Here is a 99,596-nt window from a genome sequence, read left to right as displayed (position 1 = left end):
CCCGCGCGGCGTCGAGCGCGGCGACGGCGGCGGCCTCGCGGGCACCGGCGGCGAACCCGGCCGCGAAGCCGGCCGACTCGGCGGCCCGGCGGACCTCGTCGGTCAGCTCGCTCGTCTCCAGACCGGACGGCCGGAACATGTCGAGGTCCGGCGCGGCCGACGAGGCAAGCGGCTGCACGACGCCGAACCCGCCCGGCACGAAGCCGGCAGGTGCACGCGTCGTCGTCGGCATGCCGACCAGCCCGTCACGCAACGAACTCGTCCTCACCGTCGCGCCGCAGCACGATCTGGCCGGACTCCTCGAGCCGGCGGATCGACTGGACGATGTTGGAGCGGGCGTCCTCGACCTGCGACAGACGCACCGGGCCGAGCATGTCGATCTCCTCGACGAGGTTCTCGCGGGCCCGCTCGGAGAGGTTGCGCAGCACCATGTCGCGGACCTCCTCCGCCACGCCCTTGAGCGCGACCGAGAGCTCGCTCGTCTCCACGGAGCGCAGCACCAGCTGCATCGCGCGGTCCTCGAGCAGGACGATGTCGCCGAACACGAACATCCGGCTGCGGACCTCCTCGGCCAGCGCCTCGTCGCGGGCCTCCAGGCCCTCGAGGATCAGCTTCTCCGTGGTGGGGTCCGCGCGGTTGATGATCTCGACCAGCGGCTGCACGCCGCCGACCGGGGCCAGCTCGCGCGGGGCCAGGACCGTGGACGCCTTGCGCTGCAGCGACTCGGCGATCATCGCGACGACGTCCGGCGAGGCGCGCTCCATGAGGGCGATGCGGTGCGCGACGTCGCCCTGCAGGCCCGGCTCGAGGCCGGCCAGGATCGACGACGCGTGCGCGGGCTGCAGGTGCGCGAGCACGAGCGCGATCGCCTGCGGGTGCTCGCCGTTCAGCAGCGAGAGCACCTGGCGGGCGTCGGCCTGCTGGAGGAACTCGAACGGCTGGCCGGCCATGCTCGTCTGCAGCCGCTCCATCATGCTGGCGGCCTGCTCCGCGCCGAGCGAGGACAGGAGCAGGTGCTGGGCCATGCCCATGCCGCCGCCCACGCCCGGCCCGATGACCGAGGCCGCGTAGAACTCCTCGAGCACCTCGTCGGCCTGGGCCTGGTCGACGCGCTCCAGGCGCATGATCTCGCCCGTGAGCTCCTCGATCTCGGCCACGTCCATCTCGGCCATGACCTTGGCGGCGCGCTCCTTGCCCAGCTGGAGCAGGAGCATCGCGGCCTTCTGCGTGCCGGTCAGCGTGCTCATCGGCGGACCCCGCCCGACTCGGCGAGCCAGCCGCGCAGGAGGTCGGCGACCTCGTCGGGCTGCTCGTCGGCGAGCGCACCGATCTCGGCGCGCTTGAGGGCGACCGGGTCGGGGGCCAGCGAGACCGGCGCGGCCGGGAGGGCCGGGATCTCGTCGGCGTCGGCACCCTCGAGCGCCAGCGGGTCGCTCCCGGCGCCGTTGAGCACGGACAGCTCGCCCAGGTCGAGCGAGGTCCGCCGAGCCTTGCGGCTGGAGCGGCGGGCGACCGAGACGATGATGATCAGGACGATCAGGCCGAGCACGGCGGCCCCGCCGATCGCGCCCTTCTCCACCAGCGCGTTCTGTGCGGCGACCTTCGCGGCGGCGTCCGCCTCGGCGAGCGCCTGCTCGGCGGCCTCCGCCTGGGTCGTGTCGAACGCCATGGCCTGGACCTCGATGGTGTCCCCGCGGGTGGTGTCGATGCCGGCCGCGGCCGCCACCATCGCCTGCAGGTTGGCCATGTCGATGCCCGTGGCGGCGTCCGAGTTCACCGCGACGGCGACGGACTGACGCTCCACGCCACCCGGCGCGGCCTTGACGGTCTCGGTCGACTTGTTGACGGAGTTGGTGACGTCCTCGGTGGTCGACTTGTAGTCGCCCGAGCCGGAGGCGTCGCCGGGGACGGCGATGTTGTCCGGGCCGAGCACACCGGTCGCGCCGGGGGCACCACCGCTGTACTCCTCCGACTTCGTCGACGACGCGAGCGGGGGCGTGTCCGGCGTCGCCGAGAACTCCTCGGTGGTCGTCGACTTCTCGTCGTAGTTGAGCTGGGCGTTCACGGTGACCGCCGCGTTGCCGGCGCCGACGACGCGGTCGAGCAGCTGCTGCACGGCGGCACTGACGCGGCCCTCGTAGTCGGTGGTCTGCTGGTCGGCCATGCCCGAGCCGGTGGCGCCGACCCCGACGGAGGACAGCACCTTCCCGGTCGAGTCGACGACGGCGACGTCCGTCGTCTTCATGTCCGGGATGCCGGCCGAGACCAGGTGGACGATCGACTGGACCTGCTCGGGGTCGAGGGACGTGCCGCGCGTCGTGCGCACGAACACCGATGCGGTCGGGTCCGCCTTCTTCTCGACGAAGACCGTGTCCTGCGGGACGGCGAGCTTGACGGTCGCCGTCTCGACACCGTCGATCGCGCCGATCGTCTTGGCCAGCTCGCCCTCGAGCGCGCGCTGGTAGGTGGTCTCCTGCTGGAACTCCGAGGCCGTCATGGGCATGTCGTCGAGCAGCGAGTAGCCGCCGCCGTCCGCGTTGGACGGCAGGCCGGCCGCGGCCAGCTTGATGCGCTCGCTGTACAGGGCGCTGGCGGGGACGAGCACCGTCGAGCCGCCGTCGGCGAGCTGGTAGGTGACGCCGTCGGCGTCGAGCTGGTCGACGACGGCGCTGGCGTCCGCACCGGAGAGGCTGGTGAACAGCGGGCTCAGGTTCGGCTTGCTCAGGTAGGTGCTCAGGAACATGACGCCGAGCGCCAGGACGGCGATCCCGATGACACCGAGCGTGCGCTGCGCCATCGAGAACTGCTTGATGGCGCCGTTGAGGCGGTCGATCGCCGCCTGGAGCTGCGCGGGCATCAGGCCTGCATCCGCATGATCTCGTTGAACGCCTCGACGGCCTTGTTGCGCACGGCGGCGGTCAGCTCGAGGGCGGTCGACGACTCGGCCGCCGCGATCGTGTAGTCGTGCACGTCGTCGAGGTCACCCGTGACGGCCTTGACCGCGAGGTCGTTGGTCGTCGACTGCATCTGCTGCAGGTTCTCGATGCCGCTCAGCACTCCTGCGAAGCCGGGGCCGGAGGTCGAGGCGGTGCCGGCGGTCTCCATGACCGAGTGGGTCGGCGCGACCGACGTGACGGAGGACAGGCCGCTGATCGCGGCGACGGGGACAGTCATCAGTTGCGTCCGATCTGGAGGGCTGCCTGGTAGGTCTCCTTGGCGCGGTCCACCACGGCGGCATTCGCCTGGTAGCCGCGCTGGGCCATGATCAGCTGGGTCATCTGGCTCGACATGTCGATGTCGGGGTAGCGCACGTAGCCCTGCTCGTCGGCCAGCGGGTGGTCGGGCTCGTAGACCATGCGGCCCTCGCCGCTGCCCTCGAGGATCCCCGCGACCTGCACGCCGCTGGTCATTTCGCCGGGCCCCGCGACCATCTCCTGCGCGATCACGTACTTCTGCTTGAACGCCTCCTCGTCCGTGGCGCGGACCGTGTTGACGTTGGCGAGGTTGTCGCTGACCGCGTCGAGCCACTTGCGGTGGACCGTCAGACCGGTGCTCGCGATGCCGATGGCGCCGAAGATCGTCATCAGCTCGTCCGCATCGCGGTGCGCATGCTGGCGAACTGTCCGGAGACGGCCTGCGTGGCCAGCTGGTAGCGGAGGTTGGTGTCGACGTTCAGCAGCGTCTCCTCGTCGAGGTTCACGTTGTTCCCGTCCATACGGGTGGGCTCGAGCGAGCGGGCGACGTGCGCCTGGACGGCACCGCTGCCCCGGCCGACGGCCTTGGACAGCTCGTCCTCGAACGACACGCGCTGGGCGTGGTAGCCGGGGGTCTGGATGTTCGCGACGTTGTCAGCGATGACGCGCTGGCGCAGGGCCAGGCCGTCGAGCGCGCTCTTGAGCGCGACGGAGCTCACGGAATCGAACATGCGAAGGGTCCACCTCACCGACGAAGTGCGTGTCGGCCAATCCTTGGCCTGCTGCATGAGCGATCCGTGCTCACCCGACCCATCGGTCGGGCACCCGGCCTGTGTAGGGGAATCCCTGGCCGATGTGGTCAATCACCCGTTCGGCCGTAGGTCGTTGCTGCCAGCAACCGTGCTGGTCAGGCGTCCAGCTCGGACGTGCGGGCACGGCTGCGCGGCCCGGAGCACACGACGGCCTCCCCGAGGACTGCGGCGGCGTCAGGCCTCGTCGTCGAAGTAGACGGCGTGGTCCTGGCGGAAGCTCAGCACCCGGGTGGCCGCGAGCTGGCGGCGGCTGACGACGGCGGCCTCGCCGACGCGGCGGGCGGTGTCGAGCTGTCGGCCCAGCAGCGCGCGGGCGCGGACCTCGAGCGAGGCGGGCAGCGGACCCAGGTCGTGCGGAGGGTGCCAGGCGGCGGCCACGGCGACGTCGTGCACGGAGGTCAGGTGCGCGGTGCGCAGCAGCTCGTCGGCCGCCTCGACGTCGAGCTCGAGCGCGTCGAGGGCGTCGGACCAGGCGCAGACCCAGGAGTCGTCCGGGCGGGACACGCCCTGGTGGGCCCCGCTGTCGGGGACGGGGTTGTGCGGTGCCCAGCTGAGGTCGGACATGTCAGCCGACGCCGAGGAGCCTGGCGCTCATCACGGTGTCGCGCGTCGGCGTCGCGCCGACCCCGGCCGACGCCGTGCGGGCGAGCTGGTCGGCCGCCTCCTGCCAGGCCTCGGCCAGCGGCAGGATGAGGTCGCGGCACGCGACGGCGCGCTCGGCGTCACCCTTGACGCCGGCCTCGATGAGCTCGGCGAGCAGGTACCGGTAGATCGACATGAGCTGCGCGCCACCGTCCCAGGCGTCCACCTGCAGGCTCACCATGAGCTCGGCGACGATCTCCTGGGCGTGCACGAGGTGCTGGGTGCCGTCGACGCGCTGGCCCGACCGGAAGCAGGTGACCGCGCGGTCGACGTCGAGCAGCATGCGGTCGTACAGCATGGTGAGCAGGCGCGCGGGACCGACCGTGGCGACCGCGGAGGCCACGTACTGCGAACGGACGCTGTGCATGAGGGGTGCCCTTCGGTTCGGTCGGTGGACGGGGAGCGTGGACGAGGAGCGCGGGTGACGCTCAGCTGCTGCTGAGGGACGCCAGCTGGCTGGACAGCCAGGACGACTGCGACTTGAGCCCCGAGAGCGTGACCTCGAGGTCGGAGTAGGTCTTCTGCAACGACTCGCGACGCAGCGCGAGCCGGGTGTCCCAGGCCTCGATCTGGTCGTTGAGGTCCTTGACCACGCTCTGCTGGCCGGTGATCTTCTGCGTGAGCGAGCCGCTGATCGAGTCGCTCGCGCCCTTGGCCACGTCGGCGACGCGCTGCGAGATGCCGGCGACGACCTTCTGCACCTGCGCCGGGTCCTTGTCGAGCGCCGCCGCGAACACGGCCGAGTCGAACGTGAAGGTGCCGTCGCGGCCGATCGTGATGCCGACCGACGAGGGCGAGACGCCGTCGACCGGGTACGAGGCGGCAGTGGCCACCGACTGCTGCAGCGCGCGGACCGCGCTGTCGCCGGAGAACAGTCCGCCGGTGACGACCGGGTTGCCGTCGGCGTCCTTCGTGGAGGTGGTCGCCGTGCGCGAGGTGATCTCGGACAGGACCACCCCGAGCGAGCCGACCAGGCCCGAGGCGAGCGCGCTGAGCGCGGCGGCGTCCCGGTCCACGGTGAGGGTGACGGGGTCCGTCTCCACCTTGGAGACCGTGAACGACGTGCCCGCGAGCACGTCGGAGAACGTGTTGGTCTTGGAGGTGGCCTGCTGGGCGGCGGCAGTGCCGGGCCACAGCGTGACCTGGGCGTCCTGCGCGGTGCGCGAGGCGACGAGGCCGATCGCGGTGGCGGTGCCACCCTCGACCTCGGCCTTGGTGCCGGCGTAGACCTCGAACGCCGCGGCGGCGCCCGTGTCCTTGGCGGTGAGCTGCAGCCGCGTGGTGCCGTTGACCGTCACGGCGACCGCGGCGACGCCTGCGGTCGAGCCGGAGATCGCCTTGGCGAGCGCGGAGGCGTCGGAGCCGACGGCGACCTCGGTGAGGGTTCCGTCGGCCTTCTTGATCGTGACGGTCGAGGCGCCACCGGTCAGGGTGGTCAGGTCGGTGAACGACCCGGTCAGCGAGATCTGGCTCTGCGCGACCTTGTCGACCGTGAAGCTCAGGGACGTGGCCTGCGCGACGTTCGTGGTGCTCGCCGTGACGGACGTGGCCGAGCTCGAAGCCTTCGTCGCGCCCCAGGAGGTGGCGGTGGCGGCCTTCTTGGCGGCGTCGGCGAGCGAGGCGACCTTCGTGTTGAGCGCCTGCAGCGCCGAGACCATCGAGGTGGTGCTCGTCTGCTTGGACTTGAGCAGCGTCTGGGGCTGGCTCTCGGCCGACATCAACGAGTTGATGAGCGCCGTCGTATCGAGGCCGGAGATCAGGCCGTCGATCCCGAGAGAAGCCATGAGCCGATCCGTCCGTTCGAGTTGCGCGGGTGCTGCGGTGCGGCCGGGACCGGCCGGGTGGTGCACCGGTGGCGGGCGTCTCGACGACAGCCCGCCACCGGTGGTCGTGCATGGGTGAGGAGGGGTTACCTCCCGTCCCGGTCAGATCACCGCAGGAGCGAGAGCACGCCCTGGGGGATCTGGTTGGCCTGCGCGAGCATCGCCGTGCCGGCCTGCGAGAGGATCTGCGCCCGCGTGAAAGAGACCATCTCGGACGCCATGTCGGTGTCGCGGATCCGGCTCTCGGAAGCGGAGAGGTTCTCCACCGCCACGTTGACGTTCTTGATGGTGTGCTCGAAGCGGTTCTGGAGAGCACCCAGGCCGGCACGAGCGGTCGAGACGGACTTGATCTGGGCGTCGATGCGGGTGATGGAGTTCTGCGCGGCGCTGGCCGAGGAGAAGTCCAGACCCGTGGTGCCCGTGACCGCGGCGGAGGTGGCAAGACCGGTACCCGCGCTGGCGTCCGTGCCGGCCGTGGCGCCACCGACGACGGTGCCACCGTTCTTGGCCTGGACGATCAGGTGGTTGGTCGTGCTGTCGACCGAGGCCGTCAGGTCGGCGCTGAACGCCGAGTCCGAGTTGAGCTTGTCGGCCAGGCCCTGCACCGTGTTGATCGAGCCGGCCGCGCCGACCGAGGCCGTGGTGACGGTCTTGGTCGCACCCGGCGTGGTGATGCTGAACGACATCGCACCCGTGACGGTGGTCGGGGTGGCGACGGCGATGTCCGTGCCGCTCGAGGCAGCGCCGAGCGACGCGGCGATGGCCGAGACGTTCGCACCCGAGAGGTTCACCGAGATCTGCGAGTTGGCGTCGCCGTCGGCGCCGACCTGGAACTTGAGGGTCCCGGCCGAGCCGTCGAGCAGCTTGGTGCCGTTGAAGTTGGTGGACTTCGAGATGCGGTCGAGCTCCGAGACGAGCGAGTCCGACTCGGTCTTGATGTTGGCGCGGGCGTCCGCGTTGTTGGAGTCGTTACCGGCCTGGACGGCCAGGTCACGAACACGCTGCAGGATCGAGTGGACCTCGGTCAGGGCACCCTCAGCGGTCTGGACGACGGAGACGCCGTCCTGAGCGTTGCGCGCCGCAACCTTCAGACCACCGACCTGCGAGCGCAGGCCCTCGGAGATCGCCAGGCCGGCTGCGTCGTCCGCCGCGCGGTTGATGCGGAAGCCGGACGAGAGCTTCTCCAGCGACTTGCTGAGGTCGTTCTGCGTGTTGGACAGGTTGCGGTACGAGTTGACGGCCGCGATGTTCTGGTTGATCGAGAGACCCATGATGATCTTCCTCCTTGATTCGGGTCAGGCTGCCCATCCATGGGCACAACCCTCTGATCGGCGGGGCGGGGCGGTTGTAAAGGATTGCGGCCGACGAATTTTTCTTGGCTCGGCGAACCCGGTACAGACCGACGTCTGTGCAGGTCAGGCCGGGGTCGCGTGCTCCCCGCCCGCCCGATGGGCCGCCCCGACGCGTTCGCGGGCTGCCTCCTGCGCCGACGCGGGGTGCGGCGAGGGGACGATTCCGCGGGGTGCCATGGGCGACGCCATGGACGCCATCGCCGCACGCGCGGCCACGGCCGCGAAGTACTTCTGACGACGACGCTCGGCCACACCGTCGGGCCGCTCGGCCGTCGGGAGCATGTCGGGGTCGAGGCCCGCGTTGAGCCCGTCGCGCAGGAGGGAGAGCGCCTCGGTGCGCAGCTGGCTGATGCGCGACTGCGTGACACCCAGCTCGTCGGCGAGCTCGGCGACCGACCGGTCCTGCAGGAAGATGCCGTCGACGACGACGCGCAGCCGCTCGGGCAGCGTGTGCACGGCGGCGCGCAGCCAGCGCAGGCGCTCGTCGGAGAGCAGGGCCTCCTCCGGGTTCGGTGAGCCGTCGCGGACCAGCTCGGCCACGGGGACGTCGCTGGAGTCCATCGACAGCACCCGGCGCGCGGCGTCCTGGCTGGCGCGGTCGACGGCCGCGATGTCCGTGCCGAGCGCGCCGGCGAGCTCCTCGCGGCTCGGCGCGCGGCCCAGGGCGGCGGTGAGCCGCTCCGAGGTCGACGCCAGCTCGCGGACCCGTTGGCGTGCGCCGCGGGTGGCCCAGTCCATGCTGCGCAGCTCGTCGACGAGCGCGCCGCGGATGCGCAGGGAGGCGTAGCGGGCGAACGGGACCCCGGTGGTGGGGTCGTAGGCACGGGCAGCCATCACGAGAGCGAGACTCCCGGCAGAGACGAGCTCGTCCCGGGAGACCGATGGCGGCACCCGGTGCAGGAGCTCACTGACGGCATACCCGACGAGGGGCATGTTCGCGAGGACGAGGTCGTCGACGGTGGGGGTAGGCGTGGTCACGAGGACTCGCTCGGTCCGTCCGCTGCACGGCTTGAGGATTCGTTCAAACCCGTGACCAATTGGAGCAACACCCGTTGGGAACACGCTCTCCACTGTTTGCCGCGTGATCACGCGGAACTTCGGCGCGGGTGCTGGCACCTGTCACAACACTCTGTGATGTAGATCACACTGTTCGGGTTGCCGAACTTGGACATCTGCACAATTGTCAGGGTTCAGTCACAGGGGAAGCGCTTGCTGAGACAAGTCACGGCCTGTGTCACCGCATATCGGACACTCGTGACAGAAGTCGTCACCCCAGATTCGTCACAATCGCAGGGCACCTGTCCGATAGGTGGATGCAGACGCACCCCGAGCCCGACCGGACCAGGGGAGGAAAGGAACCGGACCATGTCACTGACGCAGCTGTCCGACGTGCTGTGGCGCGAGCGGAACCTGCTGGAGCTCCTGCTGTTCAAGCTGGAGGAGGAGCAGATGATCCTCACCAGCGGGCGCACGCGGTGGCTCGGCCACGCCACGCGTGAGGTCGAGGCCGTCCTGGACGAGATCCGCGACGCCGAGCTCGGCCGTGCCGTGGAGGCCGACGAGGTCGCCAGGGTCGTCGGCCTGGAGCCGGGTGCCAGCCTCGCCGAGCTCGCCGACGCCGCTCCCGAGCCCTGGGACGAGCTGCTGCGCGCCCACCGCGACGCGTTCGCCACCCTGACCATGGAGATCTCGCAGCTGGCCGACGGGAACCGCGAGCTGCTCGCGATGTCGCACCGCGCCACCCAGGAGACGCTCCTGTCCCTCCAGGACGTCCACACCTATGACGGGTCCGGCCACGCCGCCCCGTCCCGAGCGGCGGCGCAGCTCGTCGACCGTTCGTTCTGAGACAGGGAACACAGTGAGCACCTTCTCCGGACTCGGCACCGCGCTCAGCTCGCTGATCGCGCAGCGCCAGGGCCTCGACGTCGCCGGCCAGAACGTGGCCAACGCCAACACGGTCGGCTACACCCGCCAGCGAGCGACGCTCGCCGCCCTGCCCTCGGCCAACGTGCCGTCGATGTTCTCGACGAACGACGGAGCCGGCCAGGGCGTGCGGGTCACCGGCATCGACCGGCTCGCCGACGCCTTCCTCGACGCCCGCCTGCGCACGCAGACGTCGGGCGCCTCCTACCTCAAGGCCCGCGCCGACGCCTACACGACGCTCGAGGGCAGCATCGGCGAGCCGGGCACCACCGGGCTCGCCAACCAGCTCTCCACCCTCTGGGGCGCGTGGGGCGATGTCGCCAACACCCCCGACAAGGGCTCGGCGCGCGCGGTGCTTCTCAACCAGGCGAACGCCGTCGTCGACCGCATCGCGACCCTGTACTCCGCGGCGGACACGCAGTGGACCCAGGCCCGCGCCACCACGGTCTCGCTCGTCGACCAGGTCAACACGACCGCGGCGGGCGTCGCCGACCTGAACGGCCGGATCCTCGACATCACGAACAGCGGCGGCTCGGCCAGCGAGCTCATGGACCAGCGCGACCAGCTGATCACGCAGCTGTCCGCGACGGTCGGCGCGTCGATCGTCGTGCAGCCGAACGGCCAGATGAACGTGCTCGTGGGCGGCAACGCCCTCGTCTCGGGCGTCCACGCGCACCCCCTCGCCGTCACCGGCGCGCAGGTGTTCAGCGAGGCGACGGGCGACGCCACGGCGGTCCCGCCGGTCGCCGGCACCGGCGTCCAGGTGGTCTGGGCCGAGCACCCCACCCGATCCGCGGCCCTCGACGGCGGCCGCGTGGCCGGCCTGCTCTCCGTGCTCGCCCCGCCGGACGCCACCGGCACGGGCGGCGTGCTCACCGAGGCGGCCGCCCGCTACGACGCGCTGGCGACGACGCTGGCCACCCAGGTCAACGCCCTGCACGGCACCGCGCTGACCGTCCCGACGCCGCCCGCCACCGTGGGCACCGCCGGGGGCGACTTCTTCACGTTCACCGCGGGACGTCCAGCGGCCCTCGGCCTCACCGTCGCGATCACCGACCCCGCAGGCGTGGCCGTGGGCGGCGCGGGCGGCGGCGCGCTCGACGGTTCGGTGGGCGCCGCGATCGCGGACCTCGCCAACGCGACCGGCGGCCCCAACGCCCAGTGGAGCAAGGCCGTCGTCGAGATCGGCTCCCGCACCGCGTCCGCGTCGTCGCGTGCCAAGGTGGCGGAGTCTGCCCGTGCGACCGCCGAGGCCGGCCAGCTCTCGCAGGCCAGCGTCGACACCGACGAAGAGACCGTGTCCATGTTGGCCTACCAGCGCGCGTACGAAGGTGCCGCCCGCGTGCTCACGGCCATCGACGAGATGCTCGACACCCTCATCAACCGCACCGGCGTGGTCGGGAGGTAGACACCGTGATCCCTCGAGTGACTCAGCAGACGGTCCAGCGGCAGACGCTGGCCAACCTTCAGGGCAACCTGTCGGCGATGGCGGCCCTGCAGGCGCAGATGTCGAGCGGCAAGAAGATCAGTGCGCCGTCCGACGACCCCGCGGGCGCCTCCGACCTCCTGCGCCTGCGCAGCGAGCAGCGCACGATCGCGCAGCACACGCGCAACGCGGCCGACGGCGGCTCGTGGCTCACCACGGTGGACACGGCGATGTCGACGTCCCTGGAGCAGCTGCGCCGGGCCCGCGACCTCGCGGTGCAGGGCGGCGACGGGGCCCTCGGGCAGACGTCGCGCGATGCTCTGGCCACGGAGATCGACGGGGTGAAGGCCTCGCTGCTCTCGCAGGCGAACACCACGTACCTGGGCCGCACGGTCTTCGCCGGCACGTCCAACGCCGGCATCGCGTTCGACCCGGCCACGTACACCTACACGGGCAGCCCCACAGCCGCGCCGGTCGAGCGGCGGGTCGGCCCGACGGCCACCGTGCGGGTCGACTCGGACGGTGCCGCGGTCTTCGGTGACGGCGCCACCTCGGTGTTCGCGCTGCTCGACCAGGTCTCCGCCACGCTCCGCGCCGGCGGCGACCCGACCGTCCACCTGGACGCGATCGACTCCCGCATGGAGGCGATGCTCACCGAGGTCGCGTCGGTCGGCGCCCGCCACGACCAGGTGCTCACCGCGACCTCGTCGCTCGGGGACTCGGACCTCAACGTGAAGTCGCAGCTGTCAGGGGTCGAGGACATCGACCTGGCCAAGATCATCATGGAGCTGCAGATGCAGGAGGTCGCCTACAACGGCGCACTCGGTGCGGCGGCCAAGGTGATCCAGCCTTCCCTGTCAGACTTCCTCCGATGAGCACGATCACGACCGGCCCCGCCGGAACCGTCCACGTCGCCGCCGGCCCCGGCGAGGACGTGGACGTGCCCGCGCTCCTCGAGCTCGTCGCGCCCCTGCCGGGCCTGCCCGGCCACCTGCGCTACGTCCTCGACCCGCTCGACGACGGCGGCGTCCTCTTCGCGCTGCGCAGCATCCCGGCCGACGACCAGGACGCGCCGATCCGGCTGTTCGTCGTGAGCCCGTCGATCCACTTCCCGGACTACACGCCGACCATCGACGCCGGCGCGCTCGAGTGGGAGGCCGTCGCCGAGTCGACGGTCGTGCTCGTCGTGGTCCACCCCGGGCTCGGCGACCAGGACGGCCCGACGGCCAACCTGCTCGCACCGCTCGTCGTCGACGCCCGGACCGGTTCGGCCGCCCAGATCGTGCTCGACGGCGACTGGCCCGTGCGCGCACCCGTCGGCTGACAGCTCTCACCCGCGTCCCTCGTCGCGAATCCTCACGTTCCGGTCCTCCCGACCGATGAGGAGGGTCAGCGACCAGGGCGACGGGGAGAACACAGTGCTTGGGAACGAGATCCAGACAGACCGCACCGTTCGGCGGGCGACGCTGCACCGGCAGCCGATCGTGAACCCGGACCGGTCCGTGTTCGGCTACGCCGTGCGCGGCGACGTCCCCGGCTCCGAGGGTGCGCTGGACTCCGACACGCTCGTGGAGAGCGCCCTCGACCTGGGCTACTCCACGCTGGACCCGCAGACGATCGCGGGCGACTTCCCGCTGATGCTCCGCGCGACGAGCGGCCTGCTCATCGGCGCGACCCCCCTGCCGCGCGCGCCCGGTGGCGTCATCCTCGAGCTCCCCCTGTGGCTCGCGTCGTACGCCGACATCGCGGCACGGCTGGTCGGGCTGCGTGCGCAGCGCGTCGGCCTGGCGATCGGCGACTACACCGGCGACCCGTCGCAGGACGGCATCCTGCCGCTGGTGGACTTCGTCAAGATCAACCTCGCCCGCAGCGCCGACGTCGCCGAGCTGGTGCGCCGCGCCCACGAGGCGGGCGCCCGCGTCATCGGCGAGCGCGCCGACACCGGCGAGACCGTCGCGCGCGCCCTTGAGCTGGGCATGGACCTGCTGCAGGGCCCGATGTTCGAGCGCCGGCAGGGCACGTCGACCCGTGACTTCACCGCTGGCGAGGCCCAGTGCCTCAACCTCGTGCGCGTGCTGTCCGCCGACCGGCCCGACCCCGAGGCCGTGGTGCGCACCATCTCGTCGGACCCCGAGCTGACCATGCGCGTCCTGCACCTGGTGAACTCCTCCGCGTCCGGCCTGCGCCGGCCCATCGACTCGGTCCGCCAGGCGGTCGTCCTGCTCGGTCCGCGCCAGCTGACCACGCTCGCCATGGCGTCCCTGATCAACGCCCAGCCCGCGACCGTCGGCACCCTGTGGTCGATCCTCGCGCGCGCCATCGCCTGCTACGCCCTGTCCGACTCGGGCGCCGGGTACACCGTCGGCCTGCTCTCCGCGGTCGCCCAGCAGCAGAACCTCTCGGTCGAGTCGCTGGTCAGCCGGTCCGGGGTGTCCGACGACATCGCGGACGCCCTGCGCGACCAGTCCGGGCCCTACGGTCCCGTGCTGGCCGCCGTCATGGCGCACGAGGAGAACGACATCGAGGGCGTCGCGGCCACCGGGCTCGAGCCGTGGGACGTCGCACACGCCTACCTCGCGGCCGTGCCGGAGGCCCTGGCCACCGCGACGTCGATGGCGGTCGCCACGCGCTGAGCCTCGCCGGCGCGGGCTACCCTCGTGCGGTGCCGTCGTCCCGCTCGTCCATGCTGAACCCCCGCCGCACCCCGCCGCCGCCGGTCCCGGTCAACTTCGGTCGGGTGATGCGCGTCGGCACGCTCGTGTGGGCGGTCGCGCTCGTCGTCACCGTCGTGCTCGCGGCGACCGGGTCGATCGCCTGGGACGCTGCCTGGGTCTGCGGCGTCGGCATCGTGCTCGGTCTGCTCGGCGCTCGCTGGGCCCGTCGGCACCCGCCGGAGACGTCCGAGGCTCCCCCGGCCCCGGCGGGCCCCGCCTCCTCGGTCGAGTAGCGCTCAGTCCTCGAGCGCGGCGTCCAGGGCCAGGTCCGCCGCACGCTCCGGCGCGACGAGCACCGCCTCGACCGCGCTGCGCGCCCACCACCGGCCGGCCGCCTGCGCCAGCCCTGCGGCGAGCCCCGCGACGTGCACGGTCCGCACCACGGCGTCCGGACCGGTACCGGTCACCCACCAGTCGACGGGCGAGCCGTCGACCGTGAGCTCCTCGTGCTCGACCCAGGTCACCGGTGCCCCCGGCAGCACGGCGGCCACCTCGGCGGGCACCGGCGTGACGACCCCGTCCTGGGCACGGTCCACCTGGCCCTCGGCGAGCTCCGACACCGCCGGCACGTCGAGCAGCCGCGCCAGCGCGTCCGCTCGGGCGGGCGTCGAGGGGATCATCGCGGCGACATCGGTGCGCTGCCACCACATCGGCTCGTCGGCCACGGCGGCGTCGTCGGCGTGCACCATCGCCACGCGACCGGGCGCGACGATCGCCGGGATCCGCTCGGGAGCGTCCGTCCAGGGGGACGCACCGCCGGCGTCGTCCAGCCGGCCCGCGGCGGCGGAGATCCCCCGCCACAGCGCGACGGCCGTCGACGCGTCCACAGAGGTCCCGGCCGGGCCGAGCGCGTCCAGCAGGTGGGTCCACGCCTGCGGTCCGAGGTCGTCGAGACCCCCGACGCCGCCGAGGGCCACCTGGACCGCGGTGTCGAGCCCACGCAGGAGCTCTGGGGCCGGCGGGAGCACCTCGCGCAGCCCGGCGGAGCCGTCGGCAGCGGCGTCGACCGCGAAGATGCCACCCAGCTCCGCGGGCCCGCGCTCGCGCAGCCACCAGGCCGTGTAGGACGACGCCGTCGCACCTCGCTCGCCGCGCACCGGCTCGAGGAGCGCCCGACGCAGGCCGGGTTCCGCGGCCAACCGGGCCAGGAGCTCGGGCCAGCGGTCGGGGTCGACGGCGTCGAGGTCGGCCACGGCGACCGCCTCGCCGACGTACTCGCCGACCCCCAGCGTCGCGGAGAGCGCCTCGAGGTACTCCGGCCACCCGTCGAGCGACTGCGCGGCCAGGCTCGCGTCGTCGGTGCCGTCCGGGTCGGACGCGGCCGGCTCCGCGACCACGTCGGCGAGCCGCACCAGGGCGAGGTCGTCGCGCACACCGGCGGCGACGAGCGTCGTCGGACCCCAGCGCTCCACCGCCTCCAGCGCGACGGGCGCGACGACGCGCGGGTCGAGGAGCGCGGCCGCCGTCCCGCCCGGCAGGACCAGCCCGTGCGCCGGCGTCGGCTCGCCGTCGGCCGCCGGAAGGGTGAGCAGGCCGAGCCACGCCGCGTCCGCCGCGAGAGCCCCGGGCGCGTCGCCGGGGTGGACGTCGCCGACGACCGCCCGCACGACCGCGAGGACGGCGTCGGTGACCTCGTCGGCGAGCTGGAGGTCGTCGTCGTCGGCCTGCTCGAGGACCGCGGCCCGCAGTGCGGGGTGCCGCAGCAGGCCGCGGGCGTCGGGGGCGTCCGCGCCCAGGCGGACCAGCAGCGGGTGCGCAGCGTGCGGGTCGACGACGCGCAGTCCCCAGCGGCCCAGGTCCCGCAGCGCGTCCGCGCCGACGGCCTCGGCGACGTCCGCGTCGAGCACCACGAGCCCGCGTGCCCCGCGGACCACCCGGCCGTCGGCGAGCGGGACGGGCAGCGCGCCCAGCGCCTCCCGGTCGCGCACGTCGTCGGCGTGCGGTGCGAGGGCGTCGTACAAGGATGCCCAGCCGCCGTCGCCGACCGCGGGGAGCTCCTCGACGACGTCGGCCAGCCCGCGCACCTCGACGCCGAGGACACGGGCCTGCGCCTCCCGGCCCGCGGGCACCACGACGAGTCCGCCGATCCGACGGCCCAGCGCGGCGACCGCCCGCACGTCCTGCCCCGCGGGTCCCGCGAGCATGACCGCCCGGCTCGGCGCGAGGAGAGTCCGGTTGGACTGGGTCTCGTCGACCGTGTCCTTGTCCGTGCCTGCGGCTTCCTTCGCGTCCTTGTCCGGGCCCGCGTGCATGTCCGGGATCGCGTTCCTGTCCGGGCTCGCGTCCCTGTCCGGGCCTGCGTCCCTGTCCGGGCCTGCCGCCGACGCGCGGACGAGCAGCGGGGTGCGCGAGAGCCGCTCGACGATCCGCTCGTGCAGCGCGCCGTCCAGGGCGCCCGACGGCAGGCCCATGGGCACCAGCGCGAGCGCCTCCCCGGAGTCGCCCGCGAGGGCGCGTTCGTGCGCGAGGCGGGCGTAGGCGTCCGCGGCGTGGTCGAGCACCGCGTCGGTCAGCCGACCAGCGGCCACGTGCCGGCGGGTCGGGTCGAGCGGCAGGGTCGCGACGAGGAGCGCGGGAACCGTGCACGGCTCGTCGGTCGGCGTCGGCGCGTGGACCACGCGCGCCCAGCCGGCCTGGCCCCGAGGCACGGCCCACGTGACGCGCCAGGTCCGGGCGCTGCGCTCCTCGACGGGCCGGTCCGCCAGCAGGTCGAGGCCGAGCTCCCCCTGTGCCGACAGGACGGTCCAGCGGTCCTGCACGTCCGCGACCCGACGGTTCGGCGCGTCGGAGGTGTTGTCCTCGACCAGGATCTCGACCAGGCCGGGCAGCGCGAGCAGCAGCGGGTCGCCGACGTCGTGCAGGAGGCCGCGCACCTCGTCGGCGGCGACCTCGTCGCGCAGCTCCAGCACGACGGCCGTGTCGTATCCGGCGGGCGGGCGACCGGCCGCGGGGAATGGCAGGCGCAGCGCGGGCAACGAGCCGTCGCGGCGTCGCACCTCGTCGTCGAGCCCGGGGTTGTCCGCCGACGCCTCCGCCAGCAGGCCGGACGTGTCGCGGGCCGAGAAGCGCACGCCTCCGGTCGTCGACAGCAACGAGATCTCGTCGGACACCGCCCGGACCGCGGCGAAGCCGACCCCGAACCTCCCGACCACCTGCGCACCCGCCGGGCCGTCGCCCCGCTTCGAGGACGCCCGCATCGACGACAGGGAGGCCACGCCGTCCGCGTCGAGCGGGTCGCCGGTGTTCGCCGCGACGAGGACGAGGGTGCCGTCGTCGGAGCGGTCGAGCCGCAGCAGCAGCCGGCCGGGCACCTCGGCGCGCACGGCCGCGTCGGCGGCGTTCTGCGCGAGCTCGACGACCACGCGGTCGCGGTAGTACCCGCGGGCGTGGTCCTCCTCGGTGTTGGCGTCCTCCCGCAGCCGCGCGGGCGAGGCACGCCACGCCCCCAGGACAGCAGCTCGGAGGGCTGCCGTCCCGAAGGCGTCCGCGGTCACGACTCGGGGGTGGTCGAGGCGTCGAGCTCGTCGGAGGCGTCTGCGGGGCCGGTGTCGGGGCCGTCTGTGTCGGACGGCTCGGTCTCCGCGACGTCCGGGTCACCGGTGGCCCCGACGGCCTCCGGCTCGGACGCGACGGTCTCACCGACGACGTCGGCCGGCGCCGCTGCCTCGAGCGCGCCGGTCTCGTCGAGTGCGTCGACGGCCGGCTCGGGCTGGGGCTCGGGCTCGGTCGATGCCGCGTCGTCGACCGCGTCGACCGGGCCGGACACCGCGGCCAGGATGGCCTCCGCGACGAGCTCCGCGGCTTCCTCGGGCGTCACCTTCGCGACGTCCTCGGGCGCTTCGTCGGCAACCTCGGGCGCCTCATCGGCAACCTCGGGTGCCGCTGCTGCGACCGCGACCGCCACCGGCGGGACCAGCTCGAGCTTGAGCTCGTCGATGAGGGGGTCCGGCGACGGCCATTCGGTCGGCGGAGCCTCGGCGTCGGTCTCGGAGTGCGCACCGCAGCCGTGGTCCAGGCTGACGACCATGCCGTCGTCGGGCGACCACTCGTTGGCGCAGACACCGAACACGGTGCCGAGCGCACCCTGCAGCGGGATCAGGAAGCCGCAGCTGTAGCAGGCGGCTGCCGAGGCGACCGCCCCGGCGCTCGTCGGACCGTGCGCGCCGCGGTACCAGCGCTCGGCGGCCTCGTCGCGACCCTCCGGGGAGAGCACCCGGACGCGGGCCAGGGCGAGCTCGTCGATCGCGACGGAGTCGAGCTCGGGGTCGCCGGACGGGGTCCAGCCGGGCTCGAGCCGCGGGTCGTCGGCGCGGAAGGGAAGGACGTCGCCGGGGCCGATGTCGCCCGGGCGGATGCGCTCGGACCACGGCAGCCAGGCCTCGCCGAGGACCGCGTCGGGCCCGGGCAGCAGCTCGGCCTCGCAGACGGTGGCGGTGCGGCCGCGCGGGACGCGGGCGACGGTGACGGTCCACTCCCAGCCGCGGTAGCCCTTGGCGGTCGAGGCGAACCGGTGCGAGACCAGGCGCTCCCCCTCGACGACCAGGCCGAGGTACTCGCCGACGTCGGCGGGGTCCTCCGCGAGCTCGACGGCGACCTCGCGGGCGAGGTCGACCGCGGAGCCGAGAACGGCGTCCTTCGTCGCTGCGGGCATGCTCAGGCCTCGATGTCGTCGGCGACGGCGCGCAGCAGGGTGGCGTACTGGGTGCCGCGGGCCTTCTCGGGGTAGCGGCCACGACGCAGGTCGTTGCCGATCTTGTCGAGGACCTTGATGAGGTCCTCGATGATGACGGCCATGTCCTCGGCGGGCTTGCGGGCGGCCTTCGCGACGGACGGGACGGGGTCGAGGAGCTTCACCGAGAGGGCCTGCGGGCCCCGCCGGCCGTCGGCCACGCCGAAGTCGACCTTGGCGCCGGGCTTCGGTGCCGTGACACCCTCGGGCAGCGCGGAGGCGTGCAGGAACACCTCGCCGCCGTCGTCGCTGGCGATGAACCCGAAGCCGCGCTCGGTGTCGAACCACTTGACCTTGCCGGTAGGCACGGTGAACCCCTGTCCTGTGTAAGAGACGTACCGACCAAGGCTACCGGCCCATACACCTCCAGGGCGCATCGCCGCCGGTGGGAGGGTCCGGGGCGCGCGCGTGTCGGACCTCGGGCCGATGCTGGGAGGCCGGGTCCGACGACGAGAGGTGGTGGCCGGTGACTCCCGACGACGAGCTGCGCGACCACGGTCCCGGCCGCCGTCGTGCCGACGACCCGGCTCAGGACGATGCGACTCCCGCAGCTGCTGCTGCCGGCGTGCTCCCCCGTCCGTCGGCGCGAGCGCGCCTGACTGCGCTGCGCGTCTCCACCGTCGAGACGTTGGCCGCGCTCGAGAGCACGCACCGGTCGGTCGTCGACGCCTCGCGCGACAGCAACGCCGACGACGAGCACGACCCCGAGGGTTCGACGATCGCGTTCGAACGCGCCCAGGTCGAGGCGCTCGCCCGCCAGAGCGCGGCGAAGGTTGCGGCGATCGACGCCGCGCTGGACCGGGTCGATGCCGGCACCTACGGCATCTGCGCGAGCTGCGGGCGCCCGATCCCGGAGGCTCGCCTCGAGGCGCGTCCGACCGCCACGACGTGCGTCGAGTGCGTCGCGCGTTCTTGACCCTGTGGACGGCGGTCATTGAAATGGGGCTGTGGACGGCTCGATTGCTCTCATTCCCCGTGATTGTTCGACGCTCTGGCCTGCAAGGACACCCCACGACTGAGTGTCAGTGCCTCCTGGAACACTTCTCGACAACGACATCAGCAGCGGAATTCCTGCAGGAATGGCGCACATTCAGGGGGTGGTGCAGTGACGATCGAGACGACCGCGAACGGCCGCGCCCCCGTGCCGCGCGAGTCGGTCCGGGACGCGCTCGAAGGCTTGGCCTCCCTCGTCGGGTCGCTCGCCCACCTGACCGACCCGGCCGCGCCGGGACGTGTCGAGGGAGCCACGGCGGCGGCGGTCGTGACCGAGGCGTTGGCGCTGGCCGGGCGGCTGACGGCGATCGCTGCACGGACGATCGCCGTGGTCGAGGCGGACGGCTGGTGGGTCCTGGACGCGCGCAACCGCTCGATCACCTCGTGGGTGGCCGCACACGGACGCGTCCCGCACGGGCAGGCGTCACGACTCGTCGGGCTGGGACGGGCGATGCGCGACCACCTGCCCGCCACCGCGGCAGAGGTCGTCGCCGGAGCCGTGTCGGTCGAGGCAGCGCACCTGCTCGCGTCGCTCACCACGACCACCGATGCGCGGCGCGGGGCTCTCGCCGCACCGGCGGGCGAGTGCGGTGAGGAGTTCCTGGTGGAGCACGCACGGGTGCTGCCGGTCGCGTCGCTGCGGCTGCTGGCACGCCGTTGGGCCGCGCAGGCCGATCCCGAGGCCGACGAGCGCGGGTATCGCGACGCCCAGGAGGCGGAGTACCTGGACCTGGCCGACACCACCGAGGGCTGTCGTCTGTCCGGGTTCCTCACCACCGAGCACGGCCACGCCCTGCGAGCCGCGCTGGCGGCCCTGACCGACCGCAGCTCGGGGTGCGCCGGCCTGACGGCGGCCCGCAAGCGCGCCACAGCCCTGACGACGATGGTCCGGTCCGTCCTCGACAACGACCTGACCGGCGCCACCGGGACGCACCGCCCGCAGATCAGCGTCGTCGCGGACCTGGACACCCTGACCCGCGCGCTCACGCGGGGCTCGCTCGGTGGAACCAGCTTCGAGGCACAACCCGCGGCGACGGTCCGACCCCGCGCGCGCGACGGCGGATCCGGCGCGCGTTCGCGCTGTGAGCCCGACGACGTGCCTTTGGCTGCCAGGCCCGCGCCGATCGGCGACGTCGAACGCTTCGCCGTCGCGGAGCTGGTCGGCACGGGCCCTGTCCCGGACTCAGTCCTTGCCCGGCTCGCCTGCGACTCGACGATCACCCGCGTCGTGTTCGGTCCGCAGTCCCAGGTGCTCGACGTCGGCCGCTCCGAGCGCACCTACACCGGCCACAAGCGCCGGGCGATCATTGCCCGCGACCTGCCCTGCCAGGCCCCCGACTGCGATGCGCCGCCAGCCCTGTCCGAGATCCACCACACCGAGCACTGGGCTCGCGACAACGGGACGACCGATGTCGCGACGGGCTGTCTCCTGTGCTGGTCCCACCACGCCTGGGTGCACGACGACCTCATCACCGTCCGTCAGACCCGGGGCCGGTGGACCTTCACCGACCGTCACGGCCAACCGATCCCGAACACGAGCTGACGAGGAGCAGATGGCGATGATCACGAGAGTCGCATGCGGAGGGGCGCCCGCGCAGCGGGCACACCATCCGCCCGACATTCGCCGCGACCGCGGCCGGACACGAGTCGTAGCGTGACTGCCATGTCGGACGCTCTGCCACGCCCCGAGCCGTTCACGCTGCCGATCGACGAGGCAGCGGTCGAGGACCTCCGCCGCCGTCTGCGGGCGACGCGCTGGCCGGACGCGCCGGAGGACGCCGGGTGGTCGGCGGGGACCGACGTCGACTACCTGCGCGAGCTCGTCGACTACTGGGCCGACGGGTTCGACTGGTCGGCGCAGGTGGCCGAGCTCGGGCGGCTGCCGCACTTCCGCGTCCCGCTGGACGGTCTCGGTATCCACGTCGTGCATGCTCGAGCAGCCACTCCGAGCTCGAGCGCGTCGGCTCCTGCGAGCGCAGGCGCGCCGACGACTCCGGGCACCGGCTCGGCGGCAGCTCCGGGCGCCTCGAGCGCGGGCGGCTCCGTCCCCGCCCTGCCGCTGGTCCTCTGCCACGGGTGGCCGGACTCGTTCTGGCGCTACACCAAGGTGATCCCGTTGCTGACGGACCCGGGCGCGCACGGCGCCGACCCCGCGGACGCGTTCGACGTGGTCGTCCCCGACATGCCGGGCTTCGGCTACTCCGACCGCCCGACGGGTCCGGCGCTCGACTCGGTCGGGGTCGCGGGCCTGTGGGCCGAGCTGATGAGCGCGCTCGGCTACTCCAGGTTCGGTGCGGCGGGCGGTGACATGGGCAGCCACGTCAGCCGGTACCTCGCGCTGGACCATCCCGACCGGGTCGTCGCGGTGCACCGCACGGACGCCGGCATCCCGAGGTTCCAGGGCGACCTCGCCGAGCTGGACCCGCTGGAACGGGCGTGGATGCAGGAGGCCGCACGCTGGCTCGCCGACGAGGGCGCCTACGGCGCGATCCACCGGACCAAGCCGCAGACGGCTGCCGTCGGGCTCAACGACTCCCCCGCGGGGCTCGCGTCGTGGATCGTCGAGAAGCTCCGGGCCTGGAGCGACTGCGGCGGCGACGTCGAGCGCAGCTTCACCAAGGACGAGATCCTCACCAACGTCACGATCTACTGGCTCACCCAGACGATCGGCTCGTCGATGCGCATGTACCGCGCGAACGCCGCCACCCCGCCTGCCCAGCTCACTCGCCGGGTCGAGGTCCCGTCGGGCTTCTCGCTGTTCGCGGGCGACGTGGTCCGGCCCCCGCGGCCGTGGCTCGAGCGCACCACGAACCTCGTCCGCGTGACGGAGCCGCCACGGGGTGGGCACTTCGCGGCCTTCGAGGAGCCCGAGCTGTACGCGCAGGAGCTGCGGGAGTTCTTCCGACCGTTCCGACAGGCCGTGGACTGACAGCAGGGCCATGACCGAGGCGCCGACGAGGTCGACGAGGGGAGCACGACGACCGCCCGCTGGGCCCGCCGGAGCGCCCCGGCTCGTTACCGTCGGGTAACCAGATCGCCCTGACCGACGTGCGACGCACCGCACCCACGTATCGTTGACCGGATGTCCTCCTTCATCGGCTATCTGCGCGATCGCAGCGACGACGAGCTCGTCGCGCTCCTGCGCAGCCGGCCGGACCTGGCGTCACCGTCACCGGCCACGTTGTCGTCGCTGGCGGTGCGCGCGACCAGCCGTTCGAGCCTCGAGCGGGCGCTCGCAGGCTCGGACGCGAGCGTCCTGCAGGTACTGGAGGCCGTCACGGCGCTGAGCGACGGGGGCACGGTCCACGCGACCGACCTGCCGGCCGCCGTCGGCGCGACGACCGACGCGGAGGTGGCCGTCGTCGAACGCGCGCTGCGCCTCGCCGTGGTCGCCGCGCTCGTCTACCCCGACGACGACGCGACGGAGCCCTCTGCGGACGAGCCCGATGCGGCGACGTCCCACGAGCCCGGGAGCGCGAGCCAGTCCGGCGCGGTGCTCGTCCCGTCGCCCGGCCTGGCGGAGATCCTCGGTCCCTACCCGGCCGGCCTCGCGGGCCCCGACGCCGGCAACCGTCGCGCGGCCGTCGCCCCGATGGAGCAGCCGACCCCCGACGAGATCCCCGCGCTCCTGGACGCCGCCCCGACGGGAGCGCGACCGGTCCTGGACGCGCTCCTGTGGGGCCCGCCGATCGGCCTGGCCCCGTCGAACAACACGGCCGCCGCGGCGGCCGTCGACTGGTTGCTGCGCCGCCGTCTCCTCGCACCGGGCGACGCCCGGCACGTCGTCCTGCCCCGGACGGTCGCCCTCACGCTGCGGGGCGGCCGCACGCACGCCTCCCCCGCCACCCCGCCGGCGACCCCGCACGGCGCCGCGCACCGCCCGCCCGCTCTCGTCGCGGCGGAGTCGGCCTCGGCCGGCGAACGGTCGGTCCTGCTCGTCGCGCGCCTGATCCGCCTCTGGGAGCAGAACCCGCCGAGCGTCCTGCGCGGCGGCGGCCTCGGCGTGCGCGAGCTGCGCCGGGCCGCCCAGCTGCTCGAGGTCGACGAGGCGGAGGCCGCCTTCGTCATCGAGCTCACGGGCGCCGCGGGCTTCCTTGCCGACGACGGCGAGGACGCACCGTCCTTCGCGCCGACCGTCGCCGTCGACGAGTGGTCGGCGCGCGACGTGCCCGACCGCTGGGCGACCCTGGCGCGCACGTGGACCACCATGCTGCGCACGCCGTGGCTCGTCGGCGGTCGCGACGAACGCGGCGGGGTGCGCGCGGCACTCGACCCGGAGCTGCAGCGCACCTGGGCACCACGGCTGCGCCGGTCGGTGCTCGACGTCCTCGCCGAGACGGAGCCCGGCACCGCGCTCGACCCCGCGAGCGTCCTGGCGGTCCTGCGCTGGCGCACACCGCGCTCGGTCCCGCCCCTCGCGGCCATCTCGGCCGTGCTGGTGGAGGCCGGACGGCTGGGCATCGTCGGTGCCGGTGCGCTCTCCGACGCCGGCCGCGCGCTGCTCGCCGAGTCGGCTCCGCTGGTCGGCGCCACGGCGGACGTGCCGGACCCGGCCGACGCCCTCGCCGCGGCCCTGCCGCGTGCCGTCGACGAGATCCTCCTGCAGGGAGACCTCACGGGCGTCGTCCCGGGCCGCCCGAGCCCCGAGCTCGAGGACCTCCTCGACCGGAGCACCCACGTCGAGTCGCGCGGGGGCGCCCTCACGGTGCGGTTCACCCCGGACTCGGTCCGACGAGCCCTCGACGCCGGCGCCACGGCGGACGGACTCCTGAGCGAGCTCGCCGCGCACTCGCGCGGACCGGTGCCCCAGCCGCTCGAGTACCTGGTGCGGGACGCCGCTCGACGCCACGGTCGGCTCCGGGCCGGCTCGGCGTCGAGCTATCTGCGCGCCGACGACCCGTCGCTGCTGGCCGGGCTCGCGGAGGACAGCCGGCTGTCGTCCCTGGGACTGGTGCGCCTCGCGCCGACCGTCCTGGCCTCGCAGGCGCCGGCCCGCGAGCTCGTCGACGCGCTCCGGGCCCACGGGCTCGCCCCCGTCGTCGAGGGTCCCGACGGTCAGGTGCTGCACGTCGTGGCCTCGGTGCGGCGGGTCGGGCGCCGAGGTGCCGCCGCCGCTCGTCGCCGCGAGGCGCCGCCCGCCCGCGAGCAGGTGTCCGACGAGCGGCTCCTCGCGCTGGTGCCGCAGCTGCGCCGCGCGGAGGAGGAGCGACGGATCGACGAGTCCGAGCGCCTCCCGGGCGGCCTCCTGCCCGCTCCGCGGCCCTCGACGCCCGGGTCGCTGACGCCCGCGACCGGCCTCGCGGCTGCGACCGGCTCGGTCCGCTCGACGGACAGCGGCACGAGCACGAGCACCGGCTCGAGCACGAGCACCGGCTCGAGCACGAGCACGGCGTCGACCAGTGGCTCGTCGACCAGCACCCGTCTCCTCGACGACCAGGACGACGACGACAACCGTTCACCGTCGTCACCGACCCGCGCCGAGGCGGCCGCCCCGGCCCCCGAGGGAACAGCCGACCCGGTCGACGCGTTGGTGCTCCTGCGCGAGGCGGCAGCCGAGAAGGTGGCGGTCTGGGTCGAGCTCGTCGGATCGAGCGGCGTCCCCGACCGCCGACTGCTCCGGCCGCTCCGCGTCGAAGGTGGTCGCCTGCGGGCGATCGACCCCGCCCGCGAGTCCGAGCTCACGGTCGCGGTGCACCGCATCGCGTCGGTCACCCGCGACACCCCCGCACCACCCGCACCCCGACCGACCGACGACCCACCGGACGACGTCTTCCCCGACGACGTCCGCGCGCACCGGGACGCACGCCGACTCTGACCGCGTCGACGACCCGCAGCACGACCCCAGCAAGCCCCACGACCACCGAGGAGTCCACGTGACCGACGGCCCCCTGATCGTGCAGAGCGACAAGACGCTCCTGCTCGAGGTCGACCACGACCAGGCGGAGGCCTGCCGCCGCGCGATCGCCCCGTTCGCGGAGCTCGAGCGCGCCCCGGAGCACGTGCACACCTACCGCCTGACCCCGCTGGGCCTGTGGAACGCGCGCGCCGCGGGCCACGACGCCGAGCAGGTCGTCGACGTCCTGCTCGAGTACAGCCGCTACCCCGTCCCGCACGCGCTGCTGGTCGACGTCGCCGACACGATGTCCCGCTACGGCCGTCTGCAGCTGATCCAGGACCCGGTGCACGGCCTGATCCTGCACGCGCTCGACCCGGCGGTCCTGGTCGAGGTGGTCCGCTCGAAGCGCACCGCGGGCCTGCTCGGCGCCCGCATCGACGCGACCGACGTGATCGTCCACCCCTCCGAGCGCGGCCACCTCAAGCAGGTGCTGCTGAAGCTCGGCTGGCCCGCCGAGGACCTCGCGGGCTACGTCGACGGCGAGGCGCACCAGATCGACCTCCTCGAGGACGGCTGGCACCTGCGGCCCTACCAGAAGCAGGCCGTCGACGGCTTCTTCCACGGCGGCTCAGGCGTCGTCGTGCTCCCCTGCGGCGCGGGCAAGACCCTCGTCGGCGCGGGTGCGATGGCCCGTTCGTCGACGACGACCCTGATCCTCGTCACCAACACCGTCTCGGCACGGCAGTGGCGCGACGAGCTGATCAAGCGCACCTCGCTGACCGAGGACGAGATCGGCGAGTACTCCGGTGCCCGCAAGGAGATCCGCCCGGTCACCATCGCGACCTACCAGGTCCTGACGACGAAGCGGAAGGGCGTCTACACGCACCTCGAGCTGCTCGACGCCCGCGACTGGGGTCTCGTGGTCTACGACGAGGTCCACCTCCTGCCGGCCCCGATCTTCCGCATGACCGCCGACCTGCAGGCCCGCCGACGCCTCGGCCTGACCGCCACCCTCGTGCGCGAGGACGGCCGCGAGGACGAGGTGTTCAGCCTCATCGGACCCAAGCGGTTCGACGCCCCGTGGAAGGACATCGAGGCGCAGGGCTACATCGCGCCGGCCGACTGCGTGGAGGTGCGTCTGACGCTTCCCGACGCCGACCGCATGGCCTACGCGACCGCGGAGCCGGAGGAGAAGTACCGGCTCGCTGCGACCGCCAAGGGCAAGAACCGGGTGGTCGAGCAGCTCGTCGCCAAGCACGAGGGCGACCCGACGCTCGTCATCGGCCAGTACCTCGACCAGCTCCACACGCTCGCGGAGCACATCGGCGCCGACCTGATCACCGGCGAGACTCCTGTCCGCGAGCGCCAGCGCCTCTTCGACGCCTTCCGGGAGGGCGAGATCACCAAGCTCGTCGTGAGCAAGGTGGCCAACTTCTCGATCGACCTCCCCGAGGCGAGCGTCGCCATCCAGGTGTCCGGCTCGTTCGGCTCCCGGCAGGAGGAGGCGCAGCGCCTCGGCCGGATCATGCGCCCCAAGGCCGACGGCCGCACCGCCCACTTCTACACCGTGGTCGCGCGGGACACCGTCGACCAGGACTTCGCGGCGCACCGACAGCGGTTCCTGGCCGAGCAGGGCTACGCCTACTCGATCGTCGACGCCGAGGACCTCGGGCTGGACCCGGTCGAGCGCGACTGACCGCAGCCGTCGCCGACGGCCCCCGACCCGCCAGGTCCAACTGCCCGGGGAGCCGTCGGTGCCGTCCGACGCCCTCGGGCCGGAGGGGTCAGACGCCCGCGGGCTCCTGCGCCACGGCGCGCACGTGCGCCGCGAACGACTCGGCCAGCGTCCGGCCGACGGCCGTCACCTCGTCGGCACGCGCGGCGTATGCCGCGAGCACTGCCTCGGTGTCGACGTCGTCGTACCCGTCCGCCCAGGCGCGCAGGGTCTGCGCGGAGGCCTCGGGGTGGAACTGCACGCCCCACGCGGACCCGACCCGGAAGGCCTGATACGGGTACATCGGCGACGACGCGAGCCACACGGCACCGCGCGGCAGGTCGACCACCGCGTCCGCGTGCATGCTCGGCTGGGGCGTCCGCTTCCGGTCGTCCGCCAGCGCGAGGACCGCGCCGACGACCGCATCGCCGACGGCCTCGGGGCGCCAGCGCACGTCGGCCAGACCGGCCTCGCGACCGGGAGGCGCCGCCACCTGGACGCGTCCGCCACGCGCGACCGCGAGCAGCTGGGCGCCGAGGCAGATCCCGAACGTCGGGACGCCGCGGGTGCTGGCGTCCGCCAGCAGCGCTCGCAGCTCGGGCAGCCACGGGGCGACCGCGTCGGAGTGGGCGGACATGTGGCCGCCGAGCACGACGAGACCGTCGCCGACCTCGTCGGCCAGCGGGACGGGCTCACCGGCGAAGGCCGCCACGATGCGCAGGTCGACGTCGCCGAGCCACTCGGCGAACCGGTCGAGCTGGACGTCGGGCGAGCTCTGGACGACGGTGACGACGGGGCGAGGGGCACCGAAGGAGGGGGATGTCACGCGCAGACGGTACCCCCAGCTACGCATGCGGAGGCAAGACGAGGTCGCCGCGACGTCCGCTACGTGGACAATCGTCCACGTACGTCCCGGTGACCCGCGGATGAAGAACACTCGGCCTACATCCAGCCAACTCCCAGGGTTTCGGGCCAGACTCGACGTATGCGTGCTGACTCCTCCTCGAACCCCGCGGCCCGGCCCGGCGGCCAGGCACCACCGGAGGCACGCCTGCTCGTCGTCGACGACGAGCCGAACATCCGCGAGCTGCTCGCGACCTCCCTGCGGTTCGCCGGCTTCGAGGTCTACGCGGCCGCCGACGGGGGCTCGGCGCTGCGGCTCGCCCGCGAGGTCGAGCCCGACCTCGTCGTGCTCGACGTGATGCTCCCCGACATGGACGGCTTCACCGTCACCCGGCGCCTCCGCGAGAAGGGCCAGCACGTCCCCGTCCTGTTCCTCACCGCGCGCGACGACACCGCCGACAAGGTGCAGGGCCTCACCGTCGGCGGCGACGACTACGTCACCAAGCCGTTCAGCCTGGAGGAGGTCGTCGCCCGCATCCGCGCCGTCCTTCGTCGCACCCGGCCCGAGCTCGACGACGACACCAGCGTGCTGCGGTACTCGGACCTGGAGCTCGACGAGGACTCCCACGAGGTGCTGCGCGCCGGGACCCTGATCGACCTGTCCCCCACCGAGTTCAAGCTCCTGCGCTACCTCATGCTCAACCCCGGCCGCGTGCTCTCGAAGTCGCAGATCCTCGACCACGTCTGGCAGTACGACTGGGGCGGCGACGCCAACATCGTCGAGTCCTACATCTCCTACCTGCGCCGCAAGATCGACCAGGTCGACGGGCCCGACGGCACCCGGCTGCCCCCGCTCATCCACACCAAGCGCGGCGTCGGGTACCTGCTGCGCGAGTCGTCGTGAGCGCGCCGACGACGATGAGCGAGGTGCACCTGGAGCCGTCCGACCCGACCCTGCCGACGCCGTCGTCGTCGACCCCGTCGGCGACCGGCGCAGGGTCGGATCGGGCGTCGACGGGCTGGTGGTCCCGCGTCCGCGCCCGCTGGGACGCGGTTCCGCTGGTCCAGCGTCTCGTCGGCATCGTGACCGTGCTGCTGGCGCTCGGGCTCGTGCTCGCGGGCTCGGTCAGCGCGGCGCTGCTCGAGGGCACGCTGACCGGCCGGGTGGACGCCAAGCTGCAGACCGAGGGCGCGGCGCTCGCCGACAGCACCCTCGCGGCGCTCAACCGCGGCTTCGGCAACGGCATGTCGCCCAGCGACTACTACGTCCGGGTGCAGGGCTCCGACTCCACCGTCCAGAGCTCCATCTCGGACTCCGCCCAGGAGTCCTACGGCTTGCCCGACGTGCCCGACCTGACGGCCGAGGCGGCCGCCGAGATCCAGGGCGAGCCGTTCACCGTCCACTCGTCCCGGGCCGGTCAGCCGTGGCGCGTCGTCGCCTACCCGCTGACCAACGGCGGCTCCATCGTCGTGGCACTGCCGCTCGGCGACATCCAGAAGACCGTCCAGCACATGTCGACGGTGCTGCTGCTCAGTGGCATCGGCATCCTGCTGCTCGGCGCCGCGGCCGGCACCTGGGCGGTCCGTCGCTCGCTCAAGCCGCTGCGCGAGATCGAGGTCACCGCGGCCGCGATCGCCGGTGGGGACCTGTCCCGGCGCGTCCCGGCGTCCGACGAGCACACCGAGGTCGGCCGGCTCAGCGCCGCGCTGAACGGGATGCTCGCCCAGATCGAGCGCGCGTTCGACGTCCGGACCGCGTCCGAGGCGCGCATGCGCCGCTTCGTCGCCGACGCCTCCCACGAGCTGCGGACCCCGCTGGCCACCATCCGCGGGTACGGCGAGCTGTACCGGATGGGTGCCTTGACCACCACCGAGCAGGTCGACGACACCATGCAGCGGATCGAGTCGTCGGCCACGCGGATGGGCGCGCTCGTCGAGGACCTGCTGGCCCTGGCCCGGATGGACGACGGACGACCGATGCGCCTCGGACCCGTCGACCTGACCGTCCTGGCCGCCGACGCCGTCAGCGACCTGCACGCCCTCGACCCCTCGCGCCCGGTCCGGCTCGAACCGTTGCGGGCCGGCGAGCCCGCAGGCGTCTGCGAGGTGCTCGGCGAGGAGTCGCGACTGCGTCAGGTGCTCGCGAACCTCGTCGGCAACGCCGTGACCCACACCCCGCCCGGCACGGCCGTCGAGATCGCCGTCGGCCTGTCCGACGGCGACGGTGTGATCGAGGTGCGTGACCACGGCCCCGGCATCGACCCCGAGCACGCCGCCCGCGTGTTCGAGCGGTTCTACCGGGTCGACGCCTCGCGCGGTCGGGACTCCGGCGGCGCGGGCCTGGGCATGGCGATCGTCGCCGCGATCGTCGACGCCCACCACGGGTCCGTGTCCCTGGAGCAGACCACCGGCGGCGGGACCACCGTGCGCGTCACCCTGCCCGGCACACCGGCGGCCGCACCGGACGCGTCCTCGACGAGTGCCGCGGCGAGCGCCGGGTCCGCGGGTCCCGTGCCCGCGCCCACACCCCCCTCGCCGGCCGCCGCCCCGCCGAGTCAGTCATCCGTCCAGGACGCCGGTTCGGGCCGCGACGCCCAGGTCTGAGGGCTACCATGACGGGTTCCTACCGTCGGCGTGAGGCTGGACTTCATGGGCGTCCATGACGCACCGCAGTGGCTGTTGTCCGCGTATGTACGCAGTGTCGTCGCGGTCGGGGCGACCGCCTCGACAGAGCAGATCCGGGACGCAGGGCAAGCACTCGTGGATCGCTGGGGATCCCCCGGCCGGTCGTTCCACAACCTGAAGCACCTGGTCGACGTGCTGGTCCGCGTCGACGAGCTGGTCGAGGAGACCCACGAGCCCGACGTCGTCCGGCTCGCCGCCTGGTACCACGGCGCGATCTTCGACGCCGCCGACCGCAAGGCCTACGCCAACCGCGGCGGCGAGGACGAGATCGCGTCCGCCGGCCTGGCCCGCACGGAGCTGCTCGCCCTCGGCGTCCCCGAGGCGCGCGCCGAGCGGGTGCACGACCTGGTGGTCGCCCTGGTCCGGCACGCCCCGAACCCGACCGACTTCGACTGCGCGGTCCTCTGCGACGCCGACCTGGCGATGCTCGCCGCCGAGCCGCAGAAGTACAAGGCGTACCTGCAGGACGTCCGCGCCGAGTACGCGCACCTGCCCATCGAGGACTACCTGCGGGCCCGCGTGCGCATCCTGCACAAGCTCCTCGCCCGGCCGTCGCTGTTCGTGAGCCCGCTCGGTGCGGCCTGGGAGGAGCCCGCGCGGCAGAACCTGTCGGGCGAGCTGCAGCGCCTGGAGAAGGAGCTCAGGGGCCTGGAGGCGGCCGCAGCCGCCAGCGAGTCCGCCTGACCTGCCCTCCCTGCAGCAGGGACCGACGTGACCACAGCCCCGTGCGACAGCCGCGGGACCCACGGTTCCCCTCGGCCTCGGTACGGACGCCTCGCGCGTCCGTAGCGTCGTCGTCCAGCGGGCCGCATGGTCTCCGCGTCGATCCCGGCGCCGGAGCGTGGCCCCGGACGAGGGAGGTTCCGTGACCAGGTTCGAGGTCGACAGCGCGCAGGTGTCCCAGGCGGCGGCGAGCGTGCAGGCCCGTGCGGCGACGATCCGGTCGGAGGTCGCCGCGATGCACCGCCAGCTGGCCGAGCTGCAGGGATCCTGGCGGGGCGCCGCCGCCACCGCGTTCAGCGGGGTGCTCGGCGACTGGTCGGCCACCGAGTCGCGCCTCGAGGCGTCGCTCGACCAGATCGTCGCCGCGATGCACACGGCGGCCCGCGCCTACGCCGACGCCGAGACCCAGGCCAGCCGCCTGTTCGCGACCTGACGCCTCCTCCCGGTCCTCGTGCGCCGGGGCGCCTAGTCTCGGGCCATGAGCGTGCTCGTCGACCCGCCGATGTGGCCCAACCACGGAATGCTCTGGGGCCACCTGGTGAGCGACTCGTCGCTGGCGGAGCTGCACGCGTTCGCGGCCCGGGCGGGGATCCCCGGGCGCGGGTTCGACCTGGACCACTACGACGTGCCCGACCAGCGGATCGAGGAGCTGGTCGCGCTCGGGGCCGAGCTCGTCAGCGCCAAGGAGCTGATCCGCCGCCTGCGCGCGTCCGGCCTGCGAGTCCCGGCCCGCGACCGCGGCCACCACTGAGCGCTCTCGGCTGCGGTCCGGCTCTGCCCGCGTCGAGCGGACGCTGACGCTGACGCGTCTGCTCGGCGCGAGGCGGCTTCTGCTCGGCGCGAGGCGGCGCCCGCTCGGCGCGAGGCGGCGCCCGCTCGACCCGTACGAGGCCGCTCCGACGAGCGCGGGTCACAGACCGGCAGCCAGGGCCGCGGCCCAGCCGCCGCTCGCCGTGATGTCGGACCCTGCGGCGCCGGCCTCGACCGTGCAGCCGAAGCCGACCACCCACGTGCCGTCCGACAGCTCGACCTGGCCGAGGCTCATCGGCGCGGGCAGATCGGCAAGGAACCGACCGAGCGCCCCGGGCGACAGCCGCCAGACCTCCCCCACGATCGGCGCACCGTCGCCGCGACCCACCCGCAGCAGACCAGGCTTGCGCGGCTCGGTGGCCAGGGCGACGAGCCGGTAGGCGTCGGAGGTGCGCACCGACCGCTCGAACCGGGCGCCGAGCGCCTCGAGCTGGCCGTTGAGCGGCTGCCCGCGCAGGTGCGCCCCGACGACCAGCACCTCGACCCCGGCCGACGACACCATCGACGCACCGGCCGTCCCGAGCAGGCGGGCCGCGAGGTCGACGGCGAGCTGGTCCTCGAACGCACGGGCCAGCAGCGTCACGCCGAACGGTCCGCCGTCGGCGGTGCCGGCGGGGATCGCGACCGCCGCGAGGTCCAGGAGGTTCACGAAGTTCGTGTAGGTGCCCAGGCGCCGGTTGATGGCCACCGGGTCGGCCTGGACCGCGGCGATCGTCGGGTGCTCGGTGGTCGTCGGCAGCAGGAGCAGGTCGCAGCCGTCGAGCAGCTGGAGCGCCTCGACCCGCGCAACCGCGAGCCGGGCCCGGTCGGCGACGTAGGCGTCCGCGGTGATGTCGCGGCCGGCCGCGATGATCGCCGCGACGGTCGGATCGGCGTCGGGCGCCTTCTCGAGGAACGCGCCGACGGCCTCGTAGCGCTCGGCGACGATCGCACCGTCGTAGAGCAGGCGCGCGGCGTCGAGCATGCCGGACACGTCGACCGTCCGGGTCGAGGCACCGGTCGCGCGGACCGCCGCGACGGCGTCCTCGAACGCGGCACGCCAGCCGGGCGACAGCGGTGCGAGGTCCTCGTCGCGCGGCACCGCGACCACGGGCGCGGCGCGCAGGCCGAGCCGGACGTCGACGGGCCAGGGACGTCGCGCGGGGTCGCTCGGGTCAGCGCCGGTCATCAGCCGGGTCGCCAGCACGCCGAGCTCGAGGTCCCGCGTGAAGGTGGTGACCACGTCGTAGGACCGGCACGCCGGCACGACGCCGGTGGTCGGGACCAGGCCCACGGTCGTCTTGATGCCGACGATCCCGTGGAACGCGGCGGGCACCCGCCCGGAGCCCGCGGTGTCGGTGCCGATACCGATGTCGGCGATGCCGAGCGCGACGGCCACAGCGGAACCGGAGCTCGACCCGCCGGACACCCGGTCGGGCAGGGTCGCGTTGCGGACGGCGCCAAAGGGGCTGCGCACGCCGACGAGCCCCGTCGCGAACTGGTCGAGGTTGGTCTTTCCGAGCACCACCGCACCCGCGTCGACGAGCGCCTGCACGGCCGGGGCGGTCGCGGTAGCGACACCGGGACGCCCGGCGGGGTCGGTCGCGAACGACGGGCACGCGGCCGTCGTCGGCAGTCCGCGCACGTCGACGTTGTCCTTCACGACGAGGGTCAGGCCCGCCAGCGGCAGTGTCTCCCCGGCGGCGACCGAGGCGTCCACCAGCCGCGCCGCGGCGAGCGCGTCGTCGAGCGGGAGCAGGGCGATCCACACCTCGGGCCGGTCCACCTCGGCGATGCGCGAGTAGGCGAGCCGCACCCGGATCTCGGCCGGCCCCGCCGACGAGACCGTCGGCTCGCCGGACAGCACCGAGGTCGTCCCCGTCACGCACCCACCACCGGGGCCGCCGCCGACGCGCCCGACGAGACGCGCGGGAGAGGCTCGACGGGCTGGATGTCGAACACGTGGTCCCCCGGCTGTCGTCGCGAGCCGAGAAGCTACCTCGGCACCGGTGTATACACCCCGGTATCCATACCTTAGGCAGGGCGTGTTTCCCTCCCGCGGTGCCCGGGTAAACGCCGCGTTACGCGGACACCCAGGGCGCGCGGGTGGGCGACGCCAGGCGACCGTGCGGGGACTCAGCCCGCCAGCGCCATCCGGGTCATGGCCTGCGTGGCGCGCTGCATGACGACCTCGAGGGACTCGCCGACGTGCTTGTGCAGGGCGGTCAGCGCATCGGGGAGCTCACGGGCGAGCACCAGGCGCAGGATCGCCATGTGCTCGTCGATGGTCGCCGTGATGCGGTCCTCCTCGACGAAGTCGTGCATGCGCACCGCGCGGATCTTCTGGTTCACGGTGACCAGCGCCCCGGTCAGCTGGGTGTTTCCCGACGACCGGGACAGCACCTGGTGGAACCGCTCGTCGAGGATCACGAAGCTCGGGTCGGGCTCCGGCGGCGCGTCGCGCAGCGGCTCCCAGGTGGCGAGCTCGGCGCGCAGCAGGGCCTCGTCGTGGCGGACCTGCGGGTTCTCGATGGCGCGCGCGATGCCGCGCAGCTCGAGGGTGATCCGCAGCTCGTAGAGGTTGCGCAGGTCCTCGAGGCTCGGCACGACGACCGCGTACCCGAAGTCGGTGCGCTCGACGAGACCGTCGGAGAGCAGCCGGGACAGCGCCTCGCGCACCGGGGTGCGGGACACCTCGAACGCCTTGCCGAGCTTGGGCTCCGTCAGGCGCTCACGCGGCGAGACGCGGCCGTTGAGGATGTCGTCGCGGAGCCGGTGGTAGACCACCTCGCGCAGCGACCTGGAGTCCTCCGACGGAACCTCGTCCGACGGGCCCGAAGGCAGCCCGGACGGTGTTGCCGGAGCCTCGTCCATGCCCGCCGGCCCGCCCGTGCTCATGGTCATCGAGAGTAGTCCTCCCACCGGATACCGCCCTCCGGACGCGGCGGTATCCAGCACGTCGACCCGGTCACAGTCACCGTGCCGCAGACGCGCGCACGCTGATCCCCTGCACCGAGGGGTTCGCGACACCGCGCTGTGTCCCGACCTGTATACGTCGCTGTGCCCATGGTGGACGAACCTAGGCAGGGGGTGTTTCCGGCACCGACGACCCCCAGTAAACGGTCTGTTTCGTCCCGGTCCGAGCGTGGGCCGGAACGCGACCGCCGCGGTCGTCGGCCCTCGACCCGGCACCGCCTCGATACGCTCGGCAGATGGCACCGCTGCGCAAGCTCGACCAGTCGTCGAAGCTCAGGAACGTCCTCTACGAGATCCGCGGGTCCGCGCTCGACGAGGCCGCCCGGCTCGAGGCCGAGGGCTACACGGTCCTCAAGCTGCACACCGGCAACCCGGCCGCATTCGGGTTCGAGGCGCCGCACCAGATCGTCCGGGACGTCATCGCGGCCATCCCGCACGCCCACGGCTACACGGACTCGCGCGGGATCCTCAGCGCTCGTCGCGCGGTGGTGACCCGGTACGAGACCGAGCCGGGCTTCCCCCTGATCGACGTCGACGACGTCTACCTGGGCAACGGCGTGTCCGAGCTCATCACCATGGTGATGCAGGCCCTTCTCGACGAGGGCGACGAGGTGCTCATCCCGTCGCCGGACTACCCGCTGTGGACCGCCATGACCTCGTTGTCCGACGGCAAGCCGGTGCACTACCGCTGCGACGAGGACAACGGCTGGGAGCCCGACCTCGAGCACCTCGAGTCGCTCGTCTCCCTGCGCACCAAGGCACTCGTCGTCATCAACCCGAACAACCCGACCGGCGCCGTCTACTCGCGCGAGGTCCTCGAGGGCATCGCGGCGATCGCCCGCAAGCACAGCCTGCTCGTGCTCTCCGACGAGATCTACGACCGCATCCTGTTCGACGACGCCGTGCACATCCCCATGGCCTCCGTCGCGCCCGACCTGCTGTGCCTGACGTTCAACGGGCTGTCCAAGACGTACCGCGTGGCCGGCTACCGGTCGGGCTGGATGGTGGTGACCGGCCCGCGCGACCACGCCAAGGGCTTCCTCGAGGGCATCACGCTGCTCGCCTCGACGCGCCTGTGCCCCAACGTCCCCGCGCAGCACGCCGTCCAGGCGGCCCTCGGAGGCGTGCAGAGCATCGACGCCCTGATCGCCCCCGGTGGCCGGCTGCACGAGCAGCGCGACGTCGCCTACAAGGGCCTGACCTCGATCCCCGGCGTCACCTGCGTCCGGCCGCAGGGGGCGCTGTACCTGTTCCCCCGGCTCGACCCCGAGGTGCACGAGATCCACGACGACTCCCAGCTCGTCTACGACCTGCTGGTGAGCGAGCACATCCTGCTCGTGCAGGGCACCGGGTTCAACTGGCCGACCCCCGACCACCTGCGCATCGTCACGCTCCCCGAGGCCCGCGTCCTGGCCGAGGCCGTCGAGCGCATGGGCAACTTCCTGGCGAGCTACCGGCAGGGGCCGGCCACCCGAAGGTGACCGGCCCGCTCCGGGTCGTTCAGAGGTGACTCAGCGGATCAGAAACCGCCGCCGAAGTCGTCCCCGCCGCCGCCACCGGCCGGCGCGGGGTTGCGCTCCGGCTTGTCGGCCACGACGGCCTCGGTGGTGAGGAAGAGCGCGGCGATCGAGGCCGCGTTCTGCAGGGCGGAGCGCGTGACCTTCACCGGGTCGTTGACGCCCGCGGCGAGCAGGTCCTCGTACGTGTTGGTCGCGGCGTTGAGGCCGTGACCCACCGGGAGGTTGCGCACCTTCTCGGCGACGACGCCACCCTCGAGACCGGCGTTGATCGCGATCTGCTTGAGCGGAGCCTCGATGGCGAGCTTGACGATCGCAGCACCGGTCGCCTCGTCGCCCTCGAGCTTGAGGCCCTCGAACGCGGTCTTGCCGGCCTGGATGAGCGCCACGCCACCACCGGCGACGATGCCCTCCTCGACGGCCGCCTTGGCGTTGCGCACGGCGTCCTCGATGCGGTGCTTGCGCTCCTTGAGCTCGACCTCGGTGGCCGCGCCCGCCTTGATGACGGCGACGCCACCGGCCAGCTTGGCCAGGCGCTCCTGCAGCTTCTCGCGGTCGTAGTCCGAGTCGGAGTTCTCGATCTCGGCACGGATCTGCGTGACGCGGCCCGTGATCTGGGCGGCGTCGCCGCCACCCTCGACGACCGTGGTCTCGTCCTTGGTGACGACGATCTTGCGCGCCGTTCCGAGGACCTCGAGGCCGACCGTGTCGAGCTTCAGACCGACGGTCTCCGAGACGACCTGACCACCCGTGAGGATGGCGATGTCCTGGAGGATCGCCTTGCGGCGGTCGCCGAAGCCGGGGGCCTTGACGGCGACCGACTTGAACGTGCCACGGATCTTGTTGACGACGAGCGTGGCCAGGGCCTCGCCCTCGACGTCCTCGGCGACGATGAAGAGCGGCTTGCCGGACTGGATGACCTTCTCCAGCAGGGGCAGCAGGTCCTTGACGTTCGAGATCTTGCCCTCGACGAGCAGGACGTAGCCATCCTCGAGGACGGCCTCCTGGCGCTCCGGGTCGGTGACGAAGTACGCCGACAGGAAGCCCTTGTCGAAGCGCATGCCCTCGGTGAGCTCGAGCTCGAGGCCCAGCGCGCTGGACTCCTCGACGGTGATGACGCCTTCCTTGCCGACCTTGTCGAGCGCCTCGGCGATGAGGTCGCCGATCGCCTGGTCGCCGGCGGAGATCGCGGCCGTGGCGGCGATCTGCTCCTTGGTCTCGACCTCCTTCGCCTGCGCGAGCAGGGCAGCGGTGACGGCCTCGACGGCCTTCTCGATGCCCTTCTTCAGAGCGATGGGGTTGGCGCCGGCCGCGACGTTGCGCAGGCCCTCGCGAACGAGCGCCTGGGCGAGGACGGTGGCGGTGGTGGTGCCGTCGCCAGCGACGTCGTCCGTCTTCTTGGCGACCTCCTTGACGAGCTCCGCACCGATCTTCTCGAAGGGGTCCTCGAGGTCGATCTCCTTGGCGATGGAGACGCCGTCGTTGGTGATCGTGGGGGCGCCCCACTTCTTGTCCAGGACGACGTTGCGGCCCTTCGGGCCGAGGGTGACCTTGACGGTGTCGGCGAGGATGTTGAGTCCCCGCTCGATGCCGCGACGGGCCTCCTCGTTGAAGGCAATGATCTTGGCCATGGGGCTGTGATCCTTCACTGGGTTCGGGTCGGCCGTAGGTGCCCGCGACGGACGAGCACGCCGCTCGCGGTCTTGTCCCGCGTGCGACGGCCCTCACCGGACGGCCGTGGTGATTCTGTCACTCTCCACCGGAGAGTGCTAAGTCCAATGGTTAGCACTCGACCCCCGAGAGTGCAAGCAGCGTTCGCCCAGAGCGGTGCCCGTGAGACGCAGATCCCACACCAGATGTCCGGGTCGGCGGTCGCCGTCGCAGGCTCTCGGACGCTCCTCAGTCCCAGGGCGCCAGCGACGGGGGCGTGCGGATGCCGAACCCGTCGCGCAGCGCCCGGCGGGCGGCGTACCAGCCCGGCAGGCCGTGCACTCCCGGGCCGGGCGGGGTCGACGACGAGCAGAGCCAGACACCTGCGACCCCGGCCGCAGGGGGTGCCAGCACGGAGGGGTCCCAGGCGAGCCGCGGCCGCGCGAACATCCGGTAGAGCGACACCGCGCCCCCCGAGATGTCGCCGCCGACCAGGTTGGCGTCGTGATCGGCGAGCCGCGCTGCCGGCACGCAGCGCGAGGCGACCACCAGGTCCCGGAACCCGGGCGCGAAACGCTCGACCTGGTCGATCACGGCGCGGGTCACGTCGAGCGTCGATCCGGCCGGGACGTGCGCGTAGGCCCAGAACGGCCGCAGGCCCGCCGGCGTGACGCGCGAGGGGTCGACGACCCCCGGGTCGCTGACCAGCACCATCGGCCGCTCGGCGTGGCGGCCGGACGCGACCGCCGCCTCCGCGGCCGCCGCCTGCACCCGGCTACCGCCGAGGTGCACCGTGCCGGCCAGCGCGACCTCGGGGTGCGCCCACGGCACCGGCCCGGACAGGACGAGGTCGACCTTGGCCGCCGCCCCGCGGCTGCGCGGGAACGCGACCAGGCCGCGGGCCGTGCGCACGGGCACGCGCCGCCCCAGCACCCGGACCGCGGTGCGCGGCGACGTGTCGAACAGGTACGCGCGGGCCGGCGGCAGGTCGGCGGCACGCTCCACCGGCGTCCCCGTCACGACCGAGCCGCCGTGCGTGCGCAGGTCGGCCAGCAGCGCCTCGACGATCGCCCCGCTGCCGCCGCGCGGCACGGGCCAGCCGCCCGCGTGGGCCAGCGGTGCCAGCAGGAGCGCGGTACCGGCCGCGCTCGGTGACGGGAGCCGGGTGATGGCGTGCGCGCCCACGCCGGTGAGCAGTGCCGCGGCCTCCTCGTCGCGAAACCGTGCTCCCCACGCGGCCGTCCCCTGCTCCAGGAGGCGCAACCCGAACGCCGCGGCCGTGGTGAGCTGCCGCGGGACCCGCCGGTGGTCGCCCAGCGCCAGGGCGAGCACGCCGTCTGGGTCGTCGACGAGCGGTCCGAGCAGCGCGCGCCAGGCGGGGCCGTCCACCCCGAGGCCGCCGGCCGTGCGGTCGAGCGAGCGGTAGGCCAGCGCGGCCCGGCCGCCGTCGAGCGGGTTGGCGTAGGCGACCTCCGGCTGCAGCAGGTCGACGCCGCGGGCCGGCAGGTCGAACTCCCGCAGGAACGGGGACGCCACCGCCATCGGGTGGACCGCCGAGCAGATGTCGTGCACGACGCCGTCCGCGAGCCCGAGGTCGAGCGTTCGCGCGCCGCCCCCCGCGGTGTCCTGCGCCTCGAGCACCTGCACCGACAGACCCGCCCGCGCGAGCGTGACCGCCGCCGCGAGCCCGTTGGGCCCGGAGCCGACGACGACAACGTCGACCCTCGTCACGCCGGGCACCCGCGGACGCGGCGACGGGCCGCGCACCCGGAGGTGGACGGCCCGTCGCCCGACGTGTTCGAGCTCAGAGTGCTCGGACCTGCTCGGCCTGCGGGCCCTTGGTGCCCTGACCGACCTCGAACTCGACGTCTTGGCCCTCGTCGAGGGACCGGTAGCCGTCGATGAGGATCGCGCTGAAATGGACGAACAGGTCGGGCCCCCCGCCGACGGGGGTGATGAAGCCGTAGCCCTTCTCCGCGTTGAACCACTTCACAGTGCCCTGAGCCATCCGGTGCTCCTCGACGCAACTCGGGTGTGCCGGGCGCTCCGCCGGCGCCCGGTGCCGGAGAGCCTAGTGGCGGCGTCCCGCGCCGACCAGGGTCGTGGGACGACTTCCGCTGACCCCTGCGACGGGCCTCGTCAGCTGGAGGGGTCGCTGGCCAGGACCACGGAGATGCCCGTCCCCGCGTCCGCGGCCGAGAGGGTCGCGGTCGGGACGCCCAGGGTCGTCGCGACGAGCTGCGCGGTGGGCGCGAGATCCTCGCTGGCGTAGTAGATGACCGAGTCGGCGGGGGCCGTCCCCGTGAAGTTGCCCGTCGTCACCGCGGTGAACCCGGCGTCGGTGAGCTTCTTGGCCTGGTCGCCGGCCAGGCCGGAGATCTTCGCGGCGTTGAGCACCTCGATCGACGCGGCCATGTTGACGGCGGGCGCCTCGGGCTCGGCGGGCGCGGTCTCGCCGGTGCCGTCCGTCGCGCCGTCCGCCGGGGCGGTCGCGCCGTCGGACGCGGACGGGTCGGTGCCCTGCGAGCTCCCGCTGGTGGGCAGGTCTCCCTGGTTGGCGGCCAGCGTCACGAGCCCGTAGGCGACGAGCGGCGCGACGACGAGCACCGCCACGAACGGCCACCAACGGCTCCACGCCGAGCGCGGGGCCCGGTGCACGCCACGGGCTGCTTCGGGGTTGGGGACGTCGAACTCGTCCTCGGCGTAGTGGGTGTCGGCCTTGCTCACGCCGGACAGGCTAACGGCTCGGACCATGCGCGGGGCGACAACCGGCGCGCACGGTCGCGCATGTCACGTGCAGCGGGACAGACGACGGGCCCGCCGAGCAGGTCCACCGGTGCTCGGGCTCAGGCGTCGCCGAGGCGGCGGGCGGTCGTGCGGGCGCGCTGGCGCGAGGAGCGCATGCGGCGGAGGCGCTTGATGAGCATGGGGTCGTGCGCGAGCGCGGCCGGGTCGTCGATCAGGGCGTTCAGCACCTGGTAGTACCGCGTGGCCGACATGTCGAACAGCTCGCGGATGGCCTGCTCCTTGGCGCCCGCGTACTTCCACCACTGCCGCTCGAACGCGAGGACCTGCTCGTCGCGCTCCGACAGCTGGCCGTGGGACCGGTCGTCCGGGAGGGCGGACGGGTGCGAGTCGATCGAGATCGTCGCGGCGTCCATGCATCCTCCTGGTGCTCGTACAGCTGATCGGCCTCCGTCATCGTAGGCCGGAATGACACCCGTGTCATTCCTGCCCGCGCGTCCCGCGACGACACGCGGGAACCTCACCCCCTATCCTCGCCGTCGTGGCCGCCGCACCCCTGGACCAGCTCGTCGCACCCGACTGGGCAGCCGCCCTCGCGCCGGTCGAGCCGCAGATCCGGGCTGCGGGCCAGTTCCTGCGCGACGAGGTCGCCGCCGGCCGCGGCTACCTCCCGGCAGGCGACGACGTGCTCCGCGCGTTCCGTCGGCCGATGGCGCAGGTCCGGGTCCTCGTCGTCGGCCAGGATCCCTACCCGACCCCGGGCCACCCGATGGGCCTGTCGTTCTCGGTGCAGCCCGACGTGCGTCCGCTGCCCCGCTCGCTGAGCAACATCTTCACGGAGCTCGTCGCCGACGTCGGGGTCGCTCCGCCGGTCAACGGCGACCTGAGCCCGTGGGCCGACCAGGGTGTGATGCTGCTCAACAGGGTGCTGACGGTGCGTCCGGGCACGCCCGCGTCGCATCGGGGCAAGGGTTGGGAGACGGTGACCGACCGCGCGATCGCCGCCCTCGTCGAACGCGGCGGCCCGCTCGTCGCCCTGCTCTGGGGGCGCGACGCGCAGTCGCTCAAGCCGGCCCTGGGTTCGGTGCCGACCGTCGAGAGCGTGCACCCGAGCCCGCTGTCGGCCAGCCGAGGGTTCTTCGGGTCGCGGCCGTTCTCGAAGGTGAACGCGCTGCTCGTCGCGCAGGGAGCATCGCCGGTCGACTGGTCGCTCGCCTGAACGGTTGCCCGGGGGCCCTGGCAGACTGGCGACGTGACTGAGCACTCCCCCGTCCCGCGCTGGTCCCGCTACGTCGCCATCGGCGACTCGTTCACCGAAGGACTCTGGGACGCCCCCGACGGCATGGAGGCCCCGCAGCGGGGCTGGGCCGACCTGCTGGCGTCGCACCTCTCCGAGCGTCGCAAGGCGGCCGGCGAGCCCACGCTCCAGTACGCGAACCTCGCCATCCGCGGCAAGCTGCTCCGCTCGATCCTGGTGGACCAGGTGCCCGTCGCGCTCGGCATGCAGCCGGACCTGGTGAGCCTGGTCGGCGGCGGCAACGACATCCTGCGACCGACCGCGGACATCGACCGGATGGCGCGCAACCTCGAGGCCCGCGTGGTGCGGCTGCGCGAGGCGGGGGTCGACGTCCTGCTGGGCACCGGGTACGACGCCTTCGGCAGCCCGCTGGTCAACGCCACCCGCAGCCGGGTCGGCATCTACAACTCGCTGATCTGGTCGATGGCCCGGCGGCACGGCGCCTACGTGCTGGACACGTGGGGCATGCGCTCGCTGCGCGACTGGCGCATGTGGTCCGAGGACCGCATCCACCTCACGAGCGACGGCCACGCCCGCGTCGCGCAGGCCGCCCTCGTCGGCCTCGGCCTGCAGCCGGACAAGCCCGACTGGGACGACCCGTTGACCCCGCTCCCTCCCACCCCGCGCCTCGCGCGCGCCCGGCAGGACGCCGAGTGGGTCCGGGTGCACGTCTACCCGTGGGCCACCCGGCGGCTGCGCGGGAGGTCCAGCGGCGACCTGCGCGTGCCCAAGCGGCCGCAGCTCAGCCCGCTGGACTGAGCTCGTCGGTCCGTCGGGCATTCAGCCTTCTACGGAATTGCGGCCCCGCTGATCAGGGTGAGCGCCCATTCCTGGTTCCCGTGGTAATCGATGCAGTGGTAGAGGATCTGGGGCGTCCCGTCTGTGGCCGCCTCGCCCTCGTTGTCGAGGCACCCGTTGTTCGTCGGGTCCGGCGTCCACCACAGTCCCGACACCCACTGGAACGTGCCCGGGTCGGAGCTCGCGCTGTCCATCGTCCATTGCATCCCCGCGAGCGCCGCGCAGTTCTTGATCTGCAGGTAGTTGACGTCGGAAGCGGTGTTGTTCGGTACCGCGAGGCAGAAGCCGCCCGCGCGCAGCGTGCCGTCGCTCATCTGGGCCCAGCGCTGCCTCGTCGGGACGGCCCCGTTCGCGCAGGTGGCGATCACGACCGGCTGACCGTCGGCCAGCGCAGCGTTGCTGCTGCCGTTGTTGCCGGCGTTCACGGTGAGGCACTTGCCGTGCTGGTTCTCCCGCATCGACACGGTGCGCGTCGTCGTCGGGGTCCCGGGGGTCCAGGTCCCGGGCAGCTGCCACCCGCCGATCGTCACGTAGACGCGCTGCGCGACCATCGCCGTGAACGAGCCGACGTTCATCGTGATCGACGTCGTCGTGGTGGTGGTGATCGTCGCGCTCGCCGACGCCAGCTGCGCGGCCGACCAGGTCGACGAGAGCTTGGGGTTGTAGACCGACACCGAGATGGTCTTCCCGACGCAGTTCGCCGCGTCGATGTTGTTGACGACGAGCCTCGTCGCGGGGACGTTGTTGGTGATGACCGCGACCGTCTGCGAGGTGCACCGGTTCTGGCCGGAGCTGAAGGGCTTCAGCTTCGACGTCATCGTGATGCGCGCCGCGCTCGCCATCGACTGACCGAGGAGCGCGAGCACGAGCAGACCCACCACGGCCACGAGCCACGCGTAGCGCCTCGACCTCCCGCGCGTCCTCACGGGCACACGTACAGGTCGTCGCCGGCGGCCGCGGTCGCGTGACCGTTGAGGTACACGCTGACGGTCTTGCCACCGCCGACGAGCGCCGTGTTGGGGCCGGCCTGCCCGGTGAGCACCAGCATCGGCATCTGCGCGCACGTCCACCCGGCACCGAGCGCGGACTGGTTGTTGTGGTGCATGGACCGCGCGACGAACGGGAAGCTCGAGCTGGCCAGGTTGATCGTGATCTGCCACTGCACGTTCGTCGAGGCCGACGGGCTGGAGACCGCGAAGTACGCGTTGTAGTCCGAGTAGGGCGAACCCCACTTGTCCAGGCTCGTCAGCGTCGCCGTGCACGTCAGCGACGGGTTGTTCAGCGCGACGCAGGTGACCAGCGGCGCGGTGCTCGGGTTCGAGTACGTCCAGGTGCCGGCCACGGGCCAGCCGCCGAGGGTGACGTAGACCTTCTGCGACGACGAGGGCGTGAACGACGAGGTCGACGTCAGCGTCATCGTCGCGGCGTTGACGACCCCGGTCACCTCGAGCTTCTTCGCGGCGGCCCAGGTGGCGACCGTGGGGTCGTACACGGCGACGACGAGCGTCTTGCCCGCGCACCCGGTGGTGTCGAGGTTGCCGACGGTCAGGCTGCTCGCGGTGCCCGACGTCGCGGGCGTCGTGACGCTCACCGTCTGGGAGGTGCAGCGGTCCGCGATCTGGGCCTTCGGGGCCTTGCCGCCGATGAGCGTCAGCGCGGAGGCGCTGGACACCGACGCGCTCGCGACGGCGAGCACGAGGATCGCGAGCATGGCGAGGAGGGCGTTGCGGTGGCGCTGGGTGAGCGCGGCGCGCACCGAGGTGCGCGCGGTCACGAGTCCGCGTCCGCGGTGTCCGCGCCGGCGAAGATCTCGGCCAGGTCGGTGTCGACGGGCTCGTCGGGGTCGGCGGCCTCGGTCTCGTCGGACCCGGTCTCGTCGGACTCGTCGTCGTCCTCGCCACGGGGCCACAGGAACAGGGCGATGGCGATGACGAGCAGCGACGCCCACACGAACGGGGAGGCGAGCGCCGTGGTGACCAGCCCGATGCGGGGCAGGTGGAACTGCGCGATGCCGACGACCTCGTCGTCGGTCGGCGTGAAGGGGTCCATCCAGTCGTTGTTGTCGCCCTGCATCAGCCACCCGGCGGTCCCGTCGCCACCGACGACGCGGTGGATGACGTGACCGTTCAGACCCTCGGGCTGGTAGACGACGACGTCACCGACGGCCGGCTCGCCGCAGCGCGCAACGACCAGGTCCCCGGTGTTGTAGGTCGGCTCCATCGAGTGGCCCGACACGACGATGAGCTGCGTGCAGCCACCGAGGCTGGCGGGCCACAGCAGCACCGCCGCGGCGACGGCGAAGGACCAGAAGAGGACGGAGACGACAGCACGCCGCACCCGGCGCCCGGCAGGGGCGTCAGGTGCGGCGTGCAGAGCCGTCTCGCTCACGACATCAGGTCCGTCGAGGGTTCGATCAGTTGTAGATCGTGACGGCGACGCGCGTGATGGCGTCCGCCGACTGGGCCGCGCTGAGCGGGAGCGTCAGGACGCCGCCCGCGACGTTGCCGGTGAACTCGGTGCCGAGCAGGACGTTGCCCGAACCGAGCAGCGCGACCTTGTACTTGGCGGCGACCGCGGGCAGCGCGCAGCCGGCGTCGAAGCTCGTCAGCGTCAGGCTGGCCGACGTGTAGGTGCCCGCGGTGAGCGCCGGAGCGGTGAAGGCGACGGCGATGGAGCTGGTCTGGCAACCCGTGACGTCCTTGACGCCGGCCTGCAGCTGCGGCGCACCCGTCAGGTTCAGCGCGGACGCCGACGCGAGCGAGAGACCCGCGACACCGAGGATGGCGAGGCCGATGGCGAGGCCCTTGCGGGACTTCTTGGACTTGGTGCTCATGGTGATCTCCTGATGGGTAAGCGGCCGGGAATCGGCGACTCACCGACACCCGCTCACGACGACCGTTGGACGGCTGTCCGTGAACGTATGTGTCTTCGGCAACTTCACTCGTTTGGTCCTAGGTGGCAGCACCTGGGGGGCCAGACATGCCCGTTTCTTTCACCCATGGCAATTCGGAGGAATGCGACAAAGGGCATTCAAGAATTGCTACAGCGCACCCGTCCCGAGCGGCAACCAGGCGTCCAGGTGGGCGCCTTTATCACCTCCGGGTTTCAGCTCGAGTCGCCCTCCGACCAGCGACAACCTCGTGTCGAGCCGGGCGGTACCGGACGGAATGCCCGCGGACGTCGGGTCGTAGAGCTCGCCGTCGTTCTGGACGCCGACGTGCAGAAGGCCGTCCGACACGTCCAGGACGACCCGGACGGATGCGGCAGGACCGTGCTTGAGCGAGTTGGTGATGCCCTCCTCGACCACGCGCACGGCGAGCAGGCGCTCGCTGACCGTGAGCGAGCCGCTCTCGGGGTCGTCGAGCTTGCGCACGGCGTCGCTGACGACGAGCTGGGTGGCGACGCTGGCCGGGATCCTGCCGAGCAGCGCACGCAGCGCCGGGACCAGGCCCAGCTCGAGGCGCTCGGGGTAGAGGAGCCGGCTCATCTCGCGCACGTCGATCTCGCGGGCCTCGTCGAGCTCGGCACGGATCCACTCCACGCTCGCGCGGCTCTCGTCGTCGAGTGCGTCCTGGTCGTGCCGGGCGAGCAGCGAGGCGAGGCGTGCGTCGACGAGCACGAGCTTCGACTGGAGCGTGCCGTGCAGCCCCTCGGCGACCGCCCGGCGCACCCGGATCTCCTCCTGCTCGAGCGCCTTGACGGCCACCTCGATGTGCACGGCGTCGCGGGTCCCCGCGCGGATCCGGTCCCGCATCGCGCGGCGCGAGACCATGGCCCACATCCCGATCAGGCCGGAGATCGTGCCCATGAGGAAGCCGCTGAACAGCTCGGCGTCGCGCACAGCACCCTCGGGGTCGGCGTAGATGCCGAGGGCGAGCTGCGTGCCGTACCGGGCGGCCGCGCCGACGCAGGCCGACACGACGACCGCACCGAGCACCAGGATGACGCCGCGCGCGCGGTGGGCCCGGACGAGCGCGAGCGCCCCGACCAGGGCGAGGACGCCGACGACGTTCGCGGCGATCCGGCTCCACACGGGCGCGACGGTCCAGTTGGTCACGTAGACCGAGTAGACGTAGGTGGACTGCAGCGCGGCACCGAACCCGTAGCCGAGCGCGATGCCGGCGGTCCCGCGCAGGAGCGTGCGACGGTCCCGTCGCTCGTCGTCGAGGCGCACGGCTACGGCCGCTGCCGAGTCCGCCGACGGCATCGTCATCTGCGCTCCTTCGTCCGTCGCGGGCGGTGCCACCGCGGGAATCCACCGATTTCGTCCGGTCCGACCGGGCGCGTGGGCGCACAACCGAGCGGTTCCCGACGATACTGGTGCCGATGAGCACACCCAGCCACCAACCGATCCGCGTCGCCGTCGTCGAGGACCAGCCGCTGTTCCGATCGATGCTCGAGCACACCCTGGCATCCACGCTCGGGCTCGACGTCGTCGTCGCGATCGGCACGGCCACCGAGGCCGCCCGGATGATCAGGCCGGGGCTGGTCGACGTCGTGATCCTCGACATCGACCTCCCCGACGGCAACGGCATCGCGCTGGGTGTCACGCTCCGCCGTCGCATGCCCGGGCTGGGCATCCTGCTGCTCTCCGCGCACGACGCCATGGACCTGCTCCTGGACCTGCCCCCCGACGTCGCCGCCGGTTGGTGCTACCTGTCCAAGAACTCCTCCACCAGCGAGGAGGTCCTGATCGGCGCCGTGCGTGCGGCAGCGACCGGCGAGACGGTCCTCGACCCGGCCCTGCTCGCGCGCATGACCCCGCGCGCCGGATCGGCGGTGGCGCGCCTGACCGACCGCCAGTACGAGGTGCTCCGGCTGCTCGCGTCGGGCCTGTCGAACGCGGGCATCGGCGACCGCCTCGGCATCACGGAGAAGTCCGTACAGAACCACGTCAACGGGATGTACGCCACGCTCGGCATCGACAGCGACCCCAAGCGCAACCCGCGGGTGAGCGCGGCGCTGCGCCTGCTCGAGCAGACCGGTCCCACCAGCTGACCTGCATGTCGGCGGCATGGGCCATGATCGACGGATGGCCGAACGCCGGGGCGGCGAGCCCGCACCCCTGACCACCAGCACCGTCCGCGGCGAGGACTGGTACGCCCGCGACCTCTCCGGCGCGACGTTCTCCCGGGTCGAGTTCGTCGACCTCGACCTGACGGAGTCGTTCGGCGTCGGCGCGGCCTTCGAGGAGTGCACGTTCCGGCACGCGAAGTTCAACGCCTCGGCGCACACCGACGCGGCCTTCATCAACTGCACGTTCTCGCGGTCGACGTTCTTCGACGCCCGCTTCGAGCGCTGCAAGCTGATCGGCTCCCTGTTCGACGGCTGCACGTTCGACATCACCAAGGTCGAGGGCGGCAACTGGTCGTTCGTCGGGATGCCCGGCGCGGACCTGCACTCGGCGACGTTCACCGGCGTCAACCTGCGCGAGGCCGACCTGACCGGACTGCGCGCCCCAGGCGGCACGCTGCGCGACTGCGACCTCACGTCCGCCTGGCTGCACCTGTCGGACCTGTCGGGCTGCGACCTGCGCGGCAGTCTCCTGTCGGGCATCGACCCCGCCACCGTGAACCTCGACCGCGCGATCATCACGCTGCCGCAGGCCGTGGTGATCGTCGAGGCGATGGGGCTGGACCTGCGCGTGGAATGACGTCCTCGCCGGTGGGTGAAAACGGCATTCGGGACATTCCCGCCCCGGCGGGGCGCCGATAGCGTCGACCAGGGCCGTCCGGCCCGGCCGACCGGGGGGACCGTCATGGGACTGCTCGCCACCTTGCGGCGCAAGCCGCCGCCCGAGCCGGCTGCCGAGCAGGGGCCCGCCGTCCTGGAGCTGCGGATCCACGGCATCTCGAACACGCCGCCTGCGGGGATGCTCGAGCTGACGCCCGGGCAGGTCGAGCAGGTCGACGGCGACGAGCTCGGCTCCTTCTGGGTACCGACCGAGGCGGCCCAGGCGGCCGTCGCCAAGCTCCCCGCCGACGACCCCCGTCAGGTCCCGCTCGGGGTGCGACGCGAGGCGTACTCGTGGGGTGCGATGGCGCGTCTGGCGAGCGTCCCCGGGCTCGGCGCGCTCAGCGGCACGGTCGCGGGCGTGATCCGGGCGCTGTGGGTCGTCATCATCCCCTTCGGGCTCGCGAACGTCGCGTACTGGACGCTCGACCTCACGGAACCCCGCGGGAAGCGTCGCGGTTCGGCGGCCGGCGCGCTGGTCCGCCTCTTCGGCCTCGTGCTCACCCTGCTCTGGGTGGCCACCGCAGCGACGGTCTTCCTGTGGACGATCGCTGCCCAGTGCTACGGCCCGATGACGGCCGAACCGGTCGCGCACGTGCAGGTGTGCGCCGCCATGCCCTCGTTCCTCGACTCGTGGGCGCGGTGGGACGCCGGACCGCGCACCGCGGTGCTCGCGCTGCTCGCGGCGCTCGCCGTCCTCGCGCTCGGCGCCGTCGGCTCGACCGGGAACGTGCGCTACGAGAGCCGGCGCTCGATCACGAACGCCACCGGTGGGACGAGCGACCTCACCGAGAAGGCCAACGCGGGCCGCTGGCCGGTCCTGGCCCGGCACGGGTTCTGGGCGCACGCCAAGCAGTCGAGCGCGCTGTGGCTCAACCACCTCACGGCCGCGTTCGCCCTGCTGACGTTCGTGCTCGCCTGGCACTACCTCTACTACGCCACGCCCCAGTGCTGGTTCGGCCAGGACTTCGGGACCAACGGCTGCCTCGACCCGGCCGCCTGGCAGTCGCAGGACGGGTCGACGCGCTGGGCCGTCCTGGTCGTGGTGGCGGCGCTCCTGCTGCTCGTGGCCGCGCTCCGCGTCGCGATGCTCCGGATCGACCCCGCCGGCATCGACCGCCGGACCATGCACGAGGAGCCGCCGCCCGTCCGCCGCGGGCCGGACGTGGTCGCGCTGCTGATCTCGGTCGTGGTGTTCGCCGCGTGCGAGCTGTTCGTCGCCGGCACGGGCGATCAGGCCGTCACGCCCGACCTGTCCGCCGACCAGCTGCCGGCGACGGGGACCGTGCCGTTCGTCGGGCTGGACGCGGTCCCGACCGTGCTCGTCGGCATCCTCGTGGTGCTGTGCCTGGTCGCGGTGGGGCTGCGCGGACGCCTGCCTGCCTTCGTGTGGGGGTCACTGACGGCGGTCGCCGCCCTCGCGTCGGTCGCCGCCGTGTGGTGGGACGACACGACGGCGTCCCCCGTGCTGTGGGGCGTCGCGGTCGCGGCCGCCGTGATCCTGGTCGTGGTGGCGCTCGTCGCGAACTCGCGCCAGCCGAACCGCGCGCTCATCGGCTTCGGCGGGCACGCGCCGTTCGTGTTCCTGAGCATCGCCGCGGGAGCGGCGATGGTGCTCAGCGCCGCGCTCGTCGCCGGCGTCACCGCCTGGCTCGAACGGCCCGGGGCACCCGAGAACGTCGCGCTGGACAAGGACGTGCAGGCCGCCCTCGATGCGGCGGACACGCTGCGGCGGCCCGTCCAGATCACGCTGACCGACGCCGTGCACCTCACACCCTCGGCCGCCTACCGCGACTTCGCGATCGTCAGCGTGCTCGGCCTCGCGGTCCTCGCGCTCTTCATCGTGGTCATGCTCCTGCGCGCGGCCGTCCTGCGGCGCATCCCTGTGCCGGACGTGCCCGGCGGCCAGAGCACGGTGGACGGCGCGCTCCAGGCGAGCCGGCACAACGCCGCCCTGGCGCACCGCGCCGAACGCGTGGTCGGCACCCTCGGCACGATCTTCTGGTTCGCGATCGCGGCGTCGCTCGTGCTGCGCGGGTTCCGGGACCAGCTCCAGGAGGACGGCGGGCAGCTCTGGTCGTTCATGACCGCCTGGGCCGGACCCGCGATCGGCCTCGCCGCGGGCCTGCTCTTCACCAGCGTCGTGCTCGCGGGCTCGAAGAAGTCGCTGACCCGGCCGTGGGGGCTGCTCTGGGACCTGATGTGCTTCCTTCCCCGGGCAGCCCACCCGTTCGCACCGCCCTGCTACGCGGAGCGCGCCGTCCCGGAGCTGCGCTCGCGCATCGACAGCTGGCTCGGCGGGCTCGACGTCGCGGAGAAGGACCGCGCGTCCCTGCCGCCGCGGTCGGTCGTCCTGTCCGCGCACAGCCTCGGTGCCGTCCTGGCGGTCGGCGCGCTCTTCGCGCGGTGGGACGCGGTCGACGGGTCGGGCCCGACCGACCGCCGCGTCGCCCTGCTCACCTACGGCACCCAGCTGCGGCCCCTGTTCGGCCGGTTCTTCCCGGAGCTCCTGGGGCCAGGTGCTCTCGGCACGCACGCCATCCGGGCGCCCCGCGTCTGGGCCGCCGACCCGTGGACCCTCGCGCCGCCGACCCCCGCGCCGCCCGGTCTGACCGTCGTCGACTCCCTGACCACGCCCGGCAACGGCGACCTGCGCTGGCGCAGCCTGTGGCGACGGACCGACTACATCGGCTTCCCCGTCGACGACTACGTCGGCTCCCCCATCGACCGGCCGGCGCAGGAGGAGGACACCACGACCTACCTGTTCTCGATCGGGACGCACCTGAACTACCCACGGGCGCCGCAGTACCGCGAGCAGCTCGACGAGCTGGTGGCGATGCTGAAGCGTCCGTGATCTGGGAGCCCCCTATCGGATTCGAACCGATGACCCCCTGTTTACAAGACAGGTGCTCTGGCCAACTGAGCTAAGGAGGCGGGCAGCGACAAGAGTACCGAGGACTGCGGCCCGGCCCGCACCGCCGCCTACGGCGTGAGAGGACGGAGCGCGTCGGCGACCGGGGGGCGTGGCGACGAAGCCACGGTCGTGACGTCGTTCAGGTGCCCGATCGCGACGCAGGCGATGATGACGTCGCCCGGCTCGAGGTCGAAACGCTCGCGGAAGCGCCGATCGATGTCTGGCCCCTTGCTCCAGTTGAGGCACACGGTGCCGAGGCGACGCACGTGCAGACCCAGCAGGAACGACATGAGGAACATCCCGCCGTCGGTCCACGCCTGCATCCGCTCACCGGGGCCCCAGAAGTTGCGCAGGGACGCCGTCACCACCGCGACGCACGGGACGTTCTCGGCGAAGCCTCGGGCGCCGCCCTGGATGGCCAGCGCATCCCGGATCGCATCCGGGTCCTGCGTGACGTACACCCGGCAGAACTGGCGGTTGCAGACAGCCGGGCTCGACTGGGCGGCGCGCACCGCGAACTCGAGGTCCTCCTGCGCTACTGCTCCAGCCGCGAAGTGGCGCACGGACCGCCGGGTGGTGAAGAAGTCGAGGTCGACCGACCCGACCGCGGAGTCCAGGTGCGACAGGTGGAGCTCGCGCACACCTCCGGTCATCGGCAGCCGTGCCGCGGCCTCGTCGGACAACGCGTCGAGGGGTTCGGCCGCGAGCGCCGCCGTGACGGCCGCGTCGTCCGCGTTGAACGCCTGGTAGGCCCGCAGCGCGCCCATGGCCGCCGCGGTCACCTCGTCGTCGCCGTAGCGCGCGCGGTAGGTCCGCAGGTACCCGACGAGCGCCAGGGCGTTCTTCAGGCCGTGCCCGGGCTCCGGCGCCGGCAGCGCGAGCCCCTTCTCGAGGTTGTGGTAGCGCTCGGTCACGCGGCTGGCGAGGTTCTGCCTGCTCGCGTGGGGCCCCATGGACGACGAGTACTGGAAGTACCGCTCGCGGTCGTAGCGGTAGGCCTCACGCAACCCCCTGGAGATCCTCGCGCCCTTGCGCAGGCCCACGACGCGGTCCGGGAGCACCGCCTTCGCCGCGGACTTCACCGGTCTCAGCATGCGCCTGACTGTGGACAACTGGCCTCCTCAGGACGGGGCGGGGCAGTGAGGCTCTGACCGCGGACGGCGGTCACGCCACGCTCGGAGATCATAAGGAAGCAAGCGACCCGGCCGGAGGGTGAAGTAGCCCGATCGAGACGCGCGGGCGCGCCCCCACCAGGGAGACGCGCCCGCGATCACCTCGGGTCAGGACTTGGCGGCGTTGACCGCGTCGAGCAGCGCGCCCGGCGTCTGCCAGTTCTCGAACTTCTCGCCGTTGATCAGGACCGTCGGCGTCGAGATGGCGCCCTGGTCGATCTGCAGCTGGTTCGTGCCGGCCATGACCCACGGGGCGAACGTGCGCCACGTGCCGTCGTGCGAGGTCGGGTTGTCGGACGAGCCGGTCTCGTAGGAGCCGTTCACGGTGTCGGTGAAGGAGTCGGCGACGTCCTGCGGCACGCCCAGGTCGGTGGCGATCTTGGCGATCTCCGCGTCGGTCCGGCCCGACGAGCCCTCGGCGGGCTGGTCGACGTACATCGCGCTGACGAACTCGGCGAAGTGCTCCGGGTCCTTGTCGGCGACGACGGCGGCCGCGTTGGCGGCACGCGTCGAGTAGTTGGTTCCCGAGGACTTGCTGTCGAGGAACGAGATCGGGTGGTACTCGATCGTCGTGCCACCGTCGGCCAGGATCGTGTCGATGTCGTCGCCGTTGATCTGCTCGAACTGGCCGCAGATCGGGCACATGAAGTCGAAGTAGATGCTCAGCACGACGTCGCCGTCACCGACCGTGCCGACCGCGTCGGCGCCCGTGCCGCTGACCGGGATGCCGCCGTTGTCGCCGGCGGGCGCCGGGGCGGTCACGTCGGCGAGGGCGGGCGGGATGACGTCGGCCGAGTTGCTGCCGTAGACGACCTCGGAGTTGTTCGCCTCGTTGGTCTTCTGGTTGTTGATGATCGAGAAGACGATGCCGCCGAGGGCGAGGACGGCGACGACGAGGACCGCGATGCCGATGAGGCGGTTGCGCTTGGCCTTGGCCTCCTGCGCCTTGCGCATCTCAGCGGCCTTGGCGCGGGCCTCGTCGCGCCGCACCGCCTTCGTGGGACGTGGTTCGTTCGTGGGCATGGTGCACTCCAGTGGCTGTGGGTTCGTACGGGGTCGGGTCGAGAGCGGTCAGGCCGCGACGAGCGGCGGACCGCGGCGCGCGATGCTCCCGACGAGCACCCGGGGGCGCGGCACCGACGTGCGCGCGACCGTGACGAGCGACCCGGGCCGCACGGGCGCCGAGGAGGCGTCGGCAGCGCGGCGGGGCAGGACCGAGCGGAGCAGCGCACGCGTCTGGCGGGCCGCCCGCACGAGCAGGGCCGACAGGCCGACACCGCACGCGGTCAGGAGCGCGTAGCCGACGAGCACCGGCAGCGCGACGCTGAGCAGCAGGACCGCACCGCGCGAGACGCCACCCAGGCCGTAGGCCCCCTCGGGGCAGTCGGCGACGTCCTGCAGCACGGCCAGGCGCAGGCCCAGGGACCCGAAGGCACCGCCCGTGCTCACGCAGTCGTGCAGGAGCACCCGCCCCTGCATCGCGATCCCCGCCGTGAACGCCAGGAGGGCCAGGGCGCCGGCGAGCGGCACGACCGGCCGACGGGCATGCACGAGCGCGTCGATCGCCCGTCCTCGCGCCGTCATGCCGCACAGCGTAGGGGTAGCGCCTGTGGGACGTCAGGCACGCGACTGACGGACCACCTCGACGTCGAACCCGAACGACTGCTTCCACTCGCGCGCAAGCCGGTGCCCGGCAAACCTGACGATGCCCCGCAGCCACCACTCGTCCACGTCGATCCCCCGGTGCGCGTGCTCCACCAGCAGCGGCCGGAAGCGCGCGTCGATCTCGGCGACCCGGGCACGCAGGACGGCGGTCTCGGGGAAGTCCGCCAGCTCCGGCGCACGCAGCGCGGCCTCGAGCGTGGTCCGCGACATCACCTCGTTGGCGTAGGCGAACTCGTCCTCGCGGTACCCGTGCTCGCACTCCTCCACGAAGCTCGACCACCGTTCGAGCACCGCCCCCGGGGTGTCGTCGCGCCAGAGCCCGCGACCCCGCACGAACGCGGTGAAGGCGGCGTCGAACGGGCTGGTCACTTGGCCACCTCACGCAGGAAGAACTCGTAGCCCTCGTCGGGCCGGAACCACGCGATGATCACGTCGCCGCGGTGCACGCCCAGGGTCCCGGTGCGGTGGTCGAACCGCACGAGGTCGCCGTTGCTGCGTCGTCCCTCGACGACGTCGTCGCCGGCCTGCCCGTCCCCGCCCGCCGCTCGCGCCACCCATGCTCCCGTCCCGCCGGCCCCCGGTCAGGGCCTCACCCAATGGTCTGGGACCGCCGTGCGCCAGGGCCGTTTTGCATGGCGAGACTCCCCTGCGGTGTCACGGAGCCTGCGCACGGGCGCGTAAGGGGTCAGGGCAGCGTGGGCTCGGGGAACGGGGCCCACGTGATGTCCGTGCCGGTGAGGATCAGTGTGACGAAGATCGCGGACACACCGAGCAGCACGACGATCGCGACGAGCGCTCCCTTGCGCCCCGGGGCGACGACCGCGAGCACCCGGCGCGCGCCGACGCGGGTCATCCGGGACAGCGGCCCCCACCAGACGATGCAGACGCCGATCATGAGGATGGCCGCGACGAGCAGGGTCGCGGTCCTGCCCTGCGGCTCCTGGCCGGACGGCGACCCGCCGATCGTCCAGTGCCCCTCCCCGATGAGCCACCAGGCGACGCCGAGCAGGATCACCACGACGCTGCCGGCGACGAGGAGCGACGGCACGAGCCCGAGCAGCGACCGCACCAGGTGCCAGGGACCGGTCGCGACCGCGCGCGCGTGGTCCGAGCGACGGACGCCGACACGCTCCCGGTGCGCGTGCATCGACTCGACGGTCGACCCGATGGTCCGGATCACGATGACGACGACGAGGAACGCGATCAGGGTGATGCCGGGGTAGATCGCACCCGCCGAGCCGACCAGCACCGCGAACGCGAGGAGGGTGCCCCAGCGGCGCAACGCGGGCGGGCGCACGTAGCCGGAGCCCTCCGGGCCCTCCCCCTCGGAGAGGTCCAGGTCCTCCTCGATCCAGTCGACGCCGTCCTCGTCGTCGTCCTCGAGGTCCTCGTCCTCCTCGTACTCGTCGTCCGTCCCGGCCGTCGGGTCGAACGGACGCGTGAGGCCGTCGTTGACCGGCGGCGCCGTGGAGACGACGGACCCGGCACCGGCCGCAGCGGCGGAACCGGCGCCGGCAGCCACCGCGACCGTCGGCGGCTCGGTTCCCAGGACGGTCGTCCCGACGACGTCCTGCGGGCCGAACGCAGTGGTCTCGGGGTCGTCGGCGAGCGGCTCGCCCTCGGCGACGACGAGCGTCAGCGCCGCGACGACGTCGTCCGGGCTGGTGCGCTCCTCGACGGCGGGCGCGAGGGCTCGTCGCAACGCGGACGCGGTCAGAGGGCCGAGCCCGTCGACGTCCACCTCTCCCGCACGCGCCCGGGCCAGGACGGCCTCGAGCGGGCGGGTGCCGAACGGCGGGCGGCCCGTGGCGGCGAACGCGAGGACCGCGGCCCAGCCCCAGAAGTCGGTGGCGGCGCTGGGCTCGTCGCCGTCGAGCAGCTCGGGCGCCAGGTAGCCGGGGGTCCCGATCACCAGGCCGGCCGACGTCATCCGGGAGTCGTCGGCGGCCTGCGCGATGCCGAAGTCGATGAGCACCGGTCCGTCGTCGGTGACGAGCACGTTGGAGGGCTTGAGGTCGCGGTGGATCACGCCCGCGCCGTGCACCGCCTCGAGCACGTCACGCAGGCCCTCGGCGAGGTCCAGCAGGTCCTCGGCGCCCAGCGGGCCGCGCTCGCGGACGTGCTCCTCGAGGTTGTCGCCCTGGATCAGCTCGGTGACCAGGAACGCCTCGGTCGAGTCGGCCTCGGCGTCCAGGATCGCGGCGACGCCCGGGTGCCGGAGCTTCTGCAGCGCGCTCACCTCCCGACGCAGCCGGGCCCGGGCCGTGGCGTCGGTGCCGATCTGCGTGTGCAGCAGCTTGAGCGCGACCGCGTCGCCGGCGCCGTCCACCGCGCGGTAGACCGTCCCCATGCCACCTTGACCGAGCGGCGCGACGACGGTGTATCCGCCGATCTCCGACCCCGGTGTCAGTCCGATCCGCTCCATCCGTGCACGGTACGGCGACGGCGAGCCGTGAGCATGGCGGCGCTCCGTACCGCACGCCGGCGTGCCGCCCGATAAGGTCGTGCGGAATCCCGAGGAGTTGATCAGGTGCCTTCCGACGTGCCCGGCTACGACTTCGTCGTCGTCGCCAACCGGCTCCCGGTCGACGTCTCGCTCGACGACGACGGCGAACCGACCTGGACCCGCTCGCCGGGGGGTCTGGTCACCGCGCTCGCACCCGTCATGGCGTCCACGTCGGGCGCCTGGGTGGGCTGGGGCGGCGCGCCCGACCTCGAGCTCGACCCCTTCGACGTGGACGGGACCGAGCTGATCCCGGTCGTCCTCACCGAGGACGACATCGAGCAGTTCTACGAGGGCTTCTCCAACGACACCCTCTGGCCGCTCTACCACGACGTCATCGCGCCCCCGCAGTTCCACCGGCAGTGGTGGGACGTGTACCAGCGGGTCAACCGACGGTTCGCCCAGGCCGCCGCGGACCAGGCCGCCGACGGCGCCACCGTCTGGGTGCACGACTACCAGCTGCAGCTCGTCCCGAAGATGCTGCGCGAGCTGCGTCCGGACCTGCGCATCGGCTACTTCCACCACATCCCGTTCCCTGCGCTCGAGATCTTCGCGCAGCTGCCGTGGCGCAAGCAGGTGGTCGAGGGGCTGCTCGGCGCGGACCTCGTCGGCTTCCAGCGGGGCGGCGACGCCGCGAACTTCGTGCGCGTGGTCCGTCGGTACACGGACCTGACCACGCGTGGGCAGGTGATCACGCTCAACGACGCCGACGGCCGCGTGGACCGGCACGTGCGCGCGGCCGCGTTCCCCATCTCGATCGACTCCCACGCGTTCGACGACCTGGCGCGCACCGACGAGGTCCAGGAGCGCGCCAAGCAGATCCGCCACGAGCTGGGCGACCCGGAGTTCCTGCTGCTCGGCGTCGACCGGCTCGACTACACCAAGGGCATCCGGCACCGCATCAAGGCGTACGGCGAGCTGCTCGCGGAGGACCGGCTGTCCCCGCACAGCACCACGCTCGTGCAGGTGGCCAGCCCGAGCCGGGAGAACGTGGGTGCGTACCAGCAGCTGCGCGACGACGTGGAGCTGCTCGTGGGCCGCATCAACGGGGACTACGGGCAGGTGGGCCACGCGCCCGTGCAGTACCTGCACCAGTCGTTCCCCATGGAGGAGATGGCGGCGCTCTACCTGGCCGCCGACGTCATGCTCGTCACCGCCCTGCGCGACGGCATGAACCTCGTGGCCAAGGAGTACGTGGCGGCCCGTTCCGACGATCGCGGCGCCCTGGTCCTCTCGGAGTTCACGGGGGCCGCCGACGAGCTGAGCGGTGCCGTCCTGGTCAACCCGCACGACATCGACGGCATGAAGGACGCCATCTGGTACGCCGTGCACATGGACGCCCGCGACTCGCGCAAGCGGATGCGCAGCCTGCGCCGCCGGGTGCTCGGGCACGACGTCGTGGCGTGGTCGCAGGACTTCCTCGCTGCTCTCAACGCGGTGCCGATCGGAGGCCCGCATGCCGCTGGATGACGTTCTTCAGGAGCTGGCCGCCGCCGACGGTCGCCGGCCCGTGCTCGTCGCGCTCGACTTCGACGGGACGCTCGCGCCGTTGCAGGACGACCCGTCGGCGTCGCGGATCCTGCCCGCGGGCGTCGAGGCGCTGGCCCGGCTCGCCGCGTCGGACGGGATCTCGCTCGCGCTGGTGTCCGGACGCTCCATGGCGGACCTGCACACGCTCGCCGAGGTGCCCGCGGGCACGTTCCTGATCGGCAGCCACGGCGCCGAGCGGGCGCGGGTCACCACGTTCGGGCTCGACCGCGACGTCGTCCAGCTGTCCGACGAGCAGGCCGACCGGCTGGCGACCCTGGGCGCGCAGGCGCTGCGGATCGCGCGCGGCCGCGACGGCGTGTGGGTGGAGACCAAGCCGACGGCGGTCGTCGTGCACACGCGGCTGGCCGAGAGCGCCGTGGCCGGTCCGGCCGAGGACGAGGCGATCGCGCTCGGCGAGGAGCTGGGCACGGGCGTGCTGCACGGCAAGGACGTCGTGGAGATCTCGGTGCTGCGCGCCAGCAAGGGCGAGGCGCTGGTCGCGCTCCGCGACGAGCTCGGCGCTGCCGTCGTGCTCTACGCGGGCGACGACGTCACCGACGAGCACGCCTTCGAGGCCCTGGGTCCGGACGACGTCACGGTCAAGGTGGGCGACGGGACGACGGTCGCGCGCTTCCGCGTCCAGACCCCCGAGCAGCTCGTCGCGGCGCTCGGGTCCTTCGCCGACGCCCTCTGACGCCGGGGCGCTGGCCCCGGACAGGACCGAGGCGTACCGTCCGCCCCATGACCGGCCGGATGCGCGAGGTCGAGCTCGTCGACGAGATCGACGTCCACGTCACGGCAGCGCCCTCCGACGGCTCGGCTCCGGGGCCGCGTTCGTGGCCTCGTCGGCACGCGCTCTGGCTGGTACCCGTCGCCGTCGTGGCCGTCCTGGGCCTCGTCGGCGCGCAGTCCGTCCTCGACGCCCGCGAGCGCAGCCGGATCGCCGCGCTCGCCGACGTCCCCGGCGTCATCCCGCCCACCGGTCCCGACATCGGCGTGATCTGGCGGGCCCCGCCCGAGCTCGGCACCGTCATGCAGGGCGGGTCGATGGTGCACGGTCTGATGGTGGGCGGCGCCACGGACGACGACGGCGGCGTGCGCGTCGTCGCCCTCGACCCGGACACGGGCGAGACCCGGTGGACCACCCCGGTGTCGCTGCCCGTCCCGAACCCGCAGCCGGACGGCACGCAGCCGAGCACGTGGGTCAGCTGCAGCGAGATCCCCCGCGACGACGGACCGCTGGCCGCCTGCCTGTCGCAGCAGTACGGCGAGAACGTCGTCGGCCTGCCCGACACCACGATCTGGGTGCTCGACCCCTCCGACGGGCACGTGCTGTCCACGCGCTCGATCGCCGGGACGTCGGGCGTGACGTTCACGAAGGACGCGATCGTGGTCGCGACGCGGGTCGACGACGCGGGCGAGCCGGCCCGCGACGACGCCAGCTCGGTCCGGTGGAAGGTGGTGGCCGCGGACGCCCGCGACGGCACGCAGCAGTGGACCTGGACGACGCCCCCGGTCGACGTCCTGGGCCGCGAGGACGGGCCGTCGGCGGCGAACGCGTCGGGCGGTGCCTACATGTCGACGTTCGGCGACCAGGTGGTGCTCAGCGTCGACACCGACGCGTGGATCCTCGACGACGACGGCACGCTCGTTCGCGACGTCCCGCTCGAGTCCGGCTCGTGGCTCCAGGGCGCTCGGGCCGGGGCGTACGTGCTGAGCACCTATTCGTCGAGCAACCGGTACTCCGGGAAGCTGCTGCTCGCCGACGGGACCGAGGTCCCGATGGACCAGACCGCGGCCTGGCTCCCCGTCGACGACGGCTCCGCGCCCGGTGTGGTGCTGACGGTCGGCGACGGCCCGTCCGGGGTTCTCGGTATCAGCGGGCGCGACGCCAAGACCGGACAGACCTTGTGGCACAAGGACGACGCCGTCACCACCGCGCTGCTGCTCGACGGCGTCGTGTACGTGCTGGCGTTCAGCGACCTCAGCGCCGTCGACGCCCGGACCGGCGAGGTGCGCTGGACCACCAAGCTCGACGTCGGACCCTCCCAGCTCTCGACCGACGGCCGGTACCTGCTGGTGCCCGGCCTGCGGATCACCCTGGAGGCGTACTCGCTCGCGGACGGGCAGCTCGCGTGGACGGCGGACCTGCACGACGCCGTCACCGACGGTCGCTCGACGCTGGTCCCGCAGGGGTTCCAGTCGACCGGCCGCGACCCCCGGCTGTTCGTGTGGATGACCGACGGCGCGGTCGCCGTCCTGGGATGACGTCGCCGCCATGAGCGAGAGCCAGCGCCTCCATCTCGGCGGCCACCGACAGGTCCTCGAGATCGACGAGGGCGAGCCCGTCACGACCTCGGACGTCGTCGGCGCCCGGCGCGACTGGATCCGGCGGCGCGCACCCTGGCTGGCCGTCGCGGCCGTGCTCGCCGTGCTCGCCCTGGTCGGCGCGCAGACGCTGTTCGACGTCCGCGCGCGCGACCGGCTGGCGTACCTGGCCAGCGTGCCCGGCGTCCTGCAGGCGCTCCCCGAGCACGTCTCCACGCTCTGGGGCTGGACGCCCGCCGACGCGGTGACCCTCGTGGCCGACGACACCGCCGGCCGGTGGACGATCGGCACCCGCTACCGCCAGGGCGCCGTCGAGCTGCGCGGCATCGACCCGGACACCGGCGCACACCTGTGGTCCACGCCGTTCCCGATCGACGACGCGCTGCCGCCGGAGGCCCGCGGCACGTTCCCGTCCGTCTGGGTGCGGTGCGCGACCCTCCCGGCCGAACGCGCGGTCTGCGGCGCGGACCTCGCCGGCCCGGGGCAGGTCGTCGGCACGCCGCTCATGGTCCTCGACCCCAACGACGGCTCGGTGATCTCCCGTCGGATCCTGCCCGCCGGGACGCTCTGGGCCGCCAGCGACGGCCTCGTGGTGGTCGCGCGCCCGGTCGCCGACGACAGCACCCACACCCACTGGGACGTCCGCGCCACCGACCCGGGCACCGGCGCGCGCGTCTGGAGCGACAGCACGCCGTCGGTCGCGGCCTCGGAGCCCCTGCGCATCGGCAGCACCACGATCGACAGCGAGACCACGCTGAGCGCCGACGCCGACCGGGTCCTGCTCGCCGGCGACGGGCACGCGTGGCTGTGGTCGCCCGACGGGGAGCCGCTGACCCCGCACTCGGTCGGACCCAAGGGCTGGACCGAGCTCGGGCGCTCCGACACCCTCGCCTGGACGCCGTTCCAGAGCCTGGCCCACCCGGCGGGCGTGCTGGTCACCGATCGCGGCAAGCACGTCGCCGTGGACGGCTCGCAGGCCGACCTCGCGGTCGACGACGGGAGCGCGCGCAACGTCGTCCTGCTGCGCAACGGTCAGGGCGGCTCCGTCGTGGTCGCGCGCGACGCGACGACCGGCCGGGAGCTGTGGCGGGCCGAAGGGACCACGGGCCCATTGATGGTGCTCGACGGCGCTGTGGTGACGGCAGGCTCCACCTCGGTGGTCTCCCGCGACGCACGGTCCGGCGACGAGCGCTGGCGCGCCCACGTCGACGCGACGCCCGTCTACCTGGGCGCCGACCCCCTGCACGTCGTCGTCCTCACCGACGACCTCCAGCTGCGCACTCTCGACCTCGTCGACGGACGGACGGCCGGCACCGCCGACGTCCGCTCGCTGCTGGGCGGCGGCTACGCCACCCTCGACGACGCGGAGGAGCACGGCGGGCGGCTGCTGCTCACGTTCCGCGACGGCTCCGGCCTGGCACTCGGGTGAAGGTGGTGTGAGAGCCACCCGCACGTGTGGTGCACGTCACGCCCGATTGCGGTGGTTCCGGCGTGGTGTGGCAAGATGACCGCGGGTCGCCGATGTACACCCTGCATCCGGCCCGTGTCATCGAGGACACCTTTGACACTCTTCACAACGGATCGTCCGGCACGTACCTGCCGGTGAAGGGATTGATCAGTCATGGCAACGGTCACTTTCGACAAGGCTTCCCGGATCTACCCGGGGACCGAGCGCCCCGCGGTCGACGCGCTCGACCTGCACATCGAGGACGGCGAGTTCCTCGTCCTCGTCGGCCCCTCCGGCTGTGGTAAGTCCACCTCGCTCCGCATGCTCGCGGGCCTCGAGGACGTCAACTCCGGCCGCATCCTCATCGGCGACCGCGACGTCACGGACGTCCAGCCGAAGGACCGCGACATCGCGATGGTGTTCCAGAACTACGCGCTGTACCCGCACATGACGGTGGCGGACAACATGGGCTTCGCGCTCAAGATCGCCGGCACCCCGAAGGCGGACATCCGCCAGCGCGTCGAGGAGGCTGCCAAGATCCTCGACCTGTCGCAGTACCTCGACCGCAAGCCGAAGGCCCTCTCCGGTGGCCAGCGTCAGCGTGTCGCCATGGGCCGCGCCATCGTGCGTTCGCCCCAGGTGTTCCTCATGGACGAGCCGCTCTCGAACCTCGACGCCAAGCTCCGCGTCCAGACCCGTACGCAGATCGCGTCGCTGCAGCGTCGTCTCGGTGTCACCACCGTCTACGTCACGCACGACCAGACCGAGGCCCTGACCATGGGCGACCGCATCGCGGTCCTCAAGGACGGCCTCCTGCAGCAGGTCGGCACGCCGCGCGACATGTACGACACCCCGGCCAACGTCTTCGTCGCCGGCTTCATCGGCTCGCCGGCCATGAACATCGGCACGTTCCCGGTGCTCGACGGCAACGCCAACCTGGGCCGGACCGCCGTTCCGATCCCCCGTGACGCCATCGGCCAGCTGACCGAGGACGACAAGAACCACATCACCGTCGGCTTCCGCCCCGAGTCCGTGGACGTCGTGCCCTCCGGCACCCCCGGCGGCATCCCGGTCATCGTGAACATCGTCGAGGAGCTCGGCTCCGACGCGTTCGTCTACGGCTCGCTGACCAACGAGTTCGGCCACGCCGCCGACGTGCACTCCGGTGCCGGCGACGCCCAGGTCATCGTGCGCGTCGACCCGCGCCAGGTGCCCGCCAAGGGCGAGACCATCTACATCGCGATCCGCGCGGGCGAGTCCCACCTGTTCCACGCCGGCTCGGGCGAGCGCATCGCCATCTGATCGTCTGATCGCCGAGGGGCGGTCCTGGCACTCGCCGGGGCCGTCCCTTTGGTGTTGGCACCTGCTGGGAGAATGGTCGTCATGAACGCGCTGCAGATCACCGCGGCCTCGCCGGACCCGGCGCTGCTCGACCTTCCCTGGCACCTCCCGCTCGAGGACTGGCCCGCCGAGACGCTGGCCGCCCTCCCCCGCGGCATCTCGCGGCACATCGTGCGGTTCGTGAAGATGTCCGGGCGGGTCATCGCCGTCAAGGAGATCGGCGAGACCGTCGCGTACCGCGAGTACGAGCTGCTGCGCCAGCTGCGGCGCCTGGACGTCCCCGGCGTCGAGCCCGTGGGCGTGATCACCGGCCGCTCGGACGCCTCCGGCGAACGCCTCGAGGCCTGCCTCATCACGCAGCACCTCTCGTTCTCGCTGCCCTACCGCGCGCTGTTCAGCCAGGTCCTGCAGCCCGACACGGCCACGCGCCTGATCGACGCCCTCGCGGTGCTCCTGGTCCGGCTGCACCTGGTCGGCTTCTACTGGGGTGACGTGTCGCTGTCCAACACCCTGTTCCGACGAGACGCCGAGACCTTCGCCGCGTACCTCGTCGACGCCGAGACGGGCGACCTGCACGACCGCCTCACCGACGGCCAGCGCGGGTACGACCTCGAGATCGCCCGCGTGAACATCATCGGTGAGCTCATGGACCTGCAGGCGGGCGAGTTCCTCGAGGAGGACGTCGACGCCGTCGCCATCGGGGACGCCCTCGCCGAGCGGTACGAGGAGCTGTGGCGTGCCCTGACCGAGCCCGAGACGTTCGGCTACGGCGACCGCTGGCGCGTGCAGGCCCGCATCGACCGCCTCAACGACCTGGGCTTCGACGTCGGCGAGCTCGACATCACCACCGACGTCGACGGCACGCGCGTGGTCATCCAGCCGAAGGTCGTCGACGCCGGGCACCACTCCCGCCGCCTGATGCGCCTCACCGGCCTGGACGTGCAGGAGAACCAGGCCCGCCGGCTCCTGAACGACCTCGACGAGTACAGGGCCGCCACCGACCGGCAGCGCGAGGACGAGTCGTTCGTCGCCCACGACTGGCTCACCGACGTGTTCGAGCCCGCCGTCCGCGCCGTCCCCCGCGACCTGCGCGGCAAGCTCGAGCCCGCGCAGATCTACCACGAGCTGCTCGACCACCGGTGGTACCTGTCCGAGCAGGCCGGCCACGACGTGTCCATGAAGAAGGCCGTGAAGAGCTACCTCAAGGACATCCTGCCCAACCGTCCCGACGAGCAGGCGATCCTCGGCGTGCAGGCGGGCGAGATCCCCGAGACAGGCATGATCCCCCGCATCGACGACCCGCTCCTGGGCTGACCGGGCCACCGCCCGCCACCTGCCCTCCGAGGCGGGTCGGAGCCGCCGACGGCGCCCGCGGGACGCGACGGCGCCCCGTGCGTGTGGCGCCGTCGCGTCTACCGGGCGCCGTCAGCGCGCCCTGTGGACGCGACGCGATACGCATCCGAGCGCGGTGACAGGCTCGTGCGGTGGACCGAGCGGACGAGCTGGACGGGTTGGTCGGTCGTGGGGTGTTCACGACACAGGACGCCCTGGCCGTAGGGCTCACCCACGGTCGGCTCGCGCACGAGGTCGCCCATGACGTCGTCGTCAGGGTCCGCCGCGGCTGCTACGTCGGCGCAGCCCGCTGGCGGTCGGCGGCACCGGGCGAGCGGCATCTCCTTCGCGTCCGCGCGGCGGCCCAGGAGATGCCCGGCGCGGTGTTCTCGCACGCGTCGGCGGCGGCAGTCTGGGGCCTCCCGCGGGTCGGCGCCTGGCCGTCGTCGATCGAGGTCGCGACCCAGCGACGCGGTGGCGGACGGTCGAAGCCGGGAGTCGTCCGCCGCGACTCGACGAACGAGGTGCCCGCCGTCCAGGTCGACGGGCTGCTGGTCACCGGGCCGGCCAGGACGGTCGTCGACCTCGCGCGGACCTCCACGTTCGTGACCGGTCTCGCTGCCGCCGACCACGCCCTGCACCACCAGCTCACCACCCACGCCGATCTCGCGGCAGCGCTCGACGAGCTCGGCACCAGGCGCGGAGCTCGAGCGGCGCGGCGGGTCCTCGAGCACGCGTCGGGGTTGGCCGAGTCGGCGGGCGAGTCCCTGAGCCGCGGCCGGATGATCGAGATCGGCATCCCGCTCCCGACTCTTCAGCAGCCGCTGAAGGACGTTCGAGGTCCCGTCGGACGGGTGGACTTCTGGTGGCGCCACCTGCGCCTGATCGGAGAGTTCGACGGGCGGATCAAGTACCGCGTCGACGGCGTCGAGGACCGCCGAGCACTCGAGGAGCGGCTCTGGGCCGAGAAGCTCCGGGAGGATCGACTACGCGCGGGCGGCGCGAGGATGGTCCGCTGGACCTGGGACGTCGCACTCGACCGCAACCGCTTCGCCGCCCACCTGGCCACGGCCGGCCTGACGGCCACCCGCTGAAGCGCACCCGCCGACGGCGCCCCGGGCCTGCGACGGCGCCCCGTGTGGCTGGCGCTGTCGCGCATTTCGGGCGCCGTCGGCGATTCCGGCGGGCCTGCGGCCGTGCGGCACGTCCGCGGCGGGCCAGCGGCGGTGCGGCCGCCGACTGCGGCGTCAGACCGCGCGCTGGCGGGCGACCTCGTAGAGGGCGATACCCGCGGCGACGCCGGCGTTGAGCGACTCGACCGCGGACGTGATCGGGATCGAGGCGATGGCGTCGCACTGCTCGCGCACCAGGCGGGACAGGCCGTTGCCCTCGGAGCCGACGACGAGCACGAGCGGGTCGGTCGCGTAGGGCAGCTCGGTGATCGTGGTGTCGCCGCCGCCGTCCAGCCCGACGACGAACACGCCGGCCTGCTTGAGCCCCTGCAGGGTGCGCACCAGGTTGGTCACGCGGGCGACCGGCACGCGTGCCGCGGCACCGGCGGAGACCTTCCACGCGGACGCGGTGACGCCGGCGGCACGCCGCTCGGGCACCAGCACGCCGTGCGCTCCGAACGCGCCCGCGGACCGCAGGACCGCGCCGAGGTTGCGCGGGTCGGTCACGCCGTCGAGCGCGACGATCAGCGCCGCACGGTCCGACTCCGCGGCCGCGTCGAGCAGGTCGTCGTCGTCGGCGTACTCGTAGGGGGGGACCTGGATGGCGACGCCCTGGTGGACGGAGCCGTCGGTCAGGCGGTCGAGCTCGGAGCGGCTGACCTCGAGCAGCGGGTAGTTCGAGTTGCCGGCCGCGGCGATGATCTCGCGCGTGCGGTCGTCGGCCTCCAGGCGCGAGGCGATGTACACCGTCGACACCGGGATGCCCGCGCGCAGCGCCTCGACCACGCTGTTGCGGCCGGACACGATCTCGTGGGTCGAGCTCTTGCGCCCGCCCTTGGAGCCGGCCGCGCTGCGCGACGCCCCCGCCGCCTGCCGCCCGGAGGTCCCGCGCGTCCCGGCGACCGCGCGGCGCTCGGCCGCGATCTTCGCCTTGTGCGCCGGGTGGTACTCGCGGTCCTCGGCCTTGGGCGTCGGGCCGCGACCCTCGAGCGAGCGGCGGTTCTTGCCGCCGGTGCCTGCGCTCGCGGTCTTCTTGGATCCTGCCTTGCGGGTGGCCCCGCGGCGGGAGGAGTTGCCAGCCATGCTGTGTTCCTTTGTTCTGAAGCGTGTGGGGTCCGGCTGGTGTCAGCCGTCGACGTCGGTGCGCGCGGCCAGAGACCAGCGCGCCCCGGAAGATGAGTCCTCGACGACGACCCCGGCCGCGGCGAGGCGGTCCCGGATCGCGTCGGACGTGGCGAAGTCGCGGGCGGCGCGGGCCTGCGCGCGGGCCTCGAGCTCGGAGGCGACCACCGACTCCAGGGCGTGCACGTAGCGCTCGTCGCCCGTCGTGGCACGCCAGTGCTCGCCGGCCGGGTCGAGGCCGAGCACGTCGAGCATCGCGCGGAGCACGACCATCGACTCGCGGGCCTCGGCGGCGTCCCCGCGCGCGAGCGCGGAGTTGCCGGTGCGCAGGTGCTCGTGCACGACCGCGAGCGCGGCCGGGACGTTGAGGTCGTCGTCCATCGCGGCGACGAAGTCGTCGGGCAGCTTCGCGGACGCCACCTCGGCGTCGTCGGCCACACCGACCTTCTCGGCGGCCCGCTCGACGAACCCCGCGAGCCGGTCCCACGTCGCCTCGGCCTCGCGCAGGGTGTCGTCGGACCACTCGAGCATGGAGCTGTACTGGACGGCGGTCATCGCGTACCGCAGGACCGACGCGCGCTCCTTGGCCAGCACCGCGGTGACCAGCAGGCCGTTGCCGAGCGACTTGCTCATCTTGGCGCCGCCCTGCGTGACCCAGCCGTTGTGCAGCCAGTACCGCGCGAACCCGTACCCGGCCGCGCGCGACTGCGCCTGCTCGTTCTCGTGGTGCGGGAACCGCAGGTCCAGGCCGCCGCCGTGGATGTCGAACGTCTCGCCCAGGTAGCGCTGCGCCATGGCGGAGCACTCCAGGTGCCAGCCCGGCCGGCCGCGGCCGAACGGGGTGTCCCAGCTCGCCGTGTCGGGCTCCCCCGGCTTCGCGGCCTTCCAGAGGGCGAAGTCGCGTGGGTCGCGCTTGGCGTCGTCGTCGACCGTGCCGTCCGGCGCCGGGATCATGTCGTCCACGCGCTGGTTGGTCAGCGCGCCGTACTCGCCGTAGCTGCGGACGTCGAACCACACGTCGCCGGGGCTCGTCGTGTAGGCATGGCCCTTCTCGACGAGCCGCACCATCAGCTCGATCATCGCGGGCACGTGCCCGGTCGCCCGCGGCTCGTAGCTGGGCGGCAGGACCCCGAGGGCGTCGTAGGCCTCGCTGAACGCGCGCTCGTTGAGCATCGCCCAGGCCCACCACGCCTCGCCCGCGTCGGCGGCCTTCGCGAGGATCTTGTCGTCGATGTCGGTGACGTTGCGGATGAGCGTGACCCTGTTGCCCGACCGGCGCAGCCAGCGGACGAGCACGTCGAACGCGACGGCCGACCGCAGGTGGCCGATGTGCGGCGCCGACTGCACGGTCGCGCCACACAGGTACACGCCCACCTCGCCGGGAACGAGCGGTACGAAGTCACGCACCGTCCGGGTCGCGGTGTCGAAGAGGCGCAGGGTCACGCGGGCAAGGCTACCGGCGCAGCGCCCCGCCCCGCGCCCGCCGGGGATCCCCGACGTCCGCGTTCGTGCTCGTCGTCGGCCCGACGAGTGCGGGCCGGGGCGGTCAGCCGAAGGTGTGGGACTCGCCGCGGTACGTGGGGACTGTGGCCTCGATGGTGGTGTCCCGGACCAGGTGCACCGACTCGAAGCGCTCCATGACCTCGCCCGACTTGGCGTGCCGGAACCACACGCGGTCGCCGACGCGCAGGTCGGCACCGCCGGACAGGCGCAGCGGCGTCTGCACCTCGCCGGCGCCCTCGCGGCTGGTCAGCGACAGCCCGCCGGGCCAGACCGGGCGCGGCTGGCGGGACTTCGTCGACGGGCCGGACGCGATGTAGCCGCCACCGAACACGGTCGCGAAGCCCGCGGCGGGGATGCGGACCACGTCGAGCCCGAAGAATGCGGCAGGGCGAGGCGTGAACGACCGGTAGGAGTCGAACAGGGTGGGCACGAACAGGCCCGAGCCGGCCGTGACCTCGGTGACGGCCGGGTCGGCGGCGCTGCTCGCGACGGAGCCGGAGCCGCCGCTGTTCACCAGGGAGAGCTCGTGCCCGACGCCGTCCTGCACCGCGGCGACGACGGCGGCACGGCGGGAGGCCAGGTCCGCGATCGACAGGCGCTTGACCGCGCGGACCGCCGCGCTGGAGTCGGGCAGACCGGCCACCTGGGCCTCGTAGAACATGACGCCGACCACGTCGACGCCCGGACGAGCGGCGATCGCGCGGGCGAGCGCCCCGGCGTCGGCCGCCGAGTGCACCGGCGAGCGACGCACGCCGAGGTGCGCGGCCAGCGGTCCGATCTTGACGCGCAGCGACGCGTCGACGTCCAGGCAGAGCCGGATCGTGACGCCGTGCGCGGACGCCGAGCGGGCCGCGAGGTCCACCTGCGCGAGGTCGTCGACCATGAGCGTGACGGCGGCGACCGCGGCGGGGTCGGCCGCGAGCTTGTCCATGGCGTCGGTGTCGACGGTCGGGTAGCCCATCAGGACGTCGTCGACACCCTGCGAGACGAGCCAGAGCGCCTCCCGCAGCGAGTACGCCATGACGCCCGCGAAGCCGTCGCGGGCGAGCACGCGCTGCAGCACGGCCCGGACGCGCACGGACTTGCTGGCGACGCGGATGGGCGTGCCGGCCGCGCGCCGCACCAGGTCGGTCGCGTTGGCGTCGAGAGCATCGAGGTCGACGACTGCCAGCGGTGCGGGCAGTCCTCGGGTGGCGGTGTCGAGCCGGTCGCCCAGCTTCACGCGGGCACCTCCTCAGGCGTAGGTGGGCGTCGGGCGGCGGGCGTCGCGAACCGGCCCGCGAGGGCGGCCACGGTGACGACCAGCGCGACGGGGACGAGGAAGCCGATCCGGAACGACGTGGCGTTCCCGATCGCGCCGACCATGACGGCCCCGAGCAGCGTCCCGACGTAGTTGAAGACGTTGAGCCGGGCGATGACGGCGTCGGCGTGGTCGGGCGCGAGGGCGCCGGCCGCGGAGAAGCACAGCGGCGCGATGAGGCCGAGCCCGGCGCCGGCGACCGCGAAGCCGATCGTCGCCGCCACGACCCCGGGTGCCGTGATGACCAGGAGCAGACCGGCGGCGCCGACGAGCGACGAGACTCGGACGACGCGGACGCGGCCCCAGCGCCGCACGGCCGAGTCGCCGACGAGCCGGGACGCGAGCGTCGCGCCCAGGTACGGCGCGATGACGAGCGGCGCGACCCAGTCGGCCGCGTCGAGCGCGTCGAGCAGGTAGATGGTTCCCCAGGTCTGCGTCGCGTTGTCGACCGCGAAGTACGCGACGACGGCGACGGCCAGCACGAGCATCGGACCCCAGGGCACGTGCGCCCGCGGCGGGTCGTCGGCGCCCGCCAGGGGCGCATCCTGCGTCCGTGCCCCGTCGCGCATCGCCAGCGCCGCCGCGACCCAGGCCACCGGCGCGGCGAGCAGGAACAGCACGTGCACGGGCTCGAGCGGGAGGTCCGCTGCCACGGACGCGGCGACGGCGAACGACGCCAGGACGGCTCCCGCGGACCACGACGCGTAGAAGCCCGAGGTCAGCGGCCGGCCGTAGGCGCGCTGCACCGCGATGGCCTGCATGTTGAGCGAGGCGTCGACCATGCCGAGCGACAGCCCGTAGACGACGAACGCGACGACCACCAGGGCGAACGTGGGCACGACCGCGATGATCGGCACGATCACGCCGATCCCGACCAGACCCGCGGTGAGCGCGACGCGGCTGCCCCCGCGCCGGCTCACCGTGTCGGCGACGAAGGTTCCTGCGGCCGCGGCGAGCAGGACGCCGAGCACGGCGAGCGTGATCGCGCCGTCGTCGACGCCGTACCGCGTCTTGAACGAGTCCAGGCTCAGCAGGATCAGGAGGAGGACGAATCCCTGGGCGCCGAAGCCGAGGGACACGGCGACGCGCGCCCGGCGGTCCGGTCCGGCCGCCGCCGGGACGACAGCGCTCACGCGGGCAGTGCCTCGTCGCCGGTCGTCAGCAGCTCGTCCAGGTCGCCAGAGGGGTTGGCGACGGTCATGGAGAGCAGGAACTTGCCGAAGCCGTGCATGCCCTCGCGGGCCTTCTCCTCGTCGCCGTCGACCAGCCAGGCCAGCGAGTAGCCGTCGACGACCGCGACGACCGTGCGAGCGAGGGTCTCGAGCGGGACCGTGAAGGTCACGCCGGCTCCCTGCTCGACGCCGCGCAGGACCTGCTCCGCGGCGGCCCACTGGCCCCGGTACTGCTCGATCGCGACCTGGTTGAGCTCCGGGTGGCGCAGCGAGGAGGTCGTGAGCTCGTAGCTCAGCAGCTGCGAGCCTCTCGAGTCCTTGATGCCGTCCCAGAGCGCGTCGATGGTGCCGTCGATGATGTCCGCGACCCCGGCCTCCGGCGGGAGCTCGCCCAGGCTGCGCTGGAGGTTGGCCGACGTGATGGCGTGCGCCATCGCGCGCAGCAGCTCGTCCTTGTCCTGGAAGCAGTAGTGCACGACGCCCAACGACACGCCGGCCTCGGCCGCGACCGCCCGCACGGTGGCGGCGTCGATGCCGTCCCGGCTCGCGACCGCGAGTGCAGCCTCGATGAGCTGCTCACGTCTTTCAGCGACAGGCAAACGATTCACGAAGGTCCCCTCCCTCGAACGGCGGCCCCACCGGTTGGTGCAACACCGGCGGGTGAGGCCGACGCCTCCCCAGTGCACAGTTTCAATACCCACCGTGACGATAGTCAAGGACCGGGCGCACTTGACTTGGACAGTTGACCAATAGGACCCTCTATTCCATGGGACACCCGTCCGGCTCCGTGGCGTGGCGCAACTGGTCGCGCACCGCGTCGGCGACCCCTCAGCGCGTGGTCTACCCCGCTGACCAGGACGAACTGGTCGAAACCGTACGGAGCGGGGCAGACGAGGGTCTGCAGGTGCGGGCGGTGGGCGCCGGGCACTCTTTCACCCCCGTGGCCGCGTCGGACGGCATGCACCTGCACCTCGATCGGCTGAACGCGTTCGAGCGTGTCGCGGCCCAGATCGATGGCACGACACACGTCACGGTCGGCGCGGGCATCCGCCTCGGCGCCCTGAACGCCGAGCTGGCTGCCCGCGGCCTGGGCATGCGCAACCTCGGCGACATCGACAAGCAGTCGGTCGCCGGCGCGATCTCGACCGGCACGCACGGCACCGGCGCCCGTCTCGGGGGCCTCGCGACGCAGGTCGTCGGCGCCCGCATCGTCACGGCCAAGGGTGAGGTTCTCGAGACCTGCCCCGAGCAGAACCCCGAGCTGTTCGAGCTGGCCCGCCTCGGCCTGGGCAGCGTCGGCGTGCTCTCCGCGGTCACCCTCGAGGTCGTCCCCGCGTTCAAGCTCGAGGCCGTCGAGGAACCCTGGCCCCTGGACCGCGTGCTCGAGCGCCTCGACGGACCTGACGGACTTGTCGAGGGCAACGACCACTTCGAGTTCTACTGGTTCCCGCACACGCGCCGCACCCTCACCAAGCGCAACAACAGGGTTCCCGACGAGGTCGAGCGGCCGCTGAACCCGGTCCGCGGCTGGATCGAGGACGAGCTGATGTCGAACGGCCTGTTCGCCGCGGTCAACGCGATCGCGACGATCGCGCCGCGGACGACGGCCGGCATCAACGGCCTGTCCGCCCGCGCGCTGAGCTCGCGCCGCTTCGTCGCCCCCGCGCCCGAGGTCTTCGTCAGCCCCCGCCGCGTGCGCTTCCGCGAGATGGAGTACGCGATCCCCCGCGACCAGCTCGTCCCGGTGCTGACCGAGATCGACCGCTGGCTCGAGGCCTCGGGCGAGCGCGTCCCGTTCCCCGTCGAGATCCGGTTCGCCGCCGCCGACGACCTGTGGCTGTCCACGGCGCACGGCCGCGAGACCGCCTACATCGCCGTGCACCAGTACATCCGCCTGCCGTTCGAGACGTACTTCCGTGCGGTCGAGCAGATCGTCGCCGCCGTCGGGGGCCGTCCGCACTGGGGCAAGATGCACTGGCTCGAGGCCGACCGCCTCAGCCAGCTGTACCCCCGGTTCGCCGACGCGCAGCGAGTCCGGCAACAGGCCGACCCGGACGGCGTGTTCAGCAACCCGTACCTGTCCCGCCTCTTCGGCGCGTAAAGCCCTCACAGGGCGCACACCCTGGTCAACGGCCGCGCACGGGTGCACTCTGAGCCCGTGGCAGTCAGCAGCAGAGCCGTCGTCGCAACAGCGTTCGGCGGGCCCGAGGTCCTCCGCGTCGTCGAGGTGGACACCGCAGAACCCGGTCCCGGGAACGTCCTCATCGACGTCCGCGCCGCAGCCGTCAACGCGATCGACTGGAAGCGGTACTCGGGCGGGGGCAGCGCCGACCCCAGCCGGCTCCCGATGCGGCTCGGCTACGAGGTGTCCGGCGTCGTGAGCGCCGTCGGTCCGTCCGTCCGGTGGCTCTCGCCGGGCGACGAGGTCATCGCGTGGCGCGTCGACGGCGGCTACGCCGACCGGATCGTCGTCTCGGAGCAGGTGACCGTCCGCCGGCCGCCCAACCTCGACTGGGCTCCCGCCTCCGGTCTCCTGCTCACCGGGGCCACCGCGGTCCACACCCTGTCCGCGACCGGCACCCACGACGGCGACGTCGTCCTCGTGCACGGCGGGTCCGGGGGCGTCGGACGGATGGTCGTGCAGCTGGCCGTCCTGCGCGGCGCCCAGGTGATCGCGACCGCGTCCACGCGGCACCACGACGACCTGCGCGCGCTCGGCGCGATCCCGGTGGCCTACGGCGACGGGCTGCTCGACCGGCTGGACGACGCGGTCCGGACCACCGGGCCGATCACCGTCGCGATCGATACCGTCGGCACCGACGAGGCGCTCGACACCTCCGTCGCCGTCGTCGAGGACCGGCAGCGCGTCGCGACGATCGCGGGGTTCCGGCGGGCCGGCGAGCTGGGCATCCGGGCGCTGGGTGGGGGCCCGGGCGCCGACCCGGGGACTCTCGTCCGGGAGGCCGCCCGCGCGCAGCTGGCGGAGCTGGCGTCCGACGGGTCCCTGGACGTGCGGGTCGCGCAGACCTACGCGCTCGAGGACGCCGCCAAGGCCCACGCCGAGGGCATGACCGGCCACGCCAGCGGCAAGCTGGTCCTGCTGCCCTGACGCCGTACCGTGCCGACCGGTCAGACCGTGCGGGTCAGCACCGGGACCGGGGGCGCGGTTCCCGTGAGCTGGCGTGGGGCGTGGTCGTCGAGGCCCATCAGGCCCGCGCGCGTGGCCTCGAGGACGTCGAGCGGGACGAACCCGCGGGGGTCGTCGAACCGCTGTCCGCCCGGGGTGCCCGCCGCGCGCACGACGGGCAGCTGCTGGGTGGGAGCGTCGGCGGTCTGGGTCACGGCAGGAACGTACCTTTCGTCCGAATCGGACGCCAGCCTGCAGACCCGGACCTCACCCACCGGTCACCCGGACGCGACCCCGAACGAGCGACACCCCCTCGGAACACCCCGAACGGCCGCAGGCCCCGATCGCGACGCGTCCGCGCGCCGCTGCCGAACGGTCGCGGGGCGGGTGCGCAGGTCAGGACTCGTGCATCGTCACGCGCGACGTCGGTCAGCCCGGCGGGGCGATCTGCGCGGCGAGGGACCGGAGCTCGTGCAGGACGCGGCGGACGACGAGGCGCTCGGCGCGGTCGCGACGCAGGAGGGCGTCGATCCGGCGGCCGGCCCGCACGCCCTCCAGCGGGACGAGCCGGATCCGCCTGCTTCCGCCGAACGTGTAGCGCGGAAGGAGCGAGATGCCGTGCCCGGCGCCGACGAGCGCCTCGACGACGTGGAAGTCGTTGACCCGGTGCACGATGCGCGGCGCCGTCCCGGCCCGGCCAGCGACCTCGGTGACCAGCGAGGCGATCGGGAAGCCGACGCGCACCGAGATCCACGACGCGTCGGCCAGGTCGGTCGGGTGGACGGATGCGCGCGACGCGAGCGGGTGGTCGAGCGGCACGGCGACGTCGAGCGGCTCGCGCAGCAACGGCACCACCTGCACGCCCGGCCAGTCGGGCGCGTCCTCGGGCCGGTGGGCGACGACGATGTCGATCCGGTCGGTGAGCGCCGCGAAGTCCTCCTGGGCCACGTCCTCGTCGGTGCACTCCAGCGTGATGCCGTCGAGCAGCCCCACGCGGGTCAGCAGCCCGGGCAGGAGCAGCTCTGCGCCGCTCTGGAACGCCGACACCCTCACGATGCCCTCGGGACGCTCCCGGAAGGCGTCACAGGCCGCCTGAGCGCGTTCCAGGGCCACTGCGACGTCCACGGCGGCCGCGGCCAGAGCCTCGCCCGCGGGGGTCAGCCGGAGCCCGCGCCCGACCCGCTCGGTGAGGGGCACCCCGGCCTCGCGCTGCAGCACGGCCACCTGCTGCGACACCGCGGACGGCGTGAGGTGCAGGACGGCCGCCGCGGCGGTCACGCCGCCCTGCGACCCGACGGTGCGGAGCGTCTCGAGCGCGCGAGCATCCATGTAGGCACGCTACATCGTCGGATAAATATCTTTCGCTGGCGCTGAACAAAAGCCCGGACACACACTCGTCGCATGACCACCCGGGACCGCCTGCTCGCCGCACTGGTCGCCGTGCTCTGGGGCCTGAACTTCACCGCCATCCACCTGTCGCTGCAGCAGTTCCCGCCGTTCTTCCTCGTGGCGTTCCGGTTCGCCCTGCTCGCGGTCCCGACGCTGCTGCTGGTCCCCCGTCCGTCGGCGCCCTGGCGCTGGATCCTGCTGTACGGGACCGGGTTCGGCGTCCTGCAGTTCGTGTTCCTCTACCTGGCGATGGCCAACGGGATGCCGACGGGGCTCGCGTCGCTGGTGCTGCAGTCGTCGGCACCGTTCACGGTCGTCCTGGCGGCGACGTTCCTGCGGGAGCGGCTGACGGCCCGGCAGGGTGTCGGCATCCTGCTCGCCGTGGCGGGTCTGGGCGGCATCGCCGCGCACCGGGCAGGCCTGAACGGCGGCGCCACGCTGGTCCCGGTGCTGCTCACGCTCGCGGGCGGCCTGGGCTGGGCGATCGGCAACCTGGGCAGCCGCAAGGCCATGCAGGCCAGCCCGCACGAGCCCGTTCGTCTGCTGCTGTGGATGTCGGTCGTGCCGCCGCTGCCGATGCTGGCGCTGTCGCTGCTCATCGAGGGGCCTGCCGCGATCGGCGACTCGTTCACCGGTCTGACGAGCACCCAGGGCCTGCTCGCGCTCGCCGGGCTGGCCTACACCGTCCTCGTCGCGACCCTGTGCGGCGGCATGCTCTGGACCGGCCTGATGGGACGGCACCCGTCCAGCACCGTCGCCCCGTTCTCCATGCTCGTCCCCGTCGCCGGCATCGCCGCCTCGTGGTTCCTGCTGCGTGAGCGCACGAGCGTCATCGAGCTGGCCTGGGGCGCCCTCGTGCTGGGCGGCGTCCTGCTGGGCAGCACGCGGTCCCGGCGCAAGGCCGTCGCGACGAACGACGCGGACCAGCCGATCGCACCGCCGGCCGACGCGGAGGAGTCCGTCGCGACGACGAACCGCGCGGATCAGTCGGCCGCGACCACCAGCGCCGTGGCGATCGCCGCGACGCCCTCCCCGCGGCCGGTCAGCCCGAGCCCGTCGGTCGTCGTGGCGGACACGCTCACGGGCGCCCCGGCGGCCTCCGAGAGCGCCGCCTCGGCCTCGGCGCGGCGCTGACCGATCTTCGGCCGGTTCCCGATCACCTGCACGGCGACGTTCCCGACGACGAACCCCGCGGCGCGCACGCGCGACGCCGCCTCGGCCAGGAGGACGGCACCGGCGGCGCCGGCCCACTGCGGCTCGGACGTGCCGAAGTTCGACCCGAGGTCCCCCAGACCCGCGGCGGACAGGAGCGCGTCCGCGCAGGCGTGCGCGGCGACGTCGGCGTCGGAGTGGCCCTCCAGCGGCCGCTCCCCGGGCCACGCGAGCCCCGCGAGGTGCAGCACGGCACCCTCGGCGGGGTCGGCCGCGTAGGCGTGCACGTCGATCCCGATCCCGGTGCGGGGCAGGGCGGCGCTCATCGGTCCTCCAGCAGCAGCGTCGCCACGGCGAGATCGCGCGGCGTGGTGATCTTGGCGGCCCGCTCGTCGCCGGCGACGACCCAGACCCGTTCCCCGAGACGCTCGACCAGACCCGCGTCGTCGGACGCGGCGGTCGACTCGTCGAGGGCGTCAGAAGCGAACGTCTCGTGCGCCCGCCGCAGCAGCTCCGCCGAGAACCCCTGCGGCGTCTGCACGGCCCGCAGGTCGGCGCGCGGGACGGTCTCGAGCACGGGCTCGACCGAGCCGCCCGCCGACACCCGCTTGATCGTGTCGGTGACGGGCAGCCCGGGCACGACGGCGGCATGCCCGTCGAGGACCGCGTCGATCACGCGCGCGATCAGGGACGGCGGCGCCAGGGGGCGTGCGGCGTCGTGCACGAGCACCACGGAGAACTCCTCGGACAGCCCGTCGACGAGGGACGTCAGCGCCGCCAGCCCGGCCGCCACGGACGCCTGCCGCGTCGGCCCACCGGCGACGACCTGCACGTCCAGCCCGGTCAGGGCCTCGCGGACCGCGGACACGTGCTCAGCGGGCGCGGTGACCACCAGCGCCCGGACATGCTGATCGCCCGCCGCGCGTGCCGCCAGGAGGTTCCTGGCGGCGTGCACGACGAGCGACTGACCCCCCAGCGGCACCAGTGCCTTCGGGAGGGGATGACCCAACCTGCTACCGCTCCCGGCGGCAGTCAGGACAGCAGCGACGGTCACCTGGCGTCAGGACGCCAGGACCTCGTCGAGGATCGCTTCGGCCTTCTCCTCCTCGGTGTGCTCGGCAAGTGCGAGCTCCGAGACGAGGATCTGGCGGGCCTTGGCGAGCATGCGCTTCTCGCCCGCGGACAGGCCACGGTCGGCGTCACGGCGGGACAGGTCGCGGACGACCTCGGCCACCTTGATGACGTCGCCCGACGCGAGCTTCTCGAGGTTTGCCTTGTAGCGGCGGGACCAGTTGGTCGGCTCTTCGGTGTACGGGGCGCGGAGCACCTCGAACACGCGGTCCAGACCTTCCTGCCCGACGACGTCACGAACGCCCACCAGGTCGACGTTCTCAGCGGGGACCTCGATGGTGAGATCTCCCTGAGCGACCTTGAGCTTGAGGTAGAGCTTGTCCTCTCCGCGGATGGTCCTGGTCTTGATCTCTTCGATCAATGCCGCACCGTGGTGCGGGTAGACAACGGTCTCCCCAACAGTGAAAGTCATCTGCAGGTGTCCCCTTTCGCAGAGGGGTATCTTATCACGCGGAAATCCGGTCTTTACCGGACGTAGTACCCCGTCGCCGCAGGTCACGCGCTCGTCGTCGAGCCGACTCACAGCGCGGGCTCAGCGCCCCGCAGCCCTCGTCCCGGGCTACGCTTGCGCCACAGACCTGCTCACCCCGGCGGACGCTGCTCCGCCTGCAGTCCGACGCCACCCAGGAGTCACCGTGACCTCGCCCCGCCCCCGCACCCGCCGGTTCCGCACCGCGACCGGCCTGGCCGTCGCCGGTCTGGCCGCCGCCCTGACGCTCACGGGCTGCTCGGCCACGAACCAGATGACCACGGAGCTGGAGTACAACTCCTCCGACGGCACGGGCGGCCACATCGGCGACATCAAGGCGATCAACTTCCTGATCGCGTCCGAGGCCCAGGGCAAGCCGGGCGCCCTGCTCGGCGCGCTCCAGAACAAGGGCGGCGACGACCAGACGGTGACGATCTCGCTGGGTGACGACGACCAGACCGTCAAGGTGCCCGCGGGCAAGACCGTCCTGCTCGGCGCCCCCGGCGGCAACTCCGACACGGACGAGGAGATCGTCTTCGAGTCGGTCCCCGAGCCGCCCGGCGCGGTCGTGACGGTCACCGTCGCGACGAAGGACGCGGGCAGCGCCGACCTCGAGGTCCCCGTCGTCGACGGCACCCTGCCGGAGTACGCGGACGCGGTGCCGTCCGACAGCTGACCCGCACGACGAAGGGGGCCGGTCCATGGCGGACCGGCCCCCTTCGTCGTGCGTCGTGCTCGCTGTCAGGTCACCCGAAGCGGCCCGAGATGTAGTCCTCCGTGGCCTGCTCGCGCGGCGAGGAGAAGATGGTCGACGTCTCGTCGATCTCGACCAGGCGGCCGGGCTGCCCGGTGGCCTTGAGGTTGAAGAACGCCGTCCGGTCGGAGACCCGCGCGGCCTGCTGCATGTTGTGCGTGACGATGACGATCGTGTAGTCGTTCTTCAGCTCGGAGATCAGGTCCTCGATCGCGAGCGTGGAGATCGGGTCGAGCGCCGAGCACGGCTCGTCCATGAGCAGCACCTGGGGCTTGACCGCGATGGCGCGCGCGATGCACAGACGCTGCTGCTGCCCACCCGAGAGGCCGGAGCCGGGCCGGTTCAGACGGTCCTTGACCTCGTTCCAGAGGTTGGCGCTCTTGAGCGAGCGCTCGACCACGTCCGCGGCGTCGCTCTTGGAGATGCGCTTGTTGTTCAGCTTGATGCCCGCGAGCACGTTGTCGGCGATGGACATCGTCGGGAACGGGTTGGGGCGCTGGAACACCATGCCCACCTGCCGGCGGACCGCCACGGGGTCGACGTCGGCGCCGTAGAGGTCGATGCCGTCCATCGCGACGGACCCCTGGACGTGGGCGCCCGGGATGACCTCGTGCATGCGGTTGAGCGTGCGCAGGAAGGTGGACTTCCCGCAGCCCGACGGGCCGATGAAGGCGGTCACGGAGCGAGGCTCCACGGACATCTCCACACCGGCCACGGCGAGGAAGTCGCTGTAGTAGATGTTGAGGTCCTTGACGTCAATTCGCTGTGCCATGGTCGTCGATCTCCTTGTGGGGGCTCAGGCCCGGGTCTTGGGCGCGAACCAGCGGCTCACGCCGCGCGCCAGAAGGTTGAGCAGCATGACGAACAGGATCAGCACGAGTGCTGCGCTCCATGCCCGGTCGTAATTGATCGTCGGGATGCAGTCTTCGGCACCGGGGGCGCAGGGCACAAGGCCCGCCGCGTACTGCCGGTAGACGTACACCGGCAGCGTCATCATGTTGCCGTGGAAGGGGTCGCGGTTGATCGAGTCGGTCGCGCCCACGGTGATGAGCAGCGGGGCCGTCTCACCGATGACGCGGGCGATCGCGATCATCACGCCGGTCGTGATGCCTGCCACGGCGGTGCGGAGCACGACGCGGATGATCGTCAGCCACTTCGGCACGCCGAGCGCGAACGACGCCTCGCGCAGCTCGTTCGGGACGAGCCGCAGCATCTCCTCGGTCGAGCGGATCACGACGGGGATCATCAGCACCGACAGGGCGACGGCTCCGACGAGCCCGCTCATCGACTGCGGCCCGACCACCAGGTAGAAGAACGCGAAGGCGAACAGACCGGCGACGATCGACGGGATGCCCGTCATGACGTCGACGAAGAACGTCACCGCGCGAGCCAGGGTGCCCGACCCGTACTCGACCAGGTAGATCGACGTGATGATGCCGATCGGGACCGAGATGATCACGGTCAGCGCCGTGATGAGGATCGTGCCGAGCAGCGCGTGGTAGACGCCGCCCGCGTCCATGCCGCCGTAGACGTTCCGCATCGAGTGCGTCAGGAAGTAGAGGTCGAACCGGCCGAGGCCGTTGGTGAGCACGCTCCAGACGAGCGAGATGAGCGGGATGACCGCGAGCGCGAACGCGCCGTAGATCAGCCACTGCATGAACCGGTCCTTGCGCCGGCGCGAGCCGTCGACCCGGGTCAGGGCCTCGCGCAGCGAGGCGGCCTCGGGGGTGAGCTGTGCGGTGGCCACGTCAGTTCGCTCCCGAGAAGTCCTTGTTCCGCGCGATGATCGCGCGGGCTGCCAGGTTGACCAGCAGCGTGATGACGAAGAGCGCCAGACCGGTCGCGATCAGAGTCGACCGCCCGATGTCGTTGGCGTCGTTGAACCTCGCCGCGATGTTCCCCGCGATCGTCTGCTGCTGGCTCGCGACGAGCAGCTTGAACGAGTAGAGCAGCCCCGGCGACAGGATCATCAGGACGGCCATGGTCTCGCCGAGCGCGCGGCCGAGGCCGAGCATCGCGGCGGACGTGACGCCCGAGCGACCGAACGGCAGGACGGCCATCCGGACGAGCTCCCATCGAGTGGCGCCGAGCGCGAGCGCGGCCTCCTCGTGCAGGCGCGGGGTCTGCAGGAAGACCTCGCGGCTCACGGCCGTGATGATCGGCAGGATCATCACCGCGAGCACGATCGAGGTGGTCATCAGCACGCGCGGCGGGTTCGACGCGTTGCCCTGGGCGTCGCCGGCGAACAGCGGGATCCAGCCGAAGTAGTCGACGAGGAACTGCCAGACCGGCTGCACCTTGGGCGCCAGCACCAGCACACCCCAGAGGCCGTAGACGACCGACGGGATGGCGGCGAGCAGGTCCACCACGTATCCCAGGATCGACGCCATCCGGCGGGGTGCGTAGTGCGAGATGAACAGCGCGACCCCGACGGCGATCGGCACAGCGATGACGAGCGAGACGATGGCGGCCAGGACCGTGCCGAAGATCAGCGGCCCGACGACCGACCAGAGGTTGCCGCCCTGCGGGATCCAGGCGACCTCGGACGCGAGGTCGGGGTTCTTCAGTGCGGGCCACGCCTCGATGATCAGGAAGATCGCGACCGAGGCGAGGACGGCGAGGATGAGGATCCCCGACCAGACGGCCAGGTACCGGGGACGAGGACGTTGCGAGCGGAGCTGCTACTTGACCGCGATCGCGTCGATCGAGGCGAGGACGTCCGTGCGCAGCGTGTCCGAGATCGGCGCGGAGCCGGCTGCGGAAGCAGCCTGATCCTGGCCCTCGGCGCTCGCGGCGTAGTTCGCGTAGCCCTTGATCAGGTCGACCTTCTCCTGCGTGTCGTACGTGTTGCAGACGACCAGGTACGACACCAGGATCGCCGGGTAGGCGCCCGCGGCCGTGGTGGTGCGGTCGACGTTGATGACGATGTCACCGTCGGCCTTGCCCTCGGCGCGGGGCGAGGCGTCGACGGTCGCCGCGGCACCCTCGGCGGTCGGGGCGTTGAACTCGCTGCCGACACCGAGCGAGACCTTGCCGAGCGAGCCGACGGCGGACGCGTCCGCGTAGCCGATGGTGCCGGGGGCGGCCTGGATCGTCTGGACGACGCCCGAGGTGCCGTTGGCGCCCTGGCCGACCTGGACGGGCCAGGTGTTGGAGACCTCGTAGGTCCACACGTCCGGAGCAGTCTTGGACAGGTAGTCCTGGAAGTTCTTGGACGTCCCCGAGTCGTCGGAGCGGTGGACGACCGTGATCGGGCCGGACAGCGTCGCGTCCGGGTTGAGATCGGTGATGGCCGGGTCGTCCCAGGTGGTGATCGCACCGGAGAAGATCTTGGCGACGACGTCGGCCGACATGTTGAGCTCGGTGACGCCGTCGATGTTGAAGGCGACCGCGATGGGGCTCACGTAGACGGGCAGGTCGATCCCGGCGCCGCCGTAGCAGCGCTCGGTCGAGGAGGCGAGCTCCTCGTCGTTCAGCGCGCTGTCCGAGCCGGCGTAGTCGAGCGAGGAGTCGAGGAACCCCTTGCGACCCGCGCCCGAGTCGGAGGTCGTGTAGTTGACGGTGACGTCGGGGTTCGCGGTCTGGAAGCCGGCGACCCAGGCCTGCTGCGCCTTCTCCTGCGCGCTGGAGCCACCGCCGTTGAGCGAGCCAGACAGGGTCGAGGCGGGGGCCTCGGAGGAGCCGGTCCCGGCGGAGGAGTCGCTGTCGACCGCGTTGTCCGATCCGCAGGCCGACAGCGTGAGGGCGAGGGTGCCGACGAGGGCAACCGCCCCGATGCGGCCGAGGAGGGGAAGCTTCACTGTGGTCCGTCCTGTCGATCAATGTGCGCACCGATGTGTGCGCGGCGAGGCTGACGGTAGGAAGCGGACGTGACCGTCCGGACGGGATCGGGTGAACCCCAGGTGAACGGTGGCCGACGAGTGCCCTGCGATCGGCGGTTCGACCGCTGATTGTGTCCGTGGTCACAGGCACATTCGGGCCCGGGACGACGAACGCCCCCGTGCTGCTGCACGGGGGCGTTCTCGGTCGGGCGAGCTACTCGTCCTCGACGTCGTCCGCGAACTTGTAGCCCAGTCCGCGCACCGTCAGGACGAGGGCGGGGTTGCCGGGGTCGACCTCGATGCGGGCGCGGATGCGCTTCACGTGCACGTCGAGGGTCTTGGTGTCGCCGACGTAGTCCGAGCCCCAGATGCGGTCGATCAGCTGGCCGCGCGTCAGCACGCGCCCGGCGTTGCGCAGCAGCATCTCGAGCAGCTCGAACTCCTTGAGCGGGAACGCCACGAGCTCGCCGCGGACGCGGACCGTGTGCCGCTCGACGTCCATGCGGACCGGTCCGGCGACGAGCAGCTCGTCGTCCTCCAGGTCCGGCAGCGGCGAGGCGGCGGGAGCGCCGACCGGGACCGCGGTCTCCCGGCGACGCAGGACCGCGCGCACCCGGGCGAGCAGCTCGCGCGACGAGTAGGGCTTGGTGACGTAGTCGTCGGCACCGAGCTCCAGGCCGACGACCTTGTCGATCTCGTCGTCCTTGGCGGTGAGCATGATGACCGGGACGTCGCTGACGAGCCGCAGCCGGCGGCACACCTCCGTGCCCGGCAGGCCGGGGAGCATGAGGTCGAGCAGGACCAGGTCGGCGCCCTGCTCGTCGAACCGCAGCAGAGCGTCGGGGCCGGTCGCCGCGGTGACGACGTCGAAGCCCTCGCGCTCGAGCTGGTAGGCCAGCGGGTCGCGGTAGGACTCCTCGTCCTCGACGAGCAGGATCCGGGTCATGAGGCGCTCCTGCGCACGGGTGCTCCTTCGGGGCTGGCAGGCTGGTCAGGGATGGTGGGTGTCACGGCGGAGGCGACCTCGGCCTGCGGCAGGCGCAGCGTGAAGGTCGAACCGCGTCCGGGCTGCGACCAGACGGTGACGTCGCCGCCGTGGTCCGCGGCGACGTGCTTGACGATCGACAGCCCCAGGCCGGTGCCGCCGGTGTCGCGCGAGCGGGCCGGGTCGACGCGGTAGAAGCGCTCGAACACCCGCTCCTGCTCGGCCGCGCTGATCCCGATGCCGTTGTCGACGACCGCGATCTCGACGAGGTCGTCGACGAGCCGGACGCCGACGCCGACGTGCGCGGCCTCGCCCGAGTACGCGACCGCGTTGTCCAGGAGGTTGCGGACCGCGGTGACCAGCAGCTCGTGCTGCCCCAGGACGTGGGTGCCGTGCACCCCGCCGATGTCGAGCCGGACGTGCTTGGCCTCGGCGGCGGTGCGCGCGCGGTCGACGGCCTCGGACAGCACCGTGTCGACGTCCACGAGCCCGGCCTGGCCCAGCGCACCCGCCACCTGCAGGCGCGACAGCTCGATGATCTCGTGCACGAGCGCCGACAGCCGGGTCGCCTCGGCCTGCATGCGGCCCGCGAACCTGCGCACCGCCTCGGGGTCGTCGGCCGCGTCCTGCACCGTCTCGGCGAGCAGGGACAGCGCGCCGACGGGCGTCTTGAGCTCGTGCGAGACGTTCACGACGAAGTCGCGGCGGATCGCCTCGAGCCGGCGGGCCTGCGTCAGGTCCTCGGCGAGCACGACCAGGTGCTGGGCGCTGACCTGCGCGACGCGCACCTGGACCAGCAGCGTGCCTGGGCCGACCGGGCCGCGCGGCACCTCGAGCTCCTCGTCACGGATCACGCCGTCGCGTCGGACCGCGGCGATCATGTCGCGTATCGCTGCGGGCGCGATGCGGCCGTCCCGCACGATGCCGAGGGCGTGGGCCGGAGCGCTCGCCCGCACGACGCGGTCGCCGTCGTCGAGCACGACGGCGGCGGACCGCAGCACGGCGAGCGTGCGGACCAGGCCCTCGTCGAGCTCCGGGCCGGGGCCCGCCGGCGCAGGGCCGCGCTGGGCGCGCTCGCTCCAGCGGAACGCCAGGGTCGCCACGACGCCCACCAGCAGGCCGAGCCCGCCGGCGAGCAGCAGCGACATCCCCTCCACTCCGTCCACAGGACCAACCCTAGGGCGGGTTCCGGCATGCATCGGGCCGCGAACCCGCCCACGGCCTCTCCTGCCGTCGAGCGTTCACCGGGCGTTCACGCGTCTCAGCCGAAGGTCTCCATCAGCACGGAGCGCTCCGCCTCGGTCAGGTTCGTCGCGACGAGCGTCGAGTGCAGCCCGTGGAACCGCTCGCCGAGCCGGTCCAGGTCGCCCTCCTCGGTGACGGCGCACAGCAGCGACGTCCCGGGCGTGACCTGCTCGCGGATCGTGTTGAGCTGGTTCTCGTCGATCCCGACGGCGCTCATCGCCTTGGTGATCGCGCCCGCGGCCGCACCGACCGCGGCGCCGAGCAGCGGGACGAAGAACAGGCCGCCGAACAGCACGCCCCAGAAGGCCCCCCAGCCCGTGCCGCGCCACTTGTCCTCGTGCGAGTGGTGCATGTCGGGCTTGGCGGCGCCGTCGGGCCAGCTGATGACGGCGTGGTCGACGATCTTGACCAGGCGGTCCCTCGAGGCACCCTGCAGCGCCTCGGCGGCCTTCTGGGCACCGTCGGCCGTGTCGAACTTCCAGGCTGTGAACGTGGTCATCGCAGTTCCTCTCGTCGTGCTCTTAGCGGGTTGCCTTCTCGACCTCGGCGCCGTGCACGGTCAGCGCCCAGAGGATCACCAGGTCGACGACGATGATGACGAGCGACCAGAACGGGGTGGTCTGCAGCGAGACGAACTGCGCGACCAGGTTGAGCACGACCAGCACGATGGCCGCGATGCGGGCCGCGGCGGCGCCGGAGAACAGATACAGGCCGACGACGACCAGCAGCGCCCCGAGGATCACGTGCACCCATCCCCACGCGGACACGTCGACGACCGCGACACCGTCGTTCGTCCACGACAGCACGTTGTTCGGCGACAGCGCGGCGGCGAAGCCGGCGACCAGGTTGAACAGGCCGACCGCGAGGATGCTGAACGCGGCGAACCAGACCCAGCCGACCCAGGCCGTGACGTTGCGGGCCATGCGCGATGCTCCTTGTTCTCAGAGGGCGGTGATGCCGTCGATCACCGGCGTGGCGCCGATGACGAGCTGCAGGACACCGACGATGACGGCGTTGTCGTGGTGCATCAGGTCGTGCTCTCGTCGAGCAGCCGCCGGGCTGTCGTCGACGCGATCGCCGAGGCGCCCACGGCACTCCCTGCTCTCGACCGGCTCACCCGCGACGGATGACTCAGCCGACGCTAGTGGCTATCTCACCCCTGAGGGGCGAGCCGCGCACATCGACCTCTCGGGGAGGCTGGAGGCCTGCTCCGTGGGGGTCCCGTGCTCTACCACATCCGCATCGCCGGGCCTCAGGCCGTCGTCGACCAGCACAGCGACCGCCTGGGGTCCTTCGACATCGTCAGCGCCCCTGTCGGGGACGAGACGGTGCTGTCGTGCCGCCTGCCGGACACGGTCGCCCTGACCGGGCTGGTGGCGCTGCTGCACGATCTCGACCTCCCCGTGACCGAGATGGCGATGGTCCCGGACATCGACGACGTACCGTGATCTACGCCGGATTCGTGCGGAGCTCCCATGCAACGGCCGTCGTCCGTTCACCTGGGTGGGACCCTTCGTTCATCTACCGATGCCAACCTGACCCACGCGGGGCACCTGCCCTCGCAGCACGAGAGGGAGCACATGCGGGACATCTTCGACGCCGAGCTGCACCAGCTCGGCGAGGACCTGGCGGCGATGAGCGGCAAGGTCGAGCACGCCATCACGAACGCGGGGATCGCGCTCCTGACCGCCGACCTCGCCCTGGCGGAGACGGTCATCGCCGACGACCTCGACATCGACGCCATGGAGCGCGACCTCGACGAGCGGTGCGTCCTGCTGCTCGCGCAGCAGCAGCCGGTCGCCACCGACCTGCGGATCGTCGTCTCGGCGCTGCGCATGAGCGCGTCGCTCGAGCGCATGGGCGACCTGGCTCGCCACGTCGCGCAGGTCGCCCGGGGGCGCTACCCCCGGCACGCCGTGCCGCACGCGCTGTCCGGCACGTTCGCCGAGATGCACGACGCCGCCGTCCGCGTGGCTCGTCGCACCACGACCCTGCTCACCAGCCGTGAGGTCCTCCTCGCCGAGAGCATCGAGCAGGACGACGACCTTCTCGACGAGCTGCACGAGGACACGTTCGCGGCCCTGCTGGGCGGCTCGTGGGCCGGGACGACGCAGGAGACCATCGACGTCACCCTGCTCGGCCGGTACTACGAGCGGTTCGGCGACCACGGCGTCTCCGTCGCTCGTCGCGTGACCTACCTGGTGACCGGTGTCGGCCGCCAGGAGCTCGACCGCACGGCCGGCTGACACCTCCGGTCGGCCGGCGCGGGGGTCGCGCGGGCCGACCGGTTGCTCCGGTCCGGGTCTGCCCGGGCTGGGCAGGCCGACGCACCGGTCCCGAGGGGGGACCCGGTCGCCGGCCGCGAGAGCGGCAGCTCCTCACGAACGCGGCACCTGCTCGTGCCGCGTCGGTGAGGAGCTGCCGCTCTCGGTCGTCGCGGCGGGTGGCTTCCGAGCAGTGAGCACCGGACGTCCGAGCAGGTGCAGGTCAGGGCACACGTCTGCTCGGACGTGAGTGGTGGGAAAACAGCAACGTCCGCACTCGTGGGCGCAATAGGACCCACGAGTGCGGACGTTGCGACGGGTTCAGCGGCCCTGGTTGGCGACGGCCTTGATGGCCTCCGCCGCTGCCTCGGGGTCGAGGTACGTCCCGCCCGGGTTGGTGGGCTTGAGCGTCGTCTCGTCGAGCGTGTAGAGCAGCGGGATGCCCGTGGGGATGTTGATCCCGGCGATCGTGCCGCTGTCGACGTCGTCCAGGTGCTTGACCAGGGCGCGGATCGAGTTTCCGTGGGCCGCGACGAGCACCGTCTTGCCGGTCTTGAGGTCGGGGACGATGTCCGACTCCCAGTACGGCAGCGCGCGGTTGAGCACCTGGTCGAGGGCCTCGGCGCGCGGGATCGGCTCGCCGGCGTAGCGCGGGTCGCTGTCCTGCGAGAACTCCGAGCCCAGCTCGATGTCCGGCGGCGGGAAGTCGTACGAGCGGCGCCAGAGCATGAACTGCTCCTCGCCGTACTCGTCGAGCGTCTGCTTCTTGTCCTTGCCCTGCAGGGCGCCGTAGTGCCGCTCGTTCAGGCGCCAGGAGCGCCGGACGGGGATCCAGTGGCGGTCGGCGGCATCGAGCGCGAGGTTGGCGGTCGTGATGGCGCGGCGCAGGAGCGACGTGTGCACGACGTCGGGCAGGACGCCCGCGTCCGTGAGCAGGGTCCCGCCGCGCTTGGCCTCCTCGATCCCCTTCTCGGAGAGGGGCACGTCGACCCAGCCGGTGAACAGGTTCTTCGCATTCCACTCGCTCTCGCCGTGGCGGAGCAGCACGAGGGTGTAGGTCATGCTCGCCATCCTGCCCCAGAGCGTTCGGGCGTGAGCAGGGCTATCAGACCCTGGACGCCCGGATCTCGCCGGCCACCGAGTAGACCTTGAGCATCTGGTCGGCGGTCGTCGACCAGCCGAACCGCTCGGCCACCCGGCGTGCGCCCACCGCGTACGTGGCGCGCAGGGCCTCCGACGCCAGCACCTCGGAGAGCACGTCGGCCCATACCGCGGGATGGTGGCCGCGCACCAGCCGACCGGAGACGTCGTGGTCGACGATCGTGCGCAGCCCCCCGACGCAGGCGGCGACGACCGGGATCCCCGAGGCCTGCGCCTCCGCCGCGACCAGCCCGAAGGACTCGCTGCGCGACGGCATCGCCACGACGTCGGCGGCGTGGTACCAGCGGGCGAGCGCGTCGCGGTCGGCGGGCGGGTGCACGATCACGTCGTCGGCGACCCCGGTCATCGAGGCGAGCGCGAGGAGCTCGCGGACGGCCGACGTCCTGCCCGAGGGGCCGCCGAGCACCACGAGCAGCGGGACCGGCCGGCCGGTGGCCTTCAGCACGCCGAGCGCGCTGACCAGGACATCCGGGGCCTTCAGCGCCTGCACGCGGCCGGCGAAGAGGACGATCTGGCGGTCGAGCGGCAGGCCGAGCGCGCGCCGGGCCTCGGTCCGGTCCCCGGGCACGAACCGGTCCAGGTCCACGCCGGGCTCGACGACGTGCACGCGGTCGGGGTCGGCGCCGTAGAGCTCGACCAGCTCCTCGGCCTCGACGGGCGTGCTGGCCACGAGCGCGTCGGCGTCGGCGACCACCTGCTCCTCGCCGATCACGCGCACGTTCGGTTCCGCCAGGTCCCCGGGCGCCAGCGACGCGTTCTTCACGCGGGCCAGCGTGTGCGCGGTGTGCACCAGCGGGACCTCCCAGCGGTCGGCCGCGATCGCGCCCACCTGCCCGGACAGCCAGTAGTGCGAGTGCACGACGTCGTACCAGCCGGGCCGGCGCGCGGCCTCGGAGCGCAGGACGCCCGCGGCCATCCCGCACAGCACACCGGGCAGGTCGTTCTTGTCGAGCCGCTCGAACGGGCCGGCCGGCACGTGGTGCACCAGGATCGGCGGGACCACGCCGGCCTCGACCTCGTCGGCGAGCAGGACCTCCCGCTCCTCCTCCGGCGACAGTGCGCGTCCCGCGGCGTCGGACCCGGAGAGCGTCACCGTCTCCGCCTGGTCCGACGAGGTGGCGCGCGTGAAGATCTCGACGCGCGCACCCCGGGCGGCCAGCGCCCGGGACAGCTCCAGCACGTAGACGTTCATGCCGCCCGCGTCCCCGGTGCCCGGCTGCTCGAGCGGTGACGTGTGCACCGAGAGCATGGCGACGCGGGGTGCGTAGGTCACGGGGGCTCCTGTCAGGGGACGGGTCGGCCTCCATTCTCGCTCAAAGAGCCGCGGCTCACCGCACGATGAGCAGGTGGGGTGAGGCGACCCACGGCAGGTAGGTGCCGTCCCCGGAGTAGGTGACGACGACCACGGCGGTCTTCGTCGAGGTCGCGAGGGGTATGGCGGCGTCGCCGGAGGGGTCGAGCGCGACCGTCCCCTTGCGCATCCCGTTCACCCAGACGGTGACCGACCCGGTCGGCTCGACGCCCGCGACACCCGTGACCTGGACGTGGACGACCTTCGGGTCGGAGCGGCCGACCGACCAGTCCGTGCCGTCGGTGCGCACCGCGGGCAGCGTCCTGGTCACCGTGAGCGTGCGGGCCGTGGCCGACGAGCCCAGGATCGGCGGGTCGCCGTCCGGGACGCCCCCGTAGACGGCCGTGATCGTGTGCCGGCCCACCCCGACCGTCGCGGGCAGGGGCACCCGGACCGTGCCGTCGGCGGTCAGCTCCCCGGTGGCGACCGTGGACCCGTCGACGAGCACCTGGACCTGGCCCGTCGGCGTGGCACCTGGAGCGGTCACCGTGACCTTGGCGGACACCGGCAGGCCGAAGACGGTGAGTCCCGACGAGAGCGACAGGGCGGTGGTCGACGCCACCGGCGCCGTCGCCGAGAGGCCGAGCACCCTGGCCAGCAGCGCGACCGCACCACGGCCGTCCCCGGACATCAGCGCGTGCTCCGCGTCCGCCGACAGGGCGGCGGCGTCGGGCACCGCGGAGCCCGCGACCATCGCCTGCTGGGCGAGGTCACGCGCGAGGGATACGACGAGGCCCGGGTCGTCGACGGCGTCCGCCGCGTCGGCCAGCAGCGGCAGGGCCTGGGCGGCCCTCGCCGGGTCGAGCGCGTCGCCCGTCCAGATCGGCGCGTCGAGCACCGCCTGGACCTCGGGCTCGGTCAGCCCGTCCAGGCGAGGCCGCTGCGCGTCCGTGCGCAGGCCCCAGCCGTACGCGTACAGCGGCGCGTAGGTGGCGTCGCCGACGTTGATCGGGACCTGCTCCGCGCCGGCGGGCCACGTGACGGGGAGCCGTCCCGTGAACGGCTGGTCGCCGAACAGGACGTCTGCCACGCCCGCGCCCTCGGAGCCCGGCAGCCAGGAGGCGACGAGCCCGTCGATCGCGTCGAGCTTGTCGGTGACCAGCTGCGGGCGGCCCGAGACGACGAGGACGACGCACTCCACGGCGGCGCAGACGGTGTCGATGGCCGACCGGTCCGCCGCGCTCAGCGACAGGCTCTTGCCGTTGTTGCCGACGTCGCCCTGCCCCTCCGCATAGGGCGTCTCGCCGACGACGACGACCCCGACCGTCGCGTCCCCGATCGGGGCGGACGCGTCCTGGGAGAAGGTCACGTCCGGCGCCTGCTCGCGCAGCCCGCCGAGGATCGTCGTGCCCGGGATGATCGCGCCCGAGGACCCCTGCCAGGACACCGTCCAGCCGCCCGCCTGGTTGCCCAGGTCGTCGGCGTTGGAGCCCGCGACGTAGATCGACGCGTCCTTGGCCAGCGGGAGCACGCCGTCGGCGTTCTTCAGCAGCACCTGCGACTCGGCGGCCGCCTCACGGGCCACCGCGCGGTGCTCGTCGGAACCCACGTCCCCGGCCAGCGACCGGTCCGCGAACGGCTCATCGAACAGGCCGAGCGCGAACTTCTGCGTGAGGATCCGCCGGACCGCGTCGTCGACCCGCTCCATGCTGACGGCGCCCGAGCCGACGTTGTCGGTCATCGTCGACAGGAACGTGCCGAAGTTGTACGGCGCCATCGCCATGTCCAGGCCAGCGTTCACCGACCGAGCGGCCTTCTCGCCGTACGTGCCGCCGGGCAGCTTGTCGATGCCCTCCCAGTCGCTGATGAGGAACCCGTCGAACCCGAGGTCGCCCTTGAGCAGGTCCGTGTTCAGGGCGCCGTCCTCGTGCATCCGGACCGGGTCCGAGCCGCCGATCGACATCGCCGAGTAGGACGGCATGATCGACCCGACGCCCGCGGCGATGGCGGGTTCGTAGGGGTCGACGAAGAGGCGTTGCAGCTCCTCCTCGGACGCCACGTACGTGATCCCCTGGTCGATCGGGTACCCGGACCCCGCCTGCGACGGCTCGTAGCGCGTGCCGCCGTCGCCGAGCCAGTGCTTGGCGGTGGCGAGCACCTTGTCGGGGCCGGAGAGGTCTGCCGGGTCGTGGCCCTGGAGGCCGGTGACCGCCTCCGCCGAGAGCGCCGACACCAGCGCCGGGTCCTCCCCGAACGACTCGTACGACCGCCCCCAGCGCTCGTCGCGCGTCACGCACAGGCACGGCGAGAACGCCCACTGGACGCCCGTGGCGCGGACCTCCTGCGCGGTGACCTGCTGGACCCGTTCCACCAGCCCGGGGTCGCGGGCGGCGCCGAGACCCTCGTTGTGGGGGAAGACCGTCGCGCCGACCACGTTGTTGTGCCCGTGCACCGCGTCGACGCCGTAGAGGATCGGGATCTGCAGGCGCGTGGACAGCGCCTCGCGCTGGAACCCGTCGACCATGTCGGCCCAGCCGGCGGCGGTGTTCTGCGACGGCACCGATCCGCCGCCCGAGAGGACCGAGCCCAGCGCCAGGTCCGCCACCTGCTTCGGCGACGACAGCCCGAGGCGCTCGGCCTGGGTCATCTGGCCGAGCTTCTCGGCGAGGGTCATGCGGCCGAGGAGATCGTCGACGCGCTCCGCGGTCGGCCTGGAGGCGTCGAGGTAGGTGGCGCCGACCGCGTTGAGCACGACGCGAGGAGGCGTGCCGACGACCGCGCCCGTGGCGGTGAGGACCACGGACAGGGTGCGCGCCTCGTCGACGGCCGCCGTCTCGTGCGTGACGACGTCGATCGTCTGCGTCGCGCCCGAGGCCGTGCCCGCCGGGAAGTCGAGCGTGCCCGAGAAGGCGTCGTAGTGGGTGCCCGCCTCGGCGGTGCCGTCGCCGCCCGCGTAGGCGACGGACACCGGTGCCGTCAGCGGCTGGCCGTCGGTCGTCGTGAGGACCACCGCGACGTGGGCCGTCTCGCCGGGGTCGACGAGGACGACGTCGGTTCCGCCCGCGACCGTGGCCGTCGGCGCAGGGACCGCGGAGCCGTAGAGCTGCACGTCGTCGACGGCCCAGCCGACCGGGGTGGCCGTCCCGGGCACCATGGTCAGCGCGTAGCCCCACGCCGACGTGAGGTCGAGGGTGCCGTTGCGCGTGGCCGCGTCGCCGGGCTGGTAGCCGCTGAGGCCGAAGGCCGAGAACGGGATGTCGACGATCTTCCAGCGGCTCCCGTCGGACGACCAGTTGTCCTGGAACGTGGCAGCCCACAGCTCGGAGTGCTCGCCGTCGGGTCCGCCGTCCTTGAGCTCGACCTTGATGTCGTCGCCGGCCGTCGGGCTGGCCGGGCGCGTGTTCTGCGACGCGTACCAGGCCAGGCGGATGCCGCGGAACGAGCTCCAGTCCTGGCCGGCCGAGAGGTTCTGGCTGTAGCCGCCGTACCCGCCGGACGGGATCTGGTAGCTGCCGGACAGCACGTGGTTGCCGGCGGGCAGGCCCGGGCGCTCCTGCGTCGTGACCCCCAGGCTCACGAGGTCTGCCGACGAGCCCCACGTGAAGATGCCGACGGTGGACCCCGGCGCCGCGAGCGGGACGTCACCCTCGGCGTCCTCGATCGTCGTGACCCGGTCGTAGAGGCCGAGGTCGTCGAAGGTCCACGCGCCTGCGCCGAGGTCGGTGAGCGTGACCGCGAAGCCGGTGCTCGCGGTCGGGTCGAAGCGCGCGTCGGAGGCCGGGTCGCCCTTGAGCCGCAGCTGGGAGAACGCGACGTTGACCTGCCGCCAGCCCGCGGAGTCGTCGACCACGGACCGCTCGAACAGCTGGCCGCCGCTCTTGAGCTCGTACCGCAGCAGCCCCCCGCCACCGGTGCCCAGGAACCAGAACGTGAAGCCGTCGTGCGCCGACCAGTCGGTGGCCGCGATGTCGTGGGTGAAGCCGAACCAGTCGCCCGGGTTCACCGGGCCACCGACGGTCGCGACGAGGCCGTTGCCGGTGCGCGCGGGACCCGGGCTCAGCACCGGCGTGACCGGCGCGCTGATGCCCCAGGTGGTGTAGCCCGCGGGCACGCCAGACTCGAAGTCGTCGAGCAGGGTCACCGCGCCGACGTCGGGCAGGTCGCCGTGCGGCGTGATGGTGACGACCGTGGTGGTGCGGCCGCCGAGCGCGAGCCCGCCGGTCGGCTCGGACAGGGTCAGCTCGACCGTGTGCACCTGGCCGAGCGGGCCGTGGTCGACGGTCGGGACGCTCACGCTGCCGCTCGTCGAGCCCGGCGCGAAGGTCACCACCTCGTCGACGGCCGTGTAGTCCGTCCCGGCGACACCCGTGCCGCCCGTCGACGTCACCCGCACGCTCGTCTCGACGTCGGCGGCCGTCGCCAGGATCACGGGCACCTCGGCCGTCGTACCCGCAGGGACGGTCGTGCCGGCGTTCCCGAAGACCGCGCTGACCTGCGACGGCGTGCCGTAGACCTCGAGGGAGAACAGCGAGTAGCCGTACCAGTGCAGCTGCGCCGGGTCCCACGTGAAGCTGGTCCGGTGGTTCATCTGGATGCGGACGTAGCGCGCGTCGGCGGGCGTCGCCAGGGCGACCGCGTCGGTGCCGCCGTCGCCCGCGGGGTCCGTCGCCACGGTCGTCCACGACGCCGGGTCGTCCGGCGCGGTCGTCGCGACCTGCACGTCGTAGTCCGCCGCGAACGCCGCCTCCCACGCGAGCACGACCTGGTCGACCGCTGCGACCGAGCCGAGGTCGACCTGCACCCACGCCGTGTACGGGACGTCCTCGTCGGGACCGTTGCCGCTCGCCCACCGCGTGGCGGGGTCGCCGTCGATGAGCGCCGACGGCGGGAACGTGCCGTCGCCGTCGGACTGGAACCTGTCGGCGGTCGCCACGCCCGTCAGGGCCAGGTCGCCCGGCGCCGCCGCTGCCGGCGGGGCGATGCCCACCAGCGAGAGCGGTACCACCAGCGCGGCCGCGGCGAGGCTGGCGGGGAGACGGAACGGACGCTCGGCCTGACGACGCACGGTCACTCCCTCGTGACGTGGCCGGGCGTCGTTGCTCGGCCAGCACCGCGGGGAGGCGCTCCGGGTGGGGCGTCGGCGCCCCGCCGCGCGAGCGTCTCGAGCGGCTGTTCGTCAGACAATCACAGAACGGTCACGGCCGCACAGGAAGCACACAGGCGGGCGACGGCAGCGGCCACGAGCCGCGGACCGAGCCGTCCGCGGCCAGCACCGCGAGGTCGCTCGAGACCTGGTCGGCCACGACCGTCCAGCCGTCCACGACCTCGAAGTGGCGGGGCCAGCTGCCCGGCAGCGCGTGGTCCGCGACGTGCTCGAGCAGGCCATGGTCGGTGGTGCGGAACTCCGCCAGGACGTCGGCCGTGCGGGTGCCGACGAGGAGCCGACGACCGTCGAGCAGGACGTGGGACGGCAGGGCGCCGGCGACGGGGGTCTCGATGGCCGGCAACGTCTGGACGGGCGTGCCCGTGCCGGTGGCCGCGTCCCAGGCCAGCACGCGGACCGTCACGTCGAGCTCGCCGACGACGTAGGCGAACCGGCCATCGGCGGAGAACGCGAGGTGGCGCGGGCCCGTGCCCGGCTCGAACGTGACCGCGATGCCGTCGTCGCGCAGGCCCTTGTCGTCGCGACGGTAGCGCCGGATCTCGTCGGTCCCCAGGTCCACCACGAGCACCCAGCCGCCGGGCGCGTGCGCGACGAAGTGCGCGTGCGGTCCCTCCTGGCGCTGCGGGTGCGGGCCGCCGCCGACGTGCCCGAGCATGCGGACGTCGCCTGCGAACCCGCCGGTCCCGTCGAGCGGCAGGACCGCGAGCGAGCCGCTGCTGTAGTTGGCGACGAGCAGGGCACCGCCGTCGGAGTCGAGGAGCAGGTGGCACGGGTCGGCGCCGCCGCTGGGCACGACCTGCCGCTGCACGAGCGAGTCACCGACCACGTCGAAGGCGGTGATCGTGCCGTCCGCCTGCTCGTTCGCGGCGTACAGGACCGACCCGTCCGCGCTCAGCGCGAGGAACGACGGGGACGGGGTCTCGACGACCTGGCGGGCGTCCTGCACGGCTCCGTCGACGAGGTCGACCCGCCAGATCCCCTCCCCGAGTCCGACCGGGGTGCCGGCGCCGGCGACGGGATAGGTACCGATCCAGAGGCTGCTCACGGGGGACGAGCCTACGTGCGCTCACCCCTGAGCCACCGTCCCGGGTCGGCCAGCACGCCGCCCAGCACGGCGAGCGCGGCGCCCGTCATGGCGGGGTAGGCGCCGGCGCGGGCCTGCGAGACCGTGAGCGGTGCCCACGGCGCGAAGATCACGGAGGCGTCGAGCTGCTCCTGGACCGCCTCCCGGACGTGCTCGAACAGCCGGCCGAAGGTGCCGCCGAGCACGACCTCGTCGACGTCGACCACGTTCACCGCCGCCGAGAGCGCCACGCCGAGCGCCCTGCCCGCCTGCTCGACCGACTCCTGCGCGCGCCGGTCGCCGGCCTCGAGGGCCGCCAGGAGGGCGTCGACGCGTCCCGTCGGCTCGATGCCCGCGTTGCGCAGCATGGCGTCCTGGCCGGCGAGCTCCTCGAGCGAGACCCCGTCCACGCGGATGTGCCCGATCTCGCCGCTCCACCCGCGCCGGCCGCGGAAGAGCTCGCCGTCGAGCACGAGCGCGCCACCGATGCCGACCTCGCCGGACACGTACACGAACGATCCGCCGCGGCGCGCGTGCGCCTCGGCTCGCGAGGCGAGGTTGGCCTCGTTGGCGAGCCGCGTGGGATTCGCGCGGGCCCCACCGTTGCGGCCGTTCTCGCCGAGCAGCGCGACGATGTCGATGTCCCGCCAGCCGAGTCGCGGCGCGATCCGCAGCGGTCCGGTGACCCGGTCGACGAGCCCGGGCAGGGCGAGCACGGAGCCGGCCACGGCGACGTCACCGAGGGTCGCGACGGCGTCGTCGGCGATCTGCTGGAGGCGGTCGAGCACGGTCCGCGGGTCCGAGTCGCGCAGGTCCTCGAGCTCCACGTGCTCGGCCAGCACGTCTCCCGACAGGTCGAGCACGAGGACGCCGAGGTAGTCGACGTTCACCTCCATGCCGAGCCCGGCCACCGTCCCCCGCTGTGCCACCAGCGGCACCGCCGGGCGGCCGGCCCGCTGCGTCTGGGTCGGTTCGAGCTCGCGGATCAGTCCCGCCTCGACGAGCTGGTCCACCAGGCCGGTCACGGTCGCCCGCGCGAGGCCGGCCTGAGCGGCGACCTGCGCGCGCGAGAGCGGTTGGGGCGCCTCGACGATCATGCGCAGCGCGACGGCGAGGTTCTGGTCCCTCATCTGCTCCTGGCGCGCCATGGGGTTGACCTTAACGGTATTCGGGGATAAATTCATCGCGTAAACCAATCTCGATGAGGAGACACGACATGGCACTGCAGCCCACCCCGGAGGACAAGTTCTCGTTCGGCCTCTGGACCGTCGGCTGGAACGCTCAGGACCAGTTCGGCAGCGCCTCGCGGCCGTGGCTCGACCCCGTCGAGTCCGTGCACCGCCTCGCCGAGCTCGGCGCCGCGCACGTGACGTTCCACGACGACGACGTCGTCCCGTTCGGCTCGTCGGACGCCGAGCGCGAGAAGATCCTCGACGGCTTCCGGTCGGCGCTCGCCGAGACCGGCGTGACCGTCGAGATGGTCACCACCAACACCTTCAGCCACCCGATCTTCAAGGACGGCGCGTTCACGTCGAACGACCGTCGCGTGCGCCGCTACGGCCTGCGCAAGGTCGTCCGCAACGTCGACCTCGCCGCGTCGCTGGGCGCGTCGACCTTCGTCATGTGGGGCGGCCGCGAGGGCGCCGAGTACGACTCCGCCAAGGACCTATACGCCGCGCACGAGCGGTACGCCGAGGGCATCGACACGGTCGCCGCCTACATCAAGGAGAAGGGCTACGACCTGCGCATCGCGCTGGAGCCCAAGCCCAACGAGCCCCGCGGCGACATCCTCCTGCCCACGATCGGCCACGCCCTCGCGCTCATCGCGAAGCTGGAGCACGGCGACATCGTCGGCCTGAACCCCGAGGTCGGGCACGAGCAGATGGCCGGCCTCAACTACACGCAGGGCATCGGCCAGGCGCTGTGGGCCGGCAAGCTGTTCCACATCGACCTGAACGGCCAGAAGTCGATCAAGTACGACCAGGACCTGGTGTTCGGGCACGGCGACCTGTTCTCCGCGTTCGCCACGGTGGACCTGATCGAGAACGGCTTCCCGTCCGGCGGCCCCACGTACGACGGTCCCCGGCACTTCGACTACAAGCCGTCGCGCACGGAGGACGCCCAGGGTGTCTGGGACTCGGCGGCGGCCAACATGTCGACCTACCTCCTGCTCAAGGAGCGCGCACAGGCGTTCCGCGCCGACCCCGAGGTGCAGGCGGCACTCGAGGAGTCCGGCGTCTACGAGCTCGCGCAGCCGACGCTCGCCGAGGGCGAGACCCTGAGCGACCTGCTCGCCGACACGTCCGCGTACGAGGAGCTGGACGTGGACGCGGTGGCCGCGCGCGGCTTCGGCTTCGTGCGCCTCAACCAGCTGGCGCTCGAGCACGCCCTCGGCGCCCGCTGACCGGGAGGCCGTCACCTGGGCCTTCAGGTGACGGCCTCCCGGCCCCCGCAACGTCCGCACTCGTGAGGCCCTGAACCCTCACGGGCGCGGACGTTGCGGCCCTTTCTCCCCGGTAGCGTCCGCGTTGCTGGGTCTTCGTCGCTGTCTGAGGGGATCGTCATGACGCTCGTTGCCGGGGTGGACTCGTCGACGCAGTCCTGCAAGGTCGTGGTTCGCGACGCATCGACGGGTGCGCTCGTGCGCAGCGGCCGGGCGCCGCACCCCGACGGCACGTCCGTCGACCCGCGGCACTGGTGGGACGCCCTGCAGTCCGCCCTCGCGCAGGCAGGGGGTCTCGACGACGTCGCCGCGATCTCCGTCGGCGGCCAGCAGCACGGTCTCGTCGCCCTCGACGCGGGCGAGAGCGTCCTGCGCGACGCCATCCTGTGGAACGATACGCGCTCGGCCGGCGCCGCGACCGACCTGACCGACGAGCTCGGCGCCGCCGAGTGGGCGTCCGCCGTCGGGTCCGTCCCGGTGGCCTCGCTGACCGTCACCAAGCTGCGCTGGCTGCGCGACGCCGAGCCGTCCGTCGCGGCGAAGGTCGCCGCCGTCGCGCTCCCCCACGACTGGATCACCTGGCAGCTGTCGGGTGCCGTCGGCCTGGACACGCTGGTCACGGACCGGTCGGACGCCTCCGGCACCGGCTACTGGTCCCCGTCGAGCGGGTCCTACCGGCACGACCTGCTCGAGCTCGCCCTCGGCCACGGCGCGCTGCTCCC

Annotated in this window: 92 protein-coding genes, 1 tRNA gene and 1 pseudogene (1 of these 94 running past the window's edge); 37 read left to right on the top strand and 57 right to left on the bottom strand. The window is 72.8% G+C overall.

What is annotated here, in order from left to right:
* The 11 genes from AC1DUE_RS12720 to AC1DUE_RS12670 all read right to left on the bottom strand — a co-directional run.
* The coding region (locus AC1DUE_RS12720) for a hypothetical protein (RefSeq protein ID WP_477039789.1) at positions 1–232 on the bottom strand (232 nt) is incomplete at its 3' end.
* 13 nt (positions 233–245) lie between these two features.
* Complete coding sequence (gene fliG, locus AC1DUE_RS12715) at positions 246–1,247, bottom strand: flagellar motor switch protein FliG (RefSeq protein ID WP_477039788.1); 1,002 nt, start codon at positions 1,245–1,247, stop codon at positions 246–248.
* Positions 1,244–2,857, bottom strand: coding sequence for a flagellar basal-body MS-ring/collar protein FliF (gene fliF / locus AC1DUE_RS12710; RefSeq protein ID WP_477039787.1), 1,614 nt, complete (start codon positions 2,855–2,857; stop codon positions 1,244–1,246). Before fliF ends, fliG begins: the two co-directional genes overlap by 4 nt.
* Positions 2,857–3,174, bottom strand: coding sequence for a flagellar hook-basal body complex protein FliE (gene fliE, locus AC1DUE_RS12705; RefSeq protein ID WP_477039786.1), 318 nt, complete (start codon positions 3,172–3,174; stop codon positions 2,857–2,859). Before fliE ends, fliF begins: the two co-directional genes overlap by 1 nt.
* Positions 3,174–3,584: a flagellar basal body rod protein FlgC gene (flgC, locus tag AC1DUE_RS12700; RefSeq protein WP_477039785.1), complete on the bottom strand. Its 411-nt coding sequence runs from the start codon at positions 3,582–3,584 to the stop codon at positions 3,174–3,176. The genes fliE and flgC overlap by 1 nt, the downstream gene beginning before the upstream one ends.
* The gene (locus AC1DUE_RS12695; protein ID WP_477039784.1) at positions 3,584–3,925 is read right to left on the bottom strand and encodes a flagellar basal body rod protein FlgB; all 342 of its coding nucleotides are present in this window, start codon (positions 3,923–3,925) and stop codon (positions 3,584–3,586) included. The genes flgC and AC1DUE_RS12695 overlap by 1 nt, the downstream gene beginning before the upstream one ends.
* A gap of 255 nt (positions 3,926–4,180) precedes the next feature.
* Entirely contained in the window at positions 4,181–4,570 is a 390-nt protein-coding gene (locus AC1DUE_RS12690; protein ID WP_477039783.1) for a hypothetical protein, read from the bottom strand.
* A 1-nt stretch (position 4,571) separates the two neighbouring features.
* Entirely contained in the window at positions 4,572–5,015 is a 444-nt protein-coding gene (locus AC1DUE_RS12685) for a flagellar export chaperone FliS (protein ID WP_477039782.1), read from the bottom strand.
* Between the two features lie 61 nt (positions 5,016–5,076).
* Positions 5,077–6,432, bottom strand: coding sequence for a flagellar filament capping protein FliD (gene fliD, locus AC1DUE_RS12680; RefSeq protein ID WP_477039781.1), 1,356 nt, complete (start codon positions 6,430–6,432; stop codon positions 5,077–5,079).
* 146 nt (positions 6,433–6,578) lie between these two features.
* Complete coding sequence (locus AC1DUE_RS12675; RefSeq protein ID WP_477039780.1) at positions 6,579–7,742, bottom strand: flagellin N-terminal helical domain-containing protein; 1,164 nt, start codon at positions 7,740–7,742, stop codon at positions 6,579–6,581.
* A 144-nt stretch (positions 7,743–7,886) separates the two neighbouring features.
* Positions 7,887–8,801 carry a sigma-70 family RNA polymerase sigma factor gene (locus AC1DUE_RS12670; RefSeq protein ID WP_477039779.1) on the bottom strand — a complete coding sequence of 305 codons (915 nt, stop codon included), beginning with the start codon at positions 8,799–8,801 and terminating at the stop codon, positions 7,887–7,889.
* 387 nt (positions 8,802–9,188) lie between these two features.
* On the opposite strand from AC1DUE_RS12670, the gene flgN reads away from it, so the two are divergent.
* The 6 genes from flgN to AC1DUE_RS12640 all read left to right on the top strand — a co-directional run bounded on the left by flgN (position 9,189) and on the right by AC1DUE_RS12640 (position 14,119).
* Positions 9,189–9,668: a flagellar export chaperone FlgN gene (gene flgN, locus AC1DUE_RS12665; protein ID WP_477039778.1), complete on the top strand. Its 480-nt coding sequence runs from the start codon at positions 9,189–9,191 to the stop codon at positions 9,666–9,668.
* Positions 9,669–9,681: 13 nt separating this feature from the next.
* Positions 9,682–11,154: a flagellar hook-associated protein FlgK gene (gene flgK / locus AC1DUE_RS12660; RefSeq protein WP_477039777.1), complete on the top strand. Its 1,473-nt coding sequence runs from the start codon at positions 9,682–9,684 to the stop codon at positions 11,152–11,154.
* 17 nt (positions 11,155–11,171) lie between these two features.
* On the top strand, positions 11,172–12,047 hold the full coding sequence (flgL, locus tag AC1DUE_RS12655) for a flagellar hook-associated protein FlgL (protein ID WP_477039776.1): 876 nt from the start codon (positions 11,172–11,174) through the stop codon (positions 12,045–12,047).
* The gene (locus tag AC1DUE_RS12650) at positions 12,044–12,496 is read left to right on the top strand and encodes a flagellar assembly protein FliW (protein ID WP_477039775.1); all 453 of its coding nucleotides are present in this window, start codon (positions 12,044–12,046) and stop codon (positions 12,494–12,496) included. The genes flgL and AC1DUE_RS12650 overlap by 4 nt, the downstream gene beginning before the upstream one ends.
* 94 nt (positions 12,497–12,590) lie before the next feature.
* Positions 12,591–13,805: an EAL and HDOD domain-containing protein gene (locus tag AC1DUE_RS12645; protein WP_477039774.1), complete on the top strand. Its 1,215-nt coding sequence runs from the start codon at positions 12,591–12,593 to the stop codon at positions 13,803–13,805.
* A 29-nt stretch (positions 13,806–13,834) separates the two neighbouring features.
* Positions 13,835–14,119 (top strand): DUF2530 domain-containing protein, encoded by a 285-nt coding sequence (locus AC1DUE_RS12640; protein WP_477039773.1) that lies wholly within the window; start codon positions 13,835–13,837, stop codon positions 14,117–14,119.
* 3 nt (positions 14,120–14,122) lie between these two features.
* On the opposite strand, the gene AC1DUE_RS12635 is transcribed toward AC1DUE_RS12640, so the two are convergent.
* Genes AC1DUE_RS12635 through AC1DUE_RS12625 form a run of 3 tightly spaced genes read right to left on the bottom strand, consistent with a single transcriptional unit; the run spans position 14,123 to position 18,923 of the window.
* Positions 14,123–17,380: a sacsin N-terminal ATP-binding-like domain-containing protein gene (locus AC1DUE_RS12635; RefSeq protein ID WP_477039772.1), complete on the bottom strand. Its 3,258-nt coding sequence runs from the start codon at positions 17,378–17,380 to the stop codon at positions 14,123–14,125.
* Positions 17,377–18,537, bottom strand: a complete 1,161-nt coding sequence (locus AC1DUE_RS12630) for a DUF3027 domain-containing protein (protein ID WP_477039771.1) — start codon at positions 18,535–18,537, stop codon at positions 17,377–17,379. Before AC1DUE_RS12630 ends, AC1DUE_RS12635 begins: the two co-directional genes overlap by 4 nt.
* Positions 18,538–18,539: 2 nt before the next feature.
* The gene (locus AC1DUE_RS12625) at positions 18,540–18,923 is read right to left on the bottom strand and encodes a cold-shock protein (protein WP_028050704.1); all 384 of its coding nucleotides are present in this window, start codon (positions 18,921–18,923) and stop codon (positions 18,540–18,542) included.
* Between the two features lie 158 nt (positions 18,924–19,081).
* Here AC1DUE_RS12625 and AC1DUE_RS12620 point away from each other — a divergent pair, with 158 nt between their 5' ends.
* The 5 genes from AC1DUE_RS12620 (at position 19,082) to AC1DUE_RS12600 (ending at position 27,140) form a co-directional block, all read left to right on the top strand.
* Positions 19,082–19,531: a TraR/DksA family transcriptional regulator gene (locus tag AC1DUE_RS12620; RefSeq protein WP_477039770.1), complete on the top strand. Its 450-nt coding sequence runs from the start codon at positions 19,082–19,084 to the stop codon at positions 19,529–19,531.
* 189 nt (positions 19,532–19,720) lie between these two features.
* Positions 19,721–21,151 carry a DUF222 domain-containing protein gene (locus AC1DUE_RS12615; protein WP_477039769.1) on the top strand — a complete coding sequence of 477 codons (1,431 nt, stop codon included), beginning with the start codon at positions 19,721–19,723 and terminating at the stop codon, positions 21,149–21,151.
* A gap of 120 nt (positions 21,152–21,271) precedes the next feature.
* Positions 21,272–22,537: an epoxide hydrolase family protein gene (locus AC1DUE_RS12610; protein WP_477039768.1), complete on the top strand. Its 1,266-nt coding sequence runs from the start codon at positions 21,272–21,274 to the stop codon at positions 22,535–22,537.
* Positions 22,538–22,690: 153 nt separating this feature from the next.
* Complete coding sequence (locus AC1DUE_RS12605; protein WP_477039767.1) at positions 22,691–25,423, top strand: helicase-associated domain-containing protein; 2,733 nt, start codon at positions 22,691–22,693, stop codon at positions 25,421–25,423.
* Between the two features lie 58 nt (positions 25,424–25,481).
* A complete protein-coding gene (locus AC1DUE_RS12600) occupies positions 25,482–27,140 on the top strand; it encodes a DNA repair helicase XPB (protein ID WP_477039766.1) in 1,659 nt (552 codons plus the stop codon).
* A gap of 88 nt (positions 27,141–27,228) precedes the next feature.
* On the opposite strand, the gene AC1DUE_RS12595 is transcribed toward AC1DUE_RS12600, so the two are convergent.
* Positions 27,229–27,984: a type 1 glutamine amidotransferase gene (locus tag AC1DUE_RS12595; protein ID WP_477039765.1), complete on the bottom strand. Its 756-nt coding sequence runs from the start codon at positions 27,982–27,984 to the stop codon at positions 27,229–27,231.
* Positions 27,985–28,143: 159 nt separating this feature from the next.
* Between AC1DUE_RS12595 and AC1DUE_RS12590 the strand changes: the two genes are divergently transcribed.
* From AC1DUE_RS12590 to AC1DUE_RS12570, 5 genes are all read left to right on the top strand, one after another.
* Entirely contained in the window at positions 28,144–28,905 is a 762-nt protein-coding gene (locus AC1DUE_RS12590; protein ID WP_477039764.1) for a response regulator transcription factor, read from the top strand.
* Positions 28,902–30,605, top strand: a complete 1,704-nt coding sequence (locus AC1DUE_RS12585) for a sensor histidine kinase (protein WP_477039763.1) — start codon at positions 28,902–28,904, stop codon at positions 30,603–30,605. The genes AC1DUE_RS12590 and AC1DUE_RS12585 overlap by 4 nt, the downstream gene beginning before the upstream one ends.
* 45 nt (positions 30,606–30,650) lie before the next feature.
* Positions 30,651–31,370 (top strand): HD domain-containing protein, encoded by a 720-nt coding sequence (locus tag AC1DUE_RS12580; protein ID WP_477039795.1) that lies wholly within the window; start codon positions 30,651–30,653, stop codon positions 31,368–31,370.
* A gap of 181 nt (positions 31,371–31,551) precedes the next feature.
* Positions 31,552–31,842, top strand: a complete 291-nt coding sequence (locus AC1DUE_RS12575) for a WXG100 family type VII secretion target (RefSeq protein ID WP_477039762.1) — start codon at positions 31,552–31,554, stop codon at positions 31,840–31,842.
* Positions 31,843–31,887: 45 nt separating this feature from the next.
* Positions 31,888–32,160, top strand: coding sequence for a DUF4031 domain-containing protein (locus AC1DUE_RS12570; protein ID WP_477039761.1), 273 nt, complete (start codon positions 31,888–31,890; stop codon positions 32,158–32,160).
* A gap of 159 nt (positions 32,161–32,319) precedes the next feature.
* Here the strand turns inward: AC1DUE_RS12570 and atzF are convergent, their stop codons facing one another.
* Complete coding sequence (gene atzF, locus AC1DUE_RS12565; RefSeq protein WP_477039760.1) at positions 32,320–34,083, bottom strand: allophanate hydrolase; 1,764 nt, start codon at positions 34,081–34,083, stop codon at positions 32,320–32,322.
* Between the two features lie 251 nt (positions 34,084–34,334).
* The gene (locus AC1DUE_RS12560) at positions 34,335–35,102 is read right to left on the bottom strand and encodes a GntR family transcriptional regulator (protein ID WP_477039759.1); all 768 of its coding nucleotides are present in this window, start codon (positions 35,100–35,102) and stop codon (positions 34,335–34,337) included.
* A gap of 308 nt (positions 35,103–35,410) precedes the next feature.
* Between AC1DUE_RS12560 and AC1DUE_RS12555 the strand changes: the two genes are divergently transcribed.
* Positions 35,411–36,655: a pyridoxal phosphate-dependent aminotransferase gene (locus AC1DUE_RS12555; protein WP_477039758.1), complete on the top strand. Its 1,245-nt coding sequence runs from the start codon at positions 35,411–35,413 to the stop codon at positions 36,653–36,655.
* A gap of 38 nt (positions 36,656–36,693) precedes the next feature.
* On the opposite strand, the gene groL is transcribed toward AC1DUE_RS12555, so the two are convergent.
* The 5 genes from groL to AC1DUE_RS12530 all read right to left on the bottom strand — a co-directional run bounded on the left by groL (position 36,694) and on the right by AC1DUE_RS12530 (position 41,502).
* On the bottom strand, positions 36,694–38,322 hold the full coding sequence (gene groL, locus AC1DUE_RS12550; protein WP_477039757.1) for a chaperonin GroEL: 1,629 nt from the start codon (positions 38,320–38,322) through the stop codon (positions 36,694–36,696).
* A 268-nt stretch (positions 38,323–38,590) separates the two neighbouring features.
* Positions 38,591–40,072 (bottom strand): phytoene desaturase family protein, encoded by a 1,482-nt coding sequence (locus tag AC1DUE_RS12545; protein WP_477039756.1) that lies wholly within the window; start codon positions 40,070–40,072, stop codon positions 38,591–38,593.
* Positions 40,073–40,145: 73 nt separating this feature from the next.
* Positions 40,146–40,349, bottom strand: a complete 204-nt coding sequence (locus tag AC1DUE_RS12540; protein ID WP_477039755.1) for a cold-shock protein — start codon at positions 40,347–40,349, stop codon at positions 40,146–40,148.
* Between the two features lie 131 nt (positions 40,350–40,480).
* A complete protein-coding gene (locus tag AC1DUE_RS12535) occupies positions 40,481–41,068 on the bottom strand; it encodes a LytR C-terminal domain-containing protein (RefSeq protein ID WP_477039754.1) in 588 nt (195 codons plus the stop codon).
* Positions 41,069–41,187: 119 nt separating this feature from the next.
* Positions 41,188–41,502, bottom strand: a complete 315-nt coding sequence (locus tag AC1DUE_RS12530; protein ID WP_477039753.1) for a DUF3263 domain-containing protein — start codon at positions 41,500–41,502, stop codon at positions 41,188–41,190.
* A gap of 125 nt (positions 41,503–41,627) precedes the next feature.
* Here AC1DUE_RS12530 and AC1DUE_RS12525 point away from each other — a divergent pair, with 125 nt between their 5' ends.
* Positions 41,628–42,305 carry a uracil-DNA glycosylase gene (locus AC1DUE_RS12525; protein ID WP_477039752.1) on the top strand — a complete coding sequence of 226 codons (678 nt, stop codon included), beginning with the start codon at positions 41,628–41,630 and terminating at the stop codon, positions 42,303–42,305.
* A gap of 33 nt (positions 42,306–42,338) precedes the next feature.
* A complete protein-coding gene (locus AC1DUE_RS12520; protein ID WP_477039751.1) occupies positions 42,339–43,142 on the top strand; it encodes an SGNH/GDSL hydrolase family protein in 804 nt (267 codons plus the stop codon).
* A 29-nt stretch (positions 43,143–43,171) separates the two neighbouring features.
* Here the strand turns inward: AC1DUE_RS12520 and AC1DUE_RS12515 are convergent, their stop codons facing one another.
* From AC1DUE_RS12515 to AC1DUE_RS12495, 5 genes are all read right to left on the bottom strand, one after another.
* A complete protein-coding gene (locus AC1DUE_RS12515; protein ID WP_477039750.1) occupies positions 43,172–44,068 on the bottom strand; it encodes a ricin-type beta-trefoil lectin domain protein in 897 nt (298 codons plus the stop codon).
* Between the two features lie 35 nt (positions 44,069–44,103).
* The gene (locus AC1DUE_RS12510; RefSeq protein ID WP_477039749.1) at positions 44,104–44,955 is read right to left on the bottom strand and encodes a hypothetical protein; all 852 of its coding nucleotides are present in this window, start codon (positions 44,953–44,955) and stop codon (positions 44,104–44,106) included.
* Complete coding sequence (locus AC1DUE_RS12505) at positions 44,952–45,569, bottom strand: signal peptidase I (protein WP_477039748.1); 618 nt, start codon at positions 45,567–45,569, stop codon at positions 44,952–44,954. Before AC1DUE_RS12505 ends, AC1DUE_RS12510 begins: the two co-directional genes overlap by 4 nt.
* Before the next feature lie 25 nt (positions 45,570–45,594).
* Positions 45,595–46,014 (bottom strand): hypothetical protein, encoded by a 420-nt coding sequence (locus tag AC1DUE_RS12500; protein ID WP_477039747.1) that lies wholly within the window; start codon positions 46,012–46,014, stop codon positions 45,595–45,597.
* 207 nt (positions 46,015–46,221) lie between these two features.
* A complete protein-coding gene (locus tag AC1DUE_RS12495; RefSeq protein WP_477039746.1) occupies positions 46,222–47,394 on the bottom strand; it encodes a sensor histidine kinase in 1,173 nt (390 codons plus the stop codon).
* Positions 47,395–47,507: 113 nt separating this feature from the next.
* On the opposite strand from AC1DUE_RS12495, the gene AC1DUE_RS12490 reads away from it, so the two are divergent.
* The 3 genes from AC1DUE_RS12490 (at position 47,508) to AC1DUE_RS12480 (ending at position 51,768) form a co-directional block, all read left to right on the top strand.
* Entirely contained in the window at positions 47,508–48,179 is a 672-nt protein-coding gene (locus AC1DUE_RS12490; protein WP_477039745.1) for a response regulator, read from the top strand.
* A gap of 34 nt (positions 48,180–48,213) precedes the next feature.
* A complete protein-coding gene (locus tag AC1DUE_RS12485; protein WP_477039744.1) occupies positions 48,214–48,834 on the top strand; it encodes a pentapeptide repeat-containing protein in 621 nt (206 codons plus the stop codon).
* Between the two features lie 105 nt (positions 48,835–48,939).
* Positions 48,940–51,768: a hypothetical protein gene (locus tag AC1DUE_RS12480; RefSeq protein WP_477039743.1), complete on the top strand. Its 2,829-nt coding sequence runs from the start codon at positions 48,940–48,942 to the stop codon at positions 51,766–51,768.
* Between the two features lie 6 nt (positions 51,769–51,774).
* On the opposite strand, the gene AC1DUE_RS12475 is transcribed toward AC1DUE_RS12480, so the two are convergent.
* The 7 genes from AC1DUE_RS12475 to AC1DUE_RS12445 form a co-directional block, all read right to left on the bottom strand.
* Positions 51,775–51,848 (bottom strand) — tRNA-Thr (locus AC1DUE_RS12475).
* Between the two features lie 48 nt (positions 51,849–51,896).
* Complete coding sequence (locus AC1DUE_RS12470) at positions 51,897–52,922, bottom strand: nitroreductase family protein (RefSeq protein ID WP_477039742.1); 1,026 nt, start codon at positions 52,920–52,922, stop codon at positions 51,897–51,899.
* 186 nt (positions 52,923–53,108) lie between these two features.
* Complete coding sequence (locus tag AC1DUE_RS12465) at positions 53,109–54,023, bottom strand: DsbA family protein (protein ID WP_477039741.1); 915 nt, start codon at positions 54,021–54,023, stop codon at positions 53,109–53,111.
* A 48-nt stretch (positions 54,024–54,071) separates the two neighbouring features.
* On the bottom strand, positions 54,072–54,584 hold the full coding sequence (locus tag AC1DUE_RS12460; RefSeq protein ID WP_477039740.1) for a hypothetical protein: 513 nt from the start codon (positions 54,582–54,584) through the stop codon (positions 54,072–54,074).
* Between the two features lie 33 nt (positions 54,585–54,617).
* Positions 54,618–55,034 carry a hypothetical protein gene (locus tag AC1DUE_RS12455; RefSeq protein WP_477039739.1) on the bottom strand — a complete coding sequence of 139 codons (417 nt, stop codon included), beginning with the start codon at positions 55,032–55,034 and terminating at the stop codon, positions 54,618–54,620.
* Positions 55,031–55,219 carry a hypothetical protein gene (locus AC1DUE_RS12450; protein WP_477039738.1) on the bottom strand — a complete coding sequence of 63 codons (189 nt, stop codon included), beginning with the start codon at positions 55,217–55,219 and terminating at the stop codon, positions 55,031–55,033. The genes AC1DUE_RS12455 and AC1DUE_RS12450 overlap by 4 nt, the downstream gene beginning before the upstream one ends.
* 131 nt (positions 55,220–55,350) lie before the next feature.
* A complete protein-coding gene (locus AC1DUE_RS12445) occupies positions 55,351–57,090 on the bottom strand; it encodes a serine/threonine-protein kinase (protein ID WP_477039737.1) in 1,740 nt (579 codons plus the stop codon).
* 105 nt (positions 57,091–57,195) lie between these two features.
* On the opposite strand from AC1DUE_RS12445, the gene AC1DUE_RS12440 reads away from it, so the two are divergent.
* From AC1DUE_RS12440 to AC1DUE_RS12410, 7 genes are all read left to right on the top strand, one after another.
* Positions 57,196–58,638, top strand: a complete 1,443-nt coding sequence (locus AC1DUE_RS12440; RefSeq protein ID WP_477039736.1) for an alpha,alpha-trehalose-phosphate synthase (UDP-forming) — start codon at positions 57,196–57,198, stop codon at positions 58,636–58,638.
* Positions 58,625–59,392: a trehalose-phosphatase gene (gene otsB / locus AC1DUE_RS12435; RefSeq protein ID WP_477039735.1), complete on the top strand. Its 768-nt coding sequence runs from the start codon at positions 58,625–58,627 to the stop codon at positions 59,390–59,392. The genes AC1DUE_RS12440 and otsB overlap by 14 nt, the downstream gene beginning before the upstream one ends.
* A gap of 47 nt (positions 59,393–59,439) precedes the next feature.
* Positions 59,440–60,966, top strand: a complete 1,527-nt coding sequence (locus AC1DUE_RS12430) for an outer membrane protein assembly factor BamB family protein (protein ID WP_477039734.1) — start codon at positions 59,440–59,442, stop codon at positions 60,964–60,966.
* A gap of 10 nt (positions 60,967–60,976) precedes the next feature.
* Complete coding sequence (locus tag AC1DUE_RS12425; protein ID WP_477039733.1) at positions 60,977–62,455, top strand: outer membrane protein assembly factor BamB family protein; 1,479 nt, start codon at positions 60,977–60,979, stop codon at positions 62,453–62,455.
* A 192-nt stretch (positions 62,456–62,647) separates the two neighbouring features.
* Positions 62,648–63,775 carry an ABC transporter ATP-binding protein gene (locus tag AC1DUE_RS12420; protein ID WP_477039732.1) on the top strand — a complete coding sequence of 376 codons (1,128 nt, stop codon included), beginning with the start codon at positions 62,648–62,650 and terminating at the stop codon, positions 63,773–63,775.
* Positions 63,776–63,856: 81 nt separating this feature from the next.
* A complete protein-coding gene (locus AC1DUE_RS12415) occupies positions 63,857–65,128 on the top strand; it encodes a DUF4032 domain-containing protein (RefSeq protein ID WP_477039731.1) in 1,272 nt (423 codons plus the stop codon).
* Positions 65,129–65,298: 170 nt separating this feature from the next.
* Positions 65,299–66,240, top strand: coding sequence for a type IV toxin-antitoxin system AbiEi family antitoxin domain-containing protein (locus AC1DUE_RS12410; protein WP_477039730.1), 942 nt, complete (start codon positions 65,299–65,301; stop codon positions 66,238–66,240).
* Positions 66,241–66,393: 153 nt separating this feature from the next.
* Here AC1DUE_RS12410 and rlmB read toward each other — a convergent pair whose 3' ends face one another.
* From rlmB to AC1DUE_RS12385, 5 genes are all read right to left on the bottom strand, one after another.
* Entirely contained in the window at positions 66,394–67,401 is a 1,008-nt protein-coding gene (gene rlmB, locus AC1DUE_RS12405; RefSeq protein ID WP_477039729.1) for a 23S rRNA (guanosine(2251)-2'-O)-methyltransferase RlmB, read from the bottom strand.
* A 42-nt stretch (positions 67,402–67,443) separates the two neighbouring features.
* On the bottom strand, positions 67,444–68,883 hold the full coding sequence (gene cysS / locus AC1DUE_RS12400) for a cysteine--tRNA ligase (protein ID WP_477039728.1): 1,440 nt from the start codon (positions 68,881–68,883) through the stop codon (positions 67,444–67,446).
* A 103-nt stretch (positions 68,884–68,986) separates the two neighbouring features.
* Positions 68,987–70,165: an alanine racemase gene (locus AC1DUE_RS12395; protein ID WP_477039727.1), complete on the bottom strand. Its 1,179-nt coding sequence runs from the start codon at positions 70,163–70,165 to the stop codon at positions 68,987–68,989.
* Positions 70,162–71,376 carry an MFS transporter gene (locus AC1DUE_RS12390; protein ID WP_477039726.1) on the bottom strand — a complete coding sequence of 405 codons (1,215 nt, stop codon included), beginning with the start codon at positions 71,374–71,376 and terminating at the stop codon, positions 70,162–70,164. Before AC1DUE_RS12390 ends, AC1DUE_RS12395 begins: the two co-directional genes overlap by 4 nt.
* Positions 71,373–72,023: a TetR/AcrR family transcriptional regulator gene (locus AC1DUE_RS12385; RefSeq protein WP_477039725.1), complete on the bottom strand. Its 651-nt coding sequence runs from the start codon at positions 72,021–72,023 to the stop codon at positions 71,373–71,375. Before AC1DUE_RS12385 ends, AC1DUE_RS12390 begins: the two co-directional genes overlap by 4 nt.
* Positions 72,024–72,181: 158 nt before the next feature.
* Here AC1DUE_RS12385 and AC1DUE_RS12380 point away from each other — a divergent pair, with 158 nt between their 5' ends.
* Both AC1DUE_RS12380 and AC1DUE_RS12375 read left to right on the top strand, forming a co-directional pair.
* Entirely contained in the window at positions 72,182–73,516 is a 1,335-nt protein-coding gene (locus AC1DUE_RS12380) for a D-arabinono-1,4-lactone oxidase (RefSeq protein ID WP_477039724.1), read from the top strand.
* Between the two features lie 57 nt (positions 73,517–73,573).
* The gene (locus AC1DUE_RS12375) at positions 73,574–74,524 is read left to right on the top strand and encodes an NADP-dependent oxidoreductase (protein ID WP_477039723.1); all 951 of its coding nucleotides are present in this window, start codon (positions 73,574–73,576) and stop codon (positions 74,522–74,524) included.
* Between the two features lie 20 nt (positions 74,525–74,544).
* Here the strand turns inward: AC1DUE_RS12375 and AC1DUE_RS12370 are convergent, their stop codons facing one another.
* Positions 74,545–74,757, bottom strand: a complete 213-nt coding sequence (locus tag AC1DUE_RS12370; protein WP_477039722.1) for a hypothetical protein — start codon at positions 74,755–74,757, stop codon at positions 74,545–74,547.
* A gap of 214 nt (positions 74,758–74,971) precedes the next feature.
* Positions 74,972–75,871 (bottom strand): LysR family transcriptional regulator, encoded by a 900-nt coding sequence (locus tag AC1DUE_RS12365; protein WP_477039721.1) that lies wholly within the window; start codon positions 75,869–75,871, stop codon positions 74,972–74,974.
* A gap of 72 nt (positions 75,872–75,943) precedes the next feature.
* Here AC1DUE_RS12365 and AC1DUE_RS12360 point away from each other — a divergent pair, with 72 nt between their 5' ends.
* The gene (locus tag AC1DUE_RS12360) at positions 75,944–77,065 is read left to right on the top strand and encodes an EamA family transporter (RefSeq protein WP_477039720.1); all 1,122 of its coding nucleotides are present in this window, start codon (positions 75,944–75,946) and stop codon (positions 77,063–77,065) included.
* Here the strand turns inward: AC1DUE_RS12360 and AC1DUE_RS12355 are convergent.
* From AC1DUE_RS12355 to AC1DUE_RS12345, 3 genes and pseudogenes are all read right to left on the bottom strand, one after another.
* A pseudogene (locus tag AC1DUE_RS12355) lies at positions 76,987–77,409 on the bottom strand (2-C-methyl-D-erythritol 2,4-cyclodiphosphate synthase); the annotation flags it as partial. The gene AC1DUE_RS12360 and the pseudogene AC1DUE_RS12355 overlap by 79 nt on opposite strands.
* Positions 77,406–78,137, bottom strand: a complete 732-nt coding sequence (ispD, locus tag AC1DUE_RS12350) for a 2-C-methyl-D-erythritol 4-phosphate cytidylyltransferase (protein ID WP_477039719.1) — start codon at positions 78,135–78,137, stop codon at positions 77,406–77,408. The gene ispD and the pseudogene AC1DUE_RS12355, both read right to left, overlap by 4 nt.
* 6 nt (positions 78,138–78,143) lie before the next feature.
* On the bottom strand, positions 78,144–78,626 hold the full coding sequence (locus tag AC1DUE_RS12345; RefSeq protein ID WP_028046210.1) for a CarD family transcriptional regulator: 483 nt from the start codon (positions 78,624–78,626) through the stop codon (positions 78,144–78,146).
* A gap of 223 nt (positions 78,627–78,849) precedes the next feature.
* Between AC1DUE_RS12345 and AC1DUE_RS12340 the strand changes: the two genes are divergently transcribed.
* Complete coding sequence (locus AC1DUE_RS12340; RefSeq protein ID WP_477039718.1) at positions 78,850–79,359, top strand: hypothetical protein; 510 nt, start codon at positions 78,850–78,852, stop codon at positions 79,357–79,359.
* A gap of 70 nt (positions 79,360–79,429) precedes the next feature.
* On the opposite strand, the gene pstB is transcribed toward AC1DUE_RS12340, so the two are convergent.
* The 8 genes from pstB to AC1DUE_RS12300 form a co-directional block, all read right to left on the bottom strand.
* Positions 79,430–80,209, bottom strand: coding sequence for a phosphate ABC transporter ATP-binding protein PstB (gene pstB / locus AC1DUE_RS12335; protein ID WP_477039717.1), 780 nt, complete (start codon positions 80,207–80,209; stop codon positions 79,430–79,432).
* A 24-nt stretch (positions 80,210–80,233) separates the two neighbouring features.
* On the bottom strand, positions 80,234–81,184 hold the full coding sequence (gene pstA, locus AC1DUE_RS12330) for a phosphate ABC transporter permease PstA (RefSeq protein WP_477039716.1): 951 nt from the start codon (positions 81,182–81,184) through the stop codon (positions 80,234–80,236).
* A 1-nt stretch (position 81,185) separates the two neighbouring features.
* Positions 81,186–82,085, bottom strand: coding sequence for a phosphate ABC transporter permease subunit PstC (gene pstC, locus AC1DUE_RS12325; RefSeq protein WP_477039794.1), 900 nt, complete (start codon positions 82,083–82,085; stop codon positions 81,186–81,188).
* A gap of 33 nt (positions 82,086–82,118) precedes the next feature.
* A complete protein-coding gene (locus tag AC1DUE_RS12320) occupies positions 82,119–83,237 on the bottom strand; it encodes a phosphate ABC transporter substrate-binding protein PstS (RefSeq protein WP_477039715.1) in 1,119 nt (372 codons plus the stop codon).
* A gap of 235 nt (positions 83,238–83,472) precedes the next feature.
* Complete coding sequence (locus tag AC1DUE_RS12315; protein ID WP_477039714.1) at positions 83,473–84,204, bottom strand: response regulator; 732 nt, start codon at positions 84,202–84,204, stop codon at positions 83,473–83,475.
* Positions 84,201–85,409: a sensor histidine kinase gene (locus AC1DUE_RS12310; RefSeq protein WP_477039713.1), complete on the bottom strand. Its 1,209-nt coding sequence runs from the start codon at positions 85,407–85,409 to the stop codon at positions 84,201–84,203. The genes AC1DUE_RS12315 and AC1DUE_RS12310 overlap by 4 nt, the downstream gene beginning before the upstream one ends.
* 95 nt (positions 85,410–85,504) lie before the next feature.
* Complete coding sequence (locus tag AC1DUE_RS12305) at positions 85,505–85,987, bottom strand: DUF1269 domain-containing protein (RefSeq protein WP_477039712.1); 483 nt, start codon at positions 85,985–85,987, stop codon at positions 85,505–85,507.
* Between the two features lie 22 nt (positions 85,988–86,009).
* Positions 86,010–86,411, bottom strand: coding sequence for a DUF7144 family membrane protein (locus tag AC1DUE_RS12300; RefSeq protein WP_477039711.1), 402 nt, complete (start codon positions 86,409–86,411; stop codon positions 86,010–86,012).
* A 300-nt stretch (positions 86,412–86,711) separates the two neighbouring features.
* Here AC1DUE_RS12300 and AC1DUE_RS12295 point away from each other — a divergent pair, with 300 nt between their 5' ends.
* Both AC1DUE_RS12295 and phoU read left to right on the top strand, forming a co-directional pair.
* On the top strand, positions 86,712–86,936 hold the full coding sequence (locus tag AC1DUE_RS12295; RefSeq protein ID WP_477039710.1) for a hypothetical protein: 225 nt from the start codon (positions 86,712–86,714) through the stop codon (positions 86,934–86,936).
* A 132-nt stretch (positions 86,937–87,068) separates the two neighbouring features.
* Positions 87,069–87,734, top strand: coding sequence for a phosphate signaling complex protein PhoU (phoU, locus tag AC1DUE_RS12290; RefSeq protein ID WP_477039709.1), 666 nt, complete (start codon positions 87,069–87,071; stop codon positions 87,732–87,734).
* Positions 87,735–88,073: 339 nt separating this feature from the next.
* Here the strand turns inward: phoU and AC1DUE_RS12285 are convergent, their stop codons facing one another.
* The 5 genes from AC1DUE_RS12285 to AC1DUE_RS12265 form a co-directional block, all read right to left on the bottom strand.
* Positions 88,074–88,814, bottom strand: a complete 741-nt coding sequence (locus AC1DUE_RS12285; protein ID WP_477039708.1) for a phosphoglyceromutase — start codon at positions 88,812–88,814, stop codon at positions 88,074–88,076.
* Between the two features lie 43 nt (positions 88,815–88,857).
* The gene (locus AC1DUE_RS12280; RefSeq protein WP_477039793.1) at positions 88,858–90,162 is read right to left on the bottom strand and encodes a glycosyltransferase; all 1,305 of its coding nucleotides are present in this window, start codon (positions 90,160–90,162) and stop codon (positions 88,858–88,860) included.
* Positions 90,163–90,241: 79 nt separating this feature from the next.
* Positions 90,242–95,269 carry a glycoside hydrolase family 3 N-terminal domain-containing protein gene (locus AC1DUE_RS12275; protein ID WP_477039707.1) on the bottom strand — a complete coding sequence of 1,676 codons (5,028 nt, stop codon included), beginning with the start codon at positions 95,267–95,269 and terminating at the stop codon, positions 90,242–90,244.
* 130 nt (positions 95,270–95,399) lie between these two features.
* The gene (locus tag AC1DUE_RS12270; RefSeq protein WP_477039706.1) at positions 95,400–96,413 is read right to left on the bottom strand and encodes a lactonase family protein; all 1,014 of its coding nucleotides are present in this window, start codon (positions 96,411–96,413) and stop codon (positions 95,400–95,402) included.
* Between the two features lie 11 nt (positions 96,414–96,424).
* Positions 96,425–97,579, bottom strand: a complete 1,155-nt coding sequence (locus AC1DUE_RS12265; protein WP_477039705.1) for an ROK family protein — start codon at positions 97,577–97,579, stop codon at positions 96,425–96,427.
* Between the two features lie 68 nt (positions 97,580–97,647).
* Here AC1DUE_RS12265 and xylA point away from each other — a divergent pair, with 68 nt between their 5' ends.
* Complete coding sequence (gene xylA, locus AC1DUE_RS12260; protein WP_477039704.1) at positions 97,648–98,835, top strand: xylose isomerase; 1,188 nt, start codon at positions 97,648–97,650, stop codon at positions 98,833–98,835.
* A 159-nt stretch (positions 98,836–98,994) separates the two neighbouring features.
* Positions 98,995–99,596, top strand: partial view of a xylulokinase gene (gene xylB, locus AC1DUE_RS12255; RefSeq protein WP_477039703.1) — the 5' end (the start) only. Its footprint extends 793 nt past the window's final position; the window shows 602 of its 1,395 coding nt (coding positions 1–602); its start codon is at positions 98,995–98,997; its stop codon lies off the right edge, out of view.

This window comes from Cellulomonas sp. P4_A2 (assembly GCF_056402515.1).
This window is presented reverse-complemented; position numbering and strand designations above follow the sequence as displayed.

Excerpts from the sequence above, each read along its gene's own strand:
- AC1DUE_RS12560 (WP_477039759.1), bottom strand. The coding sequence starts at position 35,102 with ATGACCATGAGCACGGGCGGGCCGGCGGGCATGGACGAGGCTCCGGCA.
- AC1DUE_RS12605 (WP_477039767.1), top strand. The coding sequence starts at position 22,691 with ATGTCCTCCTTCATCGGCTATCTGCGCGATCGCAGCGACGACGAGCTC.
- AC1DUE_RS12495 (WP_477039746.1), bottom strand. The coding sequence starts at position 47,394 with ATGACGATGCCGTCGGCGGACTCGGCAGCGGCCGTAGCCGTGCGCCTC.
- AC1DUE_RS12430 (WP_477039734.1), top strand. The coding sequence starts at position 59,440 with ATGACCGGCCGGATGCGCGAGGTCGAGCTCGTCGACGAGATCGACGTC.
- AC1DUE_RS12305 (WP_477039712.1), bottom strand. The coding sequence starts at position 85,987 with ATGACCACGTTCACAGCCTGGAAGTTCGACACGGCCGACGGTGCCCAG.
- AC1DUE_RS12425 (WP_477039733.1), top strand. The coding sequence starts at position 60,977 with ATGAGCGAGAGCCAGCGCCTCCATCTCGGCGGCCACCGACAGGTCCTC.
- AC1DUE_RS12610 (WP_477039768.1), top strand. The coding sequence starts at position 21,272 with ATGTCGGACGCTCTGCCACGCCCCGAGCCGTTCACGCTGCCGATCGAC.
- AC1DUE_RS12470 (WP_477039742.1), bottom strand. The coding sequence starts at position 52,922 with ATGCTGAGACCGGTGAAGTCCGCGGCGAAGGCGGTGCTCCCGGACCGC.
- AC1DUE_RS12690 (WP_477039783.1), bottom strand. The coding sequence starts at position 4,570 with ATGTCCGACCTCAGCTGGGCACCGCACAACCCCGTCCCCGACAGCGGG.
- phoU (WP_477039709.1), top strand. The coding sequence starts at position 87,069 with ATGCGGGACATCTTCGACGCCGAGCTGCACCAGCTCGGCGAGGACCTG.
- AC1DUE_RS12265 (WP_477039705.1), bottom strand. The coding sequence starts at position 97,579 with ATGGCGCGCCAGGAGCAGATGAGGGACCAGAACCTCGCCGTCGCGCTG.
- fliG (WP_477039788.1), bottom strand. The coding sequence starts at position 1,247 with ATGAGCACGCTGACCGGCACGCAGAAGGCCGCGATGCTCCTGCTCCAG.
- AC1DUE_RS12365 (WP_477039721.1), bottom strand. The coding sequence starts at position 75,871 with ATGGATGCTCGCGCGCTCGAGACGCTCCGCACCGTCGGGTCGCAGGGC.
- AC1DUE_RS12465 (WP_477039741.1), bottom strand. The coding sequence starts at position 54,023 with ATGCCCACGAACGAACCACGTCCCACGAAGGCGGTGCGGCGCGACGAG.
- AC1DUE_RS12345 (WP_028046210.1), bottom strand. The coding sequence starts at position 78,626 with ATGACTTTCACTGTTGGGGAGACCGTTGTCTACCCGCACCACGGTGCG.
- AC1DUE_RS12500 (WP_477039747.1), bottom strand. The coding sequence starts at position 46,014 with ATGAGCACCAAGTCCAAGAAGTCCCGCAAGGGCCTCGCCATCGGCCTC.
- rlmB (WP_477039729.1), bottom strand. The coding sequence starts at position 67,401 with ATGGCTGGCAACTCCTCCCGCCGCGGGGCCACCCGCAAGGCAGGATCC.
- AC1DUE_RS12380 (WP_477039724.1), top strand. The coding sequence starts at position 72,182 with ATGGGACACCCGTCCGGCTCCGTGGCGTGGCGCAACTGGTCGCGCACC.
- AC1DUE_RS12490 (WP_477039745.1), top strand. The coding sequence starts at position 47,508 with ATGAGCACACCCAGCCACCAACCGATCCGCGTCGCCGTCGTCGAGGAC.
- AC1DUE_RS12360 (WP_477039720.1), top strand. The coding sequence starts at position 75,944 with ATGACCACCCGGGACCGCCTGCTCGCCGCACTGGTCGCCGTGCTCTGG.
- AC1DUE_RS12630 (WP_477039771.1), bottom strand. The coding sequence starts at position 18,537 with ATGCCCGCAGCGACGAAGGACGCCGTTCTCGGCTCCGCGGTCGACCTC.
- AC1DUE_RS12445 (WP_477039737.1), bottom strand. The coding sequence starts at position 57,090 with ATGGAGCGGATCGGACTGACACCGGGGTCGGAGATCGGCGGATACACC.
- fliD (WP_477039781.1), bottom strand. The coding sequence starts at position 6,432 with ATGGCTTCTCTCGGGATCGACGGCCTGATCTCCGGCCTCGATACGACG.
- AC1DUE_RS12415 (WP_477039731.1), top strand. The coding sequence starts at position 63,857 with ATGAACGCGCTGCAGATCACCGCGGCCTCGCCGGACCCGGCGCTGCTC.
- flgN (WP_477039778.1), top strand. The coding sequence starts at position 9,189 with ATGTCACTGACGCAGCTGTCCGACGTGCTGTGGCGCGAGCGGAACCTG.
- xylA (WP_477039704.1), top strand. The coding sequence starts at position 97,648 with ATGGCACTGCAGCCCACCCCGGAGGACAAGTTCTCGTTCGGCCTCTGG.
- AC1DUE_RS12480 (WP_477039743.1), top strand. The coding sequence starts at position 48,940 with ATGGGACTGCTCGCCACCTTGCGGCGCAAGCCGCCGCCCGAGCCGGCT.
- AC1DUE_RS12685 (WP_477039782.1), bottom strand. The coding sequence starts at position 5,015 with ATGCACAGCGTCCGTTCGCAGTACGTGGCCTCCGCGGTCGCCACGGTC.
- pstB (WP_477039717.1), bottom strand. The coding sequence starts at position 80,209 with ATGGCACAGCGAATTGACGTCAAGGACCTCAACATCTACTACAGCGAC.
- AC1DUE_RS12485 (WP_477039744.1), top strand. The coding sequence starts at position 48,214 with ATGGCCGAACGCCGGGGCGGCGAGCCCGCACCCCTGACCACCAGCACC.
- AC1DUE_RS12580 (WP_477039795.1), top strand. The coding sequence starts at position 30,651 with ATGGGCGTCCATGACGCACCGCAGTGGCTGTTGTCCGCGTATGTACGC.
- AC1DUE_RS12555 (WP_477039758.1), top strand. The coding sequence starts at position 35,411 with ATGGCACCGCTGCGCAAGCTCGACCAGTCGTCGAAGCTCAGGAACGTC.
- AC1DUE_RS12285 (WP_477039708.1), bottom strand. The coding sequence starts at position 88,814 with ATGACCTACACCCTCGTGCTGCTCCGCCACGGCGAGAGCGAGTGGAAT.
- groL (WP_477039757.1), bottom strand. The coding sequence starts at position 38,322 with ATGGCCAAGATCATTGCCTTCAACGAGGAGGCCCGTCGCGGCATCGAG.
- AC1DUE_RS12695 (WP_477039784.1), bottom strand. The coding sequence starts at position 3,925 with ATGTTCGATTCCGTGAGCTCCGTCGCGCTCAAGAGCGCGCTCGACGGC.
- AC1DUE_RS12300 (WP_477039711.1), bottom strand. The coding sequence starts at position 86,411 with ATGGCCCGCAACGTCACGGCCTGGGTCGGCTGGGTCTGGTTCGCCGCG.
- AC1DUE_RS12540 (WP_477039755.1), bottom strand. The coding sequence starts at position 40,349 with ATGGCTCAGGGCACTGTGAAGTGGTTCAACGCGGAGAAGGGCTACGGC.
- AC1DUE_RS12590 (WP_477039764.1), top strand. The coding sequence starts at position 28,144 with ATGCGTGCTGACTCCTCCTCGAACCCCGCGGCCCGGCCCGGCGGCCAG.
- AC1DUE_RS12650 (WP_477039775.1), top strand. The coding sequence starts at position 12,044 with ATGAGCACGATCACGACCGGCCCCGCCGGAACCGTCCACGTCGCCGCC.
- AC1DUE_RS12420 (WP_477039732.1), top strand. The coding sequence starts at position 62,648 with ATGGCAACGGTCACTTTCGACAAGGCTTCCCGGATCTACCCGGGGACC.
- fliF (WP_477039787.1), bottom strand. The coding sequence starts at position 2,857 with ATGCCCGCGCAGCTCCAGGCGGCGATCGACCGCCTCAACGGCGCCATC.
- AC1DUE_RS12675 (WP_477039780.1), bottom strand. The coding sequence starts at position 7,742 with ATGGGTCTCTCGATCAACCAGAACATCGCGGCCGTCAACTCGTACCGC.
- fliE (WP_477039786.1), bottom strand. The coding sequence starts at position 3,174 with ATGACTGTCCCCGTCGCCGCGATCAGCGGCCTGTCCTCCGTCACGTCG.
- flgC (WP_477039785.1), bottom strand. The coding sequence starts at position 3,584 with ATGACGATCTTCGGCGCCATCGGCATCGCGAGCACCGGTCTGACGGTC.
- AC1DUE_RS12315 (WP_477039714.1), bottom strand. The coding sequence starts at position 84,204 with ATGACCCGGATCCTGCTCGTCGAGGACGAGGAGTCCTACCGCGACCCG.
- AC1DUE_RS12570 (WP_477039761.1), top strand. The coding sequence starts at position 31,888 with ATGAGCGTGCTCGTCGACCCGCCGATGTGGCCCAACCACGGAATGCTC.
- AC1DUE_RS12280 (WP_477039793.1), bottom strand. The coding sequence starts at position 90,162 with ATGCTCTCGGTGCACACGTCACCGCTCGAGCAGCCGGGCACCGGGGAC.
- otsB (WP_477039735.1), top strand. The coding sequence starts at position 58,625 with ATGCCGCTGGATGACGTTCTTCAGGAGCTGGCCGCCGCCGACGGTCGC.
- AC1DUE_RS12460 (WP_477039740.1), bottom strand. The coding sequence starts at position 54,584 with ATGACGGCGCGAGGACGGGCGATCGACGCGCTCGTGCATGCCCGTCGG.
- AC1DUE_RS12530 (WP_477039753.1), bottom strand. The coding sequence starts at position 41,502 with ATGGACGCCGCGACGATCTCGATCGACTCGCACCCGTCCGCCCTCCCG.